Source organism: Paraburkholderia sp. SIMBA_054 (assembly GCF_046534875.1).
In the GTDB taxonomy this organism is placed as follows: domain Bacteria; phylum Pseudomonadota; class Gammaproteobacteria; order Burkholderiales; family Burkholderiaceae; genus Paraburkholderia; species Paraburkholderia hospita.
This window is the reverse complement of sequence record NZ_JAWRXV010000034.1, coordinates 1-110921: the sequence shown is the minus strand read 5'-3', so window position 1 is coordinate 110921 and position 110921 is coordinate 1. Positions and strand designations below refer to the sequence as shown.

Annotated in this window: 96 protein-coding genes and 20 pseudogenes; 54 read left to right on the top strand and 62 right to left on the bottom strand. The window is 61.0% G+C overall.

What is annotated here, in order from left to right; translation table 11 throughout:
• Nucleotides 1-506: chemotaxis protein CheB (locus tag SB822_RS33930; RefSeq protein ID WP_410856597.1), on the bottom strand; the 506-nt coding region annotated here is incomplete at its 3' end.
• A gap of 893 nt (nucleotides 507-1399) precedes the next feature.
• Here SB822_RS33930 and SB822_RS33925 point away from each other — a divergent pair.
• Nucleotides 1400-2031: pseudogene (locus SB822_RS33925) on the top strand (NADP-dependent oxidoreductase); the annotation flags it as partial.
• Between the two features lie 534 nt (nucleotides 2032-2565).
• On the opposite strand, the gene SB822_RS33920 reads toward SB822_RS33925, so the two are convergent.
• On the bottom strand, nucleotides 2566-3591 hold the full coding sequence (locus SB822_RS33920; RefSeq protein WP_410856596.1) for a GNAT family N-acetyltransferase: 1026 nt from the start codon (nucleotides 3589-3591) through the stop codon (nucleotides 2566-2568).
• Nucleotides 3592-3821: 230 nt separating this feature from the next.
• On the opposite strand from SB822_RS33920, the gene SB822_RS33915 reads away from it, so the two are divergent.
• From SB822_RS33915 to SB822_RS33895, 5 genes are all read left to right on the top strand, one after another.
• The gene (locus SB822_RS33915; RefSeq protein ID WP_410856595.1) at nucleotides 3822-5087 is read left to right on the top strand and encodes a GNAT family N-acetyltransferase; all 1266 of its coding nucleotides are present in this window, start codon (nucleotides 3822-3824) and stop codon (nucleotides 5085-5087) included.
• A 249-nt stretch (nucleotides 5088-5336) separates the two neighbouring features.
• The gene (locus SB822_RS33910) at nucleotides 5337-5924 is read left to right on the top strand and encodes a hypothetical protein (RefSeq protein WP_009769819.1); all 588 of its coding nucleotides are present in this window, start codon (nucleotides 5337-5339) and stop codon (nucleotides 5922-5924) included.
• Between the two features lie 156 nt (nucleotides 5925-6080).
• Nucleotides 6081-6338 carry a hypothetical protein gene (locus SB822_RS33905; protein WP_039901983.1) on the top strand — a complete coding sequence of 86 codons (258 nt, stop codon included), beginning with the start codon at nucleotides 6081-6083 and terminating at the stop codon, nucleotides 6336-6338.
• 352 nt (nucleotides 6339-6690) lie between these two features.
• Nucleotides 6691-6888, top strand: coding sequence for a type II toxin-antitoxin system VapB family antitoxin (locus SB822_RS33900; RefSeq protein ID WP_086910444.1), 198 nt, complete (start codon nucleotides 6691-6693; stop codon nucleotides 6886-6888).
• Nucleotides 6885-7256, top strand: a complete 372-nt coding sequence (locus SB822_RS33895; protein ID WP_086910443.1) for a type II toxin-antitoxin system VapC family toxin — start codon at nucleotides 6885-6887, stop codon at nucleotides 7254-7256. Before SB822_RS33900 ends, SB822_RS33895 begins: the two co-directional genes overlap by 4 nt.
• An 891-nt stretch (nucleotides 7257-8147) precedes the next feature.
• On the opposite strand, the gene tkt is transcribed toward SB822_RS33895, so the two are convergent.
• Complete coding sequence (gene tkt, locus SB822_RS33890; protein WP_410856594.1) at nucleotides 8148-10244, bottom strand: transketolase; 2097 nt, start codon at nucleotides 10242-10244, stop codon at nucleotides 8148-8150.
• 596 nt (nucleotides 10245-10840) lie between these two features.
• Here tkt and SB822_RS33885 point away from each other — a divergent pair.
• Entirely contained in the window at nucleotides 10841-11188 is a 348-nt protein-coding gene (locus SB822_RS33885) for a hypothetical protein (RefSeq protein WP_242681948.1), read from the top strand.
• A 17-nt stretch (nucleotides 11189-11205) separates the two neighbouring features.
• Here the strand turns inward: SB822_RS33885 and SB822_RS33880 are convergent, their stop codons facing one another.
• The 3 genes and pseudogenes from SB822_RS33880 to SB822_RS33870 all read right to left on the bottom strand — a co-directional run bounded on the left by SB822_RS33880 (nucleotide 11206) and on the right by SB822_RS33870 (nucleotide 13443).
• Nucleotides 11206-11397 carry a hypothetical protein gene (locus SB822_RS33880; protein ID WP_086910441.1) on the bottom strand — a complete coding sequence of 64 codons (192 nt, stop codon included), beginning with the start codon at nucleotides 11395-11397 and terminating at the stop codon, nucleotides 11206-11208.
• A gap of 390 nt (nucleotides 11398-11787) precedes the next feature.
• A pseudogene (locus tag SB822_RS33875) lies at nucleotides 11788-13091 on the bottom strand (IS110 family transposase).
• Nucleotides 13045-13443, bottom strand: coding sequence for a hypothetical protein (locus SB822_RS33870; protein WP_410856603.1), 399 nt, complete (start codon nucleotides 13441-13443; stop codon nucleotides 13045-13047). The pseudogene SB822_RS33875 and the gene SB822_RS33870 overlap by 47 nt, the downstream one beginning before the upstream one ends.
• A gap of 521 nt (nucleotides 13444-13964) precedes the next feature.
• On the opposite strand from SB822_RS33870, the gene SB822_RS33865 reads away from it, so the two are divergent.
• Together SB822_RS33865 and SB822_RS33860 are read left to right on the top strand one after the other, a co-directional pair.
• Nucleotides 13965-14258, top strand: a complete 294-nt coding sequence (locus tag SB822_RS33865; protein ID WP_086910437.1) for a DUF2442 domain-containing protein — start codon at nucleotides 13965-13967, stop codon at nucleotides 14256-14258.
• A 314-nt stretch (nucleotides 14259-14572) separates the two neighbouring features.
• The gene (locus tag SB822_RS33860) at nucleotides 14573-16354 is read left to right on the top strand and encodes a Rieske (2Fe-2S) protein (protein WP_410856593.1); all 1782 of its coding nucleotides are present in this window, start codon (nucleotides 14573-14575) and stop codon (nucleotides 16352-16354) included.
• Nucleotides 16355-16618: 264 nt separating this feature from the next.
• Here SB822_RS33860 and SB822_RS33855 read toward each other — a convergent pair whose 3' ends face one another.
• Entirely contained in the window at nucleotides 16619-16957 is a 339-nt protein-coding gene (locus SB822_RS33855) for a hypothetical protein (protein WP_410856592.1), read from the bottom strand.
• A gap of 337 nt (nucleotides 16958-17294) precedes the next feature.
• On the opposite strand from SB822_RS33855, the gene SB822_RS33850 reads away from it, so the two are divergent.
• Complete coding sequence (locus SB822_RS33850) at nucleotides 17295-17987, top strand: cytochrome b/b6 domain-containing protein (protein WP_410856591.1); 693 nt, start codon at nucleotides 17295-17297, stop codon at nucleotides 17985-17987.
• Nucleotides 17988-18030: 43 nt separating this feature from the next.
• Here SB822_RS33850 and SB822_RS33845 read toward each other — a convergent pair whose 3' ends face one another.
• Complete coding sequence (locus SB822_RS33845; RefSeq protein WP_410856590.1) at nucleotides 18031-18492, bottom strand: CHRD domain-containing protein; 462 nt, start codon at nucleotides 18490-18492, stop codon at nucleotides 18031-18033.
• Nucleotides 18493-20112: 1620 nt separating this feature from the next.
• On the opposite strand from SB822_RS33845, the gene SB822_RS33840 reads away from it, so the two are divergent.
• The gene (locus SB822_RS33840) at nucleotides 20113-20760 is read left to right on the top strand and encodes a dienelactone hydrolase family protein (protein WP_410856602.1); all 648 of its coding nucleotides are present in this window, start codon (nucleotides 20113-20115) and stop codon (nucleotides 20758-20760) included.
• A gap of 202 nt (nucleotides 20761-20962) precedes the next feature.
• On the opposite strand, the gene SB822_RS33835 is transcribed toward SB822_RS33840, so the two are convergent.
• From SB822_RS33835 to SB822_RS33815, 5 genes are all read right to left on the bottom strand, one after another.
• The gene (locus SB822_RS33835; RefSeq protein WP_410856589.1) at nucleotides 20963-21634 is read right to left on the bottom strand and encodes a CapA family protein; all 672 of its coding nucleotides are present in this window, start codon (nucleotides 21632-21634) and stop codon (nucleotides 20963-20965) included.
• Between the two features lie 265 nt (nucleotides 21635-21899).
• Nucleotides 21900-22637, bottom strand: coding sequence for an ABC transporter ATP-binding protein (locus SB822_RS33830; protein ID WP_410856588.1), 738 nt, complete (start codon nucleotides 22635-22637; stop codon nucleotides 21900-21902).
• The gene (locus SB822_RS33825) at nucleotides 22625-24439 is read right to left on the bottom strand and encodes an ABC transporter permease subunit (RefSeq protein WP_410856587.1); all 1815 of its coding nucleotides are present in this window, start codon (nucleotides 24437-24439) and stop codon (nucleotides 22625-22627) included. Before SB822_RS33825 ends, SB822_RS33830 begins: the two co-directional genes overlap by 13 nt.
• A gap of 3 nt (nucleotides 24440-24442) precedes the next feature.
• Complete coding sequence (locus SB822_RS33820; RefSeq protein WP_410856586.1) at nucleotides 24443-25342, bottom strand: branched-chain amino acid ABC transporter permease; 900 nt, start codon at nucleotides 25340-25342, stop codon at nucleotides 24443-24445.
• A 25-nt stretch (nucleotides 25343-25367) separates the two neighbouring features.
• Entirely contained in the window at nucleotides 25368-26561 is a 1194-nt protein-coding gene (locus SB822_RS33815) for a branched-chain amino acid ABC transporter substrate-binding protein (RefSeq protein ID WP_410856585.1), read from the bottom strand.
• Nucleotides 26562-26820: 259 nt separating this feature from the next.
• Between SB822_RS33815 and SB822_RS33810 the strand changes: the two genes are divergently transcribed.
• The 4 genes and pseudogenes from SB822_RS33810 to SB822_RS33795 all read left to right on the top strand — a co-directional run bounded on the left by SB822_RS33810 (nucleotide 26821) and on the right by SB822_RS33795 (nucleotide 30197).
• Nucleotides 26821-28065 (top strand): D-amino acid dehydrogenase, encoded by a 1245-nt coding sequence (locus SB822_RS33810; protein WP_410856584.1) that lies wholly within the window; start codon nucleotides 26821-26823, stop codon nucleotides 28063-28065.
• Nucleotides 28062-28838, top strand: coding sequence for an Asp/Glu racemase (locus SB822_RS33805; protein WP_410856583.1), 777 nt, complete (start codon nucleotides 28062-28064; stop codon nucleotides 28836-28838). The genes SB822_RS33810 and SB822_RS33805 overlap by 4 nt, the downstream gene beginning before the upstream one ends.
• 417 nt (nucleotides 28839-29255) lie before the next feature.
• Nucleotides 29256-29387 (top strand): annotated as a pseudogene (locus tag SB822_RS33800) (IS5/IS1182 family transposase); the annotation flags it as partial.
• A 561-nt stretch (nucleotides 29388-29948) separates the two neighbouring features.
• Nucleotides 29949-30197, top strand: a complete 249-nt coding sequence (locus SB822_RS33795) for a hypothetical protein (RefSeq protein ID WP_086908760.1) — start codon at nucleotides 29949-29951, stop codon at nucleotides 30195-30197.
• A 526-nt stretch (nucleotides 30198-30723) separates the two neighbouring features.
• Here the strand turns inward: SB822_RS33795 and SB822_RS33790 are convergent.
• Nucleotides 30724-31125 (bottom strand): annotated as a pseudogene (locus SB822_RS33790) (alpha-ketoacid dehydrogenase subunit beta); the annotation flags it as partial.
• A gap of 581 nt (nucleotides 31126-31706) precedes the next feature.
• Between SB822_RS33790 and SB822_RS33785 the strand changes: the two are divergent.
• On the top strand, nucleotides 31707-31889 hold the full coding sequence (locus SB822_RS33785) for a hypothetical protein (protein ID WP_242681980.1): 183 nt from the start codon (nucleotides 31707-31709) through the stop codon (nucleotides 31887-31889).
• A gap of 475 nt (nucleotides 31890-32364) precedes the next feature.
• Complete coding sequence (locus tag SB822_RS33780; protein WP_086910621.1) at nucleotides 32365-32547, top strand: DUF2934 domain-containing protein; 183 nt, start codon at nucleotides 32365-32367, stop codon at nucleotides 32545-32547.
• Between the two features lie 97 nt (nucleotides 32548-32644).
• On the opposite strand, the pseudogene SB822_RS33775 reads toward SB822_RS33780, so the two are convergent.
• A pseudogene (locus tag SB822_RS33775) lies at nucleotides 32645-32878 on the bottom strand (glycoside hydrolase family 15 protein); the annotation flags it as partial.
• A gap of 749 nt (nucleotides 32879-33627) precedes the next feature.
• Between SB822_RS33775 and SB822_RS33770 the strand changes: the two are divergent.
• Nucleotides 33628-34281 (top strand): MarR family winged helix-turn-helix transcriptional regulator, encoded by a 654-nt coding sequence (locus SB822_RS33770; RefSeq protein WP_410856582.1) that lies wholly within the window; start codon nucleotides 33628-33630, stop codon nucleotides 34279-34281.
• Between the two features lie 351 nt (nucleotides 34282-34632).
• Here SB822_RS33770 and SB822_RS33765 read toward each other — a convergent pair whose 3' ends face one another.
• The 4 genes and pseudogenes from SB822_RS33765 to SB822_RS33750 all read right to left on the bottom strand — a co-directional run bounded on the left by SB822_RS33765 (nucleotide 34633) and on the right by SB822_RS33750 (nucleotide 37154).
• Complete coding sequence (locus SB822_RS33765) at nucleotides 34633-35085, bottom strand: SET domain-containing protein (RefSeq protein WP_410856601.1); 453 nt, start codon at nucleotides 35083-35085, stop codon at nucleotides 34633-34635.
• An 85-nt stretch (nucleotides 35086-35170) separates the two neighbouring features.
• The gene (locus tag SB822_RS33760; RefSeq protein ID WP_086908700.1) at nucleotides 35171-35425 is read right to left on the bottom strand and encodes a hypothetical protein; all 255 of its coding nucleotides are present in this window, start codon (nucleotides 35423-35425) and stop codon (nucleotides 35171-35173) included.
• A 219-nt stretch (nucleotides 35426-35644) separates the two neighbouring features.
• Nucleotides 35645-36106: pseudogene (locus SB822_RS33755) on the bottom strand (hypothetical protein); the annotation flags it as partial.
• Nucleotides 36107-36368: 262 nt separating this feature from the next.
• A complete protein-coding gene (locus tag SB822_RS33750) occupies nucleotides 36369-37154 on the bottom strand; it encodes an H-NS histone family protein (protein ID WP_086908702.1) in 786 nt (261 codons plus the stop codon).
• A 419-nt stretch (nucleotides 37155-37573) separates the two neighbouring features.
• Between SB822_RS33750 and SB822_RS33745 the strand changes: the two genes are divergently transcribed.
• The gene (locus SB822_RS33745; protein WP_410856581.1) at nucleotides 37574-37900 is read left to right on the top strand and encodes an H-NS family nucleoid-associated regulatory protein; all 327 of its coding nucleotides are present in this window, start codon (nucleotides 37574-37576) and stop codon (nucleotides 37898-37900) included.
• A gap of 847 nt (nucleotides 37901-38747) precedes the next feature.
• Here SB822_RS33745 and SB822_RS33740 read toward each other — a convergent pair.
• Nucleotides 38748-40208: a UvrD-helicase domain-containing protein gene (locus SB822_RS33740; RefSeq protein ID WP_410856580.1), complete on the bottom strand. Its 1461-nt coding sequence runs from the start codon at nucleotides 40206-40208 to the stop codon at nucleotides 38748-38750.
• A gap of 333 nt (nucleotides 40209-40541) precedes the next feature.
• On the opposite strand from SB822_RS33740, the gene SB822_RS33735 reads away from it, so the two are divergent.
• Entirely contained in the window at nucleotides 40542-41939 is a 1398-nt protein-coding gene (locus SB822_RS33735) for a hypothetical protein (RefSeq protein WP_086909851.1), read from the top strand.
• A gap of 337 nt (nucleotides 41940-42276) precedes the next feature.
• On the opposite strand, the gene SB822_RS33730 is transcribed toward SB822_RS33735, so the two are convergent.
• From SB822_RS33730 to SB822_RS33715, 4 genes and pseudogenes are all read right to left on the bottom strand, one after another.
• Nucleotides 42277-42744, bottom strand: a complete 468-nt coding sequence (locus SB822_RS33730) for a Fur family transcriptional regulator (RefSeq protein ID WP_086909848.1) — start codon at nucleotides 42742-42744, stop codon at nucleotides 42277-42279.
• A gap of 635 nt (nucleotides 42745-43379) precedes the next feature.
• Nucleotides 43380-45005: a response regulator gene (locus SB822_RS33725; RefSeq protein ID WP_410856579.1), complete on the bottom strand. Its 1626-nt coding sequence runs from the start codon at nucleotides 45003-45005 to the stop codon at nucleotides 43380-43382.
• Entirely contained in the window at nucleotides 45002-45412 is a 411-nt protein-coding gene (locus SB822_RS33720; RefSeq protein ID WP_410856600.1) for a hypothetical protein, read from the bottom strand. Before SB822_RS33720 ends, SB822_RS33725 begins: the two co-directional genes overlap by 4 nt.
• A gap of 315 nt (nucleotides 45413-45727) precedes the next feature.
• Nucleotides 45728-46035, bottom strand: a pseudogene (locus tag SB822_RS33715) (hypothetical protein).
• A gap of 322 nt (nucleotides 46036-46357) precedes the next feature.
• On the opposite strand from SB822_RS33715, the gene SB822_RS33710 reads away from it, so the two are divergent.
• The 3 genes and pseudogenes from SB822_RS33710 to SB822_RS33700 all read left to right on the top strand — a co-directional run bounded on the left by SB822_RS33710 (nucleotide 46358) and on the right by SB822_RS33700 (nucleotide 47438).
• Nucleotides 46358-46603 carry a hypothetical protein gene (locus SB822_RS33710; RefSeq protein WP_410856578.1) on the top strand — a complete coding sequence of 82 codons (246 nt, stop codon included), beginning with the start codon at nucleotides 46358-46360 and terminating at the stop codon, nucleotides 46601-46603.
• Nucleotides 46604-46629: 26 nt separating this feature from the next.
• Nucleotides 46630-46839, top strand: a pseudogene (locus SB822_RS33705) (hypothetical protein).
• A gap of 155 nt (nucleotides 46840-46994) precedes the next feature.
• Nucleotides 46995-47438: a hypothetical protein gene (locus SB822_RS33700; RefSeq protein ID WP_410856577.1), complete on the top strand. Its 444-nt coding sequence runs from the start codon at nucleotides 46995-46997 to the stop codon at nucleotides 47436-47438.
• A gap of 1028 nt (nucleotides 47439-48466) precedes the next feature.
• Here SB822_RS33700 and SB822_RS33695 read toward each other — a convergent pair.
• Nucleotides 48467-49054, bottom strand: coding sequence for an HPP family protein (locus SB822_RS33695; protein WP_410856576.1), 588 nt, complete (start codon nucleotides 49052-49054; stop codon nucleotides 48467-48469).
• 522 nt (nucleotides 49055-49576) lie between these two features.
• On the opposite strand from SB822_RS33695, the gene SB822_RS33690 reads away from it, so the two are divergent.
• The 3 genes from SB822_RS33690 (at nucleotide 49577) to SB822_RS33680 (ending at nucleotide 51137) form a co-directional block, all read left to right on the top strand.
• Nucleotides 49577-50296, top strand: coding sequence for a hypothetical protein (locus tag SB822_RS33690; protein WP_086909974.1), 720 nt, complete (start codon nucleotides 49577-49579; stop codon nucleotides 50294-50296).
• 92 nt (nucleotides 50297-50388) lie between these two features.
• Nucleotides 50389-50703, top strand: coding sequence for a transposase (locus SB822_RS33685; RefSeq protein WP_086909975.1), 315 nt, complete (start codon nucleotides 50389-50391; stop codon nucleotides 50701-50703).
• Nucleotides 50700-51137, top strand: coding sequence for an IS3 family transposase (locus SB822_RS33680; RefSeq protein WP_086909976.1), 438 nt, complete (start codon nucleotides 50700-50702; stop codon nucleotides 51135-51137). Before SB822_RS33685 ends, SB822_RS33680 begins: the two co-directional genes overlap by 4 nt.
• 674 nt (nucleotides 51138-51811) lie before the next feature.
• On the opposite strand, the gene SB822_RS33675 is transcribed toward SB822_RS33680, so the two are convergent.
• Nucleotides 51812-52102: a hypothetical protein gene (locus tag SB822_RS33675; RefSeq protein WP_410856575.1), complete on the bottom strand. Its 291-nt coding sequence runs from the start codon at nucleotides 52100-52102 to the stop codon at nucleotides 51812-51814.
• Nucleotides 52103-52364: 262 nt separating this feature from the next.
• On the opposite strand from SB822_RS33675, the gene SB822_RS33670 reads away from it, so the two are divergent.
• Nucleotides 52365-53657 (top strand): class I SAM-dependent methyltransferase, encoded by a 1293-nt coding sequence (locus SB822_RS33670; RefSeq protein WP_410856599.1) that lies wholly within the window; start codon nucleotides 52365-52367, stop codon nucleotides 53655-53657.
• Between the two features lie 33 nt (nucleotides 53658-53690).
• Here the strand turns inward: SB822_RS33670 and SB822_RS33665 are convergent, their stop codons facing one another.
• Nucleotides 53691-54299 (bottom strand): hypothetical protein, encoded by a 609-nt coding sequence (locus SB822_RS33665; RefSeq protein ID WP_086909979.1) that lies wholly within the window; start codon nucleotides 54297-54299, stop codon nucleotides 53691-53693.
• A 377-nt stretch (nucleotides 54300-54676) separates the two neighbouring features.
• Here SB822_RS33665 and SB822_RS33660 point away from each other — a divergent pair, with 377 nt between their 5' ends.
• Together SB822_RS33660 and SB822_RS33655 are read left to right on the top strand one after the other, a co-directional pair.
• Nucleotides 54677-54988 carry a high-potential iron-sulfur protein gene (locus SB822_RS33660; protein WP_410856574.1) on the top strand — a complete coding sequence of 104 codons (312 nt, stop codon included), beginning with the start codon at nucleotides 54677-54679 and terminating at the stop codon, nucleotides 54986-54988.
• Between the two features lie 697 nt (nucleotides 54989-55685).
• A complete protein-coding gene (locus SB822_RS33655) occupies nucleotides 55686-57056 on the top strand; it encodes an MFS transporter (RefSeq protein WP_086909981.1) in 1371 nt (456 codons plus the stop codon).
• Between the two features lie 282 nt (nucleotides 57057-57338).
• On the opposite strand, the pseudogene SB822_RS33650 reads toward SB822_RS33655, so the two are convergent.
• A pseudogene (locus tag SB822_RS33650) lies at nucleotides 57339-57461 on the bottom strand (universal stress protein); the annotation flags it as partial.
• A 242-nt stretch (nucleotides 57462-57703) separates the two neighbouring features.
• On the opposite strand from SB822_RS33650, the gene SB822_RS33645 reads away from it, so the two are divergent.
• The gene (locus SB822_RS33645; protein ID WP_086909982.1) at nucleotides 57704-57889 is read left to right on the top strand and encodes a hypothetical protein; all 186 of its coding nucleotides are present in this window, start codon (nucleotides 57704-57706) and stop codon (nucleotides 57887-57889) included.
• Between the two features lie 245 nt (nucleotides 57890-58134).
• Nucleotides 58135-58452 (top strand): DUF1840 domain-containing protein, encoded by a 318-nt coding sequence (locus SB822_RS33640; protein WP_410856573.1) that lies wholly within the window; start codon nucleotides 58135-58137, stop codon nucleotides 58450-58452.
• A gap of 523 nt (nucleotides 58453-58975) precedes the next feature.
• Here SB822_RS33640 and SB822_RS33635 read toward each other — a convergent pair.
• From SB822_RS33635 to SB822_RS33570, 14 genes are all read right to left on the bottom strand, one after another.
• On the bottom strand, nucleotides 58976-59950 hold the full coding sequence (locus SB822_RS33635; RefSeq protein WP_410856572.1) for an IS5 family transposase: 975 nt from the start codon (nucleotides 59948-59950) through the stop codon (nucleotides 58976-58978).
• A 169-nt stretch (nucleotides 59951-60119) separates the two neighbouring features.
• The gene (locus tag SB822_RS33630) at nucleotides 60120-60461 is read right to left on the bottom strand and encodes a cytochrome C oxidase subunit IV family protein (RefSeq protein ID WP_086909985.1); all 342 of its coding nucleotides are present in this window, start codon (nucleotides 60459-60461) and stop codon (nucleotides 60120-60122) included.
• Complete coding sequence (locus SB822_RS33625; RefSeq protein WP_410856571.1) at nucleotides 60458-61099, bottom strand: cytochrome c oxidase subunit 3; 642 nt, start codon at nucleotides 61097-61099, stop codon at nucleotides 60458-60460. The genes SB822_RS33630 and SB822_RS33625 overlap by 4 nt, the downstream gene beginning before the upstream one ends.
• On the bottom strand, nucleotides 61096-62718 hold the full coding sequence (gene ctaD, locus SB822_RS33620) for a cytochrome c oxidase subunit I (RefSeq protein ID WP_086909987.1): 1623 nt from the start codon (nucleotides 62716-62718) through the stop codon (nucleotides 61096-61098). The genes SB822_RS33625 and ctaD overlap by 4 nt, the downstream gene beginning before the upstream one ends.
• Complete coding sequence (gene coxB, locus SB822_RS33615) at nucleotides 62699-63649, bottom strand: cytochrome c oxidase subunit II (protein WP_410856570.1); 951 nt, start codon at nucleotides 63647-63649, stop codon at nucleotides 62699-62701. The genes ctaD and coxB overlap by 20 nt, the downstream gene beginning before the upstream one ends.
• Nucleotides 63646-64515: an SCO family protein gene (locus tag SB822_RS33610; protein ID WP_133061237.1), complete on the bottom strand. Its 870-nt coding sequence runs from the start codon at nucleotides 64513-64515 to the stop codon at nucleotides 63646-63648. Before SB822_RS33610 ends, coxB begins: the two co-directional genes overlap by 4 nt.
• Nucleotides 64512-64934: a hypothetical protein gene (locus tag SB822_RS33605; protein ID WP_133061238.1), complete on the bottom strand. Its 423-nt coding sequence runs from the start codon at nucleotides 64932-64934 to the stop codon at nucleotides 64512-64514. Before SB822_RS33605 ends, SB822_RS33610 begins: the two co-directional genes overlap by 4 nt.
• A complete protein-coding gene (locus SB822_RS33600; RefSeq protein ID WP_207634709.1) occupies nucleotides 64927-66015 on the bottom strand; it encodes a hypothetical protein in 1089 nt (362 codons plus the stop codon). Before SB822_RS33600 ends, SB822_RS33605 begins: the two co-directional genes overlap by 8 nt.
• Complete coding sequence (locus tag SB822_RS33595) at nucleotides 66012-66635, bottom strand: c-type cytochrome (protein WP_086909991.1); 624 nt, start codon at nucleotides 66633-66635, stop codon at nucleotides 66012-66014. The genes SB822_RS33600 and SB822_RS33595 overlap by 4 nt, the downstream gene beginning before the upstream one ends.
• The gene (locus SB822_RS33590; RefSeq protein ID WP_086909992.1) at nucleotides 66632-67165 is read right to left on the bottom strand and encodes a DUF3341 domain-containing protein; all 534 of its coding nucleotides are present in this window, start codon (nucleotides 67163-67165) and stop codon (nucleotides 66632-66634) included. The genes SB822_RS33595 and SB822_RS33590 overlap by 4 nt, the downstream gene beginning before the upstream one ends.
• Nucleotides 67162-68499: an NrfD/PsrC family molybdoenzyme membrane anchor subunit gene (gene nrfD / locus SB822_RS33585; protein WP_410856569.1), complete on the bottom strand. Its 1338-nt coding sequence runs from the start codon at nucleotides 68497-68499 to the stop codon at nucleotides 67162-67164. Before nrfD ends, SB822_RS33590 begins: the two co-directional genes overlap by 4 nt.
• 44 nt (nucleotides 68500-68543) lie before the next feature.
• On the bottom strand, nucleotides 68544-71408 hold the full coding sequence (locus SB822_RS33580; protein ID WP_410856568.1) for a 4Fe-4S dicluster domain-containing protein: 2865 nt from the start codon (nucleotides 71406-71408) through the stop codon (nucleotides 68544-68546).
• Nucleotides 71409-71412: 4 nt separating this feature from the next.
• Complete coding sequence (locus tag SB822_RS33575) at nucleotides 71413-72063, bottom strand: cytochrome c3 family protein (RefSeq protein ID WP_086909995.1); 651 nt, start codon at nucleotides 72061-72063, stop codon at nucleotides 71413-71415.
• Between the two features lie 942 nt (nucleotides 72064-73005).
• Nucleotides 73006-74799, bottom strand: a complete 1794-nt coding sequence (locus tag SB822_RS33570) for a thiamine pyrophosphate-requiring protein (protein ID WP_086909996.1) — start codon at nucleotides 74797-74799, stop codon at nucleotides 73006-73008.
• A gap of 163 nt (nucleotides 74800-74962) precedes the next feature.
• On the opposite strand from SB822_RS33570, the pseudogene SB822_RS33565 reads away from it, so the two are divergent.
• The 5 genes and pseudogenes from SB822_RS33565 (at nucleotide 74963) to SB822_RS33545 (ending at nucleotide 80385) form a co-directional block, all read left to right on the top strand.
• Nucleotides 74963-76065 (top strand): annotated as a pseudogene (locus SB822_RS33565) (enolase C-terminal domain-like protein).
• A 56-nt stretch (nucleotides 76066-76121) separates the two neighbouring features.
• Nucleotides 76122-77072, top strand: a pseudogene (locus SB822_RS33560) (hypothetical protein).
• Nucleotides 77065-77712, top strand: a complete 648-nt coding sequence (locus SB822_RS33555) for a gluconate 2-dehydrogenase subunit 3 family protein (protein WP_410856567.1) — start codon at nucleotides 77065-77067, stop codon at nucleotides 77710-77712. Before SB822_RS33560 ends, SB822_RS33555 begins: the two are co-directional and overlap by 8 nt.
• Before the next feature lie 70 nt (nucleotides 77713-77782).
• A pseudogene (locus tag SB822_RS33550) lies at nucleotides 77783-79345 on the top strand (GMC family oxidoreductase).
• A gap of 38 nt (nucleotides 79346-79383) precedes the next feature.
• Nucleotides 79384-80385 carry an SDR family oxidoreductase gene (locus SB822_RS33545; protein ID WP_410856566.1) on the top strand — a complete coding sequence of 334 codons (1002 nt, stop codon included), beginning with the start codon at nucleotides 79384-79386 and terminating at the stop codon, nucleotides 80383-80385.
• A gap of 118 nt (nucleotides 80386-80503) precedes the next feature.
• On the opposite strand, the gene SB822_RS33540 is transcribed toward SB822_RS33545, so the two are convergent.
• On the bottom strand, nucleotides 80504-81022 hold the full coding sequence (locus SB822_RS33540) for a divalent metal cation transporter (RefSeq protein WP_410856565.1): 519 nt from the start codon (nucleotides 81020-81022) through the stop codon (nucleotides 80504-80506).
• Between the two features lie 245 nt (nucleotides 81023-81267).
• On the opposite strand from SB822_RS33540, the gene SB822_RS33535 reads away from it, so the two are divergent.
• The 6 genes and pseudogenes from SB822_RS33535 to SB822_RS33510 form a co-directional block, all read left to right on the top strand.
• Nucleotides 81268-82488, top strand: coding sequence for an NRAMP family divalent metal transporter (locus SB822_RS33535; RefSeq protein ID WP_086910001.1), 1221 nt, complete (start codon nucleotides 81268-81270; stop codon nucleotides 82486-82488).
• Nucleotides 82485-82850, top strand: a complete 366-nt coding sequence (locus tag SB822_RS33530) for a hypothetical protein (protein WP_410856564.1) — start codon at nucleotides 82485-82487, stop codon at nucleotides 82848-82850. Before SB822_RS33535 ends, SB822_RS33530 begins: the two co-directional genes overlap by 4 nt.
• A complete protein-coding gene (locus SB822_RS33525; RefSeq protein WP_410856563.1) occupies nucleotides 82850-83146 on the top strand; it encodes a hypothetical protein in 297 nt (98 codons plus the stop codon). The genes SB822_RS33530 and SB822_RS33525 overlap by 1 nt, the downstream gene beginning before the upstream one ends.
• A 588-nt stretch (nucleotides 83147-83734) precedes the next feature.
• Nucleotides 83735-83926: a hypothetical protein gene (locus SB822_RS33520; protein ID WP_086910004.1), complete on the top strand. Its 192-nt coding sequence runs from the start codon at nucleotides 83735-83737 to the stop codon at nucleotides 83924-83926.
• Complete coding sequence (locus SB822_RS33515; protein ID WP_086910005.1) at nucleotides 83926-84447, top strand: hypothetical protein; 522 nt, start codon at nucleotides 83926-83928, stop codon at nucleotides 84445-84447. Before SB822_RS33520 ends, SB822_RS33515 begins: the two co-directional genes overlap by 1 nt.
• 262 nt (nucleotides 84448-84709) lie before the next feature.
• Nucleotides 84710-85180 (top strand): annotated as a pseudogene (locus SB822_RS33510) (cbb3-type cytochrome c oxidase subunit I); the annotation flags it as partial.
• 1096 nt (nucleotides 85181-86276) lie between these two features.
• On the opposite strand, the pseudogene SB822_RS33505 reads toward SB822_RS33510, so the two are convergent.
• Nucleotides 86277-86576 (bottom strand): annotated as a pseudogene (locus tag SB822_RS33505) (chemotaxis protein CheB); the annotation flags it as partial.
• Between the two features lie 573 nt (nucleotides 86577-87149).
• On the opposite strand from SB822_RS33505, the gene SB822_RS33500 reads away from it, so the two are divergent.
• Nucleotides 87150-89249: a putative bifunctional diguanylate cyclase/phosphodiesterase gene (locus tag SB822_RS33500; RefSeq protein ID WP_410856562.1), complete on the top strand. Its 2100-nt coding sequence runs from the start codon at nucleotides 87150-87152 to the stop codon at nucleotides 89247-89249.
• Between the two features lie 588 nt (nucleotides 89250-89837).
• Here SB822_RS33500 and SB822_RS33495 read toward each other — a convergent pair.
• The 3 genes from SB822_RS33495 to SB822_RS33485 all read right to left on the bottom strand — a co-directional run bounded on the left by SB822_RS33495 (nucleotide 89838) and on the right by SB822_RS33485 (nucleotide 90729).
• Nucleotides 89838-90095 (bottom strand): helix-turn-helix domain-containing protein, encoded by a 258-nt coding sequence (locus tag SB822_RS33495; protein ID WP_410856561.1) that lies wholly within the window; start codon nucleotides 90093-90095, stop codon nucleotides 89838-89840.
• Nucleotides 90096-90173 (bottom strand): AraC family transcriptional regulator, encoded by a 78-nt coding sequence (locus tag SB822_RS33490; protein WP_410856598.1) that lies wholly within the window; start codon nucleotides 90171-90173, stop codon nucleotides 90096-90098. It abuts the gene before it with no gap.
• A gap of 214 nt (nucleotides 90174-90387) precedes the next feature.
• On the bottom strand, nucleotides 90388-90729 hold the full coding sequence (locus SB822_RS33485; RefSeq protein ID WP_165778964.1) for a hypothetical protein: 342 nt from the start codon (nucleotides 90727-90729) through the stop codon (nucleotides 90388-90390).
• A 397-nt stretch (nucleotides 90730-91126) separates the two neighbouring features.
• Here SB822_RS33485 and SB822_RS33480 point away from each other — a divergent pair.
• Nucleotides 91127-91581: pseudogene (locus SB822_RS33480) on the top strand (methyl-accepting chemotaxis protein); the annotation flags it as partial.
• Here the strand turns inward: SB822_RS33480 and SB822_RS33475 are convergent.
• Entirely contained in the window at nucleotides 91536-91793 is a 258-nt protein-coding gene (locus SB822_RS33475) for a hypothetical protein (RefSeq protein WP_133061240.1), read from the bottom strand. The pseudogene SB822_RS33480 and the gene SB822_RS33475 overlap by 46 nt on opposite strands.
• A 531-nt stretch (nucleotides 91794-92324) precedes the next feature.
• On the opposite strand from SB822_RS33475, the gene SB822_RS33470 reads away from it, so the two are divergent.
• From SB822_RS33470 to SB822_RS33460, 3 genes are all read left to right on the top strand, one after another.
• Nucleotides 92325-92507: a hypothetical protein gene (locus SB822_RS33470; RefSeq protein ID WP_133061241.1), complete on the top strand. Its 183-nt coding sequence runs from the start codon at nucleotides 92325-92327 to the stop codon at nucleotides 92505-92507.
• Between the two features lie 172 nt (nucleotides 92508-92679).
• The gene (locus SB822_RS33465) at nucleotides 92680-94395 is read left to right on the top strand and encodes a response regulator (protein WP_410856560.1); all 1716 of its coding nucleotides are present in this window, start codon (nucleotides 92680-92682) and stop codon (nucleotides 94393-94395) included.
• 43 nt (nucleotides 94396-94438) lie between these two features.
• On the top strand, nucleotides 94439-94759 hold the full coding sequence (locus tag SB822_RS33460) for a hypothetical protein (RefSeq protein WP_410856559.1): 321 nt from the start codon (nucleotides 94439-94441) through the stop codon (nucleotides 94757-94759).
• Between the two features lie 115 nt (nucleotides 94760-94874).
• Here the strand turns inward: SB822_RS33460 and SB822_RS33455 are convergent, their stop codons facing one another.
• The 5 genes from SB822_RS33455 to SB822_RS33435 form a co-directional block, all read right to left on the bottom strand.
• Nucleotides 94875-95102: a hypothetical protein gene (locus SB822_RS33455; protein WP_410856558.1), complete on the bottom strand. Its 228-nt coding sequence runs from the start codon at nucleotides 95100-95102 to the stop codon at nucleotides 94875-94877.
• Nucleotides 95103-95110: 8 nt separating this feature from the next.
• Nucleotides 95111-95716 carry an ATP-binding cassette domain-containing protein gene (locus tag SB822_RS33450; RefSeq protein WP_410856557.1) on the bottom strand — a complete coding sequence of 202 codons (606 nt, stop codon included), beginning with the start codon at nucleotides 95714-95716 and terminating at the stop codon, nucleotides 95111-95113.
• Nucleotides 95688-95999, bottom strand: coding sequence for an ATP-binding cassette domain-containing protein (locus tag SB822_RS33445; protein WP_410856556.1), 312 nt, complete (start codon nucleotides 95997-95999; stop codon nucleotides 95688-95690). The genes SB822_RS33450 and SB822_RS33445 overlap by 29 nt, the downstream gene beginning before the upstream one ends.
• Nucleotides 95971-96555 (bottom strand): hypothetical protein, encoded by a 585-nt coding sequence (locus tag SB822_RS33440; RefSeq protein WP_410856555.1) that lies wholly within the window; start codon nucleotides 96553-96555, stop codon nucleotides 95971-95973. Before SB822_RS33440 ends, SB822_RS33445 begins: the two co-directional genes overlap by 29 nt.
• Nucleotides 96556-96633: 78 nt before the next feature.
• Entirely contained in the window at nucleotides 96634-96840 is a 207-nt protein-coding gene (locus tag SB822_RS33435; protein ID WP_410856554.1) for a hypothetical protein, read from the bottom strand.
• 217 nt (nucleotides 96841-97057) lie between these two features.
• On the opposite strand from SB822_RS33435, the pseudogene SB822_RS33430 reads away from it, so the two are divergent.
• Nucleotides 97058-97225, top strand: a pseudogene (locus tag SB822_RS33430) (transposase); the annotation flags it as partial.
• 544 nt (nucleotides 97226-97769) lie between these two features.
• Here the strand turns inward: SB822_RS33430 and SB822_RS33425 are convergent.
• Both SB822_RS33425 and SB822_RS33420 read right to left on the bottom strand, forming a co-directional pair.
• A complete protein-coding gene (locus SB822_RS33425; protein WP_410856553.1) occupies nucleotides 97770-98327 on the bottom strand; it encodes a phasin family protein in 558 nt (185 codons plus the stop codon).
• Nucleotides 98328-98557: 230 nt separating this feature from the next.
• A complete protein-coding gene (locus tag SB822_RS33420; RefSeq protein ID WP_086910013.1) occupies nucleotides 98558-98755 on the bottom strand; it encodes a hypothetical protein in 198 nt (65 codons plus the stop codon).
• 586 nt (nucleotides 98756-99341) lie between these two features.
• On the opposite strand from SB822_RS33420, the pseudogene SB822_RS33415 reads away from it, so the two are divergent.
• Nucleotides 99342-99613: pseudogene (locus SB822_RS33415) on the top strand (hypothetical protein); the annotation flags it as partial.
• Between the two features lie 238 nt (nucleotides 99614-99851).
• On the opposite strand, the gene SB822_RS33410 reads toward SB822_RS33415, so the two are convergent.
• The 3 genes and pseudogenes from SB822_RS33410 to SB822_RS33400 form a co-directional block, all read right to left on the bottom strand.
• Complete coding sequence (locus SB822_RS33410) at nucleotides 99852-100547, bottom strand: VIT family protein (RefSeq protein WP_086909964.1); 696 nt, start codon at nucleotides 100545-100547, stop codon at nucleotides 99852-99854.
• A gap of 83 nt (nucleotides 100548-100630) precedes the next feature.
• Nucleotides 100631-100878: pseudogene (locus tag SB822_RS33405) on the bottom strand (IS6 family transposase); the annotation flags it as partial.
• Between the two features lie 34 nt (nucleotides 100879-100912).
• Nucleotides 100913-101152, bottom strand: coding sequence for a hypothetical protein (locus SB822_RS33400; RefSeq protein ID WP_410856552.1), 240 nt, complete (start codon nucleotides 101150-101152; stop codon nucleotides 100913-100915).
• Between the two features lie 296 nt (nucleotides 101153-101448).
• Here SB822_RS33400 and SB822_RS33395 point away from each other — a divergent pair.
• Nucleotides 101449-101604 (top strand): annotated as a pseudogene (locus SB822_RS33395) (MarR family transcriptional regulator); the annotation flags it as partial.
• 96 nt (nucleotides 101605-101700) lie between these two features.
• On the opposite strand, the gene SB822_RS33390 reads toward SB822_RS33395, so the two are convergent.
• Complete coding sequence (locus tag SB822_RS33390; protein WP_086909962.1) at nucleotides 101701-102288, bottom strand: hypothetical protein; 588 nt, start codon at nucleotides 102286-102288, stop codon at nucleotides 101701-101703.
• Nucleotides 102289-102465: 177 nt separating this feature from the next.
• Nucleotides 102466-102778: pseudogene (locus SB822_RS33385) on the bottom strand (chemotaxis protein); the annotation flags it as partial.
• Nucleotides 102779-103523: 745 nt separating this feature from the next.
• Here SB822_RS33385 and SB822_RS33380 point away from each other — a divergent pair.
• From SB822_RS33380 to SB822_RS33365, 4 genes are all read left to right on the top strand, one after another.
• The gene (locus tag SB822_RS33380; RefSeq protein ID WP_086909960.1) at nucleotides 103524-104048 is read left to right on the top strand and encodes a PRC-barrel domain-containing protein; all 525 of its coding nucleotides are present in this window, start codon (nucleotides 103524-103526) and stop codon (nucleotides 104046-104048) included.
• Between the two features lie 618 nt (nucleotides 104049-104666).
• Nucleotides 104667-105053 (top strand): MbcA/ParS/Xre antitoxin family protein, encoded by a 387-nt coding sequence (locus SB822_RS33375; protein WP_086909959.1) that lies wholly within the window; start codon nucleotides 104667-104669, stop codon nucleotides 105051-105053.
• Nucleotides 105013-105738, top strand: a complete 726-nt coding sequence (locus SB822_RS33370) for an RES family NAD+ phosphorylase (protein ID WP_410856551.1) — start codon at nucleotides 105013-105015, stop codon at nucleotides 105736-105738. Before SB822_RS33375 ends, SB822_RS33370 begins: the two co-directional genes overlap by 41 nt.
• 211 nt (nucleotides 105739-105949) lie before the next feature.
• Entirely contained in the window at nucleotides 105950-106420 is a 471-nt protein-coding gene (locus SB822_RS33365; protein WP_410856550.1) for a hypothetical protein, read from the top strand.
• 308 nt (nucleotides 106421-106728) lie between these two features.
• Here the strand turns inward: SB822_RS33365 and SB822_RS33360 are convergent, their stop codons facing one another.
• Both SB822_RS33360 and SB822_RS33355 read right to left on the bottom strand, forming a co-directional pair.
• Nucleotides 106729-109443 (bottom strand): Hsp70 family protein, encoded by a 2715-nt coding sequence (locus tag SB822_RS33360; RefSeq protein ID WP_410856549.1) that lies wholly within the window; start codon nucleotides 109441-109443, stop codon nucleotides 106729-106731.
• Nucleotides 109444-109624: 181 nt separating this feature from the next.
• The coding region (locus SB822_RS33355) for a hypothetical protein (RefSeq protein ID WP_410856548.1) at nucleotides 109625-110921 on the bottom strand (1297 nt) is incomplete at its 5' end.

The following is a 110921-nucleotide window of genomic DNA, read 5'->3' as shown; positions in this document are numbered from 1 at the left end:
GTCTGGGCGAGCGCAATACCGCCGCACTCCTTGATACGGCCAATCCCCACCGTCCCGTCGCTGCCCGTGCCTGACAGTATGATGCTCATGGCGCGCGCGCCATGCACGTCGGCGAGGCTACGGAAAAACCGGTCGATCGCCACTGGCGCACGACCTTGGCGTTCGGCCCTTGTCACCCGCAGGTGTCCGTCTGCCATCGAGAGATCGTTAGACGGCGAAATCAGGTAGACGTGGTTCTTTTCGATCCGTGTTTGCTCGAGTACCTGCGTGACCGGCATCGTGGTGACGCGCTGGATCACCTCATCGACGCGGCTCTCGTATTTCGGAGACAGGTGAAGCACGATCACGAACGCCATGTCTACGTCGCCCGGCGTCTGTTCAAAAAACCGCAGTAACGCCTGGATGCCGCCTGCGGATGCGCCGATTCCGACCACCGGGAAGTTGAGCGTTGATGGCCCGGGGGCAGGCTGGCCAGCAGTTGAATCCGTTGATGTGTTGGCGGTCATGATTGGACAAAATACGTTCGATTTGACTGCTCAGCAGTATTTGCCCGAACGGACAATCCGGAGCCGGACAGCAGCGCAAGTCGACACTACAACCAGCTAAGCGGAATGCTACGGGGCCGCGCTTCGATACCAAGGCGCAGGCCGCTCGGCAGTTCGGCATCCGCTGCAGGTTCGTCGCAAAACCCTTGGCATGCCAGTCCGCAAGCGGTGTTCCTATTGATGCTCGATACGTACCACTCAAATCTCGGGCACGCGCACAACTGCCCGGTACGGGGGCACGGCGCTGCGAGGCCGTCGAGTTCTTTTTAGAGGTGAAGGAATAATATTCTAATCTAGCCGACCCGGACAGCTGTTCTGTCCGGATGCGAGGTGAGAGACTCGTGATTCTCCATTTCGACGGTGCGGCCATTTGGCCATCCGTGTTTTCTCTGACGCCAGCATTCCTTCGCGATTCGCTGCGCAAGCACGCTCGTGGATCGTGAGCCATTGCCGCGCGTCCTCGAGTTTGCCTTTGTGTTCAGCTTTGAGGCAAACGCAGAAAATTGGCAAACTCGCTGACCAGGCTGGCTGTCTCCGAAGGGGCCGATGCCAAGGCCTATGGTAATGGCATGACGCCCGCATTTTTAATGGGTTGAGAAGCGTAACGTGACGAAGACAAATCCGGCGACGCAGCAGAGATCCTGGTGCCACTCGTAGGCGGCTACACGGTTCAGGTGTTTGTTGGTGATGAGGACCACAAAGAAACCTGTGCGGTCAGCCTCACCGAGATCCCCCGATCGGCTTAAGCTGATCTCATCAGTAGAACCCGTATTGTCCCTTTCCATCAGAAAACCTCGGATTGCATGGCATGGGTTCTGCGAACGCGCTGCTAGCTTTCAGCGTGTCACAGAGATCGGATCGGTACTTTCGCGGAATTTATCGCGTTCAAGGAAGCGGCGGTGGCGCTCAAGCCCAAGACGCTCAGTATGGAAGAAGCGGCTTCAATTCCGGTGGTTGCCTTAACAGCGTGGCAGGCGCTGTTCGAAAAAGGTCAACTGAAGAAACGACACAAGGTATTGATACACGCCGGCTCGGGTGGTGTTGGCACCTTTGCCATTCAACTGGCCAAGCATCTTGGCGCGATCGTCGCGACGACAGCGAGCGCCGCGAATGCCGGATTGATGAAGCAACTCGGTGCTGATATCGTCATCGATTACACGAAGGACGACTTTACCGCCCTCCTGAAAGACTGCGACGTGGTGCTGGATACACAAGCCGGAAATACGCTCGAAGGATCGCTGCGAGTTCTCAAAACGGGGGGCAAGCTCATCGGGATCGCCGGTCCACCCGATCCTGATTTTGCTAACCGATGGGCGCCTCATTGTTCCTAAACACGGTGATGCGCTTTCTAGGTTATCGCATTCGAAGGGCGGCGAAACGTCGTAACATCACATATTCATTCCTGTTTATGCGTGCCGATGGTGGCCAACTAGGCCAGATCGCTACGCTCATCGACTCAGGTGCGATCAGGCCCGTGATGGGGAGAAGATCATGCTCAGACTTTTCGGCATCCTGGCGCTGGCGGCTGCCGTCTCGGGATTTGCTGCTGCCCCACCATACGGTTACAGCGATCCTGCGTATGATCCCGGCTACTACGCGCCGGGGCCCAGCCTCGGCGTGGGTGTGGGAGGCGGCAGCCTCGGCGGCGGTGTGGGCGTCGGTGTAGGTGTCGGGTTCTAGGCTGCGCGCCACCCGACCCCGCCTGGTCGAGCCGCCGTCTGCGCCAACCATCGGGCCCTTGCCTGTCGCCGCAACTCGCCATTCGCGCAGTCACGTCTCGCCGCGCCACGTCGTGTGTCAGGCGTTCCCACAGTCAGCGCCAGGTGAACACGCTTTTCGCCGTCCCTGGCGATATCCATACGGTTAGATCGCCCATCCGGGGCTCGCGGGCAACGAGCGCTCACGATATCGCTGCATAGAGCCCCCGCTTTGGCGCGGTCTCCATTCGCGCAGTCGCGTGACGCTCTCGCGCGTAGCGCAGCGCAAATGCCACGCACACTCCGCATCCCGGGTCGGACCATCACAACTGCGGCGCAAAGCATTGGCCCGTCTTCTCCGCGATGCTGCGCTTGAGCGTTCTTGCAATCGAATACACCGTGCCGACGCGTTCGACGCCGAGCCGTTGCCTGATTGCCCCGCCAAAGCCGTTCAGGAAACTGAAGGTCGACACGCCTGCAAAGCCATCGAAGTCGAAGACAAGCTTGCGCCCTATCGCGTCCTGAATCGCCGCCCAGAGTAACAGGCTGATCGTTCCGTAGTGAGCATCAGGCGTGCGCGTCGACAGGAGGTAGTACATGGTGCGCCTGTCCCAGACGACACCGATCGCGCCGACCAGTCTGCCGCGATCAAATGCACCTAGTACGCGGCCCGCACGACGATCAAGGAACGCACGCACAAGTTCGCTCATCACGGCATTCCCGTAGGCATTCGCGCGCGATCGCGATGCGAGATTCGTTTCGTAGAAACGGACGAACTCGCTCGCTCCGTCGATCAGCCGGACCTCGATGCGCCTTTGCGCACTGCGGATTGCGTTTCGGGTCTTGGACTGCATACGTCCCCAGACGTCGGCCGCCTGGATAACGGGTGGTATCTGAAACGTGTACCGCGCAGACACCGTGAAGCCGTGCAGTGCGAAAGCCAGCGCATCGTTCACGTGGTAGTCGAACACCTGAGAAAAACAGTCGAATTGAGGCAACTGCTCGATGAGCTGCGAGGTGACGTGCAGCCGATGCCGCAGTTCTTGAGCAGGGTCGAGACCCATTGACCTGATGGACGGGCCCAGCGAGCGTGTCAGTGGCGGTAAGGGCGAAACGCGCCAGATGCCCTTGCGGGCGATGTAATAGGGCATCTGGCCGAGGACCTGATTGCCGTGCGTGACGCATGCGGCCGCCCAATGCCCTTCCGTCGCGATATCAAGCCACCACCGCTCGTGAAAGATCGAGACAGGCATCGAGCGGGGATGTGGCGGTGACATAGCCATTGCCTCCCGCCTGCCCGGCCGGATCTGCATCGGGTGCTCCGCGAGATAACTGTCAACGGTTGCCATTGATGCCCTCGATGTCGTCCGATTTACTTCTATCGACGCAACGTACATACCCGCCTGCCATGGCTCGAGATATGCGTGACCGTCCATGCACGATCACGCCCACGCCCGTTCCCCCGCAAGCGCCAGCCGGAATACGTGACGGCACTACTGGCAGGCAAATGGGGCATGCAATATGAAAGTAAATTTTATCAATGGCCCCGAAGTTGCAGTTGATCAGCGGACCAGGCTGAATGAACGACGGCGTCAGTGTTGATCAAACCGGGCTTTTTATGTTGATCACGAAGACGGTGCACTCGACTGATCTGCGGCCGACGGTTCTTAAGCGTGAAGTCCGCGCGGTCGCTTCGACTGCGGCATTGGCGTCGCTACGTGAGGCGTGGTGCACGCTCGCAGACGGAGCCGAAGATTGCCCAGGGTATTTGACCTTCGAGTATTGCGCACTGGCCGCCTCTCGAGTGCTCGGGCAAGGGGGGAGTGTCCGCGTCGCAATGGTGTTCGGCGACAGGGACCTGCTGGTGCTGTGGCCCGTTTCAATCGGCCAAAGCGGGCTGCTTCGTATTGCCAGGCCGCTCACATGCGGAACGGGTGAAGAGTATGGCGGACCACTCGTCAAGGCGGGGGCAGACAGCGCCGTTCTGAAGGCTGCGGTCGATGTGATCAGGCAGGTTGATGCGGACGTCCTCGAAATTCCATTGGTTGAGGAGGACTGCGCGTTGCAGCGCGCGCTGTGTGGCACGCCGCAGTCCTGGGTGCTCGCGCTGACACCGGCGCAGTGGCATGGACTGCCAGGCTTTTCGATCCGGTTGCGCGACGTTTCGCGATGGGAGGACCTTGTATCGACGTTGCCCAGGTCGTTGCGCAGCAGCCTGCGATATCGGCACAATAAACTTGAATCGCAGGGCCATCCGGAGTTCGGTTGGTGTCGAACCGTTAGCGATGCCGCTTCGGTACTCACCTGGCTGTTCGACAACAAGCGACGCTGGGCACAGCGCCATCACGTGACAGCGCCCTACCTGAACGACACTCGAACTCGGGACTTCTTTATCGAGCTGGCGCGTCGAACGGAACTATCGAGCATTCCGCTCGTCGCCTTCGTGAAGGTCAACGGCATCCCTGTTGCCGCATCTGTCAATCTGGTAGGTACACAAACGGTCGAAGGCTTCATCACAACCTATGACGAAGCATTTGCCACCTGCTCGGTTGGTGTCCTGTTGACCGAATTTCTCGTCAAATGGTCGCACGCCAATCGTCGCGACTTCGACTTTCGTCCCCTTCACGCCGACTATAAGGCAAGCTGGGCGAATTGCCGGACGTGGCACGAAACACGGATCGTATTTCTCACTCCATGTGGCCGTCTGGCAGAACTCTCACTACTGTGTGCGTTACTCAGCCGGGCGAGGCGAAAGCTCTCTGAAATCGCCTTTGGCCTGTTCGAAGAATCAGATCGCGTAGTCCGGAAACCAGCAGGCCAGAGACAGACAACTCCTTCAGGCTGAAGGCAGTGTAGGTCGCGTCATCGGCCGGGTGCGAGGCTTTCCATAAGACCGGGAATCCGCCAGCCCCTTTGTAGTCCTTCTCTTACGGTGACCGTATCCTGGAGATGAGTAAGCTAAAAATCCATCGCGTAATCGACGGAGTGGCGTGGCTGCCAACCAGGTAGGGAAAGGGACGAGTCGAGTGAAAATCGCGCCGTCAAAGATGCGACAATCGATATCCTCAGTGCGAAAAGATCTGGAGGAGTGTTGATGTCAAAGAACATCTGTGCCCGGTGCGAAACAGTCATGTCGCCGCACGCCGTTGTGAAAGTCGCTTCAGGCGATGGTGCGTTCCGATCGCTCTGCAGCCGCTGTTTCAATACCGAGATGGCCCATCTTGCGAAGCTTAACGCCTTCGAACATCCGAAGTTTGCGCCCGTGCGTCTGGCCGATGCGGGTGGTGTCGTACACGAGTTTCATTTCCGGAGCTTGTTGTTCGGCGACCAGCTTTCACTGGAGGCGTTCGAACTGGCTTCCGGCGACGAAGACTGCGTGGGTTACCGCTTTCAGCTTCTTGGTGATCCACGGTCGGATCCGTTCGAGCTACTGGGACACCTGGTGCAGAAGGTCAAGCGTGCTCTGGCGACCAGGTACTTGGTCGAGCATGCTGGTAATCTCGAGGTAGCCGGAACGACGGTCCGGGGGCGAATCGAGTGGGACAGCAGCGAGATCGGCCACATGCCGTGTGTGATCATAGATGGCAAGCGCGTCGACTGGACCGATTTTGGGGCAATGTTGATGCAGTTTGAAGGGTGGCAGTTCCGGATTGCATTGGTGGATCCGAGTGATGAGGCATGATGCGTACGTGCCGCTAGCTGGCTTAAACGGCGCTATCAGCGTCAGACGCACCAACCGCCGTGTGCGATTCGGTCACAAAGAAACCTAGTGAATCACACGGTATCCCACGGAGCGGTCAAACGACTATCCTCGCGCATGATCCTAGGGGGCAATACGATGGCAGCGCCGAATTTTGTCTACACGATCTCCTGTGTCGCAAAAATGCTCGGAGAGCCGGAGGGTTGGCTGGACGAACTGGCGAGCATGAACCTGGAGCCAGAGGACGGGTGTCTCAGGATTATCGACGATCACGACGTCCCCGCTGAACAACTGATTTCCGTAACCGCGTTCACGGATGCTGGCATCGAGGCGCTCAGGGAACTGGTTGCTGAAGCGAAGCGGCAGTTTGGCGGTGCGAGCGTCCCAGATAGATAGGTGCCGACCAGGACAACGCGTTCCCGCTCTGTCGGACAGAGCATCATCTGTAAGCCTCACCCGGTCGATAAAATTCGGGACGGCGTTGCCGGCGCGCGCTCGCGCGGTCGTCTTAATCTGCATGGTCAGCACGCTGCGCGACGAGGGTAATTGTGCAACGGCTGCTGCACAAATCCGTTTGCGCGAACACTTGTGCCCGCGCGCGCATTTACTTGAGGATGCGCGGCGAGAATCCATCGTACCGCAATGATTATATGAAATGTTGTTGTTATTATGTCAAATAGTATTCCGATCAAGGCACGCATTTGGACATCGAACGATGCTATAATCGTGCCTTGATGACGGAGACTATATGCGAACGACAATTGCTTTGGACGATGACCTAGTCTCCCGGGCCCAAGACTACACGGGATTGAACGAGAAATCCGCTCTTGTGCGGGAGGCATTGAAGGCGTTAATCGAACGTGAAGCTGCGCGGAGACTCGCCGCCTTGGGGGGCAGTCAACCGGGTATCACTGCCGCGCCGCGCCGGCGGCAGGAGGTTGAATGATCCTCGTCGACACATCTGTGTGGATTGATCACATTGACCGGTCAGAGCCGATAATGGTCGACCTTCTGATTCATGACCGCGTCCGAATCCATCCATATGTGATCGGCGAAATTTCGCTTGGCAGTTTGCGCGACCGTTCTATTGTGCTTCGTGCTTTGACTGACCTGCCTCGCGTGCCCGTTGCGACGCCTGACGAAGTCTTCTATCTGATCGAGCAACAACAATTGTTCAGCCGGGGAATTGGCTACGTGGACGCGTGCTTGCTCGCATCTGCCAGGCTAGAGCCTGGCGTGATGATCTGGACGCGCGACAAGAGATTGAAAAAAATCGCCGACGAGCTTGCGCTAAGCCCGGCTCTGGAGCACTAAAGAAGTCCCGGATCAATCGATATTGAAAACGGGAAATGATGAATGCCGCTGCGAGGAATGACACAATCGCACCAGCCTCAATGCGGAGTTATTAATTAGTCGCCAGTCCATGTCGATCAAGAGTGCAGGAAATCGATCCGATGTGGAACGAGGGAATAAACGGCACATCCCGCGACCGCCCTCCTGCCTGTCGGCGCAGTAAATGCGGAACGGGATGGCAAGCAGTTCCTGAATGCGGCGACGCCTGGTGTCCGCGTTTGCCTGTAAATCCGCTTTCTCTGTCGCGTACATATCGTCGGTTGGCCGCTTTGCATGCACGGCGAATAATTCCTGCAACGACTACCGGTCTCGGTAAGCCACAGCCTTCCTGCATTTCCCGTGGCACGTGGCGTTTTACGCCAAGGTTTTCCACAGGCTGTGGCGAATTGAGACAACATTTTGCGCCAAACCGGTTTTCCTTTTCTGGCACGTTCAGAGATGGCTGTCAGGCCATATCGCTAACTGCAGTTTAAAAGGAAACCGCAATGCAAACAAGACATCAGCTCTGGCAGACGTGCTCGCTTGGGACCCAGTCATGCTGCGTCCGTTATAATTCGGATATCTAATAAGTATGAATATTTCCCGTTCAACTGTGCACAGCTCCGCTAAGGCGGAGCGCATGAACAGGGAAATGGTGAGGCGCGGCAGGCCTGCGGCCAGCAGACTACGATTAAGCGTAACAGCCTGCGCAACATACCTGACCTGTCCCGCGTAGTGGACACGAAACCACTCCGATCTCGGTAGAAGCTGTTACCGCCGTCGATCATCACATCATCGGCCGTAAGATGAGCTGCAAATCTGTGAACCTCCTGTGTGATCTTGCCCGCGGGTTGCTTGCGGATTATGGTTGGGTCACTCCTTGACGTTCGACTTGCACCGCGCAATCTGCTTTTTCGCCTCGTCGACGACGCGCTCCGGCGTAAAGCCGAACTTCGTTTTCAGCGCCTTGAGCGGTGCCGACGCGCCGAACGTGTGCATCACGATCTGTGAGCCCAGACGGCCGACATAGCGGTCCCAGCCGAGAGTCGCCGCCTGTTCGACGGCCACGCGCGCATGCACGTCGGGCGGCAGCACCGAGTCCTTGTATGCGTGGTCCTGCTGCTCGAAGACGTCCCATGAAGGCATCGACACCACGCGCGCCTTGATGCCCTCGGATTTCAGCGTCTCGTACGCGGCGATGCACAGCGACACTTCGCTGCCCGTCGCGAGCAAGAGAACATCGGGTTTCTTGCCGTCGGCCGCGTCGGCCAGCACGTACGCGCCGCGGCGCGCGCCTTCGGCGGATGCGTACTTCTTGCGGTCGAAGGTTGGCACCGCCTGGCGCGTCACGACGATGCAGGCCGGCACATGGGGACGCGCCAGCACGAGACGCCAGGCCTCGCCGACTTCGTTGGCGTCAGCGGGACGCAGCGTAGTCAGTCCGGGGACGCCGCGCAGCGACGCGAGCTGCTCGACTGGCTGGTGCGTCGGGCCGTCTTCGCCGAGCCCGATCGAATCGTGCGTGAATACGTAGATCACGGACACTTCCATGATCGCGGAAAGGCGGATCGGCGGCTTCATGTAGTCACTGAAGATCAGGAAGGTCGACGCGAACGGTCTGAGGCCCGACACCGCAAGCCCGTTCGCGACCGCGCCCATGCCATGCTCGCGGATGCCGAAGTGCAGGTTGCGCCCGCCGTAGTTGTCGTGCTCGAAGCTGCCCGCGCCTTCAAACTTCAGGTTGGTCTTTGTCGACGGCGCGAGGTCCGCCGCGCCGCCGATCATCCACGGCACGCGCTGCGCGATTGCGTTGAGCACCTTGCCCGACGACTCGCGCGTCGCAATGCCCTTCGCGTCGGCGTCAAAGACGGGAATATCCGCGTCCCAGCCTTCCGGCAACCCGCACGCCTGCATCAGGTTGAATTCCTTCGCAAGCTGCGGATACTTTTTGCCGTACTCGTCGAAGCGCTTGTCCCACGCGTCGTGCGCCGCCTTGCCGCGCGCGCCCATGCCTTGCGCGAAGTGCTCGCGCACGCTATCGGGCATGAGGAATTGCGCATCCTCCGGCCAGCCGTACGCGCGCTTGGCCAGCTTGACCTCTTCTACGCCGAGCGGCTCGCCGTGCGCAGCCGACGTGTCCTGCTTGTTCGGCGCACCCCAGCCGATGATGCTCTTCACGACGATCAACGTCGGCCTGTCGGGCACAGCCTTCGCTTCGTTGAGGGCGGCTTCGAGCGCGTTCGAGTCGTTGGCGTCGTCCACGTGCAGCGTGTGCCAGTTGTAGCCTCGAAACCGCGATTCGACGTCGTCACTGTACGCGAGGTCCGTATGACCTTCGATCGTCACGCGATTGCTGTCATAAATCCAGATCAGGTTCGAAAGCTTCAGGTGCCCCGCCAGCGACGCGGCCTCGTGCGATACGCCTTCCATCATGTCACCGTCGCCGCACAGGGCGTAGACGCGATAATCGAACAATGGTGCGTCCGGCTGATTGAAGTGCGCCTCGTACCAGCGCGCGGCCATTGCCATGCCGACGCTATTGCCAAGCCCCTGGCCGAGCGGCCCTGTGGTCGTCTCGACGCCCGTCGTCATCCGGTATTCGGGGTGACCGGGCGTCACGCTGTCGAGCTGGCGAAACTGCTTGATGTCGTCGAGAGAGACGGCGAGCTTGCCCGTCAGTTGGCCGTCTTCGTCGACGGCCTTTACGCCTGCAAGACACAGCAATGAATACAGCAGCATCGACGCATGGCCCACGGAGAGCACGAAGCGATCGCGATTGGGCCACAAAGGCGCTGCGGGATCGTAACGAAGATGGTTTTGCCAGAGATGAAAGGCGACGGGCGCAAGCGCCATTGGTGTTCCCGGGTGACCGGAATTGGCCTTTTGCACGGCGTCAATCGACAGCGTCCGGATCGTGTCAATTGCGAGGCGGTCCAGATCGGACGAAGACTTCGGTGTTGGTTGTGACATGAGCGACGACTCCTTTACAGAGTGCGCTGCGGCAGCACGGGTGCCGCAGCGGGCAACCTGGTCAATTGAGCATGTGTAGTGCCTCCCAGCCGGCGCTGTCCGCCACAAAGACAAAGGACAATGAATCCGCGTTCCGCGCGATTAAAAGAGGACCAGCTTGTCCTGTTCCGCCACCGGCTCACAGCTACTGCAATCGGTCGAGGTTTACCGGGCACATGCCCCCCTTTCCTGTGCCCCTACTGTGCAGCGCTGCTGCCGGGTAGCGCTGTGATCGTGAGCGCTTTGGGCAACGCTTCGAGGTGAGCGCAACGCAAACGACGACTTGGGGTCTTCGTTCAAATCGTACAAATCCTGGCGGTCGGGAAGGTAAATATCCAGCAGACCAGCTTGCACGACCCTCGATTGTGCGCCATTTACCAAACTACAACCTTGCTGCTGGCGCCTCGGCACCCCACTATGCGTGTGAAGTACGATCACTCCCGTAGGCAAGTCGGCCCACTTCCCACGTTCTGATTGCCGCGACGCTATGGCATCGTTCATGCTCATTTATGACGGCGGCAGCTTTATATCTCCTACGTCTGCGAACGACCGCCGGCATGCCACGAGACGTGGAAGCGTTAGCGCAGGTAAATCTGCTCGCGGCGCAGGGACGGACGATGACGATGACACGCGAATCCTTTGAACAGGAACTAATCACCCTGCTCCGCGACCAGCCGCTCGGCACCACGGCGGACCTATCCGATTTCATGGTCGCCTACTGGAGCGGCACCTCCCTTATCTATGCCTACCTTGGCGCGGGCACGGTCGAGGAAGAACTGGAAGTGGACGACAATGTCTGGGAGGAGTGGCGGCCAAACCTGGAAGAATGGCATGCAAGCCCGGTCTTCAGCGTTCGGTCGGAACTGGCCGGTGAGCGCCCCTCCAATCTGCCCTCGTATCAATAGATCCCGTGGCGGACCACTCAATGTCCTCGCGATGCGACGCTGGTGACGAAATGACGAAGCGGTACGTCGCGTGTAGATATCTGGATGGCGTGCGGGTTCGTGCGGCCCGTCATTCGTGACGGCTGCACGTGCAGGATGACGGCATTACGATCGAACTTTTGCAGCGTCGACAGCCAGTGCGCAAGCGCGACCACCGTGCGCCTCTGCATGAGTTTCTCCAGCGCGCGCTGGAATCGCTGCTTCCGAGTCAATGCCGAGCGTGGATGTGGCCGCGTCGAGCAGCAGGAATGACACCTTCAGCTCGGCGGGTATGAAAGGCCGCATCGTCGCGACAGTTCAATCGGCCATGCCCCAGGATGCCCCCACTTTTGAGCGATACTCACGCTTTTGACTGTTCCTGTCCTGACGTTTCCGCTTCCGTCGACGGAGCGCCGGCATCCGGTCCTAACCGCTGCCGTGCTTTCTCCCAGTATTCCTCCGACCGACCTTCCGGGCCCCATCCTTTTCCCAAAGGTAAAAGGCAAAGGTCCGAATTTGCTCCGCCGTAACAGGGATGTCCATTTACACCTCACGAGAAACAATTAGCGATCCTCCCGGTTTCAGGGTACCTGACCGGCCGGGGTGATTTCGAAACCAAGTGCACTGGCGCGACGGCGAAGTGCTGCGATATTGCGCTGCCGCTGCTGCTCTTCATAACACTGCTGCCCCTCGTCGACGAAAGCTTCGCCGCGCGTGAGCATGAAGTACACCATGCGGGCGAGCTTGTGGGCCACTGCGGTATTGGCGCGCGGCTTGTCCATGCGCGCGCACAGGCGCCTGTAGAACGCGCCCAACGCCGAATCGTTACGCGACAGACTCATGGCGGCGAGCTTGAGCGCCTGCCGAACCCGATTTGTTGAGCGGCGGGTACGCGCGCTCAGGACCTTGCCGCCGCTGATCTTTGTGCCGGGGCACAGCCCCAGCCAGGAACAGAAATGCTTGACGTTGGCAAAGCGACTAAGGTCCGGGCCGATTTCCGAGAGGATCGTCATGACGGTGGTGATCGACAGGCCGTTGATGCGCGTCAGGTCGACCCCCGCCCAGCGTGCGAGGGCCGTGCGCGCGTCAAAGTGCGGCGTGTTTTTGCCGCCGCGCTTGCCGGGACCCGAGAGCTCGACTTCGTGAACCCCAAGTGGCTTGAGTAGCGCCTCGATCTTCGCGTCGCATTCGAGGATGCGCTCACCCAGGCTGTCGAACATCGCCAGCGCCTGGCCGAGCACGAACACGTGCTCGTCACGCCAGTTGCCCGTCAGCGCCCGCTCGATCTCGGCCGCACTGGCCCTGACGCGGCCGTGACGGTGACTGGCGAGTACCTTCGGGTTGCGCTCGCCGGCGACGATTGCGCGCACGATCGCCTGTCCGGTCACGCCCATCACATCGGTGAGCACCTCGGTGAGCTGCAGGTTCATCTGCACCAGCGCCTTCTGCATGCGCTGGACCCAGCCAGCCTGTTCGGTGAGCAACACCTCGCGCTGACGGGCCACTGCACGGACCACGCAAACCTCATCACCCGGGCGCCAGGCCGCCCGCAGCAGCCCCAGGCTCATCAGCTTTATATGGACGCCTCCCACCGCGCGTCGACCAGCCAGACCGTCAACCCGCGCTGCTCCAGCACTTCATACACGGGTATCCAGAATACGCCGGTCGATTCGAGGGCGACCGTGTCAACTCCGCATGCCAGCAGCCAGTCCGCCATCTCGTGCAGATCGTCGGTCATCGTGCCGAACTCGCGTACCGGCTCTTCAGCCGCCCCTTTGGGCACCGCGACCCAGTGACTCGAGCCGCCAATATCGATTCCCGCTGCGTTCGGAAACACCTCAGAACTGTCTTCGCGCTTGCGCATCGCCATCGTTCGCCTCACTATCGTGGATGAGCGGCAGCGCCATGGGATGCGTCGCAATTGACTCGATCTCACGAACGGGATGCAGCTCGCGCTGCTCACCACTGTCGCCGACGAATCCCGGGCCATGCTCCTGTGCGGGCTCACTGCGCGGCGTGCAGGCCGCACAGTGCGCACCATTGGTGGGTCGGTCATCGCGGCGCTGCCGTTCATCGGTATACCTCATTCCCGTTTCTCCGCAAACGCCGACCCGATCGCCGGGTTGAATTGCTCCTGAGTTGTTCTTGAAGGTGGTGACAACGAGGGGCGGACGTTTGATGCCACATGCGTTGAGGGCGACCGCTTTCCGCCAACGCGCGTTGGCGTCGGCGCGCATTACGAGCTGAAGTATGGAGCGCCCTACTCACACCGGCACCCTGAGTTGAATCCGGGCAGGTAACAGGCAATGGCAAGCCGTGGCCGCGAAAGGCCCAAATGGGACACAGCAGACACGAAGCGAGGTCGCCATTTACGGGGAACCCGCATGTATAGCGTCGTGTCGAAGGTGCCGTTGGCATCGAGGAAGTAGCTCGGCTGCGCGCGCGTCTGACGCCGTGGCTGCTCCGCCATTCAGACCGCAGGGCTTGAGCGCGGTTGGGAAGCGAATTCTGAATATGCCGCGACGTTCCACCCAATCGACAAAGGCATCGGCCTGCTGGAATGCGACGTCGACGGCACCCTCGTCAATTGCGGTCAGCATCGACGGCATGTCGCTGTTGGACGATCCATCGTCATCTGGAAGGACCCTGGTCCCGAGGCATCCGTCCCGCCCGGTAAGGACCTTCATTCCGGCATTTTCCTTGAACGCCGGGTCGCCGCGACCTAGTCTAAAAGGCGCATCCCAATAAGGAGATAACCATGGAAGGTGCTGCCGTGGACGTGCACTTCGACAGCGCACACCTGTTTCTCGACCTGTCCGACGGCCAGGCCGTTTCATTCCCGCTTGGGTGGTTTCCTGTCCTCCAGGCAGCGACAGCAGCGGAGCGCGAACACTTCGCCATCTCGATGGACCGTCAGCAACTGTTCTGGCCGGAAATCGATGAGGACGTCAACGTTCCCGCCCTGCTTTCATTCCAGTCCGAAAGTGCGGGGCGCCGAGTAGATTCGCCAGGGGACGCCTTGCCAGCCTGGCCGCCCGCTGATTTTCGCTAACGGGTGAGCGTGGGTCCAACGGCGTACTCACCATCGCCCAGGAAATCGCGGAGCTTTTGTCCAGCCAGGGCCATTAAGCTTCCGTCGGCTGGCGTGCGCCGAAATCTACCGCAATGCGGATGACCGTTCGGGCTGCAGCCAGCCCTCCGCCATAACGCGCATGCGGAACGCGAGACACAACCCGCATGTTTGTTTTTCGGGACTTCATGGATAGCGAGTGTCGGGCGAACAGGCGCACTTCTGTTGCCAGGCGCCGGGCGTACCTACAATGTCCCTGCGATGTCCGCGGAGAGACGAATGCGGGAGGTGTGCGCATGGACGCACCGAATAACGGATTCATGCTCGTGGGAAGCCTTGAAGAGCTGAGGGCGAAGGGGCGGCTCGTCGTGCAAGGTGGCCATGGTGCAATCCTCGTCATCTACGACCGCGGGCGCGTCTTCGCCCTCGACAATCGTTGCCCACACATGGGCTTTCCGCTCGAGCGAGGCACTGTCGAGGATGGCATCCTGACCTGTCATTGGCACCATGCCCGCTTCGATCTGCAGAGCGGCTGCACATTCGACCTCTGGGCGGACGATGTGCCGAGCTGCGCGGTCGAGGTGCGCAATGGCGACGTCTGGGTGGCGACCACGTCTGGACATTCCGATCCTGCGGCGCATTGGCGTCAGCGGCTCACGGACGGTCTCGCACACGACCTCGGACTCGTCATCGCCAAGGGCGTGCATGGTGAGCTCGCGGCCGGCGTGCCGGTGACCGATATCGTGCGGCAGGTGGCGCTATTCGGAGCGCAGAACCGTGATGGCTGGGGCGTCGGCCTCACGATACTCACGGCGCTCGCCAATCTGTTGCCCGTCCTGCCAGAGGACGACACCTATCTCGCCCTCTTCCAGGGCGCGCGCCGTGTGGCGGCGGACTGCGAAGGCGAGGCGCCGCGGCGGGAACGGGCGCCGCTTGACAGCCGGCCGGAGCCAGCTGCGCTCAAGCGTTGGCTGCGCCTCTGGACGAACGTGCGTCACCGCGAGGCGGCTGAGCGCACCCTGTTGACGGCGATTGCCACGGGTGTCCCACCCGCTGTGCTCGCCGACGCCCTGCTTTCTGCCGGCACTGAACGGGCGTTTGCCGACACCGGTCATTCGCTCGACTTCATCAACAAGGCGTTTGAGTGCCTCGACCTGGTCGGCTGGGAGCACGCATCAGTTTTACTACCTACTATCGTCGTCCAGATGGTGACCGCTCGTGGCGCCGAGGAATCGACCGCCTGGCGCCAGCCTGTTGATCTTGTCGCACTGTGTGACGAATCAGCCAGCCAGATGGGGCAACTCTTCGCTGGCGGGCGCGGCTCGCAAGGCTGGTCGGAGCACGCGGCGCTCGCGCGGCAACTGCTCGGAGGCGATCCAGCGAAGATCATTGATGCGCTGAAGGCGGCGATCCGTGCTGGCGCCGCTCCTGCTGACCTGGGACGATCACTCGCTTATGGCGCGGCGCTGCGCGTCGCGCGCTTCGGCAATGCCAACGAGCACGCCGACTGGGAGACGGCGCATCACGTTTTCACCCATGCCAACGCGGTCCAGCAGTTGCTCAGGCGGATCGGGAACGAGGGCATCGACGGCTACGTCGCGGCCGTGCGCGCCATCATGCACGGGGCCATGGCGCTCTACCTTGCCCGTTATCTGAACGTGCCACCGGCCGGCATCCCGGGCGAAGGTAACGATCAGCTCGACGACCTCCCCGCCGATCAGGAGACGATCCGCACCGCGTTGCTCGATGCCTTCGACCGGCAGCGACAGGTCGATCTTGCGGCAAGGCTGGTGGCGCGCCATCTTACGCTTGGCCATCCGCCACAGGCGCTGATCGCGACGCTCGCATTTGCGGTGCTGCGCGAAGATGCAGCTTTCCATGCGTATCAGATGCTGGAGGCTGGCGTCCGTCAGTTTGCCGTGTGGGGGAATACTGGCGAGGGCCGGCATATTCTCATTGCGGTCGTCCGCTATCTCGCGGCTCACTCACCGACTGAACGCGGCACGCTGCAGACGGCCGATATCGCGCAGCGCCTGATGCGGGGCGGCGAAATGCATCAGGGAGCTGGAGCGTCCTGACGCAAGTCCTCCGTGGTCGTGAAGTGGAATGAACAACGGGCAGTAGATAACGGCTACCTGCGACGCTAACGGGTAGTACAGCGTCCTTGCAGCAGTTCATCGCTAGCGAGCACTTCATTCATTGAGTGCACGCCGATGGCGCTTGTCCATGTAGGGCCCACAAGAACTGATGCAGGCGGCTCGGCGTCCTGCCATCGTCGTTTCCCGCGCGAATGGCACGACTGCCTCAGATATAACACGATGTGCGCCGCCGCGTTGTGGCGATCACGGTCTGGTCAGCATCTGGAGGATTTTCTGTAGGGTGCGCTCATGCTGCTCCAGCGCCTCATCGAGCGTGCGGGCTCCGTAGCTCTCGTTGTCTCGCTCCTGCTGCATGCCGGCAACACGGGTCACAAACGGCAGGGGCTCTCCGCGACCCGTTTCAGATACACCGCGAAAGCGGGTAGTGATTGTCACGCCGGATTCCTCCATCAATGTGCGCCGAAAAATCAGGTCATTCTCAGACCGCCAGCGCGACCACTCGCTGAAGTCGAACACCTCGACAGGCTTATTCTTCCCATCGAGGATATACAGGCGTTTGCGCGCGATGCTATTGGGTTTCATATCTCAGTGGGTGGCGTGAGAATGAACCAGATCGCCTCTCGACATCAGATCGCGTAGACGTGACCAGTGGAGTCGTTATGCCCCGCCGCCTGATAAGTCCTGGCGTGATCGACGATGCGATTCGGCGACGATTTCACACACTTCCAGATGGGTACGCCACGCGCCAGCGAAAAATTTGCGTACGCGTGCAAGGAAAACCGCCTTTAGTATCCGTCGACGTAGCGTAGCTCATCGCTGGACACAATGGCCTAACTCATTACCGCGGTGCTATTCTTCGGCGTGGTGTTCATCGCGGCCCTGTATCTCTTCTAGCCGCTTGCGGGGGGAGGCACGCCACATGGATGCCGACGAACTGGCAACACTGCAGACACAGCCTGCCCGCCGCCCGGTGCTGGTCTGGGACGCACCGGTGCGCCTGTTTCACTGGCTGGTGGTCGCGCTGGTTACGGCGGCGTATGTCACCTTGAAGCTGAACTGGATCGACTGGCACGTCCGGGTCGGCGAGTCGCTGCTCGCCGTGGTTATTTTCCGGCTGCTGTGGGGCTTCTTTGGCAGCGAAACCGCGCGCTTTCGCAGTTTCGTGGCGTCGCCCGTGGCTGCACTTCGTCATCTGCGTCACCTGTTTCACCGCGAGCCGGATATGCAGGTGGGCCACAATGCGGCCGGCGGCTGGATGGTCCTGCTGCTCCTCGCGTTGTTACTGGTCGAGACGCTGAGCGGGCTCTACGTCAACAACGACATCGCCGACGAAGGGCCGTTGAGCCAAGTGATCCCGTCGTGGCTCGCCAACGCCATCTCGACGCTGCACGGGCTTGTCTGGGACGTGCTGCTCGCCGCGGTAACACTGCACGTGCTCGTGATCGCTCTCTACGCAATAGCGAAGGGACACAACCTGCTGTGGCCGATGCTAACCGGCTACAAGCTGTTGCCCTCGTTCATCGACGCGCCGCGGCAGACGCCAGCGCTGCTGGCGCTGCTGCCGCTCGGCGTCGCGGCTACCGTGGTGATGCTGCTCGCGGCTTTTCTCTGAGCTTGCCGCGAACCTGATCTCGGAGTGCCGTTTCAGTGGTGCGTCAGTAGCTCCTCGGCGGCACCACCTGGCCGCGGATCTCTCCGTTCGGATGGTTCCTGGTGTGAACGTTGATGTACATGTCACCGGCTTCGAACATCTTGGCGTCGTCCGGGGATAGCGTGGCCTGACCGCTAAGCGGGCTCGTCATTTCCATGCTGCCCTTCTGGGAGAGCCAGACTTTCACGTCGGCGTTTTTGCCGGCCGGGGCGGGGCCGTGGAAATGCGCCATTGTGGCCTGACTCGACAATCCACTGAAGCTGATGTTCCAGGTTACGACCCGCGTACCAGGGTCGTACGTGAGCCTGGCACTGCCGCTGCCAGGAGTCTGCACCGGCGGGACCTGTTGGGCGCCCGCCAACGGCACCTCAAATGAGACCGGCGCCGCTTGTGCCAAGGACAGCATGCCCGCCATAGCCAGACCACCGAATGCCATGAAAGCGCGCCGCGAGATCGATTGTGACATCTGGCTTTCTCCTTTTCGGGTTTGCTTTTGCTGAGCGGTAACCACTATCGATGAGCGCGGAGCACCTCGTCGACGCCCGTGGCAGCCAAAGGAGTGAGAGAAGGATAGACCCAAGCCGCCGGTAACTCCAGTTGGGGATCCCGGAAGCCTTTGACGACCTCAATGATGAGCCCAGGCAATCACTCCAGGTTTCAGCTTCAGCGATGTCGGCCAGACATTTTTTGCAACCTCATCATGGCGCTGCGTGCGGTCTCGAAGTCCAGGACAGTTAATCGTCTACGAGGCGGTTGTTCCAGGCAGCATGAGGGCCCGTTGGCCGTTGCACGTCAAATGCCGGCTTGCCTGGATGTCGGGAGACTGACTTTCGCATGATGTGGCGATTTCGTGACGCTGCGGTACATCGTCCGGCGTGCGTAGTGGGCAATGGAACGGCGACTTCGTAGCAGGAGCGACCGCCTGACGTCCGAGCAAGGAAACTTTCGAACGACGCTTGACGGCCGGTCACACTGATAACTTGAATGGCGGGACTGAACCCCGCTTGTCGTGACGGAACGCCCTCGACCTATTGTGTTGAAGAACTCGACGACGGTTGTTCTCGCCAGGTTTGCAGGGGTCGTTTTACCCTTAACCAATGCTCGCGAGCGGGTTGTAGATCGATCTGAGAGGTCGATTTTTTTGCATGCTATTCGAAAACAGCACGCTTCGAGTTTTTCAACACAACAGACCTTGAGCCGCCCTTCGAGCAGGCGCAGACTGAGCGGCAGCTTTCAAGGATAGAACGGCCGCCACTCCACTGGCGCAGGTGGCAACGTTGCGGTCGTTGCACTCATTTGCTATCGCCGTTGGTCCCGGGCCGATGTGGGCCGCACCGGGACGCTTCGGTTGAGACGGATGTCGATCACCGAGCGGCCATCGCGGATAGCGTCGACCTGTGAGGTTAGTGCCTCTGTTGTCGCCTTGTCTCGAAGAGACTCGTCCGGAACCGCGGCGAACCGGTACAGCGAATCAAACCCGAAACGTTTAATGAAGCTATTCGCGAGAAATCCGGCTCGCAGCTTCGCTTTACGGCACCGACACTAGCGACTACGCTGCTACGAAAGCCGCGCGGGTCGGCCCTGAAGTCATTCGCAACACCTCGCGCAGTGCCCTGGAGGAGAGCACGCGGCGGACGTCGAACAACTCTATTCAAGTCTGGAGCTTCGTCGATGAATCCCGAAATCTATCAGCCGTCTATTGAAGCCTGCGATGCTTGTGCCGCTGCATGCGATCGCTGCGCATCCGCCTGCCTCGATGAACCGGGCAGGGTGAACATGGCCAAATGTATTCGCCTCAACGCCGATTGCGCTTCGCTATGCCGTCTGACATCTGCGGCGTTGGCTCGACAAAGCCATTTCGCACCCGAGTTTTGCGAACTCTGCGCACGGATCTGTGACGAGTATGCCGATGAATGCGCGCGGCACGCACCCGAGCACTGCGGCACATGCAGCGATGCGTGCCGGAGGTGCGCGGAAGCCTGCCGGGCAATCTAATGTCTTGCCCAGCATCAGCGCGCCCGCGAAAATAACGGCGGACGCGTCGCATATTGGGTCGGAAAAATGTCATGCCCGGCTTGAGGATGTCATGGAACCTCGGCTCCAAACGCAGGAAGTCACCATTCCGGTGGAAGACGCCTCCCTGATGGGCACGCTCGCGCTGCCACAGGACGCTCAATCACTGGTTCTGTTCGCGCACGGCAGCGGCAGTTCGCGATTCAGCCCTCGTAACCAGTATGTGGCCACGGAACTCAACCGGGCCAGCATCGGAACGCTGCTGATGGACTTGCTCTCCGAGCAGGAAGACACCGGTCCCGCTGCCCGCTTCAACATCGAGCTGCTGGCGGTGCGTCTCGCGCAAGCAACGGCCTGGATCGCGGCGAAGCAGACGGCACGCCTCTCGTTTGGTTACTTCGGCGCGAGCACGGGTGCGGCTGCGGCGATCCGCGCGGCGCACGTGTCGTCGGTCCCGATTGAGGCGATCGTTTCGCGAGGCGGCAGGCCCGATCTCGCCGGACGCGACGTCCTCGCCGCGGTGCAGGCGCCTACGTTGCTCGTGGTAGGCGGGCTCGACGCCACTGTCATCGAAGTCAACCTGGAAGTTTTCGCTCTTCTCGAATGTCCGAAGGATCTTGTGACCGTCCCCGGCGCGACCCATCTGTTCGAAGAGCCCGGCACACTGGAAGCCGTTGCGCGGTACGCGTTGCAGTGGTTCGTGCGTTATCTCGGCGCCTAAGCGCCCGCACGCAGCACGAGCATGTCGTTCGCGCGGCGCTCCACCGTGGCGCCCATTGGCTAACTCTCCCGATTCAGCGTTTCGTGTAACCATCGAATGCCTTCTTCAGGCGCCCGGTTGACCTGGAAGGGGCGTGTCTGCGTCGGCGTCATCGACAGTTCGGCCAGTGTGCCTGTTTCAAGGTCGAGCGTGGGGAAATACATCAGCGTAAGGTCGCTGCGAAACGCTTCCTGACCGCCGATACCTTCATAGTCGTTGATGAAGTCCCCGGCACCGTACAGGACGAGTTTGCCTCGATACAGCTCGATGCCTTCACGTGGTGCGACGAATGGCCGTGTACGAGATCCACGCCCGCCGAATCGATGAGTTCGTGCGCGAAGTATCGCTGCGAAGTAGGTATGTCGAAATCGAAGTTCTCGCCCCAATGGATCGAGACGATGACGATGTCGGCTGCCTGCCTGACCGCTCGCACCTGCGCGGCGATCGTGCATACGGTGTCAGCTGAAAGATCAGGGAGCCGGTTCACGCCGCGGCGGCCTCGATCGGCGGCCCAGTCCGCGCCCACGCCGCTGCACTCCGTGGCAAAGGCGAAGATCATCACCCTGCCGCCGCCCGCCAGTTCGATCACGGCAGGCGCGGCCGCCTCGACGTCGTCCTGCCCCGCGCCAGCCGTATGAATGCCGGCTGAACGCAAGGCATTCAGAGTTTCCTTCAACCCGCGATAGCCCCAGTCGAGCACATGATTATTCGCGAGCGCGCAGCAGTCGATTTTCGCGGCGCTCAAGACGGGCGCGTTGGCGGGATGCATGCGGTAGTGGATGCCCTTTCTGGGCCATGCGTCCTCGCTGGATGTGACGGCCGTCTCGAGGCGCACATCTGCTCGCTGCGATTAAGAGCCGTCCAAGACATGTCGGCAACCGATTCAACCGCTTCGACCAGGAGCATGCCGTCAGTGCAACCTGACTTTCGCGATCGCGGTGGTCCGAACGGTAGAAAAGCAACCTGAAACTGCCTCGCCTACGGCGACACCTGAACGTCCGGTAAGGTCGAACGGACTACACTTCAACATTGATTGATAGGCGGCAGGGTAGTTCACCATGAAGTCGCTCCTTGAAAAAGCGGTCGGTGTACGACACCCGTTATGGCAAACCCGTCGATGACGCACTCCCTCCAAGATACGCGGCTCGAACCCGGCTGTCGTTGACCAGATCCCGGGACGTCCCCGACAGCGCCATGCTCCCGCCCTCCAGCACATAAGCCCGGTGCGCAATGCGAAGAGCCTGTCTGACGTTCTGCTCGACAAGAAGCACCGAAGTGCCTTCCGTGCAGACGTCCGCGATCATGCCAAAGATTGCGCGCACCAGTTTCGGTGCGAGCCCCATCGAGGGTTCGTCCAGCAACACGAGCGTGGGTTTGAGCATCAGCGCGCGCCCAATGGCGAGCATCTGCTGTTCGCCGCCGCTGAGCGTTCCGGCCAACTGGCCGCGTCGCTCACCAAGCCGCGGGAAGGTCTCGTAGAGGGCGGCGATCCGGCGCTCCAGCGCGACAGCGTCGCGCCGCAACAGATAGCCGCCGAAACGCAGATTCTCCTCGACTGTCAGCGCGCCGAAGATCCGTCGCCCCTCCGGCACGTGCCCAACGCCGAGCGCAACGATCTGGTGGGAATGCATCCCCGTCAGCGGCCGCCCGGAGAGGGCAATCCGTCCGGCGCGCGGCCGAATCAGACCTGAGATGGTCCTGAGCATCGTGGTCTTGCCTGCACCATTGGCGCCGAGCAGCGCAACTATCTCGCCCGCCCCGACATCGAGCGAGACGCCATGCAACGCCTCGATGTTGCCGTAACTCACGCGCAGATCGCGGACTTCTAGGAGTTCCACAGCGACTTCTCCCCGTTGGCCACATCGCCGGCCGCGTCGTCTTCTTCGGCGGTGCCAAGATACGCGTCAATCACGCGCGGATCGATCTGGACCTGCGCGGGTGGCCCTTCGGCGATGATCACGCCGTGATCCATCACGATGATCCGGTCGGAGACGCCCATCACCAGCGTCATGTCGTGTTCGATGAGCAGCACCGTGACGCCGAGCGCGCGGATACGCCGGATCAGTTCCATCAGCGCGTACTTCTCTGTCGGATTCATCCCGGCGGCAGGCTCGTCCAGCAGCAGCAGGCGCGGATTGCTCGCCAATGCGCGAGCGATTTCGAGCCGGCGCTGGTCGCCATAGGGCAAATCGGCCGCGTATTCGCTCGCTCGTGCAGCAAGGCCGACCATGTCTAGCCAGCGCATGCCTTGCGCCTCGTGTTCAGCCGCCTCGGCGTGAGCGGACGGTGTGCCCAGGAGTTCTGACACAAGCGACGTGTGCAACCGGTGGTCCATTCCCGTCAGCACGTTCTCAAACGCGCTCATGTGACCAAAGAGACGAATGCCCTGAAACGTGCGGGCAATGCCGCGATGCACGTTGCGGTGAGGTGCGCCGCCGCCAAGGGGCGCGCCGCACCAGAACAGATGTCCGTCGCTCGCGCGGACGACGCCAGTCAGGCAGTTGAAGACCGTCGTCTTGCCGGCACCGTTCGGGCCAATCAGCGCAAGGATCTCGCCGCTGCGCACGACGAAGCTGATTCCACCGACCGCCAGCACGCCGCCGAATCGGCGCGCCAGATCGCGAACCTCGAGCAGCGTTTCGCCCGCCCTTGCCATGACGGGTGGTGCGGGTGAAGCCGGCACGCCTGACACACCCACATGCGGCATCGCGCGTTTTGCACGGACAGGCCACAAGCCTTGCGGTCGCAACAGCATCAGCATCACGAGCGCGACGGAGAATCCGAAAATGCGCCAGAGGTTCAGAAAGCGCAGCAATTCCGGTACGCCAGCGACGATGATCGCACCGAGAATCACGCCCGGTATGCTGCCGCGTCCGCCGAGCACGACGATGATGAGAATCGTCACGGACTGCAGATAAGTGAACCCGGTGGGATCGATGGTGCCGAAACGCGCGGCGAACAGGCTGCCCGCTATGCCGCCGATCAGCGCACCCATTACGTAGGCCAGAAGCTTCACGCGCAGCGTCGGGACGCCGACTGCCTCGGCGGCCGCTTCGTCCTCGCGGATACTCGTCCACGCACGCCCGAGCCGCGAGCGGCCGAGGCGGACCGCGAATAGCAGGACAACTATGAGGACCGCCATGCCCAGTTCGTAGACTGCGCGCGGCGAGCTGATCTCATAGCCGAAGAGACTCGCGCTGGCGATACCGTAAATCCCGTTTGGACCGCCCGTGATGTCGAGATTGGTCGCGACGATCCGGGTAATCTCGCCAAACCCCAGCGTGACGATGGCCAGATAGTCGCTACGCAGACGCAACGTCGGATAGCCGATCACCACCCCCGATACCCCGGCAAAGGCCACGCTGAACGGGAGCGTCTCCCAGAAAGAGAAGCCCAGCAGCGTTTCGAGCAATGCCGTGCTGTAGGCGCCGATCGCAAAGAATGCCGCGTAGCCGAGATCGAGCAGGCCGGCATAGCCGACCACGATGTTCAGCCCCAGGCCGAGGATCGAGTACGTAACGATCGTCAGGGCGACATCGATGACGTAGTTGCTGGAGAAAGCCGGCAGCGCGATGGCAAGCGCGAGCAGCCCCACCGTGACGATCGTGGGCCGCGCTGGCATCGGAACCGGTGCGCGCATACGCTACATCCTCTCGACGACGCGCTCGCCGAACAAGCCCGTCGGCTTGACCACCAGCACGGCGATCAGCACGCCGAACACGAACACATCCGTCCACTGCGACGACACATAACCAGCGCCGAATGCCTCCAGCAACCCGATCAGGAGTCCGCCCGCCATGGCGCCCGGTATATTGCCGATCCCACCGAGCACGGCCGCGGTAAATGCGCGCAGCCCGAGCACGAAGCCCATGAAAAAGTTGATCTGCGTATAAAAGAGGCCCTCCATCACGCCCGCGACTGCAGCGAGAACCGATCCGATGAAGAAGGTGAGCTGGATCATCCGTTCGACATCAATGCCCATCAGGCGCGCCGCATCCTGATCGATAGCGAGCGCACGCATCGCGGTGCCGAGGAACGTGTGATGCACGAAAAAGTAGAGACCCAGCATCAGCGTAAAGCTGACGGCGACGATGCCGATCTGCGCGAACGTTATTTGCACGTCGAGCAGATTGAGTCCCGCGTGGGTGAGCAGGTGCGGATAGGTCCTGAAGCCTGCGCCGTAAATAAGAAGCACGGCGTTCTCGAGTGCCAGCGAGATGCCTAGCGCGGTAATGAGGATCGACAGACGCGGTGCGCGCAGCAATGGCTGATACGCGACGCGCGCGATGGCGACGCCGAGCCCGCCCGTCGCGACCATCGACACCGCGAAAGCAGCCGCCAGCGCGAGCGCAAGCGGCAGATGCGCGCTCGCGAACGCCGCGAGGCTGGTCCAGCCGATAAATGCGCCGACCATGAACAGGTCGCCGTGCGCAAAGTTGATCAGACGGATGATGCCGTAGACCATCGTGTACCCGAGGGCCACGAGCGCGTAGAACGAGCCGATCGTCAGCCCTTCGACGACGTACTGGAAAAAGGTGCTCATGGCCGCAACGGGTGAGCCGCGGCGCCTATTTCATTGCCACCCAGTGACCGCCCGCGTCCTGTCTTTGGTAAGCCGCGAACTGATCGTTCCGCACGATGATCGTGATGTACACCGCGCGGCTGCGGTCGCCCTTCGGATCGAATCCGATCGTTCCAGTCAGGCCCGCATAGTCCTTGATCTTGTGCAGCGCGGCGATGATCGCCTTCGGGTCCGCCGATTTCGCATCGGCTATCGCCTTTGCCGTGACGGCGACGGCATCGTATTCATAGACGGAATAAGGGCCGGGCCCCTGTCCGTAGGCCTTTGAGTAGTCGTCGACGTAGCTGTGCGCGCCCGAAAGGAATTGCGCCAGCGGAGAGGTCGTGATGATCATGCCGTCGGCGGCCGGGCCGGCCGTTTTCATCAGCGTTGGGTCGTTGGTGGCGTCGCCACCCATGAGGGTCATCTTGAGGCCCAGTTGTCGCGCCTCCTTCACGAGCAGTCCGGCTTCGGAAAAGTAACCGGTGTAGTAGATCACGTCGGGTTTGAGCGACGCGACTTTGGTCAGGGTCGGCGAGTAATCCATCTGGCCGGCCGTGATCGAGTCAGCGTACACGACTTCGACACCGCCCTTCTTGAGCGCGTCGACCGTGTTCTGCGCCAGCCCCTTCGAATAAGTTGTATTGTCGTCGATGACCGCCGCACGCTTCGCGTGCAGCGAATTCTTGATGAAGCTGGCAGCGAACGGGCCCTGCTGGTCATCGCGGCCGATGGTGCGAAAGACGTTGTCGTAGCCCATTTCGGTCAGCTTCGGGTTGGTCGACGCATCCAGTACGTATGGAATGCCGGACCGATGAAAGGTCGTCAGCTCGGGAAGCGCGGCGCTCGAGCAATACCCACCGGCCACCGCGACCACGCCCCCGTCGACCAGCTTCTGCGCGGCCTGCACCGCCGTTTGCGCGTCGCAGGCATCGTCCTCCGGTATGAGTTCGACCTGCTTACCCAGCAAGCCGCCCGCCGCGTTGATCTTCGCGGCGGCCAGTTTGGCGCCGTTCACGATATCGGTGCCGGCATTGGCGCTGCTACCCGAAAGCGGCACCGGTACGCCGATCTTGATGGTCTGGCTATGCGCCACTTCGGGGGCGAGCGCGGCGAGTGTCGCCAGACCGAAGGTAGCCGCAGCAACGGTTTTCCGTAGCACGCGGAAGGCGTCGGGCATGCCATTGTTCTGAGCATTCATGTTCTCGGCTCCTGACTGTGAATCCGACCGGACGGTCCCGCGACGCGGGTAAGCCGGCGCGATCAGTTAGCGTAACGTAATAAATCGTCCTGCGCGGTATTCCGCGAGCCTCGCGTACACCTTTCGTGCGATGCCCGTGCAAGATGCCTTATTCATGATAGGTCCCCCGAACCGCTGATCCGATATAGGGTATCCGCGTATAAATCACTCAAGAAAGCGGCGGCAGACCTATATTTACTAGACGACAACAGGGGTGCAGATGAAAAGCATCGTGCTCGGCGCCGGCCTTGCAGGTGTTACGACGGCGTATTACCTCGCGAGGGACGGTCGCGCCGTCACCGTGCTCGATCGCCGCTCGGGTGTTGCGCTCGAAACCAGCTTTGCGAATGCCGGACTCGTCGCGCCGGGGCATTCGTATACGTGGGCTTCACCGCACGCACCCAAAATCCTGTTGAAATCACTCTTCGTCGAAGGACAGGCGCTTCGCCTGCGACTTAACGCCGATCCGCACATGTGGGCGTGGTGTGTGCTGTTCCTGCGCAACTGCACCGCGACGCGCTCGCGCGAAAACACCTCGCGCAAGGTACGGTTGTGTCGTTACGCACAGGATCAGCTACAGCAACTGACTGCAAGAGAACAACTGCAGTACGAGCGGATCAGCCGCGGCCTGCTGTATCTCTATCGTGACGCGGCGTCGTTCGAGCGCGGCCGCTCGAATATGTCGATCCTTGTCGAAAATGGTTTGCCGCTCGAAACGCTGGACGTCGCACAGGTAGTGGCGCGTGAGCCAGCGCTTGAGCACGCGCGCGACGGGATTGCCGGCGCGATCTACTGCCCCACTGACGAGAGCGGCGATGCGCATCAGTTCACCCGCGAGCTGCAGAAAGTCTGCGAACGACTTGACGTACGCTTTATGTTTGACACCCCGATCAGTCGTATCGAAACGGCCGGCGACCGGATAACAGGTGTCCGCACGCCGGCAGGTCTGATCGACGGCGACGACTTTGTGATCGCCCTCGGCTCGTATTCGCCGATTCTCGCGCGCCCGCTCGGCTACAGGCTGGCGATCTATCCCGTCAAGGGCTACTCGGCAACATTTCCGGCCGGACGCGAATACCGGCCACCGCAGATTGGCGGCGTAGATGAAAACCATCTCGTTGCATGGGCACGCTTCGGCGAACGGCTCCGCTTTACCGCAACGGCCGAATTTGCAGGCTACGACACACGCCACACGCCCGCAGACTTTGTCCCGATGCTACATGCGGCGCGCGAGTTGTTCCCCGACGGCGCCGACTACACGAAGCCGAGCTACTGGGCCGGGCTGCGACCCATGACACCCGAGGGCACCCCACTGATCGGCCGTACACGCCACCGCAATCTGTTTCTGAACACGGGGCACGGACACATGGGATGGACGATGTCCTGCGGCACCGCAAAATTGCTCGCCGACATCATGACAGGGCGCACGCCCGAACTGGACCTGACAGGGATGACGATGAAATGAGCACGACCTCACTGCAGCACGATGCCTACATGAAGCTCGATTTCGCGCTCGACGACGGCGTCGCGCAGCGCGCGGCGATCGGCCTCATCGTTCTGGCAACCGACCACACCATCGAACACGAATGGCGTGAACTGCTCCGGCAGGACGGCGTCGCTTTTTATGAAAGCCGCTTGCAGAACTCGCCGGATATCACACCGGCACGACTGGCGGAAATTGAATCGCGCATCGCCCCGGCCGTCGGGTTGCTCCTGCCAGGCGAGCGGCTCGATGTGGTGGCGTTCGGCTGCACGTCGGCGGCAATGGTGATCGGCGAGGAGCGCGTGTTTGCCCGCATACGCGAGGCGCGTCCCGGCATCGCCTGCACGACCCCAATCACGGGTGCCGTCGCAGCCCTCAATGCGCTGCAGGTGCGGCGTGCCGCGTTGCTGACGCCGTATATCCGCTCCATTAACGAGTTCATGCGCGACTACATCGAAGCGCGCGGGATTGCCGTGGCCCGCATCGCATCATTCGAGCACGCAGACGATAACGAGGTCGCCCGGATCGACGCCCGGTCGCTTTGCACGGCGATCGGGCAGCTTGCGCGGCACGCCGATGTGGACGCGGTGTTCGTATCCTGCACGAGCCTGCGTGTCGGTGCGCTGATCCCACAGCTTGAGGCGGCGACAGGCAAGCCTATCATCTCGAGCAACTTCGCGATGGCCTGGCACGCGTTGCGGCTTGCTGGCGTGCCCGATAGCGAGCCGCAACTAGGGCGGTTGTTTGCACTGTAGCAAAGTTTATCGGCGCGAGGGAAAAGGCACCCATGTCCCCGCATGCCACGTCGATCGCTGCCTTCCGGTTGAGCATTTCTGGCCGCAAGTCGCTCACCTCGATGAGCACATCAGCTGACAGGTTCGCCCGGCGTGCAGGGGCGCCTCATAGAGGCCGTAAGTCCTCTACTTGTCCGAGCTGAGAAATGAAAAGAGCCGTTCGCCCCCCTCGTTGTTGATCCGCCTCACAGCGTCCGCACTTTCTCTGGTGACCTCGAGCTGTTCCGCAAAGCCAGCTCTGCTACGAACGCGGCTAGCCACTTAACCGGAACAGGCACCTCAACTGTGCGAAAACCCGACGGCCCGTACCTCGGCGCAGCGCGGCGGCTGCTTGTAGCTGCTATGGCACTTCAAGCGTTGTAGAGATCGGCTTGAACGAAGCGACTGTCGGGATTTACCAAGGTGCGCTATCGCGGTCTGGCAAAGAACGCCAACCGGGCATTCGTCGCGCTCGCACTGGCGAACGTCTACCTGTCGCGCAAGAAACTGATGGCACCGGTACGCCCATAGTGGGCGAAAGACGGGCGAAATGCCCGCCCAACAGGCCTGCGAAGGCCGAAACGCAAGGGCTTAAGCCCGGCCTCATGACTTGGCGACGTTCAAATCGCTGACACGTCGCCAATTTAGTGGCTTGTTCAGCTTAGCCTTAAGCCGTAATTCGGAAACCAGCCGTCCCGCACTCGGCCCGGAAAGTAAAACGAATCGGCGGCCCTACCATGTTACGTACGCCACTGATCCTTGAGACGACTCTTGCGACATCAGCGCGAGGGCGAAACAGCGTCACTCCGTCCATCCGCTCGTCGCTGCTATCGACGCTGTTCAATAATGTGCGGCCGTTAATCATGCCGGGCTTCGCCAGTGGCTTCGTTGCCCTGGTTGCCTTTGTTCGCCTGCATCAACTGTGGGCGCTGCTATGGTTCATTGCCGACCTCTGCATTCTCTCTATGCGTATCAGCATCGCGCGCGCATTTGCCTTGCACAGCCGCACAGCGGCTGTGCAGCACTCAAGCATCTGGGCAAGCTTTTACGGGCTGGCATCGCGGTACCTCACTACTATTCAGCGTGGGCACAATGAAGTTCGTCATGTCACCGGATTCCGAACTGACGTCGCTCGCCATCATGGTGACAGCTGGCACTCTGGGCGGCATCGCGTCACGTATCGCGGCGCTGCCCAATCTGGCCATCATGCAAATTTGCGTGGGTGCGATCCCCATCGGCATGGGCGCATTGCTCGCTTCACGCAGCGACTCATGGCTTCTCGTGCTGCCAATTATCGTCTATATCGCCGCGATGGTTTCTATCGTCCAGCGCCACTACTAGGGACTGGTAGCCCTGATGTGCACCGAGCAAAAGCATGCAGAACTGATTGGTCACAGTGCTGGCGCGATATACGTGCAGAGATTCATTGAGTCGCTTGATGCGCGACTCGCGGCATCATCACCGCGACAGGTGCAAGTGATCCTTCTCGCTGCGGCCATTGCATTCGAACGAATGAAGGCCGGATTACCGGCACTTCACAGACGAGTGAGTGGGCTTCGACTCTTCGAACTCGATAGCAAGACGGAGGGATCGTATTGGGAAGTGCCGCCGATCTACAACAAGTCCCTACCTTATATAGTCTCATCGCTCTGTGAGACGGACCCGAATGCAGATAAGCCTCTAGTCGGAATGCAGCGGTACTGGAGTAGGACTGCGCCCTACACGGACTCGGATATCCGGGATGTGCTCGAATTCGCGCGCGCACGAAAAGTCTGGTCGCCCACAATCTCCGACGCGAAGCTGGGCTATCAGTCAGGGGCCAAAAGACACGCGGGGTTTCCGCTTGACAGCGAAACCAACAGCAGTGCAAGCCGGGAATGCGTGCGAACAGCGCCTCGGGACTTTCGGAATGATGCTCAGGTGCGTGTATGGCTGCGCCGCACGGCGCGCGGATCACGAGCGGGCATGAGAGGCGTCCGCGCGTCCGGTGCCTCAGACGCGACGCGTGGTTGAGCACGTGATCGATCGTCGGATACAGGAACCCGCTGAACTGGATCTCGGCGACGGGTTTCAGGCCCATTGCCGCCATGCCGATTGCCGAGCCCGCAATCGCCGTTTCGGCAAGCGGCGTATCGATTACGCGTTGCGTGCCGAAGCGCGCCTGCAATCCGACCGTCGCGCGAAACACTCCGCCGTTCACGCCGATGTCCTCGCCGAGCAGCACGACTGCGGGATCGTGCTCGAGTTCGTAGGCCATCGCCACCGTCATCGTGACGCCGCGCAGCAATTGCGCCGCGTGATCGCGATACGAAGGAAACAGGACGTCGTCGGCCCGCATCGCACTGGCGACGGCCCACGCCGATCGCCTCCTGTCCTACCGACGAAGCAAACGTACCGAGCTTGCCTGTACGTTGCAGTGCAACCGCTTTGGTGTCGAACGCGCGGGTGAGGACCATCGCGCGATAGAGGGGAATCAGCGCACCGTGTCCCGCGCGAAGGCGGGCAACGACTGGACGGGGACGCCGTCGGGGCCGAGGTATTGCGTGTACCCGATGTGGAAACTGGCAGCCGTGGTCATGACCGCCTCCTTGTTCTTTCAGATGTCGAATACGTGCAGGAGATCGCACGCGACGCGCAAGTGCTGGCGCTCGCGCTCAAGCCTGATCAGCAAACTCTATGCTTGGACATGGTAAACGCGCGGATGGTGCTGCCTTTCGGCGTTGACGTTTACACGGGGTAAACACGAAACGTGCGGCCGCGTTGTCGCGATGCAATAAAGGAGTCGACGAGCGCGGCAAAATACGTCTATATACCGAGTTAGCGGCGTCAACAGTCATTGAGAGGTTGAGCATGGAGACGAAACTCACCGCCCACTTGCCAAACGTCGACGTAGAAGTCACGCGACGCAAATTGCCCGAACTGGATGCAGAAAGCATGGCGATTCATATTCCGGGCGTGCCATCCGTCGAAGCCGCCGCGTGGTGGTTGCTACAACCGGATCTCTTCTTGCTGGCGTCTCCGTTGCCGATGTGATCGATGTGGATGCGCACGTGGCAACCATGGCTTGCTCCCATTGCAATGCCCGGGGACGCCGCGCAGGAACATGAGACGCAGCTGACGGATGAGGATATCTCTGCAATGCGTAGCTATCAGGCGTTACGGTGTGCCGAACGCGGCCGGCGCAGATTCCGCACGAGGCGGCACTGCTCGACATAGGGTACGACAACCGCCTCGCCGATCGGACTTTTTCGCGTATTATCTTATGAAGTAATGCGCCGTCCATGGTACTTACTTCGATTCGCCCACCGCTTATTTCCATCATATTGTGATGGAAATAAGCGACGGTGAGTCCACTCTATGGCGACGTTGTTTTCGCTCAGGGCAGCCGCGACGGATGGAGAACCGCTGCTTTTCCCCACCATCGCCGGCTTGTTATCCTGTTCTTTACCTGTCTCGCGACGACCATGCGCGCCGGTTCCGCGCATCGCAACCGCATGGAGTTACTGAAATGAGCGAAATCACTCTGGAAGAAAAAATCCGCGCGCGCGCTTTCGAACTGTGGCAACAGGACGGGAGCCTCGAAGGATGCGCAGACGAGTACTGGCACATGGCCCGCGCGCTGGTCGAAAAGGAAACGGCCGCCCCTGACGCAGCCCGGGCCGGTGATCCGGAAGTCCCTGCGCCGGGCTGACCGATCGCCTGAAGTACGCGACATCGGCATTGTTGCACCGCGGCCTGGTCATCACTTTTTGCGTGAGTGATGTTGCCGCTCGTGCGTGACCGCGTGTGAGTGTCAGACCGGTGTTCAATAGTGCAATGTGGGAAAACGCCTGCGGAAAGTTTCCGACGGGTCAACGCAAATGCATATCCTGTTCTTCGGATAGAAGGCCGACGTCGTTCGTCAGGCTGAGCAGCCGCTCAAAGAGCGCGCGGGCCTGGTCGCGCTTGCCTTGGAGGAACAGGTTGTCGGCGACGAGAAAGGCATCCTCACCTTCACCAAGTCCGTCATCCGTGTGCTTTCGGGGTGCGCCGAACAGAGCCATCGGCGGGCTCGTTGACATTTTCGTGCTCTCGCATCGACGGCTCGGGGTCCTATCCGCGAACCTGGCGGGTGGCCACGCGTTTCTGTCAAAGTTGCCAATCCGGTTGCAGTGTGCCGTTCCCATCGATGTGCCGATCGGACACGTCGATGGAATTACTCAATGAGCATCATGCGAGAGACTCGCATCGATGGCGACATCCACCGCCACGATTCGATTAGGTATCCTTTCGTGACGAGCGTATGCATTGGACTCTCGGAACCCGGAGATGGTACATGCCCGGCGGTTCGCGGAGCGCATCCCGGAGACCGCTAATGCGTCCGGGTCTCGCTTGCCGGGTTGGTGTTGCCTACCCCCTGAGGAAGCTCATTGAAGACAAGAGGCTTGGGATGACCCTATCAACTTTTTGAAAAATCCGCCTGGAACGCCCGGGCTATTAAAATTTTCCATAAACATACTAGTCGTCGCCGCCAAAAGCGCGATAATTAGCTGTACGATTTTCGTCTCTCTGCATAGAATGTGTCTCGTCGCGATGGTCGTGAAAAGCCGCTTGTCTGCACTGGAGCGTTGACAGCTCATGCGGATCAGGCCTCAACGGCGGGACAGTTTGAAGATTGCCGGAATCTGCGTGACGGATCTCGGCTTGCTGACTCCACAGGCTGTCAGCGGGCTATCGCTTATCGCAGATCGACGGCCAGGCACTGGCTGCCATCAACAATGAACGAGCGACTATGAGCGAAGGCGTGTACGGAGAGCAGGCAACCGGGCGGGTGACGCACAGCCTGCTGCGGCTCAGCACGGCCATGCGAAGCCAGGCGTGGGAGTGGGCGGAAGGCGCCGGTCTGACGCCCACCCAGGGTGAGATCCTGGTACTCCTGATGCAGCGCAAGGGGCCGATGCGTCTCGGCGAAATCGCACGCGAGACCGCGCTGACAGCCGCGACCACGAGCGATGCTGTGAGCACGCTGGAAAGCAAGGGCCTGGTGGAAAAGCGCCGCGCACTCGACGACGGGCGCGCACTCGCCCTGCGTCTGACGACGCGCGGCCGCACCGCGGCCAGGCGCGCCGTGCAATGGCCGGACTTCCTCGCGAAGGCAGTCGGCACGCTGCGCGACGAAGAACAGTCGATGTTCTATCGCACGCTGCTGAAGACCGTGCGCCAGCTCGAAGTGCAAGGCGATATCCCGCCGCACCGGATGTGCGTGACCTGCTCGCACTTCGAACCGGGCAAGAACCCGAAGAAGACGCCGCATCACTGCATGCTGCTCGATCTGTCGATGGCGGATACCGATCTGCGTCTGGACTGCTCGGTGCACGAAACGGCCGACGCGGTCACACAGAAAAAGAACTGGAAGATCTTCGTGCAGCCGACCGGGATGCGCTAGTCTGCGCGCTCCGGCCGCGGGTGGCACGATGCGCGCTGTCGTGCCTGCTGATCTTGTGTCGTCCGCGGATTAGGCGAGGCAAGCAAGGAGCGCAATGCCACAGCGGAACTGGCTCGCCGGCAAAGTGCAGCCCAACGTTTTGCCCCACCTGGTCACGCTCGACCACGCAGGCGCAGACCGGTGATCGGGTTGCAGGGGTACGCGACGCAGGTCGCGTACGGGCCCGTTTGCGAACGGCCGATGGCGCTCCTATCCGGCAAAGGCACTATGGGCTGCTGACGCCTCCTTGCGCAGTGAGCTTCGACCGACTGGCGCACAGCGTTCTGCGGCGCTGGCGCTATCCCGACCTGCCTATCGTGACCCTTTTCCTGCGACCATCGTACCTCGACATCGCCGGGCTCCACAGTAACAGGCATACCGATCGCGAAGTGCCTTTGACATCTTTTTATCACTGACCAGAGCATAGTCGATGCTCAACTCTTCACCGGCGTCAATCTTGCGCCGGGCGCAAATGAAGATTTTCTGTCCGTCCAGCTCCGGTACGCAATTGGGATCGCATGAATGGTTAATCCATCGTGCGCTATTGCCACTGGCGGCACCGTCGATGACGTGACCATCTCCGATATCGAAAAGGAAGGTGTGGTCCGGTTGCGCAAGATCCCGGGGCGCGCCGCTCATCGCGGCTTCCCGTGGAACCCGTTTTCCCTTGCACTCGCAGACCAGTTCCCCGCTCAGGATCGTCACGGTCGCGAACACGCCTTTACCGTGAATGGATGAGCTGCGTACCGAAATACGACGTCGCATCTTCATCTGATGACTAGCGATCGTTGTTGCCGGGAATCAGTTGCGGACATCGCGAAAAGCCGCAATACGTCGGCTTCCTCTGGACTCAATGGCCGTCAAAGAGGTCTGGAATCACGGGGCTCGCCTCCTGTCGCGGCGGCATCGTGCCGCTCCGGACCTGCGACAGAACATCCGGCGGGAGCCAGGTAGCCTCAATCGAGCCGATACCGCTCTCGATCATCTGCTGCAGGAAAAGCGACTGCTTGCGTCCGGTCGTCTCCGCCAGTAGCCGCAACCGTTGCTCGATCTTTGGGGTGACGCGTACTGCGACCACCAGCTTGTTCCCGGCGGTTCTTTTCACCGCATGCTCCTGTATTCAGTAATCGTCCTGGGCGATGCGTCTATCAAGGGTGAGTCACAGTTTGCACCAGCAGGGAAGACTGCGACACGCCGCAAAAGACCCCTCCCCTCATACCCCTTTATCGACGGTGTCGGTTTGGGTCCCGCCCTATCCGCGAAGCGGGCGGGCACTGCTTGCCGGACACCGCACCGAAACTTTGCATCGCGGAAGTAGTGGTTTCGCGCGCTTTCGCGCCGCCTGTTCGAATGACTCACCCGCCCGAAAACGCTCCAGACGGTCACTCGCGTCCCCGATTGCGGCGAGCGGCGCGCGTTCCATCTGATAGTCGTAGGTCGCCGCGATCGTGGCAAATTGCCGGAAACCTTCTTCGTCGAGCGCCCACACGTCGGAATCGCGACCACGATCGAATGCGGCGGAAAGGATGCTTTCAGCGTCCCGCATCTGCTCGAACGTCGCATCGCCATATCCCGCTTCAGCCAGCAGGCCAGTCAGGATCATCACCTGGCATAGCGTCTGTGCAGCATTGACGTTGCCCCTTCCGCGCCGCATGGCATCGAGCGCGACATGCACCTGCAGACAGACACGGTCTGCCTCGGCGTGCGGCATGGGTAATAGCATCGCCTTGCTCCGGCGCGTGCGTGCAGTCTGGGTCGTTCTTGCAAATGGGATCGTTCTGGCCATCAGGTGGATGAGGTATGTTTCCGGAAGACGTTGCGTCCGAATGCTACACCATACCGTCCTGCAGTACCGACGCCGGGCTACCGCAAACGGACAACCAGGGCCGCGCTGCCGTTGCTCATATGCAGACGGTACAGGCCTCTTTGCCGCAGTCAGGCGAGCGGCGATGCGACGACGGCCGCGGGATAACGGTGCCCGAACTGTTCGAGCAGGACGGAGGCGTCCTGCCCATACCGAACCTCTTACGACAAGTGGGCTGTAGATATCAGGCCGAGACCGTTGCCGAGGCCATATCGCTGGTCGGTGCAACCACTTCCGGACTCTGCAGTGCCTTTTTTACAGGCGCTTTCTTCGTCACGGGCTTCTTCGCCTGGGCTTTTCTGACTGCGGCCTTCTTCGCCGGCACTGGTTTTGTCACTGCCTTGACCTTCTTTGCAACGGCCTTCTTTGCGGCGACCTTCTTTCCTGCAACCTTTCTGGTCGCGGCGTTCTTCACCGCTGCCTTCGTGGCCGGAGCTGACTTCGGGGCCGACGATACCTCTTCCGCTGCTGCGATCAGAAACTTCGAACGATCCCTGGCACCAGCCAGCCATGCCGGCGCCGGACCGCGACCACTCCATGTCGCCCCACTCTTCGGGTCACGGTACTTCGGCGCCTGGGGGCCCTTCACATAGTTGCCAGCCTTTGCGGGTTTCTTCGCAGCAACGGCCGGTTGCGCATGTTGTGCAGCACTGCCGTCGATCAGAAACTTCGTCCGGTCACGTGCGCTCGCGATCCATGCCGGCGCGCGGCCGTGCCCCGTCCAGGTGGCACCCGTCCTCGGATGACGGTACTTTGCCGACGCTGCTGGCCTGACAACCGTCGCGACGCCTTGCTTGCGACCACGCTTCCTGCCGCCGGTATGCGCTTCGATGTCGGCAATGGTCAAGCCATGCTTTTCCATGAGGTCACGAATTTTCGCGATGACGCCGGACGACTGCTTCGCGGCAAGCGCTTCGGCCTGGGCCTGCAACCTGGCGATTTTCGCCTGCACGTTTTCGAGCGTAGCCATTCTTTCCTCTTTCTGTAGTATGTAGTAGTGGCCGAACTATGCCAGCAAGTAAGACGCACGTCGATAGCGGCACGCTACAATTGAAAAAGGCTCAGACTCAGAACGAACAATCCGGTTGCTTCGTCGGCTTTGGTTAATCTTTGGCTAAGGCAGGACCAGGGGATGAGCGACGACGATCGCTGCGCTACGAAAGCGGCTATAGCCGGACCGCTCGCACCCGGCTTCACTCAGCCCCGGCGCCGCAACCGCGACTTCAAATACGTGGCCTGACGAGATAACTGCTGCTTTAATCTTCTGGAAAGGAGCGACTGCCGCTCCCCGACTCAGCGCGATTGAACAGAGCAAATCCGCTTCAGACAACAGATTGTCCGCCGATCATGTGGAAGAAACAGTCGGACCGTACTCACGGATGAAAACGAATGGATGAACGTAAGCGGGACAGCATAATCGCTTATCTCCGCCACCGGATGGAAGAATATGGCATTGAGCCGGACGACCTGGCTTCAGCGATAGCGGGCGATCAGGTAAGGCAGAAATCAGCCCGGTATCAAAATGCAACGGGGGATACCTGGACAGGTGACGGGGAAATGCCCCAGTGGCTGAAGCAGGCGATGAGCGCAGGACAAAGACTCGAGCATTTTGAGATGGTATCGGCGTCACCGATGCAGGATAGCCAGCGAAAGACGACCGACTGGCGCGACGACCCTTTCGCAGGGAGTCCACTCGCGCGGCACCACGCCGACTGACGAGTACACCTTCTCGCGCTGGGCGAACGCCGGCTGCGACAGATGGATTCGATAGCGCGGGCCCTGGTGCCTTCCAGGCTGCGGGAAACAGCGATGATGGAAAGGCTGTTCGATACATCGCATCGCGAGCATCCCGGCTCGCCCGGATCTCGAGGTTAGAAGCGGCGCGACTCCTGGAAATCCTCACCTTTTATCGACCTGGGCACGCGGAAGGGTGACGTGTGCCTGCCCGCCTTTGAAATGTGCCAGGCCAGGTGGTGTTGCGAAACAATCATCTGAGTACATGTTTCAAGGCATTTTCCTGACACACCGATCGTGCTGCGTCATAGAATGAATCTGCTTGCCGTATGAACAGATTCGCAGGCGCCTGTTAATTCGAAAGAGAGTCGACCACGACCATTGCGTCACCGTCGCGGTCATCCCAAAGGTGCGCCGTAACAGGGTGTTCAACGTAACCAGTTGCTGACGTCCCACGGTCGGGCCTGCAAGGGCTTTTCTCGCGGCCCCGGTACAATCAGAACGATCGAAGCCCTCAGCGGATCATTTCGACGCCGGACTCAAACCCGATGCCAACGGAAGCCCCCTCGCCGTTCGTTCGCCTTTCTCCCGACGTCGTCTTCAGTCGGGAAGTGCTTGGCCGTCGGCTCGAAGAGGAACCGTTTTCGCTCTCCGGCAGCGCTGTGCGTCCTGCGTCGAGGCCCCGGGTAATCACCCGGAAAAGCGCAGTCCGGTCCGACGTCGCTCCCACTGGACAGCCATCCCTCTTCTGAGCATCGCTGCACTTCGACGAATCGCGGCCGACGAGCTGAACATCCTCTTCATCCAATTCTTCCGCGAGCGATCAGATTCATGATCTGAACAAACGCAGGAGCGCTTCGCGAAGGTCCGATACGTCCAGCACGTGCTGCGCGCGTGTGAACGCGACGTAGAGCAACCGCAGCTCGTCCTCCTCAACAGTCAGGCGACCATCGACGTATTTGAACAGAAAATCGTTGATGACTTTCACCCGCTTCCATTCGAGGCCCTTTGCCCGGTGCACCGTGGAGATCACGTAATCGGCCTGCGGTTCAGACGTAATCCGTTGTGCCAGCGAGCGCAGATAGCCGGTTCCGGATTCATCGACAATCCGCACGACGGGAAGCAGATCGACGCCGGCTGCGCTGCGAGCGAAAGTCTGTGCATCCTTCCACGTCTCAAACAGCGAAAATGCGGCAGGTCGGTAGGCCCGCCGCCCCCCGAGCAGTCTGTCTGCCCCATCTGCATACGCGACGATTTCCGCGGGACTCATGCGGATTGACAGTCGGTGGCCCGCCTCCACGCCCGCGGCCAGATGCCAGATGGCGGACACATTCTTGCGGCAAAGGATGGCATCAACGGGTGGAGCGACCATCGGGTCTTCGACGATGATCGAGCCGATCGTGCCCTGGCCGCGAACGGCTGTCTGCTCGCCCAGCAGCCCGAGTAGCCGGCTGGCGAGCGTGGCGAAGGTGTGACCGAAACGGAAGGACTCGGTCAGCGCGTGTTGGGGTGCATCGATCTGCGCCATGGCGTTCACTGCGCCACGCCATTCGTAGATCTGCTGGTACGGGTCACCAACGTAGACGATCTGGGCATGTGGCTGCCGGTTCAGAAGCCACAGCATCACGCCATCGCTGTCCTGCGCCTCATCAAAGAGGATGAAGTCGGATTCGATGCGCGGATGCCCCTGCGCCCAGACCTTCAGATAGACGTCGGCAATGATGGCGCTGCGGCCACGCGGGTCCGTACTCTCACTCCACAGACGCGCGACATAGGGGCTCAGTCCTTCCCGCAGCCAGTCGGCGGCTTTATCGTCGATCTTCTCGTCGACGGGAACATGGATAGCCTTCGGCGCATCGTCAGCCGAGCGGCAGAACCTGCCCAGTCCATCGACGATCATGCGACCGAGCTCGAACGGTGTGAGTTCGACGGTCTTTCCCGTCACGAGGGGCACCACTACCGGACCGATGCCATAGCGAGCAGCAAGTTCGTGAGGCGGCTCCGCGGGGTGGTTCACCCGCGCGGCAAGCGCGGGCGACACTGATCGGTAGGCCAGCGCGTGGACGGTTCCGGCCATCACGTTGGGCGGAAAGCCGCGCCGCGCGTGCTCTGCAATCTCGCGGTTAAACGCCAGATAGATGCCACGCTGATGCGCGAGGCGGTTTGCGACAAGCCGCAGTGTCGAGGTCTTGCCCGCACCCGCGTACGCCTTGATCTTGAGATTGCCGCCACCGGCGACAGCATCGACGATTGCCTGCTGCTCAGGTGTCGGTCTTATCAAACGAGCCATTTGCAGTTCGGGAGCGGATGAACCGACAGTCTACGCGGAACGCACAGGCCGCAACTGCAATGCGCTGCGCCAACCAGGCAACCACGGCGTCCAGCGAACTCGCCAGAATCCGGTCCGTCCCTGGAGTCGTCGTCCCGATCGCCGCGGACGGGTTGCACATCGGGTGAAAGTCCTGCGGCGTTCATTCCTCGAACCTGCCGCGCATTGCGTCCCAGGATGACCGCCGGGGACCGCATGCAGCACTGCCCTCTGCCAGGCAAGGCGTTTTCGACGACATCGCCTCGTCTATAATCAGGATACCCAGAATATCCACATCGCATGGAGCCGTACTTTATGAGTCAAGCCCGCGGGCGATATGCGGGATCCCGGCGCGACGGCCAACGCCAACCTCACCACGAGAAAAAACCTCCGCCCCAACGGTCGGGACCTCCGTATGTGAAGACGCCTCCCCGAGATGCCGCCCAGACTGCCTCCATCTTCAAGACTCGATCGTTCCAGTTTCTGGTCGACGTAGTAGGCGCAGAGAATATCGCCATAGCACTCGAATCGAACATGACGCGCGTGGCCGAACTGATGAAAGGCGAGCGGTTCACGCCTGAGACCGCCTTTCACATGGAAACCACGCTTGGATTACCGCATGGCTTCTTTGACCAGCCCAATCCTGCGCTCGCGGACGAGACCATCGCCCGTCTGAAGTCACCGCTCGACTTCGTTCAGATCGATGAAGGATTCGCCGCAGCGTCCGAAGCACTTGAACGGGCGCCTGCCAGGACCGTCGACCAGCAACCAGTTCCCGAAGATAGTTTGTCCGAGGAAGCGCACATGCCAAAGAAAGTAGTGGGCGGGCCGCCCAGCGCCGTCAAGAACAGTCGAAGCGGAACGGCCGGACAGCCTGAACCTCGTGCGCCGCGCAAAGCGTCGCCTTCGAAAGACAAGGCGTCTCCCAAAACGCCACAACAGCAACCGCTGGCATTGAGCGACAGCGCCGATGCGGAGAACATCCGACGCGCTAACCTCCACCTTCTCACCGGTCGCAACGGATCGAAAGTAAGACTTGGCGTGGTGATGGAAATGAGCGGATTCAACATCGCCGATCGGCTACATGGCAAGAAGCGCATGGACAGCGTCGAAACAAACCGGTTCACGGAGCGACTGGGATTGCCAAGCGGCTGGCTGGACAGTCCGCGCACGGAAGCCGAGATTCCGGAGTCCGTGTCGCGTATGCTTGCGCCTGCGCCGCGCGGTCGCGCATCCGTTCAGCAACATGAGTCGCCTGCGCAAGCAACGAACGATGGCGTACAAGAGACACTCGCCGGCGGGAAGGTGCGCACGAGGCGCGAGCGTGCGACCGCCCTGGATGATTCGGAAAGCCCCTCCCCTGTTTCGGCGGATGCCGCAGGCGAGCAGGAGACGATCGTCGTCAGCCCGCAAGACCATGTGAATGGTTTCTCCGACGACCTTGCCGGCCGCTCACCTGAAGAAAGTAATGGCGAGGCACCGGCAGCCACATCTGCGCCCGCTGAGTCGATGCCCGAGTCGTTGCCCGTCTCCGCAGCTCCGCTGCAAAACCCGGCTCCACTCCCCTTCGCTACCGTAACCAGCCTGGACAATCTTACCGGTATCGCACCGATAGCAGAAGCATTGATCAAGACGCTGGCGGGTAAGGCACGCACGGGTCGACTGGACGAATTAAAAGCCCTGGAACTTTTACAGCAGGCGGTCTTGTTGTAAGTCGTTGGCGGCGTCGATCGACCAACGACGCCGCCGCTGATCCGACGTGAGCGCCAGTCTGGATTTGCGCCGAATTGCATGAGTCCCAGTGAGACGGGAAACGGTTGTGACCGGGACTCACGAATTCGCAACACCACCAGATGACGCGGCCGCGGGCGGCCCGGAACGACGCCTTTTGCAGGCGCGAAGTTCAGGCCGCCCGCGTTCGCCTGCTTTGACCGACTCCACCGAAACACGCGGAGCGGCGGGTCTCACGACGCTTTGTTCGCTAGGCGCAAAGGAGCGCCGCCGGCAATGCTCACGGTCACCGAGGGAGCTTGCTGCGAAAATCCTGCTGTTACCTCACGCGCGGTTCCGTCGGATGAGCACGCGCTGCGCAATCCGCGCATACACCCCGCAAAGCCAGCGTCTTGCCGACGAAGCGCAAGCCAAACTCCTTCGCGATGGCGGCTCGCCGCCGATTAATCGTCACGTCAGAGAATTCTTCGACGCGGCCACACACGACACAAACGAGATGATCGTGCACCGTGCCAGTATTCAGCTCGTAGAGGCTGTGATGCTTCCCAAGTGGCACATTCGCGACGAAGCCTGCCACCACCAACTGATTGAGCACGCGATAGGTGGTAGAAATGTTCATCCGCTCGCCCTTCCTGGCGATCTGGCGGTGAATCTCCTCGGCGCCGAAATGTCCGTGCTCCGCCTGCTGCAGATAGTCGAGGACGGCAACTTGCGCCGACGTGCCCAGCAGCCCGGCTCGCTTAAGCGCGTCAAGTGTGTGAATCGGTGACGAAGAGTGGGGCGACATTCGAAACCATCAGTTAGGTCATCCCAAGATCGGGATTTCAGCATATGACATCGGGGCCGACATTTCCGGAACCTCGTTGATTGCGATTTGCATTCAACATAGCACGCAGTGCGTGCGCGCAGGCAGCGATGAGTATTGGTGGACTTCTTAAGATATGTCAGACCCATGGTGTTCTTCAGCCCGGCTGCCCAAGCGTAGAGAGGGCCGACAGGCGAGCGGTTTGTCAAATACTTTCATGGCAACGGATTCAATTCCTCCGCAGCGTACTGGTCAGGAACATGGTATGTCAATCCGGCGACCGACGCGGACCGACGCGGCCACTGTCGTTGACAATTCGTGAGCGAGACGTTCCGCGCGAAGCGGCCGTCGAATGAACCGAACAAGGAGATCCGGCCAACCCTGAGCCACGATCGGTAACGTTTGCGTCATTCGCCCTGGAAAAGAGCTCGCCTTGGCGCCTGCAACTGTATCACTGCAGCATGTCGAGCGTCGTGTGGGAGTCGGTTCTGCAGTGCGGGTTGAAATCTTTATACAGTACAACTAACGTGTTGTTTTCATCCTCAATCACGCGGTTGCGATGATCTGCCCGTGTCCGCTACGGACGATCACATGATCGTCTGCAATGAGTATCCTGGTCATGTTCGAGGTCCGCCATCGAGCGGAACGTGAATCGAAACCGTGGTGCCCGCGCCCGGCGCGCTGTCGACCGAAAGCGATCCGCCGATCAGCCGCGCGCGCTCGTTCATGCCGAGCAGTCCGTATGAATAGTCGCGGTGCCCCGTCTGCTGATCGAAGCCGCGTCCGTCGTCACAGACATGCAGTTCGAGCCTCTCCGCCGTCGAGATCAGCGTCACCTCCACGCGCGTTGCGTCGGCGTGACGTGCGACGTTGGTCAGCGACGCCTGCACGATGCGGAACAGGGCCGTTGCATCCGCGTCTGGCAGCGCGAGTTCACCGCCTTCGATGCGCAATTCGCAGGCAATGGCATTGCGCCGGTTGAACTCGTCGACAAGCCATTCGAGTGCCGACACGATACCGAAGTTGAGTGCGGCGGGCCGCAGATGGCTCGCAACATTGCGCACCATCGAGATCGTGCCTTCGACCAGTTCGCGCATGTCGTCGGCTTTTCTTTTCGCTTCCGCGTCGTCCGCGATGCGCATCTTGAGCAGCGACACGTCCATCTTGAGCGCAGTCAGCAACTGGCCCAGTTCATCGTGAATTTCCATCGCAATGCGCTTTCTCTCCTCTTCGCGGATCGCCTCCATGTAAGCGGACAGCTCACGCTGCTGCTCGCGCGATTCGACGAGTTCGTGTTCCATCTGCTTGCGCCCCGTGATGTCGTTCAGACCAACGTAAATCGCCGGGGAGTCGTCGTAGGTCGCGACGCGCGCCGTCGCCATCGCCCAGAACTGCGCGCCGTCGGCGCGCCGGAACCGCACCTCCGCGTTACGCAGGCTGCCTTCCGTCCTCAGATGCTCGACCAGATGATCACGCTCGCCGGGATCGACATAGAAATCCTCGATATTGGCCGACATGCCTTCGTTCATACCGAAAAGTTCGCGCAGCGGCTCGTTCGTGTACAGGATGCATCCGTCCGGCATCGACGTGATGCACAGCGGCACGGGACTCGTTTCGACAATCGCTCGAAAGCGTGCCTCGCTTGCCTGCAGGCGTGCGTCGGTGCGCCGCCGCTCGTCGATCTGCGCCTGCATGTCCGCGTTGGCGCGCGCCAGTTCTTCAGTGCGCAACGCGACACGCCGTTCGAGATCGTCGCGCGCTTGCGATAGCGCAGCCTCGGTTTCCTTGCGCACGGCGACTTCCGCGAGCAGTTGCCGGTTCTGCGCGAGAATCTGCTTGTGCATCACGCGCAGTTCGAGGTGTACGCCAACGCGCGCCAGCATCTCGTCGACGCGCAACGGCTTGGTCACGTAATCGACGCCGCCCGCCGAAAAGCCTTCGACGCGATCCTCGTTGCCCGTCAGCGAAGTCATAAATATGACGGCGATATCGCGCGTTCGCTCATCACACTTGAGGCGCCGACAGGTCTCGAAGCCGTCGATGCCCGGCATCTTCACGTCGAGCAGGATCACATCTGGCTGCGAGAAGACCGCGCGCTCCAACGCTTCGATACCGTCGAGCGCCACCAGCACGCGAATGCCGCGGGCCTCGAGGCTGTTCACGACCACGCCAAGATTCGCCGGCGCATCATCGACGATCAGGATCGTGCCCGCATGCGCAACTGGAGCGGTGAGATGGCTCACGATGCAGTGTTTCCTTCCAGATACCGCTCAACGAGTTGCAGGACCGGCTTCGACCGATAGGCGCGCGCCGGTTGATGCGGCCGCGCGGCGAACGTCGCATGCGGCGGATCGCTTGCCGCGATGCGTTCCGTCCACTGGGCGATGCCGTGCAAACCCGAGATGCGTGCGAGCAGCACGTCGAAGTCCACCGCCTTGGTGATGGACGCGTTAGCGCCTGCATCGTCGCCCACGGCCACGACCATCGGCATGCTTGCCGACTGCGCCTCGCGCACTTCAGCCGCGTGAATGTCTGCGAGGCGGAGCATGTCTTCCAGTTCCGGCTTCAGCTTCAGTTGCGGCTGATCAAGCCGCCATAGCGCTTCGCCGCGGCTGTCGCGATAGCTGCCATCGACGAGACGGTTCTGAATCTGTGCGATGCCGCGCTCGTAGTCGCGAATCGCGCCGCACCGCCGTCACGACCAGCGTAATCGCGCAGCTAAAGACGGGCACCGTCGGGAGCAGCCGCGCTACGCTGTGCCGCACTTAACGGAGCCCGCTACGGCATGCGTCGAAAGCTCCCCGCGAGTGCCGAGGTTGTCGGTGTCCCATTCTCCACTCGATACCAGAGCCCGGTCTACCGCGCGCACGTCGGCTTTCAAGCGTCCGATGGCGACGCGCCCCCCGCGCGCAGCCAGTGCGTCCTGCCCGCATCCTTGCGCGTTCATGCCTGCGTTGTCCGTTTGCTATTCCGGCACCTCGCCCACCGTCATCAGACCGACAGTGCGGGCCGGATGTTCTACCAGTTCGTCGATCAGATCGGCCATTTCGCACAGCGCGTGAAAGCCGTACGCGTCGAGCTGGTCCGCATGATGGCGCCGCGGATAGCGCATCGTTTCACCCACCCGCCGCAAGGCATCCGCGCGTTGTCGGTCAACGGCCAGCAATGCAACAGATACGCGAGCGGCGTCACGTTGCGCGTCTCGCACCCGGTGTCGAACAACTGCAGACAGCGCGAATCGACGCGCTCGACAACGTTCTCCCGCTCGGACAGACAGGCACCATGGCGCGTCGGTTTGACATCGTGTTTCGAAAGCTCATCATCTTCGAAAAGACCTTGCCTCGCAGTCGGCACACACTCAAAGACGGGCGTGTGACATCCTGATTCGCCTGTCAGTAAAACCTTAGCGCCCATTGATCCAGAAAGCCCTGCCAGCGGGTGAAAGCCCTTATATGTCGCTGCTTCATGCTGTTCCGGTTCAGGAAAGCCTGACGGCTGAAATCAGCGCTTCCTGAGACGACATTCCGCCGCCGCCGATTGGGGGCGCGCACCGATCCCCCGTAGCATCGATTCATCGTGCGTCGCGGGGAAAGTCATGGCGGGCAACAGATCGCTGCGCTCTCAGGTCGAAAAACTGGTCGGCTCGACCCGGGGCCACGGGGTGCGCGTGCGTATGCTCAACCGCTCCCGCACGGGCCGAACATGCCGCGTGTGCATTCAGGTCGACCGGCCGACCGGATCGTTTTCACTCTTCTTCTTTCGCCATGCCGACGGCGCATGGCACGTGTTTCCGCCGGGGCACCGCCGTCTGGAGATGGGGATAGGCCGCATGGCGGCCTGATCGCTCAGCAAGCCAGAGACACGCACATGCACGACGATGCTTCGAATGCACTGCCGCAGGACATGATTCGAACTTCGCGCGTGGCTAAGCGACTGGTACGACCATGCGTTCGCCGTGGGCCACATCTATCCGCCCTTCATGCTCGACGAAGCGACTGCCGACCGTCTCGAAGGCTTTTTCAAGGCGGGCCTGACGCCAGCCGAAGGCGCGAGGCGTTCTTCGGCTCCGTGCATTGAGAGGCAAGCAATGAGCTTCGACTAGTTCGACGCTCGCCTGTCGCGCCTGCTGGTCATGATGCCCGTCGGAACGATAGCCGATCTGACGGACGACATGATCGCTGTAGACGGCCACGGACGCTGACGGGCACGAAGACACCAGCGGTGTCGGTCCAATGACGGCCATCGTCGCTGCGATCGGCGATGCTCTGCACTTCCGTGCCGTAGATGCCATCGCTCGAAATTTCCGGAGCCAATCAATGAAGCACCAGATCGTCGGGCGTTATCGGGGATTCGTGATTGAAGCGCGCATAGAGCTGCGGACGGCCCGTTCGCCCGATGGGGTCGCGCTGAAATACCGCGTCTCGTGGTCGTTGCGTAAAGTGAGGTCAAAACAAAAGATCATCGGTGACTTTGCCGATCCCGTCATATACGACTCGGACAGCATCGCTCTCACCTGCGTTGACCGCGCGGCGCGCGCCTTTATCGATGCCATGCATTCGGTTATGCGAAGTAGATCTCCTTGCCGCTGTCTGCGGCCAGTTTGCGTGATCGCCTGCTACGACCAGACGCAGACTGGCCGCAGACAACCTGTGGTTCGCAGGTTGCGACGCTTATGACCTACATCATTTGCAGCCTGGCATGTCGATGTCATTCAGGTCAGGGTGTCCGGTGCCCGGCCAGTGCCGGGTTCGACCATGGTCGCTGGGGCATAATGGCGTTCTTGTATTCTGGCCCAGTCATCGCCCGTTTGCGTGAGTGATGTTGCCGCTCGCGCCCGCTCGTGCGTGACCGCGTGTGAGCGTCAGAGCGGTGTTCACCAGTGCCCCAGCAAAAGCGGTAGTCCCTGTTGCACGAAACACCCAGACGCGTTCCGGCAACGCGGCTGTCGGCGGCGCGACAATTCCGCCGCCCGGCTCATGGACCAGCGCCTTTTGGGGGATGAGCGAGACGTAGAGCACGTCTTCGTATGAGCTCCGGGTGTCCGCCTGTGCCGACCATGCCTCCCAGAATGCGTTGTGATCGACAATTGACGCTGTGCGCCGTCACACACGGGCGGCGTGTTGCGGGGTATCGCTATAGTTCAGAACGAACGACACGCACTCCCCCGCAGCCACAGCTAAGCGACCCATGACGTTGCTGCCTCCGTCGCCGCGCAACGCGGCCGACGTGTCAGCGTCAGCCTGTTTGATCCGCACGCGATGGAGAGGCCTGCCTTGTCATCAAGCCGGCGGATCGCGGGAATCGCGCACCCATGATCAAAGAGCCCCGCGAAGTGCAGACTCTTGGCGGTGGGGGTGCGCGGCACGTATCCATTTCAACGCACCCGGGCACGGACACTGGGAGCGCGGCACAACGCGCGCAAGGTCGGAAACTTTGAATACGAAGTCGTAGTCGAGCCTGGGGCATATCCACTGCGCTCGTGACGACGACATCGCATCGGGTTGGAGGGCGGCCGGCTTCGAATTCAGCAAGGGTGACGCGGAAAGGGGAATAACCCGATGAAGATATGTCTTCCGTTTTTCCCCTTTTGTCTCATTTGCCCTTGATCTCGGAGCCGTCGTTGCCAACTTCACTTTCAATAACAGGTTATTCAGTTTGACGAAATTGAAGATGTACCACAGAAACGGCCTGCGCACGATGTTGATCACCGGCCCGACGCGTGCGGAGCAACCCCGCAATGAGTACCTGCGAGACGACCCGAGACCTCAAGGATGTCAGACTCTGCCAGAATCCCAACGACGTGACCGCGCCAGTCGAGAACCGGCAAGCAGGGACTCCGCTCGTCCATCAGGAGGGAAAATGCGGTCCCCAGGGTATCTGTTTCTCCAACCACATCGACTTCCGCGAGCATGACATCGCCGACGCAACGCGGGTCAATACCGGCTTCCGGGTAGTCGTCGCAGCCGGCCATCAAATCTTCGCGGGTGACCACCCCCCGGAGATCCTGATTGCCGTCAACCACCAGTAGGGCACACAGGCCATTGCGCTCAAGTAGTTCCAACGCCGCGCCGATAGGCGCATCGTGCAATATGACAAATGGTGCACGCATGACCTTTGCACAACTGACCCGACTCCATTCGTCGCGGGAAGCCTGATCCTGCCAGGAGTTCGTCAGCTCGCTCAGCCGTGAGCCGTTCGGCAAGTCTTGCGGCAGTTCGCGTCGTCGGCCCCGCCTTCTCTTTCTGAAGGCGACACGAATCCACCGACGAATCGTTTCCAGATTTGTTGACATTGCAGCCATTCCGCCCGTCCGCGTCAGTTACATCATGTGCAGTCGCAGCACCGAAACCGTTGACCGATCAGCACGTCACGCTCCACTGATTTGGACAGAATCGACATATGGGCGCAATTGGGATTCATCCTCTGCCGGGGCGGATGCCACCAACTGGACGCGATAGACCATGCTGCATTTGCGTCGAGAAGGTCGTTGGATTCTCGCGATTCGCAGGCAAATGCCGAGTCCAAGGTCTACGTCTGTACTGTAGCGTCCTTTCCGCCTGGCGGCACCTGGACGAGTTCACCTCGCTCAGGCCTATATCCTCGCGTTTAACGCGATCTCCGTGCCAGTCAGCAACTGAAGGCACGGCTTGAAATCGGCCGTGAACGTCTGCCTTATGGAAAGAAGCGTCTCATTGGCCTGGAGCGGGTAGTAATGTAATGCGAGGAGTTCGCAATTCGCATCATCTGCTTGACTGTCCCTGGTTTGCGCGCACACTCCACGCTTTATGGACCGCCCTCAAAACGGAGCTCGACGATGACCAGGCCTTTTCAGCAGTGGAAAGTATTGCCCCATGGCAAGCTCACCGAAGTCGACGAAAACGTCCTCACGGTGACCGGTGAGCTCCATATGCCGCTTGCCGACCTTCCGCGACGCATGACCGTGGCGCGTTTGCACGACTCGCGACTGGTCGTATTCAGCGCAATTGCGCTTGATGAGGTCGAGATGCTGGCACTCGAGGAATACGGACAGCCCGCCTTCCTGGTGGTGCCCAACGACCATCATCGGCTCGACGCGAGAGTCTGGAAAGAGCGTTACCCGTCGATGCAGGTTGTTGCGCCAGAAGGTTCCCGGGCGAAGGTGGAAGAAACGGTGCATGTCGACACGACTGACCCAAGCTTCGGCGATCCGGATGTGCAGTTCGTGACCGTTCCTGGAACGCGTGGACATGAGGCGGCGCTTGTCGTACGTACGCCGAACGGTGTGACGCTGGTCCTGAATGATCTCGTTGGCAACATTCGCGATGGATCGGGGTTCGGTGGCTGGCTGCTACGGATGATGGGATTTGCGGGAGATGCGCCGCACATCCCGACGCCGGTGAAGCTGGTCCTCATCGAGGATAAAGAGGCACTACGCGTGCAGCTCCTGCAATGGGCAGAACTTGAGCCGCTGAAGCGCATTCTCGTATCCCACGGTTCACCCATTGAAGATAATCCGAATCAGACCCTGCGCGCTCTGGCGAGCTCACTGGGTTAACCGTCCGCGCACGAACCCGGCATGGCCGCTACGATCTGCGTGAGTGAAGTTGACCCGGGAAAACGAACACCTTTTGATCAGGAGGTGTCGAAATGGGCACGCATCGTACCCCGTACCCGGCGGAATTCCGGGCCCGCATTGTCGAACTGGTGAAGGCCGGACGTACGCCTGAGGAGCTAGCACGCAAGTTCGAGCCGACTGCACAGACGATCATCAACTGGGTCGCGCAGGCTGATCGTGACGCCGGTGTGCGCCATCACGGGCTGACCACGGCCGAGCGGCAGGAACTCACACGGTTGCGTCGCGAGAACCGCCAACTGAAGATCGAACGGGACATCCTCTCTCACGCAGCGGCCTGGTTTGCGCGGGAGACGGGAGCCGTATCACCGAAGGATACGGATTCATGAAGGCGAACCGGGCCCGCTGGCCCATTGCCACGATGGCGCGGCTGCTTGGGGTCTCCACCAGCGGCTATTACGCGTGGCTGGTGCGCGAGCCCTCAGCGCATGCACGTAGCGATGCACAGCTGCTCGCGCGCATCCGTACACTGCATGCAAGCTCGCGCGGCACGTATGGGGCACCGCGGATTCATGCGCAGCTCGCGCGTGAGGGCGTGCATGTGGGACGCAAGCGGGTGGCGCGTCTGATGCGCATGGTGGGTCTTTGCGGCGCAAGCCGGCGGCGCTGGAAGGTCACCACGCACCCGCGCGCGGGAGCCCTCTCTTCATGGAGGATCAACAGCACCTTAAACCCAACTGCAGATCTGTCCGTCGAAACGGGGCAACCTCAGAGAAACGGGGCCGCGTGCTGCCGAACACGGCGGCCTCCCGATTATCGGTAGCACGAACGGGTCGCGTCAGCAAGGCACTTTTGGTACGCCTCCTGGCAGTCTTGCGCGCACCGTCTCTGCTGTTCTGCTACGTTATCGGATCCCTTCGGCCGTCCCGAAGCAGTGCATTGACAGCGCGCTAGGGTGGAATTGCACGTGCTCGTCTGAACCGATATACAACGCTGATCGACTTCCGAGTACGCACTGGAAGAAAGCAAGGCCAGGACGAAAATAGAACTGACGATCAGAATGGGCACGTGCGTCTCCCGCCAAACGCTTACCATGCAGCATTTGATTTCCCAATAATCGTAAACCGTTTCATTGCCAAAGACCACAGGGACGATCAGGGCTTCCGTGTTGCATTTGCTTCGTGGTGCCCAGCGGCGTCCCCGTCTCGCCGCGGGTACTAACGCGCTCTGCGATGTTCGGGCGATATCGGCTGGCTTCGGATGTCAGTACATTTGGGCCCCGGCCTGAGGCAGACTGCCACACGCCTGCCGATCAGAAAAGTTATCCGGGTTCTCTCATGCGATCGGGTTACGCATTTCTTTGCGAACATCAATATGAATGACATGAACGCCAGACTGACCTCGACATACTTCAGTTTATTCAAATCGGACAAATCTTCGCGTCCCCGGCGGTCGGGCTGCGAATTGCTTAAGCCACTCATCAGAGCGTGCAAGGCCTCAACCACGGACTGACCAGGTGGCCGTCACCAGCAGGACGAAGCCGACCACTGCGACGAGCGCATGGATGACGACCAGAGGCTTCGGCGGCGCCCGCCGGTTCCAGTAATAGCCGAGGTTCATGACAACGCCGCCCGCAGCGGCGAGCACAAACAGGACCGTCGGCCCAGGTGCGAGCCTGGCAGGGGAAAAACCGACGAAACCGCAGGCCTGAGCCCAATTCGCCGCATGCCATGCCGCGAAGACCCACGGCCATGTTGTCGTTGATGCATGCATCTTGTTGAGCGGCACCGTCGCCCGCCCGCAAGACGTCTGCAGCGACGCTGCCTGACAATACCAAAGTCCCGGTGCTCCAATGCATAGAAAAACGCTACAGGCAGACGTGATGCGGCCGGTCTCTCACATCTGTCGCAGCAGCGACTCACATAGCTAAATGTTTGGCGGTCTATTCGTACAGCAACCGTCCCACCCACACGAATTCACGATGCAGTTTGCGCTTTCGGCATGAACGATGCTAGAGCGAAACATGGACGTCGCTGAAGGAGTACACACCATGATGCTATCGAGCCTGTTGCATTCACTGGCAGAACAGCAGATCGCCAGCCTGCCGCTACCCTGTTCCGTGGCTCTGCCCGACGGCCAATGCATCGGAGCGCAGCAGCCGCGCGTGTCGTTTGTGATCCGCGACATGCGGACCCTGCTGCATCTGACGCGGGGCGCTATCGGGCGGCTGGCGGAAGACTACGTGGAAGGCCGGCTCGAAATCGAAGGGACGATGCATGACCTGATGGCGACCGCACCCGCGTTGCTGCGCGGTGATCCTGCACACGAAACGCACGGATGGCTGTTGGGCTCGATAAACCGCACGCGCCGTGCGGTCTGGGAACGTACCCATCACAGCCGCCCCGGGGACGCCGCTCAGGTCCGGTATCACTACGACATCTCCGACGACTTCTATGCGCTGTGGCTCGACCCGTTACGCGTGTATTCATGTGCCTATTTTTCGACACCGGAGATGTCGCTCGCCGAAGCCCAGCAAGCGAAGCTCGATCACATCTGCAGGAAGCTGATGCTGAGCTCCGGCGAGCGCTTTCTGGACGTGGGCGCCGGTTGGGGCGCACTGCTCCTGTGGGCTGCCGAATACTATGGTGTAGCGGCGACCGGTATCACACTGTCGAGGAATCAGCACGCGTACGTCAGCGGGCTCGTTGAGCAAAAGGGACTGCAGGGCCGCGTCAAGATACTTTTACAGGACTATCGCGATGTCGACGAATCGGCACCTTTCGACAAGATCGCCTCAGTCGGCATGTGTGAACACGTTGGCCGGCCTAACCTGCCTGTGTATTTCGCAAAGATGCGGCGCCTCCTCAGACCTGGCGGGCTGATGATGAATCACAGCATTACCGCGGGAAACATCGACACCCCGGAAGTCGGCGGTGGCATGGGTGATTTCATCGACAGATACATTTTCCCCGGAGGTCAGCTGGTACACGTAAGCGTGATGCTGAATGCGATGGCGCGCAGCAATCTCGAACCGGTGGACGCGGAGTGCCTGCGTCCGCACTACGCGCGAACGTTATGGCATTGGGCCGATGCGCTCGATGCACATCTCGACGCGGCGCACCGTGTACTTGGCAAGGATGCGGAAAAGATTACCCGTGCGTACCGGATGTATCTTGCAGGGTCAGCGATGGGATTCGAGCACGGGTGGACGTCGCTCTACCAGATCCTCGCATCGCGTCCGGCTGGGTCGACCGCAACGGATGTCCGCTCTACCTGTCGCATCGCCAACGCTCGAAGTGACTATCCGTTCAACCGCGCGTACATGTATGCTCGGAAACGCTGACGCGGACAATGGACGGGTGACAGGCCAAGCTGGTCAGCTTTCCTGTTTCAGGCGACCTGGCGCCCGCCGGAACGCGTTACGAATGCCCGACCGGTGACGCCGTCTTACCCTCGCCCGAGGTTCCACTGTTGGCACGCCTGAACCCATTTCCGGGCCCTCGGACACCAGCATGCTACAACTGACCCTGTCGAGCAGCAGGCCGTCGGCCCTGCCGCCCGCCACCGCGCGAGGCGCACACCTTTGGGCGATGCGACGAACCCGAGACGTCCCAGTGAACGCAGCAGGAAATTCGAAGCGGTTTGCAATCCAGCCGCCGAGCATCGGACTCAGGCATGCGCCCGCCGCCTCGGCGGCTTTCACCGCGCCGTGGCCAGGATTCACGCGCCCACTGCCATGCAACAGGTGCACGACGAACGCAGAGATTGCAACGCTTCGCAGTCCGGAGCTCAGACCGTCGAGGATCTGCACGGGCAGTATGCCCACGGGGTCATGAGCGATGCTGCCGCGAGCCCGCGCAAACGGCAGCGTGACCCGCTTCACGAGGATAATCCGCCCGAAGAAGGCCCAGCGCCGGATCAGGCGGCTCGCATACACGGTTGCGATCAGCATCGCGACCGTCAGGCCAGTCAAAGCGGGGCCCATCGAGGCCTCAAAGGGCGGTCACATCTAATTCGCCTTCACCCAACCCTTTGAATTGGCGCGTTTCTCGCGGCAGGTATGGCCAGATTCGCATGATTATCGCGCCGCTGCCAACAACTTGGCGTCTTACGCGTCACATCGTGATATAGCTCGACCTCTAGCGATACAGATCGATCTTCGGCTACCAGCAAGGGAGGTCGGTGGCGGTCCCCATAGAACGATCACCCCTATACTCACGACATTTTCGTATGTCATATTGTGATATACGTGCCGAAGCGCAAAGATCCGGATGTGGGCCGGAAGGTTCCAGTCAACGTAACCGGACAAATGGCCGAACGCCGCCGTAGGCGGTCGCTCAATTGTATACAGGAGTCCGTATCATGCCTCTTTCCAGACGATGTTTCATGATACTTGCTGCATCCGTCGCATCCAGTGCGGTCTTTTCAACTGAATCTCGAGCCGACGCTCCGGTGCTGGCAGAGAGCGATCCGACCGCACAGGCACTTGGCTACAGGATGGATGCTTTTAAAGTGGACAAGACGAAATTCCCCCGATTTCAGACCGGACAGACCTGCGCCAATTGCCAGCTGTATCAGGGCAAGTCCGGCTCGGCGATGGGTCCTTGTCCTACCTACGGCGGCAAACTGGTCAATGCAAAGGGATGGTGTAACGCTTACGTGAAAAAAGCCTGAATCGTGCACCAATCACCAGTCACATGTGGTCGTCAGTCACTCGTACCGAAACAAAGATCAAACCTCGGGGCACGTGGCGATACCGGAGTCAGGCAAGCCACTGGTCTCCTACCCGGCCACCGGAAAACGTCACGGTCGCAACATGCGTGGCAACTGCGTTCTGCGCTATTATTAACTAACTGCGAAAAGATCGAGCGCCTCAAGGCCGGCATCCGTGCCGACGTTGAAGTTTGGTTATGCGAAGAATCGCTATGGTGGTTTGATGACAAATACCGCCCGGATCATCACGTGGTTCGTTTCGAGCGCGCGCATGTGGCAGGGAATTTTAACGGATTCGGCCGTGGCTTACCTTCGCAACAGGCAGACGTGTTCGCTTGGGACTTGGTCGTGCTGCGTCCGTTATCGGTCGGATATCTGATAAGTATGAATATTTCCGGTTCGATGCACGACCATTACCGGGCAGTACGCATACGCGAAGCCGAGCCGAGCAACCAGCGATGAAAACGTTACGCCTACCGGTCTTCCGTGCCATCGTCAGACGTTAGGTATCCGATGCAGTTGCAGGCTGCCAAAATCGGCGACCTGGGAGTAACCATTAGGGTGCGACACGTATGTGCAAATCACAACATGATGCATCAGCGGAACCTCTGATCGTACTAACTGTCCATACATGATCTCGCCCTTTAAGGGGGTTCAAATGGCTGCCACGCAAACAGGGGCCATGCCCCTTTCCGATGAAGACTACCGGCGTCAGCTACGCCGCGCTGTCATTGCCAGCACGATCGGCACGACGATCGAATGGTACGACTTCTTCCTCTACAGCATCGTCACTGGGCTGGTATTCGCCAAGCTGTACTTTCCGCAATCGGACCCGCTCGTCGGCACGCTCCAGGCTTTCCTGATCTACGCCGTCGGCTTTCTCGCAAGGCCGGTCGGAGCAGCCATTTTCGGCCACTATGGCGACAGGATCGGACGCAAGGCGACGCTCATCGTCACCCTGTTGCTGATGGGACTCGCCACGTTCGCTGTGGCCTTCGTTCCCACCTATGCGAGCATCGGCATCTGGGGCGCCGTCATACTTACGGTGCTGCGCTTTATCCAGGGCGTGGGCGTCGGCGGCGAATGGGGTGGCTCCGTTTTGATGTCGATGGAATGGGCGCGTACGAACGCGCATCGCGGCTTCGTCGCGTCGTGGCCGCAGTTCGGCGTACCGGCCGGTCTGTTCGTGGCCAACCTCGCCGTGCTCGCGATGAGCGAACTCTCCGGCAGCGCTTTCCTCACATGGGGCTGGCGCGTACCGTTCTTCCTCAGCATCGTGCTGGTCGCAATCGGTCTGTATATCCGGTTGAATATTCTCGAGACGCCGATATTCGCGAACCTGTTGGCCGAGCGCCGCATCGAAAAGACGCCGATGCTCGAAGTGCTGCGCCGCCAGCCGAGAGATATTCTCCTGTCGGCCTTTGCGCGCATGGCCGAACAGGCGCCGTTCTATATCTACACGGCTTTCGTTTTCACGTATGGCGTGACGACACTGGGCGTGACGCGCGACCTGCTGCTCACCGCGGTGCTGGCGGCGTCGGTGCTGGAATTTTTCACGATTCCGTTCTTCGGGCATGTGTCGGACCTGATCGGACGGCGGCGGATGTACATGATCGGCGCCGCCGCGGCGGGCATCTTTGGCTTCCTCTACTTTGCAATGATCGACAGTCGCAGCCCGATGTGGATCTTCGTGGCCATCGTGCTTTCGCTGGTGCCGCATTCGATGATGTATGGCCCGCAGGCCGCGCTGATCGCGGAGTCGTTCACGGGAAGGCTGCGCTATAGCGGGGCATCGCTCGGCTATCAACTGGCCTCCGTGATCGCCGGTGGCCCTGCGCCGCTGATTGCGACCGCGCTCTTCGCGTACTACCACTCGGGTTACGCGATCGCCGGCTACGTTCTGTTGTGCGCGGTGCTCAGCCTGTTCGCCGCTTCGCGCCTGGGCGATTACACGAACAAGGACATCTCGCGCGAATACGACGAAGCGCATCCGTTGGCCGACAGCGGACATACGAGACCGGCTCATTGATCGATGCGCATGCCGGGTCGATCGGTCCCGTGGCAATGGCCTGTCTGCTCTCTGAGCGCGTCCTAGCAGCTTGCTTGCAGAGCCGGAAAGTGACCAGCCGCTGCGGGTCTGGGTGCCGGGTGCGCGACGGGCGAGGCAGCGTATCATCGCGCCATACTAAAAGAACGCCTCGCCACATGGCATGACCGGGCTGTCTCAACCGCAGCCGAATGAGTTATCTGATAAGAATAACTACTATTTTGCCAAACACGTAGCCTGCACTCGTCAACTTGACATTGCCCTGATTACAGAAAGGACGTGCACCTGTGCGCCGAGCTCTTGCGCCAACCGGGCACCGTCTGCGAGCGCGTGCGGACCTTCGCGGGATCCGTCGTAACACAGAAGTATGCGGTTGAACGCTGACATGTTGCTTTCCCACGTTCGTTGCGTCGTCATACGGCAGATTCGATAGCCAACCCGCCAGAGACTGCACGGACGCGAATTTGGCGTATGGCATTTTGCGATGCACGTCAGGGCGTCGTGTCGATCACGAAACGAGGCCGTTCGACAGCATATTTTACATGTATCACGTTGTGATATATAGTAAATACAAGCATACAATCGCCCACAATAGTCAGGTGCCGATCGCGTGATGCACGGAGGGACAAATGGTTATTGGCAACGTTTTTGAGGTGGGCTTTCTGCTAGCTATCTTTGCGCTGCTCGGTATCATCCTGGTCGGCGCCCTGCTGGACGCGCTTCACCTGCAGAGGCTGCACCCGAGGCTGATCGGCGCGACAATCGGAGTGCTTGTTGGCTTCGCGCTCATAGAAGCCGTTCCAATGATTACCTGAATGTGCGGGACGGCTGGCAAATCGCCGCCAGACAGATGGTGCTACGTCGCGCCGCGTTGCGCAGAGATCGGCGCGCGGAGACTCGATCGTACTTCCACTGGCTGTGAGTTGCCAGGACCGCAGCCAGAACGAAATGCGAATACCGTCCGTCCAAGGGATGAGCCGGCGTGACACGCTGTGCCTCAGCCATGTCCCCGCTCTCATTGGCCGGCGTGCGTTGCACTGCGCATTCGAGAGGAGCTACCATGCTGATCACTTTTCAATCCACCGCCTCGCCAGACGTAGTGATGCTTCGGGATCTCGCGCAATACTTACTGGGCTTGATCGGGAAGCGACTTGGCGAGCGCGGCGTCATCATGCACGACGAGCTGCAGGGCGCGATCAAGCGGCTCGAATCTACGATTACTGAGGAGGCCTCCGCCGAACGCACACTCGAAGCCTTGCATTGCTCGCCAGGGAATGCGAGCGAGCCAGGCAATGGGCTCTCACAACGCGCATGGCCGTTTTTACAGATGATGCGAGAAGCGGCCGGCCAAGGTGCCGACATCATCTGGGGACTTTAAAGCAACCCAACACCACAAACCGGCTGTGAGTGCGCTTCAGGAGCGACGGGTAACGCATCACAGCTGTGACACGTGACCGCGCGCCAAGACGGATCCTTCCGAGGCCGTACGGCGGTCGACTCATGCTAGCCGGAACCTACTCAGCAAAGTATCCCGAACCTGACAGGCCTTGAACTCCGTCGCTCTTCACTGCCTTCATATAAGACCAGGTTCTCACCGTTTTGGAGTCAGGTCGAGACGTGATGTCGACCCGATGCATCATGATGGCCTATCTATCCGAGCGAGAGAACGTCGTCGAGCAGGTCGTTTCGGTCTGTCTGCGGCTGTTCGACACCTGGTGCGAGAAGCTCGCGTATCGGTTGCCTTGCTGGCCGGTGATCGGTGGAGTTAGGGCTATGCTGATCAAGCCGCGAATCTGGAGCTCGACCAGTACATCAATGGCGATTTGGCCGTAAAAGGCACTTCGTCCTCGCCAGAGCCTCTTTCGGCTCTCAAAGCGGGCGCTTTGCCCGCTTTTCGCCCATTACGGGCGCACCTGTGCCATCAGGCGCCTGCGCGACAGGTAAACATTGGCCAACGCCAGTGCGACGAAAGCACGGTTGGCGTTCTTCGCCAGGCCGCGATAACGTACCTTCGTGAAGCCCCACAACCGCTTCACCACGGCAAACACATGCTCAACGCGAGCCCGGATCCTGGACTTGTTGCGATTCTTGCCTCGCGCCACCTCGTCAACCTGGCCGGCGCGGCGCGTGCGCTGGTTGGTGAAGTCACGTGCCCTGGGCGCCTTGCTACGGATCAACTCCTTCTGGCTCGCGTAGGCGCTGTCACCGTACACACGTTGTTCCTGGCCGTGCAGCAATTGGGGCAGCGGGTGCTTGTCATGCACTTTCGCCGCCGTCACCACTGCGCTATGGGCCAGACCGCTCTGGCTGTCGACGCCGATATGGAGCTTCGCACCGAAATACCACTGTTGTCCTTTACGCGTCTGATGCATCTCGGGGTCGCGCGCCTTCTGTTCATTTTTGGTCGAGCTGGGCGCCGAGATCAGGGTCGCGTCCACGATGGTGCCGCCGCTGAGTTTCATCCCACCGGCCTGCAGCACGCGCCCGAGCTCCGCAAACAGTCGCTCGCCCAGTTTGTTCCTCTCAAGCAGGCGACGGAATTTGAGCAGTGTTGTGGCATCAGGCACGGGCTCGCAGCCCAGGTCGATACCCACAAAACGGCGCAGGCTAGTGCTGTCGTACAGCGCCTCTTCGCAGGCGAAGTCGGCCAGATTGAACCAGTGCTGGATGAAGTGAATGCGCAGCATGCGCTCCAGACCAACAGGCGGGCGGCCATTGCCGCGTTTCGGGTAAAACGGTTCGACTACCGCGCACAGCTCGGCCCACGGCACTATTGCATTCATCGTGTCGAGAAACTCATCGCGCCGTGTGCGTTTGCGTCGCGTTTCGAATCCCGCACCCTGATCTGCTGCCATCGCCAGCGTCTGCTGCTTCATCGTGTTCTGCCTTTGTCGTTACCGGTGCGCTCTATAACGCTTGAGGCGCACAATCGGTGGACTTAATCAGCGTTGCCTTAGCCGCCAATCGTGGCGACCGGCAGCTTTTCCATAGAGAATCACGATGAGGCTCGCGACTCCTCAGGTAAGTACTTTCGTCCGCCATTGCTTATGGCCGTGCTGCTCCCGCCTCTTGTGGCACCGCCGGTGCCTGCCACGGCGCCACGCTGATAGCTCGCGTCGAATAATCGGTACCGCTCAATCCGAACAGCAGACTGAGTGCAAGCAATGCGGCGACCGCGGTGATGCGTAGCATCGCGGAGGCCCGACTCAGATGCATGAAGTAGAGTGCCACGAGCAACGCCTTTGCCACCGCAACAATAAGGTTGATCGCGCTGTTCCACGCACCAAGCTTCAGGTACGAACTGCTGAAAGTCAGCATCAGCAACGTCACCAGTGCAGCCCATATCTTGAGTTGGTCCGCGTATCGGCGCACCCCATGTGAATTCATCCGTTACTCCTTCCGACGAGATACAGCAAGGGATAAAGGAAAATCCACACAATGTCGACGAAATGCCAGTAAAGACCGGCCACTTCGATGCGCTCAGCTGCCGCAAAGCGGCGATCATCGCGCGAGAGGCCGAGTGCAAAGACAACGACCATGACTATGCCAATGATCAGATGCAGCGCATGAAGCCCCGTCATGCCGAAATACAAAAAATAGAACAACTCCGCCGCGTCGGCATGGCGTGGCTCGGAAAAAGCGAACCCCGCCGCAGGCACGAGGTGCTCGTGCCATTCTTTCCAATACTCGGTGCCCTTGATGACAAGGAAGATAGCGCCAGACGCAGCCGTAAAGAACAGCATGCGCGACGCGAGCCGCATTGCATTCATTTTTCGTGCTTGCACGGCGATCGCCATCAGCATGCTGCTCGTCAACAGTACGGCCGTGTTGATCGTGCCGAGCATGATATCGGTGTGACGGCTCGCAGCGGCGAAACCTTCGGGGAAGTGCGTGCGTCCGTAGTGGTAACCGAAAAAGAGCGGGCCGAAGAACATCAACTCCGTCGCAAGAAAAGTCCACATGCCCAGCGTGGAGGCTTCTTCCTGTTGCGCGGCGGAATCGAACTGTTCGGCGTGAAGGGTCATTGGGGCGCCTCATTTCCGGTTTCCGGATCGTACTGATACGCATCCCGCCGCACTATGGGTGTCTGTTCAAAGTTATGCTTGGGGGGCGGTGAAGACGTTTGCCATTCGAGGCCGGTAGCACGCCAGGGGTTGTCTCCCGCACGCTTGCCGTAAAAGAGCGACCATATCAGGTAGGTCATCGGCAACAGGTAGCCGACTGCGAGGATCGAAGCCCCCGCCGACGACAGGACGTTCAGCACCTGAAACTCCGGCGGATACGCGTGATAGCGGCGCGGCATGCCCTGCAGGCCGAGAAGGTACTGTGGGAAGAAAGTCAGATTGAAGCCGAAAAAAATAATCAGAGCGGCCACGCGGCCCAATATTTCCGGATACATGCGTCCCGTCATCTTCGGCCACCAGAAGTGGACCCCGCCCAGATAAGCCATCACCGTGCCGCCGACCATGATGTAGTGAAAGTGCGCGACGACGTAATAGGTGTCCGTCAGGTGCACGTCCAATGCCAGCGAGGCCAGCGTCAACCCCGCAAGCCCGCCGATGGTAAAAAGGCCGACGAAGCCGAGCGCATAGAGCATGGGTGCGGAAAACGTAATGCGGCCCTTGTAGAGCGTCGCCGTCCAGTTGAAGACCTTGATCGCCGACGGAATTGCAACCAGAAAGGACAGCAGCGAAAATACCATGCTCGCGTACATCGACTGGCCCGACACAAACATATGGTGACCCCAGACGAGAAACCCGATCGATGCAATGCCAAGGATCGCATAAGCCATGAAGCGATAGCCGAAAATTCGCTTGCGCGCAAAGCACGGAATGATTTCACTCGCCACCCCCATCGCGGGCAGCACCATGATGTAGACGGCTGGATGCGAGTAGAACCAGAAAAGATGCTGGAAAAGCAGCGGATCGCCGCCCAGGGCTGGATCGAAGATGCCGATGTGCAACAGACGTTCGGCCGCGAGCAACGCGAGCGTCATCGCCAGCACGGGCGTGGCCAGCACGAGGATGATCGAGGTGGCGTAGTTGGCCCACACGAAGAGCGGCAAGCGGAACCACGTCATGCCCGGCGCACGCATTGTGTGTACGGTGACAATAAAATTCAACCCGGTCAGGATGGAGGAAAACCCGACAATGAAGACGCCAGTCACTGCGAGAATCACATTGCTGTTCGAGAACATCGTCGAAAACGGCGTGTAAAAGGTCCACCCCGTATCCACGCCGCCCGCATAGAGCGCGCCCAGGGTGAAGAGCCCGCCCACGACGTATATGTACCAGCTCATCAGGTTCAGGCGCGGAAAGGCAAGGTCGCGCGCGCCTATCATCATTGGCATCAGAAAGTTGCCGAGCGCCGAAGGAATCGACGGGATCAGAAACATCCACACCATGATCACGCCATGGGCGGTAAACAACCGGTTATAGGTGTCGGCCGAAACCAGGGCGCCCTGCGGCGTGACGAGATTGAGCCGCATGAGGGCTGCAGCCGCGCCGCCGACGAAAAAAAACGCCGTGATCGACACCATGTAAAGCCAGCCAATCCGCTTGTGATCGTGCGTGGTGAGCCACGACTTCAGCGACCAGTCTTCCAGATAATCCGGCACTTCGGCTTCACTGACCCGCGCGTGCATAGTCGCCTCCGGTGGAACGGATGTATTCGATGATGGCCAATATGTCCTCCTCGCTGATCTGTCCAGCGAACGACGGCATGATCGGCTCATAGCCGGCCACGATATCCCTGCGCGGCAGCAGGATGGAGTCGCGGATATACGCTTCGTCGGCAACAAGCGCCCGGCCATCCGATAGATGAACTTCACGCCCTAGCAAGCCATGCAAATCGGGCGCGTGAACCGACGATTGCGCCTCATGACATCCGCTGCAGCCATAGCGCCGGTAAAGTTCAAAGCCGTGCGCGGCAATGCCCGGCTGCGCGTTGCCGCTCGCCAGCCACGCGGCGAAATCGCCCGGCTGCATCACGATGATGCGCCCGCCCATAGCGGCGTGGTCAGTGCCGCAATACTCGGCGCAATGAAGATGGAATTCGCCCGTTTCCGTCGCGGTGAACCAGATCGTCGTATACCGCCCCGGCACCACGTCCTGCTTGATCCGGAAAGCGGGCACATAAAAGCTGTGGATAGCGTCCTGTGAGGTCATCACGAGGCGCACCGGCTGATTCACCGGGACATGCAGTTCGTCGATCTCGCGCCTGCCATTCGCATGTTCGAGCTTCCACATCCACTGCTTCGCGACCACGAACACCGGCATCGCATCAGATGGAACGCGATAGAGTTGCGTAAAGTCATATGCAGCCCATACAAACGTGCCGATAAAGAGCACGAGCGGAATCACGGTCCAGGCGATTTCGAGCCCGCGAGCGGCCGCCGGCGCGTTGCTGCGATCGGCTGCCGACCCTGCGCGGTAGCGGATCGAGAAAACGACGACCAGGAGCGCCAAGGCGAAGGCGACGGCAACCAGTACGACTGTCTGCGTGATGAAGAGCGCGTCGTAGCGGCCGCTTGCCGTGGTCGCGCTGTGTGGAAAGAGGTGAAACGAGGCATTCATGTTGCGCCCCTTCTCGTCGCACGCCACAGCCAGACACCGAGCGCCGCCAGCACTGTCAGACATACCGCGCGCACGGCTGTGATGACTTGCGCGCTGTAACGGCCTGTCACCGGATCGTAATGCGAGCACAGCAAAAGCAGCTGATCGACGGGCGAGCCGATGCTTTGCGATGAAGCATCGATCAGCGCGAGCCGAACATCACGCGGGTCGAAGCGCACACCCATGAGGTAGTGCGAAATGCGGCCGTCACGCGTGGCAACGATGAAACCCGCCGGATGCACATACTGTTGTAATTGCTGGTCGTAGACATACTCGAACCCGACGCTCCGCGCCAGTGCGTCAATTTCCGGCTTCCTCCCGGTCAACAAGGTCAGTTGCACACCGCTGTTGGCAAGCAAGGGCTCATAAGAAGCCTTTTTGCGGGCGGCAAGCTTGGGCGTCTCCGACGGATCGATACTTACGCCCAGCACCCGGTAGGTGTGCGGCGGCAGGCCCACTGCGGCAAGGCTCTCGAGTACGCCATCCATCAGCGTGCTGCACAAGTTGGGGCAATGGAAATAGCCCAGCACCAGGACCACTGGTCGGTCGCCAAAGTATGCGCCGAGGCGGGCAGGTCGTCCTTCGTCGTCGGTAAATGTGCCGGATAAAGGCAGCGTCTCGTTGAGCCGCTGCACGTATCGCGTCTGCTCCGGCGGACGAATCGCGAGCGCCTGCGCGTACGCCGGTGACTGCATGAGGCCGGCAATGCATGCAATAGCGAGAAGCAACGTCCGTCGGAACCACCTCGTTCTGGCGTCGCCGCCAGTAAAACGGCGCCCGGCGCTGGACTCACCGGCACTGCACCATGATCCGTGCACACGCGTCATGGGGTCTCCCTGCGTACATTGTCCGACTTGCCGCTCTGGCCTGGGGCCTGGGTCTGGGTCTGACCTGGGCCCTGGTTTGCCATTATGCGCATCGCCTCTTCAACCGGAATACGCGCGATGCCGCGTTGCTTATCGATCCATTCCCACGATTCCAGCAATTTGCGCTTTTCGGACTCATACCCCGCGCGCTCCTGCCGCGGGGCGCTCTGCAATGCAGGTGGCGTCACCTGCGGTACCGTCCCGGCATTGGGGCCGCCGTACGTCTGTGCGCCGGACGGCGCCCCCCATCGCTGCCAAAGCAGCCACGCCGCCAGCATCACGAGCACGATGCCGACCGCTATGGCAGCGCCGCCCCACAGCACGCCGCGGACGTTGACTTCGTTTGGGGCAGGAGACGTTTCCGCTTGTCGTTCAGACATGGCCGGCCCCTGCGGCACTGGCCACAGCGATGCGAGCGCCCTTCTTTACCGCCACATAGGCAGCGACGAAGAAAGCGACGATCGTGAGCGGCACGGTCCATAGCCACTGCAACCAGCCGACCGGCAATGAAGGGAAGACCGTCCACCAGACGTCGAGCTGATGAGCAGCGAGCAACCCGGCGGCTAGCCACCCGAGAAGTGCGGGCGCTTCTTTGGCGTTGCGAAAAAGCAGGATAAGAAGCGGTGCGAAGAAATGAAACAGCACCAGCAGCCATGCGATGTATAGCCAGCCGTGCTTCGTGCGCGGGACGTACCACGCGATTTCATGCGGCAGATTCTCGGCCCAGATAATCAGGAATTGTGTAAATGCAAGGTAAGCCCATGTCATGACGTACATCAGCAGCAAATTGCCGAGGTCGCGAAAGATGAGGGGCGCCGGCAAAGGTCGCATGCGCGTCGCCAGCACCGCCGCGAGCGCCATGCCCGCGAGCGCCTGGCTCAACCCTGCCAGCATGCCAAACACGCTGGAATACCAGACGGGCATCAGTGACATCACCCAGTCCACCGCCGCAAGGCTTACGGTCCAGCCGTAGACGATCAGCGCCCCAGCCGAGAAACGCATGGAGCGCCGCATCGCCGGCTGCCTTGAAAGCGTCGCGAGCAGCGTCCAGACAGCCAGATAGACGACGCTGCGCACGACAAACCACGACGGCGTCAGCCAGATACTTTTGAACCATGCACTCTGTGGCGGCAGTTCGCCCGCCCACCGCTGAATGCCGGCCGACGCTCGCGGCGCCCACGGATACAGTTCGTGCATACCGATCAGCAATGGCAAGAAAAGCACGGCCACAATCCACATCAGGCGCGACAGTTCGAGCAAGGGCTCGCGAATCGCCTCGCCCCATCGCCCTCCCGTCAGATTGTGGAGCCAGACGTTGGCGAGCCCGCCCATCACGAGACCGCAACAGAACCACCAGGTCGCAAGATAAGCGCCGAGGAACGCCGTGGGGGCGGACGACCAGGCCGCGACGCAGCCGGCAACGATGACGGCAAGGGCAACCAGCGGTACATACCGGTTCATTGGGTGCCTCCCGGCTTTGCGGCTTGCAGGCGCTCGAACACCTCAACGGGCAGCCTGGAGACGTCGGCATGCTGGCTTAACTGCAGCGCGCGGATATAGGCAACGATGGCCCAGCGGTCCGACGGGTCGACACGGTCCGCGTACGGATACATGACGCCATAGCCATTGGTGACGACGTCAAAAAAGTGCCGGTCGGGCGCCTGGCGCAGGCGTTCGTCGTGATACGACGGCGGATGGGGAAAGCCGCGTCGAGCGATCAATCCGTCTCCGTCGCCGACCGCGCTGTGGCAAGGCATGCAATAAATTTCATACCGTTGTCTGCCACGTAGCAAAAGCTGCATCGTCACCGGGTAGGGATTGTTTTGCGCAGTCGCGGCCGCGATATCTTTGCTCACCTCATCGGCGCCCTTGCGACCACTCGACGTGCCAGCGAACGGTCCCTGCGAATAGGGCACGCTACCTTGCGGCGGCGGGCGCGATGAATTGCCGTCGGCGAACAGCGCGCTGCGCGAAAGCGGCTTGTATTTGGGCTGGTCATACATGTCCTGCCTGGCCTTCTCGCATCCGCTGAGCGACACGGCCAGGCAGCAGGACAAGAATATCTCCGCCAGCTGCTTCATCGCGGCACCTCGACTACGGACACCGGTTGCAAGTCTTGCAAGAAGCGCTTGCTGCACTCGATATCGAAACGCGGGTCGCGCGCCGTCAGGCACAGGAAGAACCGGTTGCGGGTGGCCTGCTCGAAATGAGGCACATTGAAAACCGGATGGTTGAGACGCGGCAACCCGTTCGCCACCAGCATGCCGAACACCGCCGCGAGCGCGGCGCCCAGGATGGTGAGTTCGAACGCTGGCACGACAAACGATGGCCAGCTGTGCAAAGGCCTTCCGCCGACGTTGATCGGATAATCGATCACCGCCGAATACCATTGCAGAAAATAACCGCCCACCGCGCCCACGATGCCGCCGACAAGCGTGATGAGCGGTACCCTGCTGGATCGGAAGCCAACCGCTTCGGCAATCCCTTCCACTGCGTAGGGCGAATAGGCTTCGACATAGCGAAAGCCGTCTTCTCGCGCGCGCCTGGCCGCTTCCAACAAAGCCTCACTGGTGCGGAATTCCGCGAGCAGACCGTAGACCTCACCGCTCATGCTTCGCCCTCCGCACTTTCATGGACGAGTTCGCGCATCTCAGCGATCGAAATGACGGGCAGAAAGCGGACGAACAGCAGGAACAGCCAGGCGAAAAAGGCAATGGATCCGAACAGCGTCACCCAGTCCCAGACGGTGGGCACGAAGAGTCCCCAGGCGGAGGGCATGAAGTCGCGGTGCAGACTGGAAACCACGATCAGAAATCTTTCCATCCACATACCGACGTTGACCACGAGGCTGATCGCAAATAACGTCAGCACGCTATGGCGCACACGACGGAACCACAGAAGCTGCGGCACGGCGACATTGCAAAACATCATGGACCAGTAAACCGGCGCATAAGGACCTAGCCAGCGGTTGACCGTCATGTATTGCTCGAAGGGGTCCGCGCCGTAAAAGGCGGTGAAAATCTCCGCGGCGTAGCCGTAGACGACAACCAGGCTGGTCGCCAGCATCACTTTCGCCGCGTTCGCCAGATGCCGTTGCGTGATGAAATCCTCCAGACCGAAAAAGTAGCGCAGCGGGATGGCGAGCGTGAGTACCATCGCAAAGCCGGAGAACAGCGCGCCCGCTACGAAATAAGGTGGAAAAATGGTGGAGTGGTAGCCGGGCGTGTTGCCTATCGCGAAGTCCAGTGAGACCACCGAATGCACCGAAATCACGAGCGGCGTGGCAAGCCCCGCCAGCAACAGGTATGCACTTTCGTAGCGCGCCCAATGCCGCGCCTCGCCGCGCCAGCCGAGTGCGAGCAGGCCATAGGCAAATGTCGCGAGGCGCCTGCCGGCACCGCACGATCGGTCGCGCAGCGTGGCGAGATCGGGGATCAGGCCGACATACCAGAAGACCAGCGACACGATCAGATAAGTGCTGATCGCGAAGATGTCCCACACCAAAGGGCTGCGCCATTGCGGCCATACATTCATGACGCTGGGATAGGGAATGAGCCAATAAAAGAACCATGGCCGCCCCAGATGCAAGATCGGAAAGAGCCCTGCGATACTGGCCGCGAACAGCGTCATCGCCTCGGCGAAGCGATTGATCGAAGTACGCCACTTTTGTCGCAGCAGCAGCAGGAAAGCCGAGATGAAGGTGCCAGCATGACCTATCCCGATCCACCAGACGAAGTTGCCGATGGCAAAACCCCACGCGACAGGAATGTTGACGCCCCAGATGCCGACACCGGTGATGAAGAGCCATGTGATCGCCCCGAAGAACATCAGCGTACCGGCGAACGTCACCAGAAACGCCGTTAGCCACCCCCAGTGAACGCGGCGCTTGAGCACCAGGTTAGCGATCTTGTCGCTGACGCTCGCGTAGCCCCACCCGGCGCGCAAGACCTCGCTATCCTTCGAAACGGGCGGCTGCTCTGAGGCCGGGTTCATACCTGCTCCAGATCGTCATCGGGATTCAGGACGAGCGCCGCGTACGTGGTGCGTGGCCGCGTGTTCAGTTCGGCCAGCAACGCGTAATCCAACGGCGACGCTTTGGCTCGGTTGACTTTGCTCATCGGATCGTTGAGGTCGCCGAATGCGATGGCTTCCGTCGGGCATACCGCCTGGCAGGCGGTCACAACCTCGCCGTCGCGCAAACGACGCCCGAGCTTTTCCGCCTCGATGCGCCCGCGAGTGATGCGCTGCAGGCAGTATGTGCATTTCTCCATGACGCCCCTGCTCCGCACCGTCACCTCGGGATTGAAGGCGGGTCTCGGGCGGTCGATTGCCGTATTGGCGTACTGCAGAAAGTTGAAGCGTCGCACTTTGTACGGACAGTTGTTCGAACAGAAGCGTGTACCGACACAGCGGTTATAGACCTGCACATTAAGGCCCTCGCTGTCGTGCACCGCGGCACCAACTGGGCACACTTCCTCGCAAGGCGCGGTTTCGCAATGCATGCAAGGTACAGGCTGAAAGGCGCTACGCGGATGCGAAGCCGGCCCGACGTCATAACGGTCGACCCGAATCCAGTGCATCTCACGCCCGCGCGCGACTTCTTCCTTGCCGACCACGGGGATGTTGTTCTCAGCCTGACAGGCAATGGTGCAGGCACGACAGCCGATACAGGCGTTGAGGTCAATCGCCATACCCCATTTATAGTCCCTGTATTGCCACTGGGGATACAGCGACATCACCGGCGTGCGCTTGCGCGGTTCGTCATTGGCGAAGTGCGGGTTTCGCCGAAACTCGTCGAGCGCCGCCATTCGCACGATCTCGCGCCCTTCCATCTGCTGATGGTTCTGCGTGGTGGCAAATGCAACCTGGCGTCCGGTCTTTTCTGCCTTCAACGCGTGTGAGCCCCGCAAGACCCTAAGGCGGTATGCATCGAAGCCCACGCCATTGCCGACACGACCGGCGCCCCATCTACCGTATCCGAGCGGCAGCGTGATCGCGCCTTCCGCGTGACCAGGCCACACCCATGCCGGCGCCTCGACCACACGTTCCGGCCCATGGTCGAGCGACAAGCGCAACACGTCGCCGCTACGCACGCCCAAGCCCTGCGCGGTGTGTTCGCCGAGCAAAGCCGCGTTTTCCCACGTCATCGTGCTGAATGGGCGTGGGAGTTCCTGTAGCCAGCTGTTGTTGGCGAATTCGCCGCCTCCAACCGACGGATCGGCGACAAACAGGGCACGCAGCGCGGGGCCGTTGAAATCCGGCCGCGGCGGCAACTCGGGTAGACCGCTCAGCGCAAGCGCCGAACTGGCGCTGCCGGCAATCAGGCCTTGCCGAAGGCCCTGCTGCCAGAAGCTTTCGAAATTTCCCCCTTGTTGTTTGCCCTGCCAATAGCGGCGCACCAGAGCGTACCCTGCTTGCTCCTCGCCATCGGTCAGAAGGGCCAGCAACTCGTGCGCGGAGTGGCCGTGGTAAAGCGGTGCAATGACAGGCTGCACAATGGACGCCGTGCCGTCGAATGCACGGCTGTCGCTCCATTGCTCGTACCCATGCGTAGCCGGGACGTGCCACTTCGCGGCGAGCGCCGTTTCATCGCGGTAAAGGCCCAGATGCGCAGAGAACGGCAGCTTGCTCAAAGCGTGTTCGAAACCGATGTCCGGCGGCGCATCGTAGACGGGGTTGACTTCCAGCATGACGAGTGAAGTCACTGCGCCGGAGTGAATGTCTTCGACGAGTGTCGCAATCGACTCACCATGGTTCTGAGGCTGGGCTTCAACGGGTGCGATCGGCACAATCGTTTCGCCGAGATTGCCAAGATGCTCGTTCAACCGATGCACAAGCGCACGCGTGCGTGGCGAAACGCTGCCACCAGCTACGATAAGCGACTGCCTGCGATGCGCGGCCAGGCGCTTTGCCAACACTTCTTCCCACCTGGCGGCCCGCTGGTCTGACGCAGGTGGAATGGCGGACAGGTCACCGCTCGCCATACCCAGTCGGGAAGCGATCCGCCAGACCGTTCGTTCGATCTCGTGCGGCGGCATCGACAGGCGATTGTCAGCCAGTGCGCCCAGCAGTTGCGGGCTCGCATCGAGCGCGTAGAGCCGTTTGTCGAATTGCGGGGAATCGCTGCGACGGTTACGCAAGAACTCGCGCGCGTAGCGTATGCCGCCGGGCCAGTCCGCGAAGGGATCCGCATCGACACTCACGATGATGGCAGCGCGATCAAAGCGATACAGCATGTCGGCGGCCTCCCCGAACGCGAGCTGCGACGCTTCGAAGCCGGCGTCGTCGTGCAACGGGTCATGACAGTGCCAACGCGCTTTCGGATATCGCGTCAGCAGGCCGGCGATCTGGTCGGCGAGCGTCGGTGACGTCGTGGTCCCCGTCAGGATGCGAAGGCCGGCGCCACCGCTCGCATCCCAGTCTGCGCGTTGCGGCAGTAAGGCCGCCTTGAAGGCCTCCCACGTCGACAGCGCATCGCCACGCTGGACCGTCTGCGAACGGTCCGGATCCCACAGCTGCAGCACCGAGGCCTGCGCGAATACGCCAGTAGCGCCGAGGCTTGCGGGATGTGCGGGGTTGCCCTCGACTTTGGTGGGGCGCCCCATCTCACTTTCGACCAGCACCCCTTGCGCATAACCGCCGTGAATGAAGGCGGTCGCGTAGTACAGTGGCTTGCCCGGCATCATCGTTTCGGGCATCCGCACATACGGTACGATGACTTCCTGCGGCGGTCCACTGCAACTCGCGCCTGCCATCGCAATCGATGCGGCCATGATCTTGAGGAAGGCGCGGCGCTCTGGACTCTCGGCCTCGTCGCTGGTCGGTACGATCGGGATGACAGGGCGGTGTCGCATGGTCTTAACGATGACAGGTCGAACAATCGGTCAGCCGCCGCGTATCCTGCAGATGAAAGAGCCGATTCAACTGCCCGATCTCCTGCTGCGACAAAGGCCGGGTGTCATTCATCGTGAACACGTCGGCGAGCGGCCGAATGTGCCGCGATGCATTGCGATGACACTGCAGGCACCACTGCATGTCGAGCGAGGCCACGCGCGCTGTCAGCGGCATCTCGTCGATCCGGCCGTGGCACTCGATACAGGCGACGCCCTTGTTGACATGGATGCTGTGATCGAAATACACAAAATCTGGCAGATCGTGCACGCGGTTCCAGCGAATAGGGGTATTGCTATCGATGCTTGCGTGCAGGGGCGCGAGTACCGGCGAATCGGTGAACAGCTGCGAATGACAAGTCAGGCAGATCTGGGTCGATGGCATCCCGGCGAACGCAGACTTTTCGACCGTCGTATGGCAATAGCGACAGTCGATGCCGTCATCGCCGACATGATGCTTGTGGCTGAAAGGGATCGGCTGTTCGACAGGCTCTTGCACCCTGGCGTCGGGCGCAGAGTACCAGCGCGCAGCAGTGATGGCGCCAACCACAAGCAGAAACGCCGCCATGGAGAACAACTTGATGGCAAAGACCGTTGACTGACTGAACGCTTGCGCCATGGAAGCACATCCCATCCGCTGAAGTGGGCCTCATCGGCCCGGCTAGCCGTGCAAATGCGATGCCAACCCTTACAAGACAAGGTTCACACCGCGAAGAATCAGCGGGCATTCGCGAGCGCGCGGCAGCGGTCGCTGATCTTCTTCGCGAGCGGGACTCCTCAGCCACGCCACCGTAACGTCTGTATTCTCACTTTTTGGCGAGGAGAATGCCGCTGTCGTTCTTACAATGAGTACCGGTACATTTGAGCCAACCCCGTAACACTCCGCTGCAGGGACCACGAGATGCGGAGACTGACGTTGATAAGCGCGTTTCTACATCATTTCGGTGATGTGCGAGAGTCGCCAGCAGTGAGCGCCCGCACGCACCGTTCCGCAGGGGAGTGTGAGCCGTCGCCGATTAAGCTCAGTATCTACAACGTCGAGCGCGGGACGCGACAGCCGATCGGGTCACTCGATGCGCGATGCTGACAGTTCGACGAGCCTGGAGACGGTGCCCCGGCGCTATGTCGGTCGTTTGTAATCCTGCTCTTCGAACGGAGATCGAAACTCACTCCCATCACAAAGTCTAGAGAGGAAATTACTGTCGCCTGACGGCATGGCGGCGTATGGCCGTTTCTACTGAACTTGCATGCGCAAGGTGGCTTGCTGATATCGGTCTGACATCGTCTTCGGGGTAGCCGCGGGATGCTCGAGAGCCGGACAATGCTGCACGAAGCGCCGCCGAACGAAGCGGGAGCCAGGATAGTTCTGGCAGCGCTGCAATAGAAGAAATCTTACGCGCGTGAAAGCCGCCGTTTCGGAACGCCCGATGTTTCGCTCGTTTGCCGCCTTCAGCAAGACGAAAGCGATGCAGCGTGAAATTTCACACTACGTACGATTTACGTCATGATGTGATATTTACATGAAGAACGGGCAAATGCATCACCACGCCTCGCTGTGCTGCTAGTCCTTCCCGCCGGGAATCACCGAGCCGAGCATCTGACGCGCAGTGTTGGCAATCACACTCCTTTCTTTCGGATCGCCTTCCATGAGCGTCCGCGCGAACGCGCGCGCCTGCGCGAGCGTCACATGGGGCGGCAGAGGCGGGACTTCGGGATCGGATTTCACTTCGAGCACGACGGGACGCTTCGCCGCCAATGCAGTGTCCCAGGCATCCGCCAGTTGCTCCGCGTTGTCCACGTACAGGCCCGTCAAACCAATCAATTCCGCGAAACGGTGATACGGCACGCTCGGTATCTGCTGCGAAGCGTCGAACTTCGGGTCGCCTTCCATCACGCGCTGCTCCCAGGTCACCTGGTTCAGGTCCTCGTTGTTGAGCACCATGCAGATCCAGCGCGGATCGGCCCAGCGCTTCCAGTACTTCGCGACGGTGATGAGTTCCGCCATGTTGTTCATCTGCATCGCGCCGTCGCCGACCATTGCAATCACGGGGCGGCCCGGATACGCGAACTTCGCCGCGATCGCGTACGGCACGGCGGCGCCCATCGACGCGAGTCCACCCGATAGCGACGCCATCATGCCGCGGCGAACCTTCAGATCGCGCGCATACCAGTTCGCGCACGAGCCGGAGTCGCTCGTCAGGATGACGTTATCGGGCAGGCGCGGCGACAGTTCAGTGAAAGCGCGCTGCGGGTTCACGCCATTGCTGGCGGGCTGATGGGCACGTTCGTCGAGCGTCTCCCACCAGCGCGACGTCCAGCGTTCGATACGCGAGCGCCATGTGTGGCCATCCTTTTCAGTCAGCAAGGGCAGCAGCGCGCGCAACGTCGCCGCGCTGTCGCCGACGAGGTTCACTTCCATCGGGTAGCGCAGGCTCAGCATGTCGGCCTTGATGTCGATCTGCACGCCGCGCGCGTCGCCCTCCTTCGGCAGGAACTCCGAATAGGGGAAGCCCGAGCCGATCATCAGCAGCGTGTCGCACGCATTCATCATTTCGTAGCTCGGCTTCGTCCCAAGCAGGCCGATCGATCCTGTCACCCACGGCAGATCGTCGGGCAATACCGCCTTGCCAAGCAGCGCTTTCGCCACGCCCGCGCCAAGCCGGTTTGCGACCGCGATGACTTCGTCGGGGGCGTTCAAAGCTCCGGCGCCAACGAGGATTGCAACTTTATGCCCGGCGTTGAGCACGTCGGCTGCGCGTTGCAGATCGTCTTGTGTGGGAATCACGGTCGGCCGCGAGTAGCCAACGCCCGAATGCGCTGTGCCGTGCTTGCGGGCGGGCGGCTCATACTCGAGATCCTGCAAGTCGTTCGGCAGGATCAGCGCCGTGACGCGCCGCTCCGACATCGCGATGCGGATTGCCCGGTCGACCATGTGGCGCACCTGGGCCGGGACGCTCGCCTGCTGCACGTACGAGCCCGCCACATCCTTGAACATCGCCGCAAGATCGACTTCCTGCTGATAGTGCGAGCCCAGCGCCGCACGCGCCTGCTGGCCGACGATCGCGAGCACGGGCATATGATCCATCCGCGCATCGTAGAGCCCTGTGATCAGATGCGCCGCGCCCGGCCCCGATGTCGCGATGCAGACGCCGAGTTCACCCGTAAATTTGGCGTGCGCGCTCGCCATGAAGGCCGCCATTTCCTCGTGGCGCGCCTGCACGAATTCGATCTTCCCTTCCGCACGATTGAGCGCGCCGAACACGCCGTTGATGCCGTCGCCCGGATAACCATACATGCGCCGGATGCCCCAGTGATGCAGCCTGTCGACGATGAAATCGCCCACTGTCATTGCCATGAAAGTCTCCCGCAGAAGAGAAGTCTTGCAGGTCCTCGTGCGGACACTGCGCCATCTGTCGAGACAGCAAACGTCGCGCCCCGTCCGGCGAAATCGGCCTGTAAGGTACAGCCATTGCTGACCGGTCAGTAGCTCAGTCCGTCGCTCAACGAGCCCACCGACCATGCACGACGCCGCGCCCATCACCCGAATCACCGCACAGGTCTGCACGATTCCAACCGATGGACCCGAAGCGGACGGCACGTTCGAATGGAACGCGACGACGCTGGTCGTGGCGGCGGTCGAAGCCGGTGGCATGACGGGCATGGGCTATACGTACAGCGATGCCTGCGCGGCGCCGCTGATCCGCCACACGCTTGCCGATGTGCTGCTCGGCGAAGATGCCTCCCAAGTGCAGCGTCTGTGGCTGCGGATGCAGCGCCGCGTGCGCAATCTCGGCCGCGAAGGCATCGCGGCAACAGCGGTCTCCGCGCTCGACTGCGCGCTCTGGGACCTGCACGCAAAGCGCCTGAACGTGCCGCTCGTCACGCTGCTCGGACAGGCGCGCGAGCGCGTCCCCGTCTACGGCAGCGGCGGCTTCACGACCTATACGCACAGATGCGCGAACAGCTCAGCGGCTGGGTGCGCGACGACGGCTGCCGATGGGTAAAGATCAAGATCGGCACCGAACCGCAGCGCGACCCCGCGCGCGTGCGATGCGCGCGCGAAGCGATCAGCGGCACGAGCGGCCTGTTCGTCGACGCGAACGGCGCGTTTGACCGATCGACCGCTATGCGCTTTGCCGTGCGTTTTGCCGAACACGATGTGCAATGGTTCGAAGAGCCCGTCACATCGGACGACCTTTCGGGATTGCACGCGATCCGCTCAGCCGTTCCCGCCGGAATGCACATTGCGGCGGGCGAATACGGCTATACGGCGGACTACTTCAGGACGATGCTCGAAGCAGGCGCCGTCGATGTGCTGCAGGCGGATGCCAGCCGTTGCGGCGGCATCACGGGCTTCATGCAGGCGGCGCAGCTTGCGGCTGCGTTCCATGTGCCGCTGTCCGCGCATTGCGCGCCCGCCTTGCATCTGCATGTCGCTGCCGCTGTTCCAGGGCTGCTTCATCAGGAGTGGTTTCACGATCATGTGCGCATCGAACGCATGCTGTTCGATGGCGCGCCGCGCGTGCGTGACGGCACCATCGCGCCCGATCTCTCGCGTCCGGGCTGTGGCCTCGAATTCAAACGCAACGATGCGCGCCGTTTCGCGGTGAACGGGACATGAACCTCGATAACGGCATGATGCTAACTGACGCACTCCATGTATTTCGATCACGCTGAATGACCATGACAAGAACCACGCTTTACATACTCGGTGCGCTATTCGCGACCTCTGGCGCTGCCGCGCTGACAGCGAAGAGGAACAGCACACCTGCCCGTCTTCTCTCGACGCGTTCCGACGCATCAGGCGGCGCATCGCACGCGCACATCGACGCCGCGCGCGGTTTCAATCACAGTTCCGCGCTGCTCGCGTTCTCCGCGCTGGCCGATAGCGCAGTCGAGCACTATCGCGGTTCGTTCGGGAACCGCGCGATGATCACGCCGCTTATCTCGGCGACCAGCTCACTGCTCGCCGGATTGCATGGTGGTGCGGATCGCACGGAGGCCTCGCACGACGTCAGGCACGCGGTGTATCTGGCCGCGGCAGCAGCGGGCATGGCGGGCACGGCGTTTCATCTCTATAACGTCACGAAGCGGCCAGGCGGCTTCAGTTGGCACAACCTTTTTTACGGGCTCCCCTCGGCGCGCCGATGTCGTTGCTGCTTTCGGGCGCGCTCGGCGCCGTGGGCGAACAGTTGCGCAATCAGCCCGCCACCGATCCCCGCCTGTTCGGCATGCCGGCCGGCAAGGCGCTCGCGCTCGCCGCAAGCATCGGGCTTGCGGGTACGGTGGCCGAAGTCGGTTTGCTGCACTTTCGCGGCGCGTTCCAGCATCGCGCGATGTATGCGCCCGTCCGCGATCCCGCCGCTCGCGGCGTCGATGCTCGCGCACGCCGCCCTCTGCGCGCCGCGCAAACGCTGGATCACGCGCATCGTCTTGCGCGTGACGGCGGCACTCGGCCTTTCCGGCACGCTCTTTCACGCGCGCGGCGTTGCCCGCAGCCACGGCGGCTGGTGCAACTGGTCACAGAACATTCTGGGCGGCCCGCCATTACCCGCGCCGCCCGGCTTCACCGCGCTCGCGCTCGCCGGCCTCGCTGCGTTGCGCATGAGGGAAACAGAACATGAATGACGCCCGGTCTCTGCCCGACTATCCCGGCTACAACGTGCTCGACAAACGGGACTCGCCATCATGGGACGACGCGACCCGCACCGTAATTGACGAGCGCATCGCCACCGCCGACGAGCCCGCGTGGTGCAACGTCGTCCAGTGGCGCGCGTTGCGTGCGCTGTGCGCGGTCGTCATCCCGCAACCGGACTGCCAGCTAGTCAGCCGGCCGCTGGTGCAGCTTGCTGCCCTCGTCGATCGGAAGATTGCGACGGGCAAGAGCGACGGCTATCGCAACGCGCGCCTGCCCGCATTGCAGGACGCGTGGCGCATCGGTCTCGCCGCGCTCGATGACGAGAGTCTGCATCGGCACCACGCCGTCTTCGCCGATCTCGACGAATGCGCGCGCATCGGCATGGTTCAGGCGATGCAGCACGGCACGCTGGCGCGCGACGCGTGGCGGAACATGCCGTCGCAGCTCTTCTTCACACAGCGCGTACTACCCGACATCTGCACCACGTACTACGCGCATCCGTCGGCATGGAGCGAAATCGGCTTCGGCGGCCCGGCCAATCCGCGCGGCTACGTGCGCATGTACTTCAACCGGCGCGACCCATGGGAAGCCGAGGAAGCCACGATACGGGAGAACGGGCGCGCTCGATGACGCACTTCGCCATCCTCGCGGCAAGGACGGCCGCGCGCCCGACGTTTTCACGCGCGGTGGCTGGCTATCGATGCGCGAGTATCCGTAGAATGAGGAAGTCGATTTCGTGATCGTGGGTACGGGCGCGGGTGGCGGCACGCTCGCGTGCCGCCTCGCCGAAAAAGGCTTCAAGGTCGTCGCACTCGATGCGGGCGCATGGTGGCGGCCACTCGAAGAACTCGCTTCCGACGAGAAGCATCAGTCGAAGCTCTACTGGACCGACGAGCGCATCGTCGATGGCGACGACCCGCTCGTGCTCGGTGCGAACAATAGCGGCAAGGCGGTTGGCGGCAGCACAGTCCACTTTGCGATGGTGTCGCTGCGCTTCAGGCGCGAGTGGTTCAAATCGCGCAGCCTGCTCGGCTATGGCGCGGACTGGCCAATCGGGTGGCAGGAGATGTGGCGCTACTACGCGTACGTCGAAGACGCGCTCAAGATCGCAGGCCCTGTGCGCTACCCGTGGGGACCGAAACGGCCGCGTTATCCGTTTCGCGCGCATGAAATGAACGCGGCGGCGCTGGTGCTCGCACGTGGCGCCGACGCAATGGGCATCGGCTGGAGCCCTACGCCGCTCGCGACGGTCTCCGCGCCGCGCGGCAAGGCCCATCCCTGTGTCTATCGCGGCTTCTGCGTGTCGGGCTGCGCGACAAATGCAAAGCAGAGCGCGCTCGTCACCTGGATACCGCGCGCCGTCCTCGCGGGCGCCGAAATCCGCGACCTCGCGATGGCTGGCCGCATCGACGTGAATGCGGTGGGACACTCAACGGGCGTCGAGTATCTGCGCGAAGGCCGTTGGCAGTTTCAGCGCGCGCGCCATGTGGTCGTCGCGGGATACGCGATCGAAACGCCTCGCCTGCTGCTGATGTCGGCCAACGACCGCTTCCCGGACGGCCTCGCGAACCGCTCCGGGCTCGTCGGCAAGAACCTGATGGTGCAGTCGAACCAGGCCGTGTGGGGTGTGCTGGACGACGAAATACGCTGGTACAAGGGACCGCCTTCGCTTGCCATCTCCGAGCACTGGAACTACACCGACGCAGGCAAGGACTTCTTCGGCGGCTATGCGTACATGAGCTAGGGGCCGTTACCCGCCGTGTGGGCACAGACCCAGTTCGGCCGCGGGCTTTGGGGACAGGCGCTGCTCGATGAAATGCAGTTGTACAACCATCAGGCTGGCTTGAAAATCGTCGGGGAAACGCTGCCGCAGGAACGCAACCGCGTGACGCTCGCCGACGAGAAGGATCAGTACGGTTTGCCCATCGCGCGCGTGACGTGGAGCTATTGCGACAACGACAGGCGGCTGATCTCGCACGCGCTCGGCTTCATGACGCAGGCGCTTGACGCCGCGGACGCGAAACAGGTCTGGGCGCAACACGACGACACCTGCCATCTGAACGGCACCGCGCGCATGGGCGACGATCCCGCGACCAGCGTGGTCAACGCGGATTGCCGCAGTTGGGATATCCGCAATCTTTGGATTTGCGACGGTTCGGTGTTTCCGACCGTGGGCGGCGTCAATCCGTCGCTGACATTTCAGGCGATTGCGTGCCGCACGGCGGACAGGATCGAAGCGCTTGCTGCACGCGGCGAGCTATAAATGTGCATCGCGCGAACGCGACCTACCAGGAGGTGAATGTGCGCAGTCTCAGGAAACCTCAGACGGTCGTCATCACGGGCGCGACGGCGGGCGTCGGCCGTGCTGCCGCACTCGAATTCGCACGGTACGGCGCCGACGTCGCGCTGCTCGCGCGCGACGCTGACGCACTGCACGACACCGCGCAGGAAGTACGCGCAGCGGGCGGGCGGGTGCTGTCCATCGCGGTCGACGTGAGCGACGCCGATGCCGTCGATGCCGCCGCCGGCTCCATCGAGTCGCGCCTCGGTCCAATCGACGTCTGGGTGAACAACGCAATGGTGACGGCCTTCGCGCCAGTCGATGAAATTTCGCACCGTGACTTCGCGCGCATCACGGACGTCACGTACCACGGCTTTGTATGGGGCACCATGGCCGCACTGAAGCGGATGATGCAACGCGATCGTGGCGTGATCGTTCAGGTCGGCTCGGCGCTCGCGTATCGCTCGATCCCATTGCAATCGGCATACTGCGGCGCGAAGCACGCGATCCGCGGCTTCACCGACGCCTTGCGCTGCGAACTGCATCATCGACGCAGCCATGTTCGCGTGACGATGGTCCAGATGCCTGCGCTGAATACGCCGCAGTTTGACTGGGCCGAAAACAGCATGGCGCACGCCCCGCGCCCCGTCGCGCCCATCTTCCAGCCGGAAGTCGCGGCGCGCGCGATCCGCTGGGCCGCCACACATCGGCGCCGCGAAGTGTGGGTGGGTGCGTCGTCGATCAAAGCGATCGTCGCGAACCAATGGGTGCCCGGCTGGCTCGACCGCTATCTCGGACGCACGGGCGTCGATGCGCAGCAGGACACGCGCATCGCCGCAGCCTCGCGGCCGTCGAACCTGTGGCAACCCGTCAGCGCATTGCATCGCGTGCGCGGCCGCTTCGATGCCGACGCATCGCCGTCGAGCGCGGCGTTCTGGCTCGATACCCATCGCGGCCTCGCGGCGCTCGCGGTGGCTGGGTTCGCCGCGCTGTGCTTCGGCGTCGTCCGTCGCCCGGGCTGAGCATGGGGTTGCGAATCGAGGACTATGCAATGCTCGCGGACGGGCAAAGCGCAGCCCTGGTCGGCAAGGACGGCTCGATCGACAGGCTGTGCTGGCCCACGTTCGAACGAGTCCCTGCTTATCGGTCGCCCGGAAAACGGCTATTGGCGCATCGCGCCCGATGGAGCGCGGCGGCTGCACATGAAGTGGCAAGCCAGCATTGACTGCGAAGCACCCAGTGAGCACTGGGATCGCCTACGGCTGAGTGTTTCGTGCTCGGCAGCACAAGTCTGGACATGATGAGGTGTACTGTCGAGCCGTTCAGGATCGCGCTCCAATCCAACAGGCGCAGCAGTTCCGCATGCACGCAAGTCAGCGCCACGCCGGTGGCACCGCCCAACAGCATTACGATCAGCAGGGGAAGCGAGACCCGCCGGTCCGCAAGCGCCTTGTCCTCGCTTTCGAACATGCCACCCACCACCGCGTGCGCCGCCGAACCCGCCAGAGGCGATACAGCAAGCACCGCCGTGCCAATGAATGCGAGCGCCAGCACGTGTGGTGCGATGGGATACGCGGCGGGGTCCAGTACATTCGCTGCGCTGTCTATATCCGTCAGACCGCGACCATTCGCATAGAGTGTTGTGGCCGCTGCCGCCATGATGACGAAGCCGATTGCGTTTGAAGAACACAGTGCGAATCAGTGTGTCCCTTCGGGCCTTGCGAAATCGCTGCTCAAGCAAGCGGGGCAAAGGTATGCCGATAAACCGGGGACCGTCCCACTACCGCCGTTGCGCACGGCGCCGCCCCGACACACGGTCCGCTCGCCACGCCGGGTGCCGACGCGTAGCGCCGGCGGGAACGGACGATGCTTGAACACGGTGTCTTCAGGCGGAGCCAGACGGGATGAAAAAACTGCTCGAAATCTCCCTCGGCGTCGTCACGAGCGTCGGCGGGTTTCTGGAGATGGGATCACTCTCGACGGCCGCGCAGGGCGGCGCGGCGTTCCGCTTCCAGCTGGTTTGGCCGATTGTCCTCGGCACGCTATGTATCCTCTTTCTCACGGAGATGGCGGGCCGCTTTGCCGCGGTGAGCCAGCACACAATCGCCGCGGGAATTCGCGACCGGTTCGGCATCAGGTTGTTCATGTTGCCGTTCCTCGCAACGCTGACTGTCAATGTGCTGGTGCTGTCGGCGGAAATCGGAGGTGTCAGCATCGCGCTCGAGATGGCAACCGGGGTGAAGCACCCGTGGTGGGCGCTACCCGTCGCGCTGCTTGCGTGGTTCACGCTGTGGCGCGGCACCTTCGGACTGATCGAAAAAGGCGTGTCGCTACTCGGTCTGGTCACGCTGAGCTTCGTTGTCGCGGCGGTGGTGCTCCGGCCCGACTGGCATCAGGTGGCGGCAGGCGTGCTGCCCAGCGTGCCCCATCACGATCGCGCGAACTACTGGTTCACGGTGGTCAGCATCCTTGGCGCATCGATAACGCCGTCCCTGTTCCTGTTCTATTCGTCTGGCGCGATCGAAGATCGCTGGGACCGGAGCTATCTCGGTGCAAACCGCGCGATCGCGACGCTGGGCATGGCATTCGGCGGCACCATTTCGCTGGCCGTGCTGATCACCGCGGCGTGCGTGTTTCCCGCACACGGCATCACGCGCATCGACGACTATCCGCACTTGCCGCTGATGCTGGTCGCGGTCTTCGGCTTCTGGGGCTTCGTGCTGTTCGTCGCGTCACTCGCGTTCGCGTGCTTCGGCGCGACCTTGCAGATCGCGTTGCAGCAGGCGTACTTCGTAGCGCAGGGCTTTGGCTGGAACTGGGGCGAGAACCGCAAGCCGCGCGACGATCCGGGGTTCAGCCTGGTCTATACGTGCGCGCTCGTGATCAGCGCGATCCCGATTGCGGCGGGCGTAGATCCCCTTAAACTGACGGTGTTCTCAATGGCGCTGACCGCGGTGAGCCTGCCGCTCACCGTGGTTCCGTTTCTGGTGCTGATGAACGACGAGAGCTATGTCGGACGTCACCGCAACGGCGCGGTTTCCAATGCGGTGGTCATTGCCATCGTAGCGCTTAGCTTCGTGCTGGCAATTGTCGCACTGCCGCTGCAGATACTCGGAGGCACATGATGGACCTCGTGCGGGATGTGCTCGACAAGCAGGTGGTGGATCGCCACGGCAGGAAAATGGGCCGCGTCGATGGTCTCGTCGCAGAGCTAAGGCCGGGCCGGCCGCCCGAACTGATTGCAATCGAGATCGGCTCGGTAGCGATGGCACGACGCATCGGGGAGCGCACCGCACGGTGGGTCGCGCGGCTCGCCACGAAAATCGGTGGCGCGCGATACGCGCAGCCCTACCGGATTCCCTGGAGCAGCATCCGCCGCATCGACATCGACATCGAGGTCGAAGTCGATGCACCCGGCACGCCTTTCGACGACTGGCAACGCTGGCTGCGCGAGCACGTCGTCCAGCGCATTCCGGGGGCACGGTAATGGCGCACTTCAATGTCGATCTAACCCTTGGCCGGCGCGTGCTGTCGCGAGATGGCAAGCCCGTCGGACGCATCGAGGCGATTCATGTGGTGCGTAGCGGCGACGCGTGGGTGATCACTGAATTCCACGTCGGCCCGGATGCCGTGCTCGAGCGACTCGCCGTGGGGCTGTTGCCGCGACTGCTGCGTGAAGCGATGCTGCACGGGAGCCGCTCGCACAGTCATCGGATTGCGTGGCACCGGATCGACGTCACGGATCCGCGGCACCCACGGCTGGTTTGCGATGACGAGAACTGAATAGCCGTTCATGACAGGACAGCAGGTTGTGCCGACACGAGATTCGCGGTGACCCTGGCACTGGCGATGTCGTCGCGGGGCGCACAAGCTGGCGATCTGGACAAGGGTGGTGGTCCGAAACGGGCAAGTACTGCGGCACGCGATCGAGCATGCGGCGGTGCGACTCAGACGCTAGACGGCACGCCGCACGTCCACTGCGGTCGGAGTACACGATGACTACGGGCCAGAAACAGCAGCAAGGGGGCGAAGGCAAGCCCCCGATCCGGACACCGCCAGGTCGGAGGGAGGCGAGACCTTCGAAACCGACATCTCGGAGACGGGCGAAGATGGCACGACCGTCCGTCAAGCCGAAGTTCGAAAGGACGACTTGTCCGAAACCACACCGCCGTCCCAGGACGACAAATCGTGAAGCTGAAATAGCATCCCGGCACTCGTGCGGCTGCACCTGCAGCTATGTAACGTCACTGCGCCCGGATCAGGCCGAGAGAATGTTCGTTCCACAGAGACGATGGCCGCAGATGCCGCCTGGCACCGCGATTCCGATCATTGCCAGTTTCTCTTTATCCCCTTGCGAAAGGAAACAACGCGATGCAAACCGATCCGACAATCGACCCGGTCGCAGACCCGGCCAATCAGCCAATTGACGATCCCGCGCAACAACGTCGTCCCGCGCCCGGTCTGCCGCCAGACATGGACCCGCTTGCGGCTGCGCCGTCGCATGATGAAGAGGAAAGCGCTCCGCGCTCCACTGTGCGGGATGAACGGGCGAGCCCCAGGTAGTGGCCGCGCGCGAAACATCGTCGCTATTTCACGTCGCCGAACGAGCGGTGGTGGCGCTGTATGACGGCGGCGTGTTGTCGCCGGCGGTCCTGCAGCGCGTGCTGCAGGCATTTATCGGCACAAAGGTGAAGTGGGAGACTGAAACCGAAATTCGGTCCGTCGACGGCCATACGTTTCGCGACATCGTTGTATCGACGTTAATGCCAGGCCACGTGCCGGAAGTTGGCGCGCGGGAATTCGCGCGGATCATGGCGCATCTGGGGGCGGTCACCGAAGCGGCCGGCAAGGCCCGCTCCAAATCCGCCAAGGCGCCCACGAAGCATGAAACCGGACAGGACCGGGAAGAAAGATCCGACGATGACGATGCCCTGATCGACCAGCTTGGCGTCGCAAGCCGTCCAAAGCGGCGCACAGATAAGGAGGCGCCTGCGCGCAAAGGCACCTCGGCGCCGTCATCCGGTTCCGGACTCTCGACAGGCTTCAATCCATTGCTTAATCCCAAGATACCGCGTAAGCGCTGAAGCGCATGGCGTACCCGAGGTAGCCCGCTCACTCTAAGTGGCCGCATTGGCGACGCGCATTTAGGCACAGCGACATTGGCGTACATGGTTTTCGTCTGTAACGCCCTTTCCGACATCTCCCGCGCGACGGCTTTGCTCGTCAAGCCATGAGTCTGCATGTCGCATGCCGCGGCATGCCCCACCTGCCCGGCAGCTCGGCGAGACCCGACGCAAAAAGCCCGTTGTACAGGATTCGGCAGATCAGGCTCAGATTTGCTGGCGCATGGTCATCGCGTTCGGCATTGCGCTGCCGCTGGACGCATGGCAGATGCTCGCGCGCAGTCCGCTCCATCCGTGGATCGGCGAGCCTGAGCTGTACTACCGCTCGGTGACGGCACACGGCACCGTGATGCCTACGTGCTGCCGACCCTGGGCAATGGGCTTCGGCTATGCGATCGTCGAGCTGGCGCTGCAACAGGCGCTGGTCGGCGCGCAGTGGGCACGGGCCGCGTTCATCCTGCTCATGATCGGCGCGGTGATGGCGATGGTGCCCGTCGCGGCCGGCCAGGCCTCGGTGCTCTTCACGTTCTATCCGCCGATGACCGGCAGCCCGGTCTATTACCTTGGTGTCGTGCTCGCCTTGGTCGACTCGTGGATCTGGGTCGCGCTGATGGGCATCAACCTGGGCATCTGGAAGCGTGCGCCCTGCCGCACGACAATGACGCGGCATGGCTACCCAGTCCCACTGGCGTTAGCGTCGTGGAGATCGTGCCATCGGCGAACAGCGCGTCGATTTCGCGCGCGGACAGATCGGCGGCGGACGCAGCAACCGACGACTGGCAGCCAGATGAAGCAGCGACTACATGTTACATGTCTTGCATGCTTAAGCTGCGTCCAAACCCGGCCGGATGGACCGACGTTCGGCAGTGAAGCACCATGTAGACGGATGCGGAGGGAAAGATGACGACACTGCTGGAGTAGTGACAACGGACACTGGACACTACCACGACCGGACCCACGCAGGCTTTGCGGGGGCGCTCACAACGATGGATGATCTCGATGTCCGCGACCTCCCGTTGATGACGACACTGACCTATCGCGACATCGTTGTACGTGCAATATCCGTTGTCTGTGGTCGATCTCAGTACATACGGCGTATCATGAGCTCACCGCCGAACCGCTGCCGTGAAGGTGCGTTTTCTGTGCGCGCCCCATCGTTACGCCGATCATGAACGCAAAGTTTGTTAATAATCCTGACAAGCCACCTCCCGCTCGCAAGACCCCGAAGCGCGAGCCGTCACCGCGCAAGGATGAGCCTGGACCGGAACCCGGCGCCCCGGGCGGGCCGCCTGATTGCAAACCGGTTGCGCACGCCCGCTGTTGATGCGGTTATCTCAACGCCACGGAGCCGACTATAACCGCCGGAACGCGGGCGCTCCGGACGCCCTGTCCTCACATGAGAAGTGTTGTTCGACGAACTCCGACAGGCTGTATCGCCTGATCCTCTAGTCGCCGATGTTCCAGTTTTGTCACGATCCCGTACAAGAGAGCATGTTGATGGCGTATTCGGTAACGCCTCGTACGAGCAGACGGAACTGTTCCTCCGTCGCATGACGCTTGCGGCTTGGTGTCGAGAAGGCCGGCATATTTGGCACCGCCAGGCAGGCGACGCTGTCCCGATACACCGGATAGCTGACGCTCTGAAGGCAGACCCTCCGCCAGCGACGTGATCGACGCACGTGCGCTCCCTGCTCCGGTCGATGTACGAACTTCAACAGCCGTTGGCCGGTCCCCGTGATGCGCGGGTGCGCGGTCATTGCTGTCACGCAGCGAAGGTCCCCCCGCGCCCGTTACGGCGTGTGCGCGCCAACAGCCGCGCGCAACTCGGCCAGCTTGCGGTTCTCGTCGATGCGGGCCTGCTCCAGCGCCACGTCCTCGTCACTACCCATGCGCTGTGCCCACTGCTGACGTTCGTGCGCGAAGATCATCCGCTCGTGCACTGCACGGATGGCCCCCCAGATCGCATCTTCGGAACGGTCCGCGCCGGCTTCTTCAAGCGACAAGGCGGAAAACGCGTGCCCCGTATGACACCGGTAACGCAGGGGACGGTCATCACGGATCCGCCACAGCACGCCGCTGCAATTGGGACAACGGCTGCACGCCTTCCTCCTGTGCCGGGTTCACTGCGGGCAGCGGCCCCCATTGCGACAACAACTCGGGGAGTACGCTGCGGTGCCGGCCAATGTGCAGGACAACGCAGAACGAACCCGTCGGGTACCAGATTTGCGACCAATGTTCTCAGGACGGGGATTCCCCCGCGCGATGCTGCAATGACTACGGCGTCTCGGCGATCCATAGAGCCTCCTGCCAGCACTGCAGCATTGCACGGGCCCCTTTTCGCGCCCGGTCGGAGCGCGCCCAGTTACGGACAGCGGGAGGAAACGCGCTGACGAGGCCGGCAAAATCAGAGGCTGCGGCAGGTCACCATAACACGTCGTCGACGCCGTAAAACCATAGAATACGTCCGGTGCGGGTCTTCCATCTTCCGCGATGCAAACGCGTGAATTGCAGTCCGATGCAGGCGGATGCATAAAGTTATCCGCCAGATTGTCGATAGAACAGCGGGGAGCATGCGCCGCGTGCCGATGCGGCATGACCGTTCGAAGCAGAACCGCAAGAAGAGGCAGTCGCGCAAGACTGATACTGAACAAGAGAGAGGGCCGATGACCGGTGTCTACAACCCGCTGCTGGTCTGCCTGTCGCTGGTGGTCGCATTCCTTGCGTCCTACACAGCGGTGGAGTTGTCCGGCGGCCTGAATACGCTCACGAGCACGAAACGGCGGCCGCTGTGGCTCGTCGGTGGCGCGGTGTCGATGGGCGTCGGCATCTGGTCGATGCACTTCATCGGCATGCTGGCGTTCTCGCTGCCGATTGCGGTCGGCTACGATCTCTCGAGCACCATGGCGTCGCTGTTCCTCGCGATCTGCGTGTCGCTGATCGCACTTGCCACCGCGAGCCGCGGCGCGCTGTCGGCCAGGCGCCTGTGCACCGCAGGGACGATCATGGGCGTCGGCGTCGCCGCGATGCACTTCACCGGCATGCACGCGATGCAGATGTCGCCGGGGATCACATACACGATCTGGAAAGTCGCGCTGTCGGTGGGCGTGGCGATCGCCGCCTCGATGGCGGCGCTTTGGCTCGCGTTCACGCTGCGCGCATCGGACGTGGAGAACCTCATAGTCAAGCGGCTCGGCGCGGCCTTCATCATGGCGCTCGCGATCACTGGAATGCACTACGTCGGCATGAGCGCGGCCAATTTCGCCGCCGGCAGTCTTTGCCTCTCCGGCGGTAAGCTCGATGCGAACTGGCTTGCGCTCGTCGTCACCGCGACGTCGTTCACCATGCTGGTCGGCACGCTCGCCTTGCTTGGCTTCCATACGAGCAGCCTCTCCATCTCGCTCAGGCACGCGAACCGGCAACTGCATTATCTCGGCACGCACGACGCGCTGACCAATCTCCCGAACCGCCAGCAACTCTCATTGCGCATCGGGCAGGCGGTCGCCGAATGCGCACGCAGAGAATCGCCGTTCGCTGTGCTCTTCATCGACCTCGACGGCTTCAAGTCGATCAACGATTCCCTCGGCCACCGCGTCGGCGACGACCTGCTTCAAGTGTGCGCGGAGCGTCTGCGTCAGGACTTGCGCCATACCGACATGGTCGCACGACTCGGCGGAGATGAATTCGTGATCGTGGTCGAGAACGTGGCCGATGCGTCGTCCGCCGGGGCGGTTGCAAATGGCGTCCTGCGGCGGTTAAGCCCGGAGATCGTCGTCAACGGATTGCCGCTGCGCGTGAGCGCGAGCATCGGCGTTGCATTCCATCCTCGTGACGGCAGCAATGCCGACGAACTGCTCCATAGCGCGGACGCCGCGATGTACGCGGCGAAGCAAAGCGGGCGCAACACGTTCCGCGTGTTCGAGCCGCAGATGAACCACACCACGCTCAAGTCGCTAATCCTGCAACGCGATTTGCATCGTGCGTTGGTCGACGGCGAACTGGGTATGTCATTCCAGCCGAAGTTCAGCGTCGCATCGCAATCGGTGACTGGCGTCGAGGCACTGCTCCGCTGGCGTCATCCCGAACTCGGCGAGATTCCTCCGCTCGAATTCATCCCCATCGCGGAGCGCTCGGGCCTCATCGTCGAGATCGGCGATTGGGTATTGCGTGAGGTCTGCCGCAACATTGCGCTATGGGACGCGCACGGACTGCCCGCGGTCTCTGTGGCAGTGAATCTTTCGCCGATCCAGTTCAACGTACCAGATCTGGTGGCCCGCATCGACGCCCTCATCGGCGCAGCCGGCGTCGATCCCAGTCGCCTGATGTTCGAAATCACGGAAACAGCGGCGATGCAGAACATCGAGAAGACGAGTCGCACGATCGAAGCGCTGCAATCGCGCGGCTATACCGTCGCCATCGACGATTTTGGCACCGGATACTCGAGCCTCGGCTATCTGCAGCGCTTCAGTTTCGACCAGATCAAGGTCGACGGCTCGTTCATGCGCGATCTCGGCGCCGACGGCCAGCGCGGTAGCGCATTGCTGTCGGCCGTCTTGACACTCGCGCGCGCATTGCAGATCGAGGTCGTGGCGGAAGGTGTCGAGACGGAGTCGCAATTGCGCACGCTCAGCGAACTCGCCTGTGATCAGATGCAGGGCTTCCTGTTGAGCCGGCCGTTGTCTGCCGCGGAGTTCCTGGCATTCCTGCGTTCCGCTGCGGACAGGATCGTCGCCACCGGGAGCGCCTGCGCCACGCCCGCAGGGTGAGGACGGATGCCGGTCCCCGCCCTGGTTCGACGCTGCAACGATATCCCGGCTTCGCAAGATCGTCTCGACCAGCTATGGAACGCCGCCGATCCAATGCGCTGAACGACACATGGAACAACGCCTGCCATGGCGTGGAGAGCAGTGAGCCACAGCGCGCAGCGGTCATGCGCCGGAAGTTGTCGATGATGGTGCCCACGGCTCATCTCACTCGGTTCCACCGCGTGGCAGATGTGGACCTCCGTCATCAATCCGCCGAAGTTCTCGACATCGTTTAGGCGCACACTTCTGTGAGCGCGGCTAGCAGCATTTGTGAACACCAACAACTGTTGAGTATGTTTTTGCAGATACTATTTTTGGGACCTCCTGGCAAGAGCCAGAGCCGACGGCGGCCTTATAAGGACGGCGGACAACCATACAGGTTTGGCCTACAACCGTGCTTAGCCGCGGTCGGTGTTTTCCCGCTTCAACAGTGCGGCGGAGCGCCTTCAATCCATATCCAATTGGCCACGTTCGTCCCTTGCCGCAATATGACTTCCAGTTCGAGGTGAAAACGCTCGCGCGACGTCCGGCCTGACGCCGATCTGTCCGTTAAATCGCCTTCGTTGAGCGCCTGATGGCTGCCGTCGAGTCGGCGCCGGAAAAGTCCTCGGCTCTCGTTATCCGACCCTCGAGCCCTTCGGCCGCTTCAGCACTGCGGGCCGCCCACGTGCGCCAGACACTTGGGGATGTGCCAACGACTCGCTTGAAAACCCGACTGTAGTGAGCGTAGTCAGCGAAGCCATAAGTGTGCGCGATTTCGGTCAGGCTGGAATCTCCTTTCAGCAGATCCCGCTGAGAGCCGCGCACTTATTCTCCCAAACGCCAACTATGTGGTGTCGTTCCTGTGACGCGCTTAAACACACGGAGGAAATGCCGCCTCGACATCTTGACTGAAGCTGCTACAGCGTCTATCGACTTACCGGTACACAGGGTCGCGAGCATCAAGCCCCTCGCCGTTTCAATAACGTCAAGCTCGCTCGACGAGCGGCTGTCTTGCGCTTCGCTCCGCGAACCGCTACTTTCGTCTTGCCCAATCGGGAGGCGGCTGATTCGTTCCATGTTGCAGAGGACCAGAGGCAATGGGTACACCATCTTGTCCCTAGGCAAATGTGTCGCCTAGCCCCGCGCCGTCAAAACACTCTTGATTTTGAATCAATAATCGACCGCGAAGCGGCGAACGCATCGCCGTGTGTTCGATCGGGCCGCTCAAAAAAGCGGTGAGCGTGCAAATTTGGAAAGGGGTCTTCTCTCTCAATACAGCGCTACACGCAGCGAGTTCAAGATCCCGCTGTCGACGCAGGCACCGATCCATCACTCTGGATCGGCCGGTTTGCGACGCGCTACCTGGCATCGCCAGGTCGTCTCGAGTCTGCATCGGAAAATCTACTTCATGAAGCCGGATCACGCCGTCGGAAAGCCTGGCGTTCTGCTGTTCATTCACGGTGGCGTCTGTTATTCGGAGAAGGCAAGGATCTCAATGCGTTGCAGATGTCGCTGCGCGCAGTGCTCGTGTTTTTCGCGGCTCTTGCCTTGATTCGCATTTCGGGGCGCCGCTCTCCACTTCAGTTCGAGGAACGCCCTTTCGGCTAGTTGATTTGACGACCTGCCGCGCTGGTTTCCCATCGCGTCCGCCCGGCTTTACGCTACCGTCGAGCCGCGGGACCGCAGGCAACACGTCGGCGATGCGGCCCTCGACGGGTAACCATCCCTGATTTCGAATATCTGGCTATTGCCGTGTGCAGACTCGTGACCCGGGTCTTGGAGCCGGGCGACAAACTGTTGCTCCAGGCCGCGTCGCGTTGCGGTTCCTGGGACTCATTGAAAGCATCGGCTTCTAGACGAACATCCTCGTGTTGAATGCCGCCGGCGAAGCGGCGCGCGCAGGCGAGGAAGGCCGCGGCTTCGCGGTGGTGGCAGGCGAAGTACATATTCTCGTGCAGCGCCCGGCGCAGGCGGCGAAAGCGATCAAGGGAGCTGATCGCCCGTTCCGTGAATGAGATCCAGAGCGGCCGTTTCGCTTGCCGGCGATGCGAGTCGCACGAGGGCGACGTGAACCAGGCCGTGGCGCGCGTTTCGCAGAACGTCGAAGAGATCGCGGCGGCTTTCGCAGAACAGGGCCGCGGCAATTCGAAAGGTCAACCAGGCGGTCTCGCAGATGGACACCGTGACGCAGCAGAATGCGGCGCTGGACGGACAGGCGCGTCGGTTGCGCGCCTCGTCCTGCCTGCAATGCCTTCCCCGGCAGCATTACTGGCTGACCCTACCCGTCTTGCCTGGCGTCGATGCGCCTTGAGGCGACATCGCCTTGGCCCGTTTGTCCATCAGGGTGTCGGGCTTGTTGACCTGACTGCCCTGAGCAGCCGTGTCGTTCATCCGTTCGACGGCGCGACCCGGCTGCTCGGTCGTCGTAGCGTTGCCTGCAGAAGGCGCGTTGCTCCTCTCCTGCGCCCCCAGATGTGTTCCCGCGATTATCGACAGTGCGACCGCCAGCGTCATTCTTTTCATCGCCCCCTCCATTGCGCAAGGTGCGCGTTCCATGCCACAAGGCATATGCCAGCGGGTAGATACGCGCTACCCTGCAACGAGCTCTACTGAGACGTCGATTTTTCACAATGGGTTGGAAGAGAATGCCTGAGCCGAGTACCAGGGCACTGATGGCACGCGCCGGACGCGTTGCCAGCGCGCCGGCCCACATGCAGAAAGAACAGGCGCCCGTCGACTCGTCGACTGCTAGCCCAACGGGTTCTTTCAGTTCCTCGGGGCACTCGCCACACTCAACAAAAACAAATGGATCCGAGCCCAAGAGACCGCGCGTCCGACCCGTACGAAGACCCGACTTCTCCGGTGAACTGCCACCCCGTCGCGGAACTTCGCGCAACGAGAAAAATTCTGCTTGTTCTGCTCGCCATCGCCATCGTGCTGCCCGCCGTGCTGCCTTGCCGGCTACGAATACTGTGACTATCAAGCCGGTTTGATGAGGCCACCAGGTCAAACGACCGTCTCGCACGTGTGGCCGAGGAGCAGGCGCTCAAGGTCATGGACCTGAACATTGAACTGGTCTCCCGTGTCGAAGAGCTTCTCAACGACATGACGGACGATCAGGTTCGCCAGGAGGAGGCGGCCATACCGGAAACGGAGCGCTATCGCTGGGGCTTCCCGCAGGTCGCCGCGATTCCAGGTACCCGCAGAACGAGCGGCCTTTCTGGCGTACCGGGCTGATCACGCGTCGCGTCGCTGACTCGGAGCTTCACAAATCCTCATTACCGGGAAGCGATACGGGAAAAATTGACACCTGGCAGGTTGTCATCTAATGTAAAACTTGCTGCTTATCGCTGCCTGATCTATCTATCGCTCACGCGCGGACCGCCAGGCGATGCCCGGGGGCACGTCCATGCCGACCCTATCAACGGCCATCAGTACAGGCGCTGCCGAACTGCGCCGACGCGCGTCCCGTGCGCCGGAGTACGAGCGCGAAAGCCATGCCCTGGTCCGCCTCGCGAGAGCGCAGACGGGACCGCGCGACCTGCTGCTCCGGACAGTCGTTGATGCGGCGCTTGACCTCTGCCGCGCAGGAAGCGCGGGTATCAGTCTGCTCGAGGAACCCGACGGCAACCGGCAGTTTCGTTGGCTCGCCTTAACAGGTGAAGTCGGCGCCCTGCAAGGCAAACTGACGGCGTGGCGCGACTGCCCGTGCGCGGCTGCGCTGGACGCCCGGGAGTCGCTCCTGTTCATTGACCCCGCCGAGACATTCGAGGTTCTTCATGGCTTGCAGACACCTGTGAGCGAGGGCCTCGTTGTGCCAATCGAAACCGACGGCGTGCCTCTCGGGGCCATCTGGGTGATGTCCCATTCAACCGCTCGCCGGTTCGAACGGGAAGATGTGCGGCTACTTTCCAGTCTGTCAGCGGTTGCCGGTTCGGCAATCAGACTGACGACCGTTCGCGACGAACAGGCTGACGACTGCCGGCAAAGGGACGAATTTCTTGCCATGCTCAGCCATGAACTGTTAGGGCCAATGGGACCGATTGACAACGCGGTCACCGCTGCGAGGGCGTATTGTGTGGACAATGAAAATGCACTGGTACTGCTTGGCATCGCACAACGCCAGATAGGCCGGTTGCGTACGCTGATGGATGACCTGCTGGATGCCGTGCGCCTGCAGCATGGGAAGATGCGGCTCGATATCAGGAACGTCTCGCTGAAAGAAGTCGCTGCCGACGCAGTGGCGTCCGTGCAGGATGGCCTCTCAAAGCGCCGGCAACGGCTAACAGTCGTCGGACTGGATAAGGACATTACCTTGTCCGCCGACTACGCCCGCGTGACCCAGGTGCTCACCAATCTGCTGTCGAATTCTGTGCCCTATACCCCTGAGCGGGGGCATATCGCGCTCGCCGCGAGGCGTGCGAGCGATGGTCAGACCGTGAGCATTACTGTACGGGACAACGGCGAGGGGGTATGTTCGGAAGACCTGCCGTCTGTCTGCGACCTCTTCGTGCAGTCATCCGCGACCCAGAGGGAGCGGGACGGCGGACTTGGCGTGGGGCTCGCTGTTGCCAAACGAATCGTTGAGCTCCATCAGGGCACGCTCGATGTCTTCAGCGCCGGCGCTGGAAGAGGCACGACTGTAACCGTAAGGCTGCTGGCGGCCGACGGACCGCAATCGGCTAACGACGATAACGCTCATGGCGAGACGGGCGGTACCGGCGCTGCGGTCAAAGTGCTGCTGATCGACGATTGTGAAGATGCGCTGAGAGCGCTTGCAACTGTGCTGTCCCTTGATGGTTATGCGGTTGAAACCGCAGCTAGCGGTAGGGCGGCGTTGCGCCTGCTCGAAATGAGCCGCCCCGACGTTATCATCGCGGATATCGGACTGCCCGATCTCGACGGCTTTGAACTGGCCAAGGCAATCCGGCGGGACAAATCGCTCGATGCTGTCCACCTCGTCGCCCTCAGCGGTTACGCGGACGAGACCGACCGCACGCGCGCATTCGTGGCTGGATTCCAGGCCTTCATCACCAAGCCCCTGTCAATCGAAAAGCTAAGGGCCACTATTGCCGCACGGCCGAGGTCCTCCACGGATCAGTTCCCGTCTGAGCCGGGGCCCTAGCCGACACGGCGACACGCGCTTCGACCCTTTCTGCGTTCACCAGATGATGGACGATCTGAATATCGGCGCGCTGCCGGTTTGCGATGGAACGAACCGGGTCGGCATGCCGGCGGATCGCGATCGACCCACGGCAAGGAAGCGCGACGCGCGAAGCAACTCGAACTGGAAGGGTGGCCGTTTCCAAAGCATCGTGCACAGCAATGTGGCCGGAATCCAAGGTCCGCGCACGGCGCTGGTCGACTGGCTCGACTCGATGGGTTTCATCGAAGCGGACCCGGACACCGTTTGGACCCACCCGGACGTTGCGCGAGGCGGCAAAGCCATGACGACAGTTGCCGAAGGTGCCCATCGTGATCGGATGTGAGCAGCGACAGGTCGAGAAAATCCACGTCGAGATGCGTGCGCCCGGGGAGTGCTTCTATCCGCCTCGCAAGACGAAAGCTGGGACTCGGTGGTGGTTAGCCGGGTACGTTGCGGGGTTATCGCATCGTGGGCAGTATGATGCTTTGGTCGATCTCGACGTTGATTGCGAGCCGTATGGCTTTCTCATATTGCCGGAGCCATCGCGAACAATGGGCGAGGAAGAAAACAGACTCGATCATCAGGGCCACCGCTTCCCGGGCGGTCATTATCAGTTGCGCGGTGCGCGCCGGTATTTTCGGTTCCAGTTGAGCCTGCGGGACACCGGAAGGTTGTTGTCGAGTCATCCCCCAGATCAGTGGTCCAAACGCAGCCTTCGCGATCCAAGGCCGGCATCAGGCGTGCATGGTAGTGACCCGACGCTCCTGACGAAGCAGCACATCGCGGTAAATGCCAAGCCGGCGCGCGAGTTCCTGCGGTGGCCCATCGCCGACGAGCCGCCCATGCTGGATGACGACAATGCGATCGAAGTTCTGCAACGTAGACAGCCGATGCGCGATCGCGACCACCTGCGTCCCTTCATCAGTCTCTCCAGCGCGGCCAGGATCACCGCTTCCGATGCGCTGTCGAGCGAGGAGGTCGCCTCATCGAGCAGCAGAATCGGCGCATCCTTCGGAAACGCGCGGGCAATCGCGACGCGTTGCCGTTGTCCGCCCGAAAGCCGTGTCCCGCGCTCGCCCACGATGGTTTGCAAGCCACCGGGCAACGATCGGATCAGATCCAGACAGCCTGCGTGCTCGCAGGCTTGCAGCACCTGGGCTTCCGTCGCGTCGGGGCGTCCATAACGCAGGTTGTCAAGCAACGAACGATTGAACAGCGAGATGTCCTGAGGCACGACGCCGATCGCATCGTGCAGGCTGTTCAGGCTGATGTCACATAGGCGCTGGCCCGAGATGCTCACGGCTCCCGAGCCGGACGGCGGATCGAACGAATTGCAGCAGCGCGAGCACGGTGCTCTTGCCCGCACCGGAAGGCCCGACCAGACCGACCCGCTGGCCCGCGTCGATATGGAGACTGAAATGATCCAGCACGCGACGGCGGCCGGCGTACGAAAACGTGATGTTCTCGAAATCGATGTTCGCGTCGCGGATCTGCAGTGGCGGCACGCCCACGTTCTCTTCCATTTCGCGCGGCATCAGCAGCGACTGCGCGACGTCAGCGAGCCGCGCAACATGCTGCGTCATGTCCACGAGCGCCACGGCGAGGTCGCGCGTGCCCATGCAGGATCGCGAAGCCGAGCGAGCTGACCAGCACCACGTCGCCCGTTGTAGCCCTTTCTCTTGTCCAGAGCCAGAGCACCCAGCCGAGCAGGCAGCAGGACAGGAGCACCGTGAGGGTCGCGTGCAGCTGCCTGAGCTTTTCGAGGTAACGCAGACTGACCTGACGGGACGCCATCTCGTCTTCGATACATGTTCCGAAGCGCAGGCATTCACGCGCCGTGGCGACAAGCGTCCGGACGGTCACCATATTACGATCACATCGATCAGCTCGCCGTCGACGGATGCGGCGCGTGAAGCAAAGTGCACATGACGCGCTCCGGCCTTCTTCGCCAGCCAGAACAGAAAGGCAGTCATGCAGATGGAAATGCCCGACGAGCGAAAACGCCATCCATGCACTCACCCAGCCGATAAGCACGACGGCCCCCACGACCGACAGAAGCGGCTGCAACGCACTCCAGGCCGAGGTGTTCTCGACCGTGAAAATAGCATTGGCGGTCGCCGAGATTCGGCTTGCCAGCATGCCCGGCTGCGCGTTTGAAAAATAGGCGGGCGAATGGCCGGTCAGATAGCCGAACAGTTCGCGGCGCGCGGCCCCCCGTCACCGCAACGAAGTGCGCACGCTCGCCCATCCTGCGAGACGCCAGAACAGGGTGTCGGCGAACAGCAGCGCGACGATGACGAAAAACGCATGGACTACCTGTGTGGGATGCGCCCGGCCGATGGGCAGGGCGTCGATCAGGTTCCTGATCGCGAACTGCGACGCGAGCGAGCACCCGACGGCGGCGACTATGTTCAGCAGAATCACCGTGTGTCCAAGTGGATGCCGGCCAACGCGTGGCGATACCGGAGTCCGGCAAGCCGCTGGTCCCCTACCCGGCCTCCGGAAAACGCCGCGGTCGCGACAAGGTGGCCTTGTCCGTGGGCATCCGGTCGCGATGGTGCGTCAAAGGTAGTGCGCGACGACTCATCGGTCGCATCATGCGTGGCATCTGCGTTCTGCGCTGTTATTAACTGACTGCGAAAAGATCGGGCGCCTCAAGGCCGGCATCCGTACCGAGGTCGAACACCCGTTTCGCGTCATCAGGCGGCACTTCGGTTATGCGAAGACTCGCTATCGTGGTTTGATGAAAAATACCGCCCAGATCATCACGTTGTTCGTCTTGAGCACGCGCGTGTGGCAGGAGTTTTAATGGACCCCGCCGTGGGCTACCTTCGCAGCAGGCAGACGTGTTCGCATGGGACTTAGTCATGCTGCATCCGTTATCATTCGGATATCTAATAAGTATGAATATTCCCAGTTCAACGCACGACCATCACCGGGCAGTGCGCATACGCGAAACCGAGCCGCGCAACCAGCGATGAAAACGCCACGCCCACGGCGACCGGTGACGATCAGATCGGCCTTTTGGGTTCTTCCGCGCCAGGGACGATCGGTTCCGCAGTGTGCCCGACGCATACATTGAGATGCGCATCTGCTGCTGCCGACGCGTTTGCGCAGTGTGAAAAAGTGCCTTTCGAAAACCGCTTCAACCTGTTCATGCAACGCTTCGGGTTTGATATCTTCGGCACCGCTACCTGCCGTTGCCCGGATTGCCGGGAATCTCGGAGCCGTTCCGCCTGAGACGGCCGCCCTTGCGAACCCCGGGTGCCTCGCACAGCCATCAGCCGGTGACGCCCCTGTCAGGGATTCCTTGAAATTGAGCGACTTTCGCCGTCAGAGACGGCACCGGCCCGCTATCGCTTTGCTGCAGGCAATACGGGATCAATCGCACGTCGGGCGCTCTTCGCGGCTGCCGCGGCCATGTCGAGGTTGCTCCGTGTGACTTCGACCGCCTGCTGGCTTGCGCCCTGCAGGGTTTCATACAGCGTACTGGCGGCCGCGATGGCGGAATTCAGCGCGGCCATGGCGGCTTCAGAGCCGGCCGGCGCGTTTTTGGTTGCGTCCTCCACCACCGTCTGCATCTGGCGCCGGTAGGCTTCGCCCTGCGCCTGTCCAATCCGTGCGAATTCGGCTTGAGTCGCCGATGCGATGTCGAATAGCTGGCGGCTGTAACTTTGTACCTTTTCTGCGATCGCCGCGGCGGCGCCGTTTTGCAGCGCAAGCCAGTCCTGCGGCTCCTTCACCGACAACGACTTCTGCGCCAGATCGAACGTGTCCGAGACCGTTGCCCGGATCGCCTGTATGTTCAGTGCAGCCAGTTTCTCAACGCCCTCGACTGCCTTGCTGCTCCGCCCGAAAAACAGATCGAGATTGGCCTGTCGGGTTGCAGCAATCTGGTCCTGGTTCATCATGTTGACTCCCATATGGGCGATCCCCGCGGAGGTGCCGCACCATTCTGGCGGGTCACGTGGGACATCGGGATCGCGTGAGTAGACCGAACATGCACGGAGGTGGCGCGCGCATGTGCGGTGCTTTTGCAGCGTGCTTGCGGAATCGACCGTCACCGTAGACACGTCGCTATACGCGTGACGTGCCCCGGTTGCGACAATGCAATCCTCAACACGTCCGCGACAATCGCCGCTCAGTGTTTTCCGGTGATGGCGCGAAGGACTGAATAGCCATCGCGGGTGAGGCGGGGACGCTGGGCGCCAGACGCGAGCTCTTCGAGCGCGATCAACTGACGTTCCAGCAGGGTGTCAAGTTCTTCCCGGTTCAGGTCAATCTGCTCGGGCGCGGACTTCACGAGCATGAGCGTGGCGAATTCGTGAGGGCTTAGCACGTGCGTGTCTCCATTATCTGGATTAGCGTTTCATGACGCATCAATTACCGGTGACGCGCCAACGCTGTGATATTCGGTATTCCAGTTTCTTATATCCGGCATTGCGAATTCGGTTTTCAAAAGCCGGACCCAAATGCTAAGTCCGAATGAAGGGCGCGATCGGATGAAAATAATGTATGGTGGTCGCATCGTGATAGGCGGTTTCTTGCAAGACGTGGATCGCGCCGCGCGCATGTGTTTGAATCGCATTCTCAGCCCACGCCACATGGGGTTCTGAGGGGAAGTGGGCTTATGACTTTTAAGCGATGTGGCCGGACTAAATAACCGCTGCGCAAACGCTTTTCCAGGCAGCGCTCATTAAATCAGGCCCTGGCTGACTTAAATAGCCATACCTTTTCCTTTAGCATCATTCTCTCGCTGGGATAAACGCGTAGCGACGAGTGGTTGTACAGGATGAGGAAGGCGTACCCGCGACAGGTTGGTCACTGGCAGTTTCTGGGGTAAAGGTTGGATAACGGGAGCCGTGTGAATGGAGAAGTTTACGCGCGTTTTCGCGAGAGGCTCGGGGTGAAATCCCCGGGCCCATCTGTTCGTAACGTTGCGCGGCGAGCCGTATCTGCCGTGGCGCGCGGTCGATGAGCATGGTGCCGAACTCAACGTGCTGGAATGCAGATGTGCGGTTTTCGCGATGCCCGTCCTATGCAGGCGTTTCTCCCATGTTTCGGCCCAATCCGGCAGCATGTCGCGTTGCCCCGCCATCAAATGCACGCGGCAAGTCATCGTGCCTTACTCCTGGAACGCCTCGCCAGATGGCATGGTTGGGCTGTCACTTCCGCAGTGGATAAAGTTCTCTGGTAAGAAGAACTACTCTTGATCCACACAGGAAACCTACGCCCGTCAACTTGACAAAGCTGCGCGGAATTCACCGAGATCGCCCAGTCCGTCTACGGCTTTCTGGGTGCCGCACCTCTTTGCCGCCGTCTCGTCCCGCTACCGGTAAGTTGACAGCGCCGTCGCAAGATTTACAAGCAGTTGCAGCGCTTCCCGACCGCTTCCTGGTCGGGCTTTCCTGGATGTGTCTCCTCTGTTCGGCGCCTCAGGCGATCGCGCCAAACATCGCGCCGACACCCGATGACACGCCCATTGCCAACGCACTCCAGAAGACCACGCGGACAACGCCCGGGCCAACTTTCGCCCCGCCCGCTTTCGCGGCCAAACCGCCTAAAGCGGCTAGCGAAATCAGGGCAGAGAGGACTATGGCCAGAAGCAGAATCGATTCCGGCGCGAGAGCGGCAACGATAGCCGGCAACGCGGCGCCAACCGCAAAGCTGCAGGCAGAAGCCAGCGCGGCTTGCAGAGGCCGGGCAGAAGTGACCTCCGAAATGCCCAGTTCATCACGCGCGTGCGCACCCAGTGCGTCGTACGCCATCAGCTTTTCAGCGACCTGCCTGGCAAGCGGAAAATCCAGCCCGCGCCGCACATAGATTGCTGCCAATTCTCGATGCTCGCGCGAGAAATCGGCATTGAGCTCAGCTTGCTCTTGGAGCAAGGCTGCCTTCTCAGTATCCGCCTGAGAGGAAACCGATACGTATTCCCCCGTCGCCATCGACATGGCCCCAGCAACCACGCCGGCCACGGCCGTGAGCACGACGCTTCCATGAGCGGCGTGCGCTGATGCGACTCCGGTAACAAGGCTAGCCGTCGAGACAATTCCATCATTGGCACCCAGCACAGCGGCGCGCAACCAGCGAATGGATTCGAGACGGTGCTGTTCCTTATGTCGCCTCGGCATAGTTCCTCCACATAGAATCGTTGATGGCTTGGTCAAGTTGGCGGCCGTAAGCTATACGGTCATTACAAACGTAGTTATCCTTATCAGACAAATTTCTCGCCCACGGCCGCGGCAGTCCATCTATCCCTTTTGACGAGGCGTTCTTTGAGTATGGCACGACGGCATGCGGCGTTCAGCAGGTGTCGGGGCAGCGCGAAGTGCTGCGGATCGGGCCGAAGCATGAGAGAAATGCTTGCGTGCGGCGTAGATCGCGAAAGCCGCACGTCTGGCGTTCGCGGCTGCGGATCTGCTGGTGGCTGTTCTCGGCTCGGTTGTTGCATGCGTTCGCCGCCGCGCCGCGTCCGGTGGTCGTCGAACTGTTCACGTCACGCGACCGTCGTGCCCGCCAGCCGATCGCCTCTGTCCGAGCTGAGCGACACACGCACCGATGTTCTCCCCTGGCGTTTCACGTCACATTGGAACCGCCCGGCTGGGACGATCCGTTTTCGTTCGACGCTGCCGATGCGCGTCAGGCGCAGCATGTCCAGCAGATGTTCGCGGCGATAATCGCCAGTGACCAGCGTCACCGCGATCCCGAGTACGAACGAACCGACGATCACGCCCATCCAGGATTCGATCATGATGACCTCCCCGGCTCGCAACATGCTCCGAGGAACCTTGTTTCGTGCGCCGACAGCCGTCAAAAAAAAAACGGCTCACTGACCGCGCCGACGGCAAGCAGAGCGTCCCTTTTCGCGAGCGCAGTCTCGAAGACAGGGGCATCATCTGTGGTACATGCAAGCACGCCGAGATAAATCGGTTCTGGATAGATGATTCCCGTCTCTCGACTGATTGCCAGCGCCTCCCCGGGCAGTATGTTGATCTGTATCTTTCTACGGGCGTGTTCGCATGATCGTCGGCTCGCGACCGGGCGACCATCGGTGATCTGGCGGAGCGGCTCCAGGCGCAGCATCACGGTGTGGTCGCGCTGGTGTCCCGCGGCGAGGCGCTCGATCTCGTCAAACGGAAAGTCAGCAAGGCCGACCAGCGCCAAATCCGGGTGCACCTCCTGAAAGCCGCCTGGAACGGCATGCGTGACTACGAACTGTCGAAGCAGCCCTAAAGCAGGAAGCCGGCGCGCCTTCACTCGCCGCGCTCCGGCATCAAAAGGCAATCAGGCGCGACGTTCGTCGAGTTGCACCGGTGTCGGCGCGCGGGTTGGGTCGAAGTCGGCCCAGCGTCCTTGCTGCCAGCGACCCGACGCGCGCTCGATCGCCGTACCGCCCGCTTCGCGCAGCACCTGCGCCGCATCGCGCTGCGTTTCGGGCGTCACGTGCACCGCGAGCAGTACGCCGGAGTCGCGCTCCTCGTGACGGACCCGTCCGGCATGACGCGCAGGCGCGCCGTTGCCGCCGCCGCGTGTGCGATACATCGCGCCGATCAGCGAGCCGATATACGCGCCGACCCCTGCGGCAATTGCCGATACCAGCACGGGCGCCGAAAACGCCATGAAGATGCCCACGCCGATCATCGCACCCGCAACGCCACCGACCGTCACGCCGATTCCTGCACCCATCGGCGCGTCGGTGGCACCGGCGTCCGTGTCCTCGTCGCCGCCGATCGGAAAGCGCGCATGCTGGCCGCGCGGATTGACGAAGAACAGCGACACATCCTCTTCGACAAAGCCTTTGTCAAAAAGACGTTCGGCAGCCGCTTCGGCGGCGGGGAAAGTGGTGAATCGTGCAGCAACAATGAGCGACATGGTGCCTCCGTGTTCGATATGTGATCGGGAAGACGGCTGTCAGCACAATCCGGGGCGAAAGCCTTTCCTCGTGAGTCGGACCTCAAGCAAAGCGCGCGCCCAAGCCAATGGGATGGGTCCCGACTCGTTGTCTTCGTCGTGGGTACCCCGGTTCGTCCTCGAACGATCTTCAGCGAGTTCGTCGGCGAGTCCTTCAGCGGATTCATCGATGTCCGGTCCGACAATGCGGTCATCATCAATGTCGCCTTTTTCGGCGACCGCGAATCACCGTCGGCGGATGCGCGTTCGCCCGCGCCTGCGCGGTCCGGACTCGCGACTGCATCGTCGCCCGCTTTGAGCGCGCGAAGGGCGAGTTCGCTGTCGACATCAAAAGTCGTGACGCTTCGCGGCCGCCACGTCGCTGCCGCTATCGGACGAATCGCCCGGGCCCGGCGTGCCCCCTTTGGTTGACGACTTGCGGCGGCTCGGCGTCGGGGTCGATCGTGCTCATATCGGCCTTCAGAGTGCGTGGTGGGCGCTTCGCTCTGTCGTGCCGCAAAAAGCGTTCCCCGCTACTTTTGCATGCCCGCGCGCACGCGGCCCACACCGCGCCATGACCGGCTTGCGACGGGAGACAAGCCGTCCGCGTGACCGCGTTTCAGAAACGCCGCGATCTCCCTGTCAGATAAAGCGGCCGAGCCCGCGCCACTGTTACCGGTGAGGTTCGCCGCCGCTCCTCGCGGCGTAGGACACGCTCCGCAATGCCCGAGCGATTGAAGGTAAGCGCCACGGTTCCACTCGTATTCCGCGCCGGTTGAGAGACGAACACATCGTCGGGCGCGAACCCAAAGTCCCTGAACATCAACGCCCAGTCCTGATAGAACGGACACGACAGACGGGTCGGCGGCGTAGGTGTCGCGACGGGCGCGGCGCAATGGCCCTCGCGGACAGCGCGTATGAATCGTCGTAGCTATAGCGACCGATGCCGGCGTTTCGGACCGGGTTCCGGGCACGCTTGATGCAGCGGTCACTCTTGCCTCACGGAGGAACCGATGCCGCAACGCCTATTCATGCGCAGGACCATCATCATCCGGGCCAGCCGAATCCGGGCCGGGGCGGCATCAACGGCCGCAAGAATTACCGCGGTCCAACGGCAGTTCGCGAAACGCTTGTAGCTGTCGGAGTGGTTAGCGTCATCCAAGCCGTGCGCCACACGTCGTTTCATCAAGCTATGGTTGATAACAGGGAGCCCTATCATGAACCTCACCAGTCAGTCCGCCACTGAAGGCGGTGTGCAGATCGCGCGCACAAGCGCCGATCCGGCCGGCGGGCCAGGCCCCGATGTGATGGCGGCGGCAACGCTCGAGGGCAATACCGTGTTGAGCGCAGACGGCGACGACGTCGGCAAGATCAAGGAGATCATGCTCGACGTGCGCACGGGCCGCGTAGCGTACGCGGTGCTAGCAAGCGGCGGCTTTCTCGGCATCGGCGGCAAGCTGCTCGCGATCCCGTGGCGCGCGCTGACGCTCGACACGTCGCGCAAATGTTTTGTGCTGTCGGTATCATCCGAGCAGATCAGGAATGCACCGGGCTTCGACAAGGGTAACTGGCCGGCCATGGCCGATCCGAACTGGGCCGCGACCGTGCATGCGTACTACGGCAGCAAGCCATACTGGAAAGGCCGCACGGAGCTTCCCGTCGATGAGCGCGGCGATATGCGGATCGGTGAAAGCGTTGCGGATTCGCCGGCGTCGCCGGAGCGAGGGGACGTCAAACTGTAACACTGGCGACGTCCACGTCGCGCGGAAGTAAAACCCGGCGCATCCCCTGAAAACGGTGCGCCTGTTTTGCCAGACGAGCTTCAGGAAAGCTGGGAGCGGCGTTTCATCCGTCGCTAGAAGGGGAGCGGCAAGGTTCGCACTTATGCGCTGCAGCCCATAAGTGCTTACCCTGTTCGCCCCTCACCGTCCGGCGGTCATTGGCCCCAGACCGTTGGCGACAGGAACACGATGTTGATGACATTCGTGGCGACCGCCGCTATGCCCGACGGCAGACCCGCGCCATATGTGCGGCCAGCCATGCGACGGGTACGGTCATCCGTGGCCCGGCAGACGGTACGAAAGTCGCGATTACCACAAAGATGTGTGCCGCTGTGGCTCGTCCTTTAGCAGGTCTTTCCTGTGCCTCACCGGTTGCGTGCGTAATGGCCGCCGCCCCAGAGCGTTCCGACTGCGGTCCGCTTCCGCGTAAAAACGCATGAACGTTCTATAAAACGGGATTTAGGCGCCCAAATATCAGCGTTTCACCCTCCTACGCTTGGATTTCACGCACTTTCAGGTTGCTGTGGAAACTAAACAGCGCTATGATTTCTGTGGAAACACAAACACAGGAAGCTAATCATGGCATCGTCAACGCGAGATCATGCAGCAGTCGGTCCAACCCCGGCCGCCACCCTTTCTAAAGCGGCCGTGCGGGCGGCGGCCGCTCTACGCATAAGCCAGACGACGCTAGCCGAAGTGCTCGGACTCAGTACGTCTTCCGTCTCGCGACTTGTCGCGGGCACATACCAACTTGAGCAATCGCGAGGCAAAGAATGGGAATTGGCGTTATTGCTGGTGCGTTTGTTTCGCTCACTCGATGCCATTGTGGGCCCAGGCGAGAAAGCTCAAGCATGGCTGACGGGCGAGAACACCGCGCTGAATGCAAGACCGATCGATCTTATCCGCTCCGCGCGAGGACTCGTTAATGTCGTCGAATACCTGGACCTCTACCGAGGTCGCATCTGAGGCTCGCGAGCTTATCGAGGATACGTGGCGTGCTGTCGAGGCTCAACATCGCGTAGCAACCATGTCGCTCGTTGACAGTCTGGCGGAACAGGCACAGCTGGAAGCGTTGCTCGAAACCTCGAAACCTCCGGTTCCTGCCACGTCCCTCGGACTTCACTGGTTACTGTTCACGCCCTTTCGGTATCCGACGTCCAGGTATGGCTCGCGCTTTCGACGACCTTATGATCCAGGTGTCTTTTATGCCGCCTACAATAAAAGCACTGCCTGTGCAGAGCTTGGCTATTGGCGCTGGCGCTTTCTGACTGAATCGCCGTCGCTTGGATCGATCGATACCTTGCCACAGACACTGTTCAAGGCGGCGATTCGGGGACGCGCTGTTGATATTCGCCGACCGCCCTTTTTACGCCAGCAGACCGCGTTCGAGAACAAAACCGAGCATGGCTATTGCCAGGCGTTTGCCGGGGTCGCACGCGAGGCTCGCATCGACGCGATCGTGTATCGATCCGTACGTGATCCGGCGCAAGGTGAGTGCGTCGCTCTGCTTACCCCCAAGGCATTCGCAAAGAAAGAACCCGTTGCCGCTGAAACGTGGAATTTGTCAGTTACCCTCGATCGGGTAATTTGGCAGAAGAGCGACGTATTGCAGCCTGAGGCATTCGAATTCCCGGCAAGCCTCTGGAAATAAGCGCCGGCCGTTCGGAGCGGCTCTCTGACGATGCGCATGGCCGGGCACAGTCAAGAAATTCTTTCGTTAGTCGCTGGGGCCGGTTTCACAGTCTGCAGGGCCGCTGCGCCGGTATTTGAGGCGCCCCTGGTAACTGAATGGCTGATCGTCGGCCTCCAGTTGGACGTCCCAGCGTCTGACTAAAAATCGCCGAATTGAGAATGGAGTAGATTTGGATATCTTCTACTACTGGAAAGACTTCGCTTCGGATATAGCCGAAGGGCGGATAGGCACACTTGGGGCCAATACCGACAAGCTTGTTGAACTTCAGGCACGGCTGCCCCGCAAGGTGTGGACCTTCATAACGCCTAAGGGCATGAAAGGCAAGCTTAAAGTTATCGGTTCCATGTGGATTACCGACGAGAGGCCCGCGAACTTCGTACCCAAGTGGCGGCATAACCTTTTCTATGATGCAGCTTCGCCCAAGTCGGTTCTCTTCACGGACTCAGGCAGGCCAGAAAAAATTGAGGAAGTCAGTTCCTACTTGAACAACCGGTTCAATCAGGCCTTCAGATCCAACTTTCAGGGCGAAAAAGGTCTTCACACGATGGAAGCCGACGTTGTCCGCGGCTTTGAACAACTCGTGCAAGACTATGAGGCCGTCCAATTTCTCGAGGGAATAAAAGAGCTACTGGATCGATAAATCCCACTGTAATCCGCACTCCTACATACATGCGTATATACGATCGTGCGTTGTCGGTTTTTATGTCAACCCGATCCACCCCATATCACTCTCTGTTGCGGCACCGGACTGCTCTCTAGGATTAGAGCGTGACACGCCGCCGTTGGAGCGACCGGGCGTTGCGATTAAGCACCTTCGCCGAACGGGCGACCTCGACAAGCAGTGCGAATCTCAAGCCGGAGACGGTATGTCAATCATCCGGCTCAGTTGGTCTTCGGACATATTCGCCTTCCCAATTAGTAACATGTTCTGACTGAGCCGCCCGGACGCTATGTCCCTTGGTCGTCCGAAAATTGGAGGTCGGAGAGGATTTCCTTTGGACAGTCCTGCTCTTCAAAAGCGCTGACGCATGCTTCATGAAGCTCGCCGACCTCGTGCCCGGAATCCAAGGTTATCGACTTCCCCGTCTCCACTAGCTTGAAAGTTGTTCCCTTCGCTCCAATGGTGTCAAGAACTGCAATAGTCGGATCAATTTCACCATTTAGCGAATGCCAAAACATGAACGGCGTAAGAGATAGAGCCCTACCGGCTTCGATGTCGATGATGAACGCTTCTGCTGCCGAGAAATCACCGGGTCCGGTGTAATCGAGTGCGTGCAAGAAGTGGCTTTCCGTTCCGCGTGCGACCTTGAACAATCCCGCGTATTTCCGGCTAAACCCGGTGCGAGTGACGTTTTCGAAATATCCGAAACTCCTCCCCGACATGCACGTAAGAATCTTGTTCCCCAGCAGATTGAGCGCTCTATGGAGATCCGCCGAACCTGGGTCTCGTCCATGCTTGATATCATTCGCTGCCGATATCGCCTCATCAATCCATTTGTGATGCGTTTCGCTTACCAGGTCACGGAGCGCGCGGGAAAAGGTACCTCTGCTCCCTACGGACGCCAGGGATTGCCGCAAGAGAGCCCAGATTGGACCGACCGATGCTTTGTCGAAGCCTTTTAGAAGCTTGCCTTTCGAACGCCCAAGAAGCGCGCAGTGTTCTGCGTATGTGACGGCTGCTGCGAATCCTAGCATCGCCTCCAAGGCAGCCACATATTCGATGTTACGAGGACCGATGGTGGTTGACGAAATGTACTTCGCCAAGGGCCTTGCGATGCAAAGAGGAAGCTCGTGCATCATTTCGTTTAGTTCCATCCATCCCTTCTCTCCGGCGCGCTGCGAATACACCTTCACTGCGCTCTGCTCTACGTACGAGATGGACGAATTGCTGCTTCCGAAATCGAAACCGATGTAGGCCTCGCCTAACGTAGTCCGGCCACCGGCCGTCATGTCGATGTAGAAACGCTCGCCGTCAACAGCGATCTCCGGGACATCGTCGTGTCCCTGCCGATAAATGAAACGTGGTGATGCCGTTCCGTCGTCTGATACAGTCAGCTCGACGTGAATTGAACCATCAAACTTCGCCCCAGCCGGTGTGTTGACCCGGTGCTGGACGTTGTGCAGACTTCCGATGTCTTCGACGTCCAGGGAAGAACGAAGGAAATAATAGTTGAGCTGCCGCCGTGGAGGCGATTGAAGGCGCACTTTCCAACGCAGCGGCGTGTCGATTTTTTCCTTAAGAGCGCTCGCCGATCTGAGCAGGACGCCATCATCCAGCAGATCGGACATGCCACCGTTGAACTGGGGCTTGTAGCGATATATCGCAGGATGACCGTCGTCTGATGCGAGCAGCAGGCACAGACGGTTATAGGTGACCGACTGAAAGTCGCCCGTACCCTCCGTGAATGTCTTTCTGGCGCATTCGATGGCCAGTCCTTTCGAGACGATTTCCTGAAAGTTCGCTTCGAGCGACAAGACATTCGCTTCGGGCAGGCTGTGAGCAAACTGTTCCTCAATCAGTTTCTCGAGCCATCGGATGTTGGCCGAACCTCCCGACAAGAGAATGACGGTGATGGGCTTACCCTCGAGTTCTGCCTGAGCCCGAGAAAGACATGCGCTGATTTCGGGTTTCAGTCGTTCTTTCCAGATGCGATCAATGAAAGTATCACGTAGCCAGAGCGCGTCGAGCCTGACGCTCTTCAGATCCGGTGTTCCTAAGAGGGGATTTGTCGGAACCTGGATCTGATGCGATGGGGGCGTCGAGAATTGCGCATTCAACCTCCAGTCACGGATCATGCCGCATAGGGATATCTTGGCCTTTTCAATTTCGCTGGTCAGCTTTCGGACGTTGCGGATGAAGTTCTTAAGGTCGTCTCGCAACGATTGGAAGCTCCGTCCCTCCTCATCGGCCACCATATCGTATGCGTTCCAGGCTTTTGTGAGCGTGCTTCTGTCAACTCCCTTCGCAAGGTTGTCAGCGATAAGCTTTTTCGCAATGGAACGATTGATATAGTGACCTCCAACGGGAATCGAGGCGCCAGCAAGGGGCCGCGCGTGTCGTCCGCTCTGGCTTACATCGCCCGTGGCCGTGGTCTCGACCACCGACACGTCAAAGGTCCCGCCACCGAAGTCAATCACGAGTGCAACATGCTTCCGGTTCGCTGCTACGATGGGGTGCTTGACGCCATAGCGGTAAAACTGGAAAACAGCAAAAGGTTCTGGCAGGAAATCGACTTCCTTGAACTGCTTTTGCAGAATCGCCTTCATGCGATTCCGGTAATTTGCAAGCCAGTTGCCTTCCCGTTCGAGACTAAGAGGTTCCGCTACGATGATCCTGTCGGCTGCCTTATGCTCTCGAGCCGCGATCCATTCTGACGCTCGCTTAATCAGTGCTTCAACGAAGTCTTGCGTGATCTCGTTAGCTGAACGCGGCTTGCCGTCCGCGCAGTCAAACAGAGGTGGCCGCACGCGTGCCGGCGTCACGCGACCCAGTTCGAGCTTGAAGTTCTCATTGACCAGCGTTGGGTCAACACTGCTCTCCAGGGCTTCGTATCCGATTAGCGCTTTGCCGCCGTGGTAGGTGATGACCGATGGGACGTTGGTGCGAGAATCGACATCGACAAGTTGAAGTGCATTAACGAATAATTCTTTTCGAACGGCCATCTCGATCTTTTAATCTGGTCTCTCATGTATGCGGTGTCAGCGACTTACCGCCCCGTGCCATGCTTCTTATATGGTCTGACGTATTACTAACACATTTTCGGTATGCGAGATATTGGTATCAATACCCGTAAGCATGCCCGTGACGATCTTGACTGATTGAGCACCGGCTCAAATATTGAAATCAACGGGCGTCCCTACGTACCGGCTTAACGTCGTCTGCCTTCGCAGGAACACACCAGTCGCCAGCGACAAGATATGGGTCCGGTTTATCCTGCTCCTTAGCGGCAATGACGGCATCCCGCGTGACCGAGTCTAGCTCAAACGGATTATGGCAAAAGAGCTTGACACCACCAAAGTTGTACCGCACATACGCATCAAAGAATTGCTCCGCTTTGCCGTCGCCCGTGGAATCGTCCTTTCCAAACGGAACGATATGGACGGCGCGTAACGCGGGGACCAGCTTACTGTTTAAAATCTGGAAGGTGTGCAGGCGGGTATCGTAAACGCCGGCAATCCGCAACGAGAGCGATGAGATCGGGGCAAAGTAGAAAACGAAGCTCAGGTAGAAATAACAAAGAACCGCGACCACGATTGCCGTAGTCTTGATCGCACGCCCTATCGAATGTCCTTCGAGTTTCGCCTTCAGGTATGCAAGACCGGGGAAGAGCCCCACGATGCTCGCCACGCAACATAGCATGAAGACAACGCTTGCTTCTCTGTCGGGAAGTTTCGATGCCCCCGTAATCCACATCAGCGAGAGCAAGGGTAATGCGGTTGCGAATGAGGCGAAAACCGGGGAAGCAGAAACCAGTACCACGATGAGCGGACGCTGCCAACTGGGCTTGGCAGCAATGTCCTGAACAAGGTCACGTTTGAATATTGCAGCGAAGCATACTGCGACTAGTGCAGACAGGCCTGTGGCGACCCAGATCGGTCCCGTTTTAGGGTCTTTTGCTGCCAGGATACTGATGCCAAAACTCACTTCCCATACGATGGCCGACAAGACGTGCAGCCAGCAAGCGAGCTTCCACACGCGCTTCGGATCCTGTGTCACCGTGAGTGCTTCTCCAGACGGCGCGACTAGGAACGACGGCAGGCAGAACTGCAGCACGAGCAACAGCAACACCATCACAGCACAGACGAGCAGTGTAATCAGACCAGGTATCGAGCCGATTGAGTCACTAAATACCTCCGTCCATCCAATGCGTCGGAGAAAGACCCACAGCGCCATCGCCGGAGGCATCAGCGCAAGAGGTGCGAGTTTAAGAAGGACTTCCAGCAAGTCCTTGGTGACTGTGAGACCTTCTTTAACACGGTCGAGCCATTTACTTGATGTGGTTTGCATAAGGACTATCAGGTGTGTTCTCCTTCTGTCTTGTCGGCAATGTATCTTTTGAACTTTAGAGAATGAAAGGGACTTCCCCGTCCCGAGGCTGCGGCGGAAGCCGCGAGTCGGCATCAATGTGCCAGGATGAAGT

What these genes read in the sequence shown, in the direction of transcription:
- SB822_RS33570 (WP_086909996.1), bottom strand. Translation starts at nt 74,799, where the DNA reads ATGGCAATGACAGTGGGCGATTTCATCGTCGACAGGCTGCATCACTGG.
- SB822_RS33665 (WP_086909979.1), bottom strand. Translation starts at nt 54,299, where the DNA reads ATGGGCCCCGCTTTGACTGGCCTGACGGTCGCGATGCTGATCGCAACC.
- SB822_RS33880 (WP_086910441.1), bottom strand. Translation starts at nt 11,397, where the DNA reads ATGCAGAGGCGCACGGTGGTCGCGCTTGCGCACTGGCTGTCGACGCTG.
- SB822_RS33390 (WP_086909962.1), bottom strand. Translation starts at nt 102,288, where the DNA reads ATGTCGCTCATTGTTGCTGCACGATTCACCACTTTCCCCGCCGCCGAA.
- SB822_RS33770 (WP_410856582.1), top strand. Translation starts at nt 33,628, where the DNA reads ATGAGCGAAGGCGTGTACGGAGAGCAGGCAACCGGGCGGGTGACGCAC.
- SB822_RS33375 (WP_086909959.1), top strand. Translation starts at nt 104,667, where the DNA reads ATGGCATCGTCAACGCGAGATCATGCAGCAGTCGGTCCAACCCCGGCC.
- SB822_RS33470 (WP_133061241.1), top strand. Translation starts at nt 92,325, where the DNA reads ATGGACCTGAACATTGAACTGGTCTCCCGTGTCGAAGAGCTTCTCAAC.
- SB822_RS33605 (WP_133061238.1), bottom strand. Translation starts at nt 64,934, where the DNA reads ATGTCTGAACGACAAGCGGAAACGTCTCCTGCCCCAAACGAAGTCAAC.
- SB822_RS33780 (WP_086910621.1), top strand. Translation starts at nt 32,365, where the DNA reads ATGAGCGAAATCACTCTGGAAGAAAAAATCCGCGCGCGCGCTTTCGAA.
- SB822_RS33855 (WP_410856592.1), bottom strand. Translation starts at nt 16,957, where the DNA reads ATGAAACCCAATAGCATCGCGCGCAAACGCCTGTATATCCTCGATGGG.
- SB822_RS33590 (WP_086909992.1), bottom strand. Translation starts at nt 67,165, where the DNA reads ATGAGCGGTGAGGTCTACGGTCTGCTCGCGGAATTCCGCACCAGTGAG.
- SB822_RS33540 (WP_410856565.1), bottom strand. Translation starts at nt 81,022, where the DNA reads ATGGCGGCAGCGGCCACAACACTCTATGCGAATGGTCGCGGTCTGACG.
- SB822_RS33820 (WP_410856586.1), bottom strand. Translation starts at nt 25,342, where the DNA reads ATGAGCACCTTTTTCCAGTACGTCGTCGAAGGGCTGACGATCGGCTCG.
- SB822_RS33825 (WP_410856587.1), bottom strand. Translation starts at nt 24,439, where the DNA reads ATGCGCGCACCGGTTCCGATGCCAGCGCGGCCCACGATCGTCACGGTG.
- SB822_RS33895 (WP_086910443.1), top strand. Translation starts at nt 6,885, where the DNA reads ATGATCCTCGTCGACACATCTGTGTGGATTGATCACATTGACCGGTCA.
- SB822_RS33700 (WP_410856577.1), top strand. Translation starts at nt 46,995, where the DNA reads ATGACGGCCATCGTCGCTGCGATCGGCGATGCTCTGCACTTCCGTGCC.
- SB822_RS33445 (WP_410856556.1), bottom strand. Translation starts at nt 95,999, where the DNA reads ATGACGCAGCATGTTGCGCGGCTCGCTGACGTCGCGCAGTCGCTGCTG.
- SB822_RS33710 (WP_410856578.1), top strand. Translation starts at nt 46,358, where the DNA reads ATGGCGGGCAACAGATCGCTGCGCTCTCAGGTCGAAAAACTGGTCGGC.
- SB822_RS33360 (WP_410856549.1), bottom strand. Translation starts at nt 109,443, where the DNA reads ATGGCCGTTCGAAAAGAATTATTCGTTAATGCACTTCAACTTGTCGAT.
- SB822_RS33490 (WP_410856598.1), bottom strand. Translation starts at nt 90,173, where the DNA reads ATGTCGAGGCGGCATTTCCTCCGTGTGTTTAAGCGCGTCACAGGAACG.
- SB822_RS33885 (WP_242681948.1), top strand. Translation starts at nt 10,841, where the DNA reads ATGCCACGAGACGTGGAAGCGTTAGCGCAGGTAAATCTGCTCGCGGCG.
- SB822_RS33595 (WP_086909991.1), bottom strand. Translation starts at nt 66,635, where the DNA reads ATGAAGCAGCTGGCGGAGATATTCTTGTCCTGCTGCCTGGCCGTGTCG.
- SB822_RS33520 (WP_086910004.1), top strand. Translation starts at nt 83,735, where the DNA reads ATGCAAACCGATCCGACAATCGACCCGGTCGCAGACCCGGCCAATCAG.
- SB822_RS33870 (WP_410856603.1), bottom strand. Translation starts at nt 13,443, where the DNA reads ATGCGCGCCGACGCCAACGCGCGTTGGCGGAAAGCGGTCGCCCTCAAC.
- SB822_RS33815 (WP_410856585.1), bottom strand. Translation starts at nt 26,561, where the DNA reads ATGAATGCTCAGAACAATGGCATGCCCGACGCCTTCCGCGTGCTACGG.
- SB822_RS33670 (WP_410856599.1), top strand. Translation starts at nt 52,365, where the DNA reads ATGATGCTATCGAGCCTGTTGCATTCACTGGCAGAACAGCAGATCGCC.
- SB822_RS33460 (WP_410856559.1), top strand. Translation starts at nt 94,439, where the DNA reads ATGATGGACGATCTGAATATCGGCGCGCTGCCGGTTTGCGATGGAACG.
- SB822_RS33850 (WP_410856591.1), top strand. Translation starts at nt 17,295, where the DNA reads ATGGATGCCGACGAACTGGCAACACTGCAGACACAGCCTGCCCGCCGC.
- SB822_RS33795 (WP_086908760.1), top strand. Translation starts at nt 29,949, where the DNA reads ATGAAGTTCGTCATGTCACCGGATTCCGAACTGACGTCGCTCGCCATC.
- SB822_RS33640 (WP_410856573.1), top strand. Translation starts at nt 58,135, where the DNA reads ATGCTGATCACTTTTCAATCCACCGCCTCGCCAGACGTAGTGATGCTT.
- SB822_RS33400 (WP_410856552.1), bottom strand. Translation starts at nt 101,152, where the DNA reads ATGGGCGTGATCGTCGGTTCGTTCGTACTCGGGATCGCGGTGACGCTG.
- SB822_RS33645 (WP_086909982.1), top strand. Translation starts at nt 57,704, where the DNA reads ATGGTTATTGGCAACGTTTTTGAGGTGGGCTTTCTGCTAGCTATCTTT.
- SB822_RS33765 (WP_410856601.1), bottom strand. Translation starts at nt 35,085, where the DNA reads ATGCGACGTCGTATTTCGGTACGCAGCTCATCCATTCACGGTAAAGGC.
- SB822_RS33840 (WP_410856602.1), top strand. Translation starts at nt 20,113, where the DNA reads ATGGAACCTCGGCTCCAAACGCAGGAAGTCACCATTCCGGTGGAAGAC.
- SB822_RS33745 (WP_410856581.1), top strand. Translation starts at nt 37,574, where the DNA reads ATGGATGAACGTAAGCGGGACAGCATAATCGCTTATCTCCGCCACCGG.
- SB822_RS33380 (WP_086909960.1), top strand. Translation starts at nt 103,524, where the DNA reads ATGAACCTCACCAGTCAGTCCGCCACTGAAGGCGGTGTGCAGATCGCG.
- SB822_RS33635 (WP_410856572.1), bottom strand. Translation starts at nt 59,950, where the DNA reads ATGAAGCAGCAGACGCTGGCGATGGCAGCAGATCAGGGTGCGGGATTC.
- SB822_RS33535 (WP_086910001.1), top strand. Translation starts at nt 81,268, where the DNA reads ATGAAAAAACTGCTCGAAATCTCCCTCGGCGTCGTCACGAGCGTCGGC.
- SB822_RS33580 (WP_410856568.1), bottom strand. Translation starts at nt 71,408, where the DNA reads ATGCGACACCGCCCTGTCATCCCGATCGTACCGACCAGCGACGAGGCC.
- SB822_RS33740 (WP_410856580.1), bottom strand. Translation starts at nt 40,208, where the DNA reads ATGGCTCGTTTGATAAGACCGACACCTGAGCAGCAGGCAATCGTCGAT.
- SB822_RS33810 (WP_410856584.1), top strand. Translation starts at nt 26,821, where the DNA reads ATGAAAAGCATCGTGCTCGGCGCCGGCCTTGCAGGTGTTACGACGGCG.
- SB822_RS33690 (WP_086909974.1), top strand. Translation starts at nt 49,577, where the DNA reads ATGACCAGGCCTTTTCAGCAGTGGAAAGTATTGCCCCATGGCAAGCTC.
- SB822_RS33865 (WP_086910437.1), top strand. Translation starts at nt 13,965, where the DNA reads ATGGAAGGTGCTGCCGTGGACGTGCACTTCGACAGCGCACACCTGTTT.
- SB822_RS33805 (WP_410856583.1), top strand. Translation starts at nt 28,062, where the DNA reads ATGAGCACGACCTCACTGCAGCACGATGCCTACATGAAGCTCGATTTC.
- SB822_RS33910 (WP_009769819.1), top strand. Translation starts at nt 5,337, where the DNA reads ATGTCAAAGAACATCTGTGCCCGGTGCGAAACAGTCATGTCGCCGCAC.
- SB822_RS33530 (WP_410856564.1), top strand. Translation starts at nt 82,485, where the DNA reads ATGATGGACCTCGTGCGGGATGTGCTCGACAAGCAGGTGGTGGATCGC.
- SB822_RS33575 (WP_086909995.1), bottom strand. Translation starts at nt 72,063, where the DNA reads ATGGCGCAAGCGTTCAGTCAGTCAACGGTCTTTGCCATCAAGTTGTTC.
- SB822_RS33920 (WP_410856596.1), bottom strand. Translation starts at nt 3,591, where the DNA reads ATGGCAACCGTTGACAGTTATCTCGCGGAGCACCCGATGCAGATCCGG.
- SB822_RS33370 (WP_410856551.1), top strand. Translation starts at nt 105,013, where the DNA reads ATGTCGTCGAATACCTGGACCTCTACCGAGGTCGCATCTGAGGCTCGC.
- SB822_RS33440 (WP_410856555.1), bottom strand. Translation starts at nt 96,555, where the DNA reads ATGCTGGCAAGCCGAATCTCGGCGACCGCCAATGCTATTTTCACGGTC.
- SB822_RS33750 (WP_086908702.1), bottom strand. Translation starts at nt 37,154, where the DNA reads ATGGCTACGCTCGAAAACGTGCAGGCGAAAATCGCCAGGTTGCAGGCC.
- SB822_RS33680 (WP_086909976.1), top strand. Translation starts at nt 50,700, where the DNA reads ATGAAGGCGAACCGGGCCCGCTGGCCCATTGCCACGATGGCGCGGCTG.
- SB822_RS33900 (WP_086910444.1), top strand. Translation starts at nt 6,691, where the DNA reads ATGCGAACGACAATTGCTTTGGACGATGACCTAGTCTCCCGGGCCCAA.
- SB822_RS33555 (WP_410856567.1), top strand. Translation starts at nt 77,065, where the DNA reads ATGAATGACGCCCGGTCTCTGCCCGACTATCCCGGCTACAACGTGCTC.
- SB822_RS33860 (WP_410856593.1), top strand. Translation starts at nt 14,573, where the DNA reads ATGGACGCACCGAATAACGGATTCATGCTCGTGGGAAGCCTTGAAGAG.
- SB822_RS33685 (WP_086909975.1), top strand. Translation starts at nt 50,389, where the DNA reads ATGGGCACGCATCGTACCCCGTACCCGGCGGAATTCCGGGCCCGCATT.
- SB822_RS33905 (WP_039901983.1), top strand. Translation starts at nt 6,081, where the DNA reads ATGGCAGCGCCGAATTTTGTCTACACGATCTCCTGTGTCGCAAAAATG.
- SB822_RS33695 (WP_410856576.1), bottom strand. Translation starts at nt 49,054, where the DNA reads ATGTCAACAAATCTGGAAACGATTCGTCGGTGGATTCGTGTCGCCTTC.
- SB822_RS33600 (WP_207634709.1), bottom strand. Translation starts at nt 66,015, where the DNA reads ATGAACCGGTATGTACCGCTGGTTGCCCTTGCCGTCATCGTTGCCGGC.
- SB822_RS33845 (WP_410856590.1), bottom strand. Translation starts at nt 18,492, where the DNA reads ATGTCACAATCGATCTCGCGGCGCGCTTTCATGGCATTCGGTGGTCTG.
- coxB (WP_410856570.1), bottom strand. Translation starts at nt 63,649, where the DNA reads ATGAATGCCTCGTTTCACCTCTTTCCACACAGCGCGACCACGGCAAGC.
- ctaD (WP_086909987.1), bottom strand. Translation starts at nt 62,718, where the DNA reads ATGCACGCGCGGGTCAGTGAAGCCGAAGTGCCGGATTATCTGGAAGAC.
- SB822_RS33410 (WP_086909964.1), bottom strand. Translation starts at nt 100,547, where the DNA reads ATGCCGAGGCGACATAAGGAACAGCACCGTCTCGAATCCATTCGCTGG.
- SB822_RS33660 (WP_410856574.1), top strand. Translation starts at nt 54,677, where the DNA reads ATGCCTCTTTCCAGACGATGTTTCATGATACTTGCTGCATCCGTCGCA.
- tkt (WP_410856594.1), bottom strand. Translation starts at nt 10,244, where the DNA reads ATGTCACAACCAACACCGAAGTCTTCGTCCGATCTGGACCGCCTCGCA.
- SB822_RS33525 (WP_410856563.1), top strand. Translation starts at nt 82,850, where the DNA reads ATGGCGCACTTCAATGTCGATCTAACCCTTGGCCGGCGCGTGCTGTCG.
- SB822_RS33630 (WP_086909985.1), bottom strand. Translation starts at nt 60,461, where the DNA reads ATGAATTCACATGGGGTGCGCCGATACGCGGACCAACTCAAGATATGG.
- SB822_RS33655 (WP_086909981.1), top strand. Translation starts at nt 55,686, where the DNA reads ATGGCTGCCACGCAAACAGGGGCCATGCCCCTTTCCGATGAAGACTAC.
- SB822_RS33465 (WP_410856560.1), top strand. Translation starts at nt 92,680, where the DNA reads ATGCCGACCCTATCAACGGCCATCAGTACAGGCGCTGCCGAACTGCGC.
- SB822_RS33915 (WP_410856595.1), top strand. Translation starts at nt 3,822, where the DNA reads ATGAACGACGGCGTCAGTGTTGATCAAACCGGGCTTTTTATGTTGATC.
- SB822_RS33625 (WP_410856571.1), bottom strand. Translation starts at nt 61,099, where the DNA reads ATGACCCTTCACGCCGAACAGTTCGATTCCGCCGCGCAACAGGAAGAA.
- SB822_RS33785 (WP_242681980.1), top strand. Translation starts at nt 31,707, where the DNA reads ATGGAGACGAAACTCACCGCCCACTTGCCAAACGTCGACGTAGAAGTC.
- SB822_RS33610 (WP_133061237.1), bottom strand. Translation starts at nt 64,515, where the DNA reads ATGACGCGTGTGCACGGATCATGGTGCAGTGCCGGTGAGTCCAGCGCC.
- SB822_RS33500 (WP_410856562.1), top strand. Translation starts at nt 87,150, where the DNA reads ATGACCGGTGTCTACAACCCGCTGCTGGTCTGCCTGTCGCTGGTGGTC.
- SB822_RS33730 (WP_086909848.1), bottom strand. Translation starts at nt 42,744, where the DNA reads ATGTCGCCCCACTCTTCGTCACCGATTCACACACTTGACGCGCTTAAG.
- SB822_RS33735 (WP_086909851.1), top strand. Translation starts at nt 40,542, where the DNA reads ATGAGTCAAGCCCGCGGGCGATATGCGGGATCCCGGCGCGACGGCCAA.
- SB822_RS33455 (WP_410856558.1), bottom strand. Translation starts at nt 95,102, where the DNA reads ATGACTCGACAACAACCTTCCGGTGTCCCGCAGGCTCAACTGGAACCG.
- SB822_RS33475 (WP_133061240.1), bottom strand. Translation starts at nt 91,793, where the DNA reads ATGAAAAGAATGACGCTGGCGGTCGCACTGTCGATAATCGCGGGAACA.
- SB822_RS33425 (WP_410856553.1), bottom strand. Translation starts at nt 98,327, where the DNA reads ATGATGAACCAGGACCAGATTGCTGCAACCCGACAGGCCAATCTCGAT.